Annotated in this window: 118 protein-coding genes (2 of these 118 only partly in view); 68 read left to right on the top strand and 50 right to left on the bottom strand. The window is 73.1% G+C overall.

Annotated features, from left to right (window positions below; all coding sequences use genetic code 11):
• On the top strand, positions 1–281 hold the 3' end of the coding sequence (locus tag ACQKQD_RS00825; RefSeq protein WP_056532261.1) for a hypothetical protein. Its footprint begins 292 nt before the window's first position; the window shows 281 of its 573 coding nt (coding positions 293–573); its start codon lies off the left edge, out of view; its stop codon occupies positions 279–281.
• Positions 282–296: 15 nt separating this feature from the next.
• Here ACQKQD_RS00825 and ACQKQD_RS00820 read toward each other — a convergent pair whose 3' ends face one another.
• From ACQKQD_RS00820 to ACQKQD_RS00810, 3 genes are read right to left on the bottom strand one after another with little or no spacing between them, the layout of a single operon-like run.
• Positions 297–1,583, bottom strand: a complete 1,287-nt coding sequence (locus ACQKQD_RS00820) for a phage major capsid protein (protein ID WP_020090925.1) — start codon at positions 1,581–1,583, stop codon at positions 297–299.
• A gap of 24 nt (positions 1,584–1,607) precedes the next feature.
• Complete coding sequence (locus ACQKQD_RS00815) at positions 1,608–2,138, bottom strand: HK97 family phage prohead protease (protein ID WP_100251613.1); 531 nt, start codon at positions 2,136–2,138, stop codon at positions 1,608–1,610.
• Positions 2,139–2,180: 42 nt separating this feature from the next.
• Positions 2,181–3,374, bottom strand: a complete 1,194-nt coding sequence (locus ACQKQD_RS00810) for a phage portal protein (RefSeq protein ID WP_100251612.1) — start codon at positions 3,372–3,374, stop codon at positions 2,181–2,183.
• Between the two features lie 30 nt (positions 3,375–3,404).
• Between ACQKQD_RS00810 and ACQKQD_RS00805 the strand changes: the two genes are divergently transcribed.
• Entirely contained in the window at positions 3,405–4,481 is a 1,077-nt protein-coding gene (locus tag ACQKQD_RS00805) for a hypothetical protein (RefSeq protein WP_100251611.1), read from the top strand.
• A 58-nt stretch (positions 4,482–4,539) separates the two neighbouring features.
• Positions 4,540–4,782 carry a hypothetical protein gene (locus tag ACQKQD_RS00800; RefSeq protein WP_234081909.1) on the top strand — a complete coding sequence of 81 codons (243 nt, stop codon included), beginning with the start codon at positions 4,540–4,542 and terminating at the stop codon, positions 4,780–4,782.
• Between the two features lie 412 nt (positions 4,783–5,194).
• Here ACQKQD_RS00800 and ACQKQD_RS00795 read toward each other — a convergent pair whose 3' ends face one another.
• From ACQKQD_RS00795 to ACQKQD_RS00785, 3 genes are all read right to left on the bottom strand, one after another.
• Positions 5,195–6,493 (bottom strand): DNA-packaging protein, encoded by a 1,299-nt coding sequence (locus tag ACQKQD_RS00795; protein WP_020090929.1) that lies wholly within the window; start codon positions 6,491–6,493, stop codon positions 5,195–5,197.
• Positions 6,468–7,142, bottom strand: a complete 675-nt coding sequence (locus ACQKQD_RS00790; protein ID WP_020090930.1) for a helix-turn-helix domain-containing protein — start codon at positions 7,140–7,142, stop codon at positions 6,468–6,470. Before ACQKQD_RS00790 ends, ACQKQD_RS00795 begins: the two co-directional genes overlap by 26 nt.
• Before the next feature lie 115 nt (positions 7,143–7,257).
• Positions 7,258–7,560 (bottom strand): DUF3761 domain-containing protein, encoded by a 303-nt coding sequence (locus tag ACQKQD_RS00785; RefSeq protein ID WP_100251610.1) that lies wholly within the window; start codon positions 7,558–7,560, stop codon positions 7,258–7,260.
• Between the two features lie 359 nt (positions 7,561–7,919).
• Between ACQKQD_RS00785 and ACQKQD_RS00780 the strand changes: the two genes are divergently transcribed.
• Entirely contained in the window at positions 7,920–9,011 is a 1,092-nt protein-coding gene (locus tag ACQKQD_RS00780) for a sensor histidine kinase (protein ID WP_427507235.1), read from the top strand.
• A gap of 80 nt (positions 9,012–9,091) precedes the next feature.
• On the top strand, positions 9,092–9,520 hold the full coding sequence (locus ACQKQD_RS00775) for a SufE family protein (RefSeq protein ID WP_020090933.1): 429 nt from the start codon (positions 9,092–9,094) through the stop codon (positions 9,518–9,520).
• Between the two features lie 6 nt (positions 9,521–9,526).
• Here the strand turns inward: ACQKQD_RS00775 and ACQKQD_RS00770 are convergent, their stop codons facing one another.
• The 3 genes from ACQKQD_RS00770 to ACQKQD_RS00760 all read right to left on the bottom strand — a co-directional run bounded on the left by ACQKQD_RS00770 (position 9,527) and on the right by ACQKQD_RS00760 (position 12,531).
• Entirely contained in the window at positions 9,527–10,369 is an 843-nt protein-coding gene (locus tag ACQKQD_RS00770; RefSeq protein WP_427507460.1) for a DUF6456 domain-containing protein, read from the bottom strand.
• Positions 10,370–10,468: 99 nt separating this feature from the next.
• Positions 10,469–10,696, bottom strand: a complete 228-nt coding sequence (locus tag ACQKQD_RS00765; RefSeq protein WP_103984631.1) for a hypothetical protein — start codon at positions 10,694–10,696, stop codon at positions 10,469–10,471.
• Between the two features lie 137 nt (positions 10,697–10,833).
• Entirely contained in the window at positions 10,834–12,531 is a 1,698-nt protein-coding gene (locus tag ACQKQD_RS00760) for a porin (protein WP_427507234.1), read from the bottom strand.
• 464 nt (positions 12,532–12,995) lie between these two features.
• On the opposite strand from ACQKQD_RS00760, the gene ACQKQD_RS00755 reads away from it, so the two are divergent.
• On the top strand, positions 12,996–15,131 hold the full coding sequence (locus tag ACQKQD_RS00755; protein WP_427507233.1) for a S9 family peptidase: 2,136 nt from the start codon (positions 12,996–12,998) through the stop codon (positions 15,129–15,131).
• 96 nt (positions 15,132–15,227) lie between these two features.
• Here ACQKQD_RS00755 and ACQKQD_RS00750 read toward each other — a convergent pair whose 3' ends face one another.
• Complete coding sequence (locus ACQKQD_RS00750) at positions 15,228–18,668, bottom strand: AsmA-like C-terminal region-containing protein (RefSeq protein ID WP_020090938.1); 3,441 nt, start codon at positions 18,666–18,668, stop codon at positions 15,228–15,230.
• Between the two features lie 335 nt (positions 18,669–19,003).
• On the opposite strand from ACQKQD_RS00750, the gene ACQKQD_RS00745 reads away from it, so the two are divergent.
• The 7 genes from ACQKQD_RS00745 (at position 19,004) to ACQKQD_RS00715 (ending at position 25,953) form a co-directional block, all read left to right on the top strand.
• Positions 19,004–21,403, top strand: a complete 2,400-nt coding sequence (locus ACQKQD_RS00745) for an ATP-dependent helicase (protein WP_427507232.1) — start codon at positions 19,004–19,006, stop codon at positions 21,401–21,403.
• A 413-nt stretch (positions 21,404–21,816) separates the two neighbouring features.
• Positions 21,817–22,533: a PhoH family protein gene (locus ACQKQD_RS00740; RefSeq protein ID WP_012321860.1), complete on the top strand. Its 717-nt coding sequence runs from the start codon at positions 21,817–21,819 to the stop codon at positions 22,531–22,533.
• Between the two features lie 133 nt (positions 22,534–22,666).
• A complete protein-coding gene (locus tag ACQKQD_RS00735) occupies positions 22,667–22,912 on the top strand; it encodes a hypothetical protein (protein WP_427507231.1) in 246 nt (81 codons plus the stop codon).
• 148 nt (positions 22,913–23,060) lie between these two features.
• Complete coding sequence (locus ACQKQD_RS00730) at positions 23,061–23,345, top strand: accessory factor UbiK family protein (protein ID WP_020090941.1); 285 nt, start codon at positions 23,061–23,063, stop codon at positions 23,343–23,345.
• A 290-nt stretch (positions 23,346–23,635) separates the two neighbouring features.
• On the top strand, positions 23,636–24,145 hold the full coding sequence (locus tag ACQKQD_RS00725) for a YbjN domain-containing protein (RefSeq protein WP_020090942.1): 510 nt from the start codon (positions 23,636–23,638) through the stop codon (positions 24,143–24,145).
• A gap of 26 nt (positions 24,146–24,171) precedes the next feature.
• Complete coding sequence (proC, locus tag ACQKQD_RS00720) at positions 24,172–24,975, top strand: pyrroline-5-carboxylate reductase (protein WP_091926573.1); 804 nt, start codon at positions 24,172–24,174, stop codon at positions 24,973–24,975.
• 129 nt (positions 24,976–25,104) lie between these two features.
• A complete protein-coding gene (locus ACQKQD_RS00715; protein WP_427507230.1) occupies positions 25,105–25,953 on the top strand; it encodes a TetR/AcrR family transcriptional regulator in 849 nt (282 codons plus the stop codon).
• A gap of 9 nt (positions 25,954–25,962) precedes the next feature.
• Here the strand turns inward: ACQKQD_RS00715 and ACQKQD_RS00710 are convergent, their stop codons facing one another.
• Together ACQKQD_RS00710 and ACQKQD_RS00705 are read right to left on the bottom strand one after the other, a co-directional pair.
• The gene (locus ACQKQD_RS00710) at positions 25,963–27,909 is read right to left on the bottom strand and encodes a methyl-accepting chemotaxis protein (RefSeq protein ID WP_205833884.1); all 1,947 of its coding nucleotides are present in this window, start codon (positions 27,907–27,909) and stop codon (positions 25,963–25,965) included.
• Between the two features lie 561 nt (positions 27,910–28,470).
• Positions 28,471–28,905: a histidine kinase gene (locus ACQKQD_RS00705; protein ID WP_020090945.1), complete on the bottom strand. Its 435-nt coding sequence runs from the start codon at positions 28,903–28,905 to the stop codon at positions 28,471–28,473.
• Between the two features lie 230 nt (positions 28,906–29,135).
• On the opposite strand from ACQKQD_RS00705, the gene argJ reads away from it, so the two are divergent.
• The 3 genes from argJ to ACQKQD_RS00690 are packed head-to-tail and all read left to right on the top strand — an operon-like array spanning position 29,136 to position 31,551.
• Positions 29,136–30,386, top strand: a complete 1,251-nt coding sequence (argJ, locus tag ACQKQD_RS00700; RefSeq protein WP_427507229.1) for a bifunctional glutamate N-acetyltransferase/amino-acid acetyltransferase ArgJ — start codon at positions 29,136–29,138, stop codon at positions 30,384–30,386.
• The gene (locus ACQKQD_RS00695) at positions 30,383–31,102 is read left to right on the top strand and encodes an SIMPL domain-containing protein (RefSeq protein ID WP_427507228.1); all 720 of its coding nucleotides are present in this window, start codon (positions 30,383–30,385) and stop codon (positions 31,100–31,102) included. Before argJ ends, ACQKQD_RS00695 begins: the two co-directional genes overlap by 4 nt.
• Positions 31,099–31,551, top strand: coding sequence for a (deoxy)nucleoside triphosphate pyrophosphohydrolase (locus tag ACQKQD_RS00690; RefSeq protein ID WP_427507227.1), 453 nt, complete (start codon positions 31,099–31,101; stop codon positions 31,549–31,551). The genes ACQKQD_RS00695 and ACQKQD_RS00690 overlap by 4 nt, the downstream gene beginning before the upstream one ends.
• Positions 31,552–31,569: 18 nt before the next feature.
• Here ACQKQD_RS00690 and ACQKQD_RS00685 read toward each other — a convergent pair whose 3' ends face one another.
• The 5 genes from ACQKQD_RS00685 to ACQKQD_RS00665 form a co-directional block, all read right to left on the bottom strand.
• On the bottom strand, positions 31,570–32,547 hold the full coding sequence (locus ACQKQD_RS00685; RefSeq protein WP_427507226.1) for a Gfo/Idh/MocA family protein: 978 nt from the start codon (positions 32,545–32,547) through the stop codon (positions 31,570–31,572).
• Between the two features lie 113 nt (positions 32,548–32,660).
• A complete protein-coding gene (locus ACQKQD_RS00680; RefSeq protein WP_427507225.1) occupies positions 32,661–33,482 on the bottom strand; it encodes an alpha/beta fold hydrolase in 822 nt (273 codons plus the stop codon).
• 66 nt (positions 33,483–33,548) lie between these two features.
• Positions 33,549–33,959 (bottom strand): DoxX family protein, encoded by a 411-nt coding sequence (locus ACQKQD_RS00675; RefSeq protein WP_427507224.1) that lies wholly within the window; start codon positions 33,957–33,959, stop codon positions 33,549–33,551.
• A gap of 34 nt (positions 33,960–33,993) precedes the next feature.
• Positions 33,994–34,626, bottom strand: coding sequence for an alpha/beta hydrolase (locus tag ACQKQD_RS00670; RefSeq protein WP_427507223.1), 633 nt, complete (start codon positions 34,624–34,626; stop codon positions 33,994–33,996).
• A 69-nt stretch (positions 34,627–34,695) separates the two neighbouring features.
• Positions 34,696–35,619, bottom strand: coding sequence for a ring-cleaving dioxygenase (locus ACQKQD_RS00665; protein WP_042670591.1), 924 nt, complete (start codon positions 35,617–35,619; stop codon positions 34,696–34,698).
• A gap of 119 nt (positions 35,620–35,738) precedes the next feature.
• On the opposite strand from ACQKQD_RS00665, the gene ACQKQD_RS00660 reads away from it, so the two are divergent.
• Both ACQKQD_RS00660 and ACQKQD_RS00655 read left to right on the top strand, forming a co-directional pair.
• Positions 35,739–36,677, top strand: coding sequence for a LysR family transcriptional regulator (locus ACQKQD_RS00660; protein WP_427507222.1), 939 nt, complete (start codon positions 35,739–35,741; stop codon positions 36,675–36,677).
• A gap of 272 nt (positions 36,678–36,949) precedes the next feature.
• A complete protein-coding gene (locus ACQKQD_RS00655; protein WP_331300211.1) occupies positions 36,950–37,645 on the top strand; it encodes a GntR family transcriptional regulator in 696 nt (231 codons plus the stop codon).
• A 16-nt stretch (positions 37,646–37,661) separates the two neighbouring features.
• On the opposite strand, the gene ACQKQD_RS00650 is transcribed toward ACQKQD_RS00655, so the two are convergent.
• Genes ACQKQD_RS00650 through ACQKQD_RS00635 form a run of 4 tightly spaced genes read right to left on the bottom strand, consistent with a single transcriptional unit; the run spans position 37,662 to position 40,845 of the window.
• Positions 37,662–38,240: a GbsR/MarR family transcriptional regulator gene (locus ACQKQD_RS00650; RefSeq protein WP_100251599.1), complete on the bottom strand. Its 579-nt coding sequence runs from the start codon at positions 38,238–38,240 to the stop codon at positions 37,662–37,664.
• A gap of 49 nt (positions 38,241–38,289) precedes the next feature.
• Positions 38,290–38,412 (bottom strand): DUF2474 family protein, encoded by a 123-nt coding sequence (locus ACQKQD_RS00645; protein WP_012321840.1) that lies wholly within the window; start codon positions 38,410–38,412, stop codon positions 38,290–38,292.
• A complete protein-coding gene (cydB, locus tag ACQKQD_RS00640; protein WP_427507221.1) occupies positions 38,412–39,419 on the bottom strand; it encodes a cytochrome d ubiquinol oxidase subunit II in 1,008 nt (335 codons plus the stop codon). Before cydB (ACQKQD_RS00640) ends, ACQKQD_RS00645 begins: the two co-directional genes overlap by 1 nt.
• Before the next feature lie 7 nt (positions 39,420–39,426).
• Positions 39,427–40,845, bottom strand: a complete 1,419-nt coding sequence (locus ACQKQD_RS00635) for a cytochrome ubiquinol oxidase subunit I (RefSeq protein ID WP_427507220.1) — start codon at positions 40,843–40,845, stop codon at positions 39,427–39,429.
• 258 nt (positions 40,846–41,103) lie between these two features.
• On the opposite strand from ACQKQD_RS00635, the gene ACQKQD_RS00630 reads away from it, so the two are divergent.
• A complete protein-coding gene (locus ACQKQD_RS00630) occupies positions 41,104–42,318 on the top strand; it encodes a pyridoxal phosphate-dependent aminotransferase (RefSeq protein ID WP_427507219.1) in 1,215 nt (404 codons plus the stop codon).
• A gap of 42 nt (positions 42,319–42,360) precedes the next feature.
• On the opposite strand, the gene ACQKQD_RS00625 is transcribed toward ACQKQD_RS00630, so the two are convergent.
• On the bottom strand, positions 42,361–43,287 hold the full coding sequence (locus ACQKQD_RS00625; protein WP_427507218.1) for a dihydrodipicolinate synthase family protein: 927 nt from the start codon (positions 43,285–43,287) through the stop codon (positions 42,361–42,363).
• 238 nt (positions 43,288–43,525) lie between these two features.
• Between ACQKQD_RS00625 and ACQKQD_RS00620 the strand changes: the two genes are divergently transcribed.
• The 3 genes from ACQKQD_RS00620 (at position 43,526) to ACQKQD_RS00610 (ending at position 45,855) form a co-directional block, all read left to right on the top strand.
• Positions 43,526–44,323 carry an amino acid ABC transporter substrate-binding protein gene (locus tag ACQKQD_RS00620; protein ID WP_427507217.1) on the top strand — a complete coding sequence of 266 codons (798 nt, stop codon included), beginning with the start codon at positions 43,526–43,528 and terminating at the stop codon, positions 44,321–44,323.
• A gap of 93 nt (positions 44,324–44,416) precedes the next feature.
• Complete coding sequence (locus ACQKQD_RS00615) at positions 44,417–45,097, top strand: amino acid ABC transporter permease (protein WP_091926432.1); 681 nt, start codon at positions 44,417–44,419, stop codon at positions 45,095–45,097.
• Positions 45,094–45,855 carry an amino acid ABC transporter ATP-binding protein gene (locus ACQKQD_RS00610; RefSeq protein WP_427507216.1) on the top strand — a complete coding sequence of 254 codons (762 nt, stop codon included), beginning with the start codon at positions 45,094–45,096 and terminating at the stop codon, positions 45,853–45,855. The genes ACQKQD_RS00615 and ACQKQD_RS00610 overlap by 4 nt, the downstream gene beginning before the upstream one ends.
• 36 nt (positions 45,856–45,891) lie before the next feature.
• Here ACQKQD_RS00610 and ACQKQD_RS00605 read toward each other — a convergent pair whose 3' ends face one another.
• From ACQKQD_RS00605 to ACQKQD_RS00595, 3 genes are all read right to left on the bottom strand, one after another.
• The gene (locus ACQKQD_RS00605; RefSeq protein ID WP_020090965.1) at positions 45,892–46,047 is read right to left on the bottom strand and encodes a hypothetical protein; all 156 of its coding nucleotides are present in this window, start codon (positions 46,045–46,047) and stop codon (positions 45,892–45,894) included.
• Positions 46,044–46,517: a DUF2243 domain-containing protein gene (locus ACQKQD_RS00600; protein ID WP_091676107.1), complete on the bottom strand. Its 474-nt coding sequence runs from the start codon at positions 46,515–46,517 to the stop codon at positions 46,044–46,046. The genes ACQKQD_RS00605 and ACQKQD_RS00600 overlap by 4 nt, the downstream gene beginning before the upstream one ends.
• 227 nt (positions 46,518–46,744) lie before the next feature.
• A complete protein-coding gene (locus tag ACQKQD_RS00595; RefSeq protein WP_427507215.1) occupies positions 46,745–48,754 on the bottom strand; it encodes an OPT family oligopeptide transporter in 2,010 nt (669 codons plus the stop codon).
• A 216-nt stretch (positions 48,755–48,970) separates the two neighbouring features.
• Here ACQKQD_RS00595 and ACQKQD_RS00590 point away from each other — a divergent pair, with 216 nt between their 5' ends.
• Positions 48,971–49,420 carry a DMT family transporter gene (locus ACQKQD_RS00590; protein ID WP_056522921.1) on the top strand — a complete coding sequence of 150 codons (450 nt, stop codon included), beginning with the start codon at positions 48,971–48,973 and terminating at the stop codon, positions 49,418–49,420.
• Positions 49,421–49,466: 46 nt separating this feature from the next.
• Positions 49,467–49,910 carry a DMT family transporter gene (locus ACQKQD_RS00585; RefSeq protein ID WP_020090969.1) on the top strand — a complete coding sequence of 148 codons (444 nt, stop codon included), beginning with the start codon at positions 49,467–49,469 and terminating at the stop codon, positions 49,908–49,910.
• 16 nt (positions 49,911–49,926) lie between these two features.
• Here ACQKQD_RS00585 and ACQKQD_RS00580 read toward each other — a convergent pair whose 3' ends face one another.
• A complete protein-coding gene (locus tag ACQKQD_RS00580; protein ID WP_427507214.1) occupies positions 49,927–50,655 on the bottom strand; it encodes an SDR family oxidoreductase in 729 nt (242 codons plus the stop codon).
• Positions 50,656–50,860: 205 nt separating this feature from the next.
• On the opposite strand from ACQKQD_RS00580, the gene ACQKQD_RS00575 reads away from it, so the two are divergent.
• Complete coding sequence (locus ACQKQD_RS00575; RefSeq protein WP_020090971.1) at positions 50,861–51,085, top strand: hypothetical protein; 225 nt, start codon at positions 50,861–50,863, stop codon at positions 51,083–51,085.
• Positions 51,086–51,155: 70 nt separating this feature from the next.
• On the opposite strand, the gene egtD is transcribed toward ACQKQD_RS00575, so the two are convergent.
• Both egtD and ACQKQD_RS00565 read right to left on the bottom strand, forming a co-directional pair.
• Complete coding sequence (gene egtD, locus ACQKQD_RS00570) at positions 51,156–52,103, bottom strand: L-histidine N(alpha)-methyltransferase (RefSeq protein ID WP_427507213.1); 948 nt, start codon at positions 52,101–52,103, stop codon at positions 51,156–51,158.
• Entirely contained in the window at positions 52,100–53,074 is a 975-nt protein-coding gene (locus ACQKQD_RS00565; RefSeq protein WP_427507212.1) for a methyltransferase, read from the bottom strand. Before ACQKQD_RS00565 ends, egtD begins: the two co-directional genes overlap by 4 nt.
• 646 nt (positions 53,075–53,720) lie before the next feature.
• Between ACQKQD_RS00565 and ACQKQD_RS00560 the strand changes: the two genes are divergently transcribed.
• Both ACQKQD_RS00560 and ACQKQD_RS00555 read left to right on the top strand, forming a co-directional pair.
• Positions 53,721–54,305, top strand: a complete 585-nt coding sequence (locus tag ACQKQD_RS00560; protein WP_020090974.1) for a YgjV family protein — start codon at positions 53,721–53,723, stop codon at positions 54,303–54,305.
• Between the two features lie 103 nt (positions 54,306–54,408).
• Positions 54,409–55,149: a DUF4336 domain-containing protein gene (locus tag ACQKQD_RS00555; protein ID WP_091676086.1), complete on the top strand. Its 741-nt coding sequence runs from the start codon at positions 54,409–54,411 to the stop codon at positions 55,147–55,149.
• A gap of 42 nt (positions 55,150–55,191) precedes the next feature.
• Here ACQKQD_RS00555 and ACQKQD_RS00550 read toward each other — a convergent pair whose 3' ends face one another.
• Entirely contained in the window at positions 55,192–55,437 is a 246-nt protein-coding gene (locus tag ACQKQD_RS00550; protein WP_091676084.1) for a hypothetical protein, read from the bottom strand.
• 208 nt (positions 55,438–55,645) lie between these two features.
• On the opposite strand from ACQKQD_RS00550, the gene ACQKQD_RS00545 reads away from it, so the two are divergent.
• Positions 55,646–56,050 carry a hypothetical protein gene (locus ACQKQD_RS00545; RefSeq protein ID WP_427507211.1) on the top strand — a complete coding sequence of 135 codons (405 nt, stop codon included), beginning with the start codon at positions 55,646–55,648 and terminating at the stop codon, positions 56,048–56,050.
• A gap of 58 nt (positions 56,051–56,108) precedes the next feature.
• Here the strand turns inward: ACQKQD_RS00545 and ACQKQD_RS00540 are convergent, their stop codons facing one another.
• The 3 genes from ACQKQD_RS00540 to ACQKQD_RS00530 form a co-directional block, all read right to left on the bottom strand.
• The gene (locus ACQKQD_RS00540; RefSeq protein WP_056522904.1) at positions 56,109–56,414 is read right to left on the bottom strand and encodes a hypothetical protein; all 306 of its coding nucleotides are present in this window, start codon (positions 56,412–56,414) and stop codon (positions 56,109–56,111) included.
• A gap of 65 nt (positions 56,415–56,479) precedes the next feature.
• Positions 56,480–56,680, bottom strand: coding sequence for a hypothetical protein (locus tag ACQKQD_RS00535; protein ID WP_020090979.1), 201 nt, complete (start codon positions 56,678–56,680; stop codon positions 56,480–56,482).
• 21 nt (positions 56,681–56,701) lie between these two features.
• Positions 56,702–57,091, bottom strand: a complete 390-nt coding sequence (locus ACQKQD_RS00530) for a hypothetical protein (protein WP_427507210.1) — start codon at positions 57,089–57,091, stop codon at positions 56,702–56,704.
• A 217-nt stretch (positions 57,092–57,308) separates the two neighbouring features.
• On the opposite strand from ACQKQD_RS00530, the gene ACQKQD_RS00525 reads away from it, so the two are divergent.
• Together ACQKQD_RS00525 and ACQKQD_RS00520 are read left to right on the top strand one after the other, a co-directional pair.
• On the top strand, positions 57,309–57,572 hold the full coding sequence (locus ACQKQD_RS00525; RefSeq protein WP_026604594.1) for a hypothetical protein: 264 nt from the start codon (positions 57,309–57,311) through the stop codon (positions 57,570–57,572).
• Between the two features lie 168 nt (positions 57,573–57,740).
• The gene (locus tag ACQKQD_RS00520) at positions 57,741–57,929 is read left to right on the top strand and encodes a hypothetical protein (protein ID WP_020090982.1); all 189 of its coding nucleotides are present in this window, start codon (positions 57,741–57,743) and stop codon (positions 57,927–57,929) included.
• Between the two features lie 15 nt (positions 57,930–57,944).
• Here ACQKQD_RS00520 and ACQKQD_RS00515 read toward each other — a convergent pair whose 3' ends face one another.
• Positions 57,945–58,190, bottom strand: a complete 246-nt coding sequence (locus tag ACQKQD_RS00515) for a hypothetical protein (protein WP_170868072.1) — start codon at positions 58,188–58,190, stop codon at positions 57,945–57,947.
• Between the two features lie 154 nt (positions 58,191–58,344).
• Here ACQKQD_RS00515 and ACQKQD_RS00510 point away from each other — a divergent pair, with 154 nt between their 5' ends.
• Positions 58,345–58,512 carry a hypothetical protein gene (locus tag ACQKQD_RS00510; protein WP_020090984.1) on the top strand — a complete coding sequence of 56 codons (168 nt, stop codon included), beginning with the start codon at positions 58,345–58,347 and terminating at the stop codon, positions 58,510–58,512.
• 43 nt (positions 58,513–58,555) lie between these two features.
• Here the strand turns inward: ACQKQD_RS00510 and ACQKQD_RS00505 are convergent, their stop codons facing one another.
• Positions 58,556–58,885, bottom strand: a complete 330-nt coding sequence (locus tag ACQKQD_RS00505; RefSeq protein WP_427507209.1) for a hypothetical protein — start codon at positions 58,883–58,885, stop codon at positions 58,556–58,558.
• 95 nt (positions 58,886–58,980) lie between these two features.
• Complete coding sequence (locus ACQKQD_RS00500) at positions 58,981–59,739, bottom strand: CDP-diacylglycerol diphosphatase (protein ID WP_427507208.1); 759 nt, start codon at positions 59,737–59,739, stop codon at positions 58,981–58,983.
• Between the two features lie 96 nt (positions 59,740–59,835).
• On the opposite strand from ACQKQD_RS00500, the gene ACQKQD_RS00495 reads away from it, so the two are divergent.
• The 6 genes from ACQKQD_RS00495 (at position 59,836) to ACQKQD_RS00470 (ending at position 64,924) form a co-directional block, all read left to right on the top strand.
• On the top strand, positions 59,836–60,261 hold the full coding sequence (locus ACQKQD_RS00495) for a hypothetical protein (protein WP_056522893.1): 426 nt from the start codon (positions 59,836–59,838) through the stop codon (positions 60,259–60,261).
• Between the two features lie 134 nt (positions 60,262–60,395).
• On the top strand, positions 60,396–60,698 hold the full coding sequence (locus ACQKQD_RS00490) for a hypothetical protein (protein WP_020090988.1): 303 nt from the start codon (positions 60,396–60,398) through the stop codon (positions 60,696–60,698).
• Positions 60,699–61,061: 363 nt separating this feature from the next.
• On the top strand, positions 61,062–61,592 hold the full coding sequence (locus tag ACQKQD_RS00485; RefSeq protein ID WP_427507207.1) for a MucR family transcriptional regulator: 531 nt from the start codon (positions 61,062–61,064) through the stop codon (positions 61,590–61,592).
• Positions 61,593–61,783: 191 nt separating this feature from the next.
• Positions 61,784–62,044, top strand: a complete 261-nt coding sequence (locus ACQKQD_RS00480) for a hypothetical protein (protein WP_020090990.1) — start codon at positions 61,784–61,786, stop codon at positions 62,042–62,044.
• Between the two features lie 124 nt (positions 62,045–62,168).
• Positions 62,169–63,227, top strand: a complete 1,059-nt coding sequence (locus ACQKQD_RS00475) for a phosphatase PAP2 family protein (RefSeq protein WP_427507206.1) — start codon at positions 62,169–62,171, stop codon at positions 63,225–63,227.
• Positions 63,228–63,448: 221 nt separating this feature from the next.
• A complete protein-coding gene (locus tag ACQKQD_RS00470) occupies positions 63,449–64,924 on the top strand; it encodes a protein adenylyltransferase SelO (protein WP_091977891.1) in 1,476 nt (491 codons plus the stop codon).
• A gap of 16 nt (positions 64,925–64,940) precedes the next feature.
• Here the strand turns inward: ACQKQD_RS00470 and ACQKQD_RS00465 are convergent, their stop codons facing one another.
• Positions 64,941–65,156 (bottom strand): hypothetical protein, encoded by a 216-nt coding sequence (locus ACQKQD_RS00465; RefSeq protein ID WP_056522883.1) that lies wholly within the window; start codon positions 65,154–65,156, stop codon positions 64,941–64,943.
• Between the two features lie 443 nt (positions 65,157–65,599).
• Here ACQKQD_RS00465 and osmF point away from each other — a divergent pair, with 443 nt between their 5' ends.
• The 6 genes from osmF to ACQKQD_RS00435 all read left to right on the top strand — a co-directional run bounded on the left by osmF (position 65,600) and on the right by ACQKQD_RS00435 (position 70,679).
• Entirely contained in the window at positions 65,600–66,532 is a 933-nt protein-coding gene (osmF, locus tag ACQKQD_RS00460; protein ID WP_427507205.1) for a glycine betaine ABC transporter substrate-binding protein OsmF, read from the top strand.
• Between the two features lie 207 nt (positions 66,533–66,739).
• Entirely contained in the window at positions 66,740–67,930 is a 1,191-nt protein-coding gene (locus tag ACQKQD_RS00455; RefSeq protein ID WP_427507204.1) for an ABC transporter permease, read from the top strand.
• Entirely contained in the window at positions 67,927–68,859 is a 933-nt protein-coding gene (locus ACQKQD_RS00450) for an ABC transporter ATP-binding protein (protein ID WP_427507203.1), read from the top strand. The genes ACQKQD_RS00455 and ACQKQD_RS00450 overlap by 4 nt, the downstream gene beginning before the upstream one ends.
• Entirely contained in the window at positions 68,856–69,599 is a 744-nt protein-coding gene (locus ACQKQD_RS00445; RefSeq protein WP_427507202.1) for an ABC transporter permease, read from the top strand. The genes ACQKQD_RS00450 and ACQKQD_RS00445 overlap by 4 nt, the downstream gene beginning before the upstream one ends.
• A gap of 257 nt (positions 69,600–69,856) precedes the next feature.
• A complete protein-coding gene (locus tag ACQKQD_RS00440; protein ID WP_020090998.1) occupies positions 69,857–70,075 on the top strand; it encodes a hypothetical protein in 219 nt (72 codons plus the stop codon).
• Positions 70,076–70,214: 139 nt separating this feature from the next.
• The gene (locus tag ACQKQD_RS00435) at positions 70,215–70,679 is read left to right on the top strand and encodes a hypothetical protein (protein ID WP_244534877.1); all 465 of its coding nucleotides are present in this window, start codon (positions 70,215–70,217) and stop codon (positions 70,677–70,679) included.
• A gap of 16 nt (positions 70,680–70,695) precedes the next feature.
• Here the strand turns inward: ACQKQD_RS00435 and ACQKQD_RS00430 are convergent, their stop codons facing one another.
• The 4 genes from ACQKQD_RS00430 to ACQKQD_RS00415 all read right to left on the bottom strand — a co-directional run bounded on the left by ACQKQD_RS00430 (position 70,696) and on the right by ACQKQD_RS00415 (position 72,239).
• Positions 70,696–71,007 carry a hypothetical protein gene (locus tag ACQKQD_RS00430; protein WP_427507201.1) on the bottom strand — a complete coding sequence of 104 codons (312 nt, stop codon included), beginning with the start codon at positions 71,005–71,007 and terminating at the stop codon, positions 70,696–70,698.
• A gap of 84 nt (positions 71,008–71,091) precedes the next feature.
• The gene (locus ACQKQD_RS00425) at positions 71,092–71,499 is read right to left on the bottom strand and encodes a hypothetical protein (RefSeq protein ID WP_427507200.1); all 408 of its coding nucleotides are present in this window, start codon (positions 71,497–71,499) and stop codon (positions 71,092–71,094) included.
• A complete protein-coding gene (locus tag ACQKQD_RS00420) occupies positions 71,499–71,759 on the bottom strand; it encodes a hypothetical protein (protein WP_056523187.1) in 261 nt (86 codons plus the stop codon). Before ACQKQD_RS00420 ends, ACQKQD_RS00425 begins: the two co-directional genes overlap by 1 nt.
• Positions 71,760–71,888: 129 nt before the next feature.
• Complete coding sequence (locus tag ACQKQD_RS00415; RefSeq protein ID WP_056522867.1) at positions 71,889–72,239, bottom strand: hypothetical protein; 351 nt, start codon at positions 72,237–72,239, stop codon at positions 71,889–71,891.
• 386 nt (positions 72,240–72,625) lie between these two features.
• On the opposite strand from ACQKQD_RS00415, the gene ACQKQD_RS00410 reads away from it, so the two are divergent.
• The 3 genes from ACQKQD_RS00410 to ACQKQD_RS00400 all read left to right on the top strand — a co-directional run bounded on the left by ACQKQD_RS00410 (position 72,626) and on the right by ACQKQD_RS00400 (position 74,490).
• Complete coding sequence (locus ACQKQD_RS00410) at positions 72,626–73,048, top strand: MucR family transcriptional regulator (RefSeq protein WP_427507199.1); 423 nt, start codon at positions 72,626–72,628, stop codon at positions 73,046–73,048.
• A 137-nt stretch (positions 73,049–73,185) separates the two neighbouring features.
• Entirely contained in the window at positions 73,186–73,428 is a 243-nt protein-coding gene (locus ACQKQD_RS00405) for a hypothetical protein (protein ID WP_091676038.1), read from the top strand.
• Positions 73,429–73,650: 222 nt separating this feature from the next.
• A complete protein-coding gene (locus ACQKQD_RS00400) occupies positions 73,651–74,490 on the top strand; it encodes an alpha/beta fold hydrolase (RefSeq protein ID WP_427507198.1) in 840 nt (279 codons plus the stop codon).
• A gap of 160 nt (positions 74,491–74,650) precedes the next feature.
• Here the strand turns inward: ACQKQD_RS00400 and ACQKQD_RS00395 are convergent, their stop codons facing one another.
• The gene (locus ACQKQD_RS00395) at positions 74,651–75,112 is read right to left on the bottom strand and encodes a GNAT family N-acetyltransferase (protein ID WP_091676032.1); all 462 of its coding nucleotides are present in this window, start codon (positions 75,110–75,112) and stop codon (positions 74,651–74,653) included.
• 380 nt (positions 75,113–75,492) lie between these two features.
• On the opposite strand from ACQKQD_RS00395, the gene ACQKQD_RS00390 reads away from it, so the two are divergent.
• Positions 75,493–76,791, top strand: coding sequence for an MFS transporter (locus tag ACQKQD_RS00390; RefSeq protein ID WP_427507197.1), 1,299 nt, complete (start codon positions 75,493–75,495; stop codon positions 76,789–76,791).
• 134 nt (positions 76,792–76,925) lie between these two features.
• The gene (locus ACQKQD_RS00385) at positions 76,926–77,882 is read left to right on the top strand and encodes a helix-turn-helix domain-containing protein (RefSeq protein ID WP_427507196.1); all 957 of its coding nucleotides are present in this window, start codon (positions 76,926–76,928) and stop codon (positions 77,880–77,882) included.
• 19 nt (positions 77,883–77,901) lie between these two features.
• Here the strand turns inward: ACQKQD_RS00385 and ACQKQD_RS00380 are convergent, their stop codons facing one another.
• Both ACQKQD_RS00380 and ACQKQD_RS00375 read right to left on the bottom strand, forming a co-directional pair.
• Positions 77,902–80,046 (bottom strand): peptidase domain-containing ABC transporter, encoded by a 2,145-nt coding sequence (locus ACQKQD_RS00380; RefSeq protein ID WP_427507195.1) that lies wholly within the window; start codon positions 80,044–80,046, stop codon positions 77,902–77,904.
• Positions 80,043–81,359: an HlyD family secretion protein gene (locus ACQKQD_RS00375; protein WP_427507194.1), complete on the bottom strand. Its 1,317-nt coding sequence runs from the start codon at positions 81,357–81,359 to the stop codon at positions 80,043–80,045. Before ACQKQD_RS00375 ends, ACQKQD_RS00380 begins: the two co-directional genes overlap by 4 nt.
• Positions 81,360–81,912: 553 nt before the next feature.
• On the opposite strand from ACQKQD_RS00375, the gene ACQKQD_RS00370 reads away from it, so the two are divergent.
• Complete coding sequence (locus tag ACQKQD_RS00370) at positions 81,913–82,143, top strand: hypothetical protein (protein ID WP_427507193.1); 231 nt, start codon at positions 81,913–81,915, stop codon at positions 82,141–82,143.
• An 86-nt stretch (positions 82,144–82,229) separates the two neighbouring features.
• On the top strand, positions 82,230–83,156 hold the full coding sequence (locus ACQKQD_RS00365) for a helix-turn-helix domain-containing protein (protein WP_427507192.1): 927 nt from the start codon (positions 82,230–82,232) through the stop codon (positions 83,154–83,156).
• A gap of 4 nt (positions 83,157–83,160) precedes the next feature.
• On the opposite strand, the gene ACQKQD_RS00360 is transcribed toward ACQKQD_RS00365, so the two are convergent.
• Together ACQKQD_RS00360 and ACQKQD_RS00355 are read right to left on the bottom strand one after the other, a co-directional pair.
• Positions 83,161–84,522, bottom strand: coding sequence for an NAD(P)H-dependent oxidoreductase (locus ACQKQD_RS00360; RefSeq protein ID WP_427507191.1), 1,362 nt, complete (start codon positions 84,520–84,522; stop codon positions 83,161–83,163).
• Between the two features lie 247 nt (positions 84,523–84,769).
• Positions 84,770–85,678, bottom strand: coding sequence for a LysR substrate-binding domain-containing protein (locus tag ACQKQD_RS00355; RefSeq protein ID WP_091926403.1), 909 nt, complete (start codon positions 85,676–85,678; stop codon positions 84,770–84,772).
• A gap of 129 nt (positions 85,679–85,807) precedes the next feature.
• Between ACQKQD_RS00355 and ACQKQD_RS00350 the strand changes: the two genes are divergently transcribed.
• Positions 85,808–86,671 carry a class II aldolase/adducin family protein gene (locus tag ACQKQD_RS00350; protein ID WP_132368014.1) on the top strand — a complete coding sequence of 288 codons (864 nt, stop codon included), beginning with the start codon at positions 85,808–85,810 and terminating at the stop codon, positions 86,669–86,671.
• A 67-nt stretch (positions 86,672–86,738) separates the two neighbouring features.
• Here ACQKQD_RS00350 and ACQKQD_RS00345 read toward each other — a convergent pair whose 3' ends face one another.
• Positions 86,739–87,872 carry a citrate/2-methylcitrate synthase gene (locus ACQKQD_RS00345; protein WP_427507459.1) on the bottom strand — a complete coding sequence of 378 codons (1,134 nt, stop codon included), beginning with the start codon at positions 87,870–87,872 and terminating at the stop codon, positions 86,739–86,741.
• Between the two features lie 75 nt (positions 87,873–87,947).
• Between ACQKQD_RS00345 and ACQKQD_RS00340 the strand changes: the two genes are divergently transcribed.
• The 14 genes from ACQKQD_RS00340 (at position 87,948) to ACQKQD_RS00275 (ending at position 103,943) form a co-directional block, all read left to right on the top strand.
• Positions 87,948–89,402 carry a CoA transferase gene (locus tag ACQKQD_RS00340; protein ID WP_427507190.1) on the top strand — a complete coding sequence of 485 codons (1,455 nt, stop codon included), beginning with the start codon at positions 87,948–87,950 and terminating at the stop codon, positions 89,400–89,402.
• A gap of 269 nt (positions 89,403–89,671) precedes the next feature.
• The gene (fumC, locus tag ACQKQD_RS00335; protein ID WP_427507189.1) at positions 89,672–91,129 is read left to right on the top strand and encodes a class II fumarate hydratase; all 1,458 of its coding nucleotides are present in this window, start codon (positions 89,672–89,674) and stop codon (positions 91,127–91,129) included.
• 47 nt (positions 91,130–91,176) lie between these two features.
• Positions 91,177–92,904 carry a ubiquinone-dependent pyruvate dehydrogenase gene (poxB, locus tag ACQKQD_RS00330; RefSeq protein ID WP_427507188.1) on the top strand — a complete coding sequence of 576 codons (1,728 nt, stop codon included), beginning with the start codon at positions 91,177–91,179 and terminating at the stop codon, positions 92,902–92,904.
• Positions 92,905–92,934: 30 nt separating this feature from the next.
• Entirely contained in the window at positions 92,935–93,333 is a 399-nt protein-coding gene (locus ACQKQD_RS00325) for a hypothetical protein (RefSeq protein WP_020091020.1), read from the top strand.
• An 11-nt stretch (positions 93,334–93,344) separates the two neighbouring features.
• Positions 93,345–94,856 carry a malate dehydrogenase (quinone) gene (mqo, locus tag ACQKQD_RS00320; protein WP_091676004.1) on the top strand — a complete coding sequence of 504 codons (1,512 nt, stop codon included), beginning with the start codon at positions 93,345–93,347 and terminating at the stop codon, positions 94,854–94,856.
• Between the two features lie 107 nt (positions 94,857–94,963).
• Positions 94,964–96,376, top strand: coding sequence for a cytochrome ubiquinol oxidase subunit I (locus tag ACQKQD_RS00315; protein ID WP_091676001.1), 1,413 nt, complete (start codon positions 94,964–94,966; stop codon positions 96,374–96,376).
• Between the two features lie 6 nt (positions 96,377–96,382).
• Positions 96,383–97,369, top strand: coding sequence for a cytochrome d ubiquinol oxidase subunit II (gene cydB / locus ACQKQD_RS00310; RefSeq protein WP_427507187.1), 987 nt, complete (start codon positions 96,383–96,385; stop codon positions 97,367–97,369).
• Positions 97,370–97,416: 47 nt separating this feature from the next.
• Positions 97,417–99,273, top strand: a complete 1,857-nt coding sequence (locus ACQKQD_RS00305) for an FUSC family protein (protein WP_427507186.1) — start codon at positions 97,417–97,419, stop codon at positions 99,271–99,273.
• On the top strand, positions 99,270–99,494 hold the full coding sequence (locus ACQKQD_RS00300; protein ID WP_132368008.1) for a DUF1656 domain-containing protein: 225 nt from the start codon (positions 99,270–99,272) through the stop codon (positions 99,492–99,494). The genes ACQKQD_RS00305 and ACQKQD_RS00300 overlap by 4 nt, the downstream gene beginning before the upstream one ends.
• A 1-nt stretch (position 99,495) precedes the next feature.
• Positions 99,496–100,491: an HlyD family secretion protein gene (locus tag ACQKQD_RS00295; protein ID WP_132368007.1), complete on the top strand. Its 996-nt coding sequence runs from the start codon at positions 99,496–99,498 to the stop codon at positions 100,489–100,491.
• A gap of 92 nt (positions 100,492–100,583) precedes the next feature.
• Positions 100,584–101,615, top strand: a complete 1,032-nt coding sequence (locus tag ACQKQD_RS00290; protein WP_427507185.1) for an aldo/keto reductase — start codon at positions 100,584–100,586, stop codon at positions 101,613–101,615.
• 135 nt (positions 101,616–101,750) lie between these two features.
• Positions 101,751–102,689 carry a pirin family protein gene (locus tag ACQKQD_RS00285; protein ID WP_427507184.1) on the top strand — a complete coding sequence of 313 codons (939 nt, stop codon included), beginning with the start codon at positions 101,751–101,753 and terminating at the stop codon, positions 102,687–102,689.
• Positions 102,690–102,856: 167 nt separating this feature from the next.
• Positions 102,857–103,393: a hypothetical protein gene (locus ACQKQD_RS00280; protein ID WP_427507183.1), complete on the top strand. Its 537-nt coding sequence runs from the start codon at positions 102,857–102,859 to the stop codon at positions 103,391–103,393.
• A gap of 31 nt (positions 103,394–103,424) precedes the next feature.
• On the top strand, positions 103,425–103,943 hold the full coding sequence (locus ACQKQD_RS00275; protein WP_091977912.1) for a hypothetical protein: 519 nt from the start codon (positions 103,425–103,427) through the stop codon (positions 103,941–103,943).
• 51 nt (positions 103,944–103,994) lie between these two features.
• Here the strand turns inward: ACQKQD_RS00275 and ACQKQD_RS00270 are convergent, their stop codons facing one another.
• Positions 103,995–104,438, bottom strand: coding sequence for a MucR family transcriptional regulator (locus ACQKQD_RS00270; protein ID WP_091977913.1), 444 nt, complete (start codon positions 104,436–104,438; stop codon positions 103,995–103,997).
• A 121-nt stretch (positions 104,439–104,559) separates the two neighbouring features.
• Between ACQKQD_RS00270 and ACQKQD_RS00265 the strand changes: the two genes are divergently transcribed.
• Positions 104,560–105,528: a helix-turn-helix domain-containing protein gene (locus tag ACQKQD_RS00265; protein ID WP_026604602.1), complete on the top strand. Its 969-nt coding sequence runs from the start codon at positions 104,560–104,562 to the stop codon at positions 105,526–105,528.
• Between the two features lie 7 nt (positions 105,529–105,535).
• On the opposite strand, the gene ACQKQD_RS00260 is transcribed toward ACQKQD_RS00265, so the two are convergent.
• From ACQKQD_RS00260 to ppk2, 3 genes are all read right to left on the bottom strand, one after another.
• Complete coding sequence (locus ACQKQD_RS00260; protein WP_020091033.1) at positions 105,536–105,763, bottom strand: hypothetical protein; 228 nt, start codon at positions 105,761–105,763, stop codon at positions 105,536–105,538.
• Between the two features lie 572 nt (positions 105,764–106,335).
• Positions 106,336–106,584, bottom strand: a complete 249-nt coding sequence (locus ACQKQD_RS00255; RefSeq protein ID WP_128083267.1) for a hypothetical protein — start codon at positions 106,582–106,584, stop codon at positions 106,336–106,338.
• A 78-nt stretch (positions 106,585–106,662) separates the two neighbouring features.
• Positions 106,663–107,610: a polyphosphate kinase 2 gene (ppk2, locus tag ACQKQD_RS00250; RefSeq protein WP_427507182.1), complete on the bottom strand. Its 948-nt coding sequence runs from the start codon at positions 107,608–107,610 to the stop codon at positions 106,663–106,665.
• 154 nt (positions 107,611–107,764) lie between these two features.
• Between ppk2 and ACQKQD_RS00245 the strand changes: the two genes are divergently transcribed.
• Both ACQKQD_RS00245 and ACQKQD_RS00240 read left to right on the top strand, forming a co-directional pair.
• A complete protein-coding gene (locus ACQKQD_RS00245) occupies positions 107,765–108,040 on the top strand; it encodes a hypothetical protein (RefSeq protein ID WP_427507181.1) in 276 nt (91 codons plus the stop codon).
• Between the two features lie 57 nt (positions 108,041–108,097).
• Positions 108,098–108,146: the 5' portion of a hypothetical protein gene (locus ACQKQD_RS00240; RefSeq protein ID WP_020091038.1), read on the top strand. Its footprint extends 812 nt past the window's final position; the window shows 49 of its 861 coding nt (coding positions 1–49); the start codon lies at positions 108,098–108,100; the stop codon falls past the right edge of the window.

Genomic DNA, 108,146 nt, shown 5'->3' with positions numbered 1-108,146 from the left:
AGATCGCCGTGGCGCGGGCCGTGCTGGAGGGCCGCCTCACCGAGATGCCGGAGATGCCGCAGCCGCCGGTTCCGACCCTCAAGGAGGCGCAGGCCGAGCTGCAGGCCGCGATGGCCTACTGGGAGGCCGTGGACGTCCGCGAGGCGAAGCCCGGCACCTCGGTGCGGATCCGCCGGGAGGCCAGCGAGCGGCTGGTCACCGCCCGCACCAATCTCGAGCGGGCCAAGCAGCAGGCCGGGCGGCTCGCGAGCTGCGGCGACCGCGCGGGCTGCCCCGGCTAGGGTCGCCGCCGCGCGTCAGGAGAACTTCAGGAGCTTGAGCGCGTCGAAATCCTGCACCCCGCCGCCGACGCGCTTGGTGGTGTAGAACAGCACGTAGGGCTTGGCCGAGTACGGGTCGCGCAGCACCCGCATCCCGGTCCGGTCGACCACGAGGTAGCCCCGGCGGAAGTCGCCGAAGGCCACCGACAGGCTGTCCTTGGCGAGGTCCGGCATCGCCTCGGCCTCGGTGACCGGGAAGCCGACCAGCGTCGCGGACCGGCCGGCGGCGAGGGGCGGCTGCCAGAGATAGTTGCCCTCCGAATCCTTGAACTTGCGGATCGTGCTCTGGGTGCGCCGGTTCATGACGAAGCCGGCATTCTGCCGGTAGGCCGCCCGCAGCCCGTAGATCAGGTCGAACAGCGCGTCCCCTGGGCTCGCCGACGGGAAGGCCCCGGCCGTCCCGGTGGCGACCGTGCCGATCTTGCCCGGCACCCAGGCGGCGTTGGCGACCGTGTCGTAGCTCAGGAAGCCCCGCGGGCGGCTCGCGCCGTTGCCGGACACGAAGGCGACGCCCTCCTGCTCGGCGAAGGCCGTCTCCACCTCGGCCGAGAGCCACGCGTCGAGATCGACCACGGAATCGTCGAGGAGCGTCTGGGTGGCGGCCGGCATCGCGTAGAGCTCCATCGCGGGGAACGCGATCTCCGACAGGGCCGGCGCGGCGGTCTCGGGGCGCGGCGCGGTCTCGGCGGCCCAGCCGGTGACCGGCGCGCCCACCGAGACGGCGCGCTTGTACTGGGCGCCCGAGATCGGCTGCACGCTGGCGATCGACCGGATCGGCGAGACCTGCCCGAGGCGCGCGAGCACGGTCCGCTCGATCGTGTCGGGGACGAGGTAGCCGCCGTCGGGCCCGGAGCCGGCCGAGAGCGCCTTGGCCTCCAGGCGCTTGAGCCCGGCGCTCTCGCCCGCCCGGACGTAGAGGTCGAAGGCGGCCTTGTGCTCGTGCGCGGCCCCCGTCTCCCGGACGTCCGGCTGCCCGAGGGGCGGCCGGGCCCGCTCCAGGGCGATGCGGTCGAGCCGGGTGCGGGCGGCGTCGAGGGCCGCGTCGATCCGGGCGAGCTTCTCCTCGGTGAGCACGTCGACGCCGAGGCGGCCCTCGATCCGGTCGATCCGCGCGTCGTTCGTCTCCTTGAAGGCCGCGAAGGCGGCGGCGAGCTCGTCCAGGGCGGAGCGGACCGGGCCGCCGTCGGAATGGGCGGCCTTGTTCTCCAGCGGCGGCAGGCCGCCCAGCGGGGCGGGATCGGCGATCGGGGTCTGGGCGTCCATGATGGGCCTCGTCGGGGGTGGAAGTCAGGACCGCGCGGCCGGCAGCGGCCGAGCGGCAGGTCTCGCGGCGGGTCCGAGGGCGCCCGGCGGCGCGATCAGGCCGGCGAGGCCGCGGATCGCGTCGGCCTCCGGGTCCGGAGCCGGGATCGACGCGGGGCTCGCCCTGGCCCCCGGCTGCAGCGGGAAGGTCACGAGCGAGATCTCCCAGAGATCGACCTGCTGGAGCCGGCGCTCGCCGCCGGCGCCCTTCCGGGCGCGCAGCGTGCGGAAGCCGATCGAGAGCCCGTCGAGGCCGCCGCCGCGCATCAGGGCGTCGACCTCGCGGGCGCGCTGCACCGCGAGGTTGAGCGCGCCCTCCGCGAACAGGCCGCGGCCATCCTCGCGCAGGGCGAGCCAGCGGCCGATCGGCTCGGCGGGGTCGTGCTGGAACAGGAGTCGCACGCCCGCGGCCCCGCGGCGGGCGAGGCTCGCCGCGAAGGCGCCCGGCACCACCACGTCGCGGCCGAGATCGGGCACGCCGAACAGGCTGGCATAGCCGGAGAAGTGGCCGTCCATGGGGGGATCCTCGGATGGGACAGTGAGGGCGCGCCCCGCGCCTCAGGGTGTGCCCGGCGCCCCCGGCATCGCGGGCGGGTAGCCCACGGCCTCCCGCTTCTCCGCCACCGACAGGAAGTCCGCGGCCTGGACCCGGCGCCACAGGGATTCCCGCTCGCCGGCCAGCGCCTCGATCCGGTCGAGGTCGGGCTCCAGGTCGATCGCCCCGAAGGCGGGTTCCAGCCAGCCGGCCAGCGCCCGGGCGGTGCGGGCCGCGAGGGGGATCAGGGTCTGGCGGTAGAGGGCGCGGTTGGCCTCGGCGTAGTTGGCGTGGGTGTTGTCGCCGGGGAGGCCGAGCAGCAGCGGCGGCACGCCGAAGGCCAGGGCGATCTCCCGGGCGGCCGCGTCCTTGGCCGCCACGAAGTCCATGTCGCGCGGCGAGAGCGCGAGCGGCTTCCAGTCGAGGCCGCCCTCCAGCAGCAGCGGCCGGCCGGCATTGGCGGCACCCTGGTAATTCGCCTCCAGCTCCGCCTTCAGCCGGTCGAATTGCGGCTCGGACAGCGTCGCCCCGGCGAAGACCAGGGCGCCGGACGGCCGGGCGGCGTTGTCGAGCAGCGCCTTGTTCCAGGCGCTGGCGGCGTTGTGGATGTCGAGGGCGGCGGCCGCCGCCGCGATCGGGGCGAGCCCGCCGGTCTCGTCCTCCGGGTGGAACAGCGTCAGCGCCAGGATCGGCGCCACGGCGATCCCCGGCTCGGGCAGGTCGAACCGGCGGCTGCGCCCGCCCGCCGTGTAGAGATAGGCCGCCGGCCAGCCGTCCGGGCCCGGCAGCACCCGCATCCGTCCGGGACGCAGGACCTGGAGCGCGGCGACCCGCCCGTCGAGGCACACCGCCTCCAGGTAGGCCGTGCCGGTGAGGAGGAGGTCGGCGTAGAGCGTCTCCAGGAGGTGCGGCCCGCTCTCCCGGGGGTTCGGCCGCGCCAGCAGGGCGAGCAGGTCGCCCGCGCGCTCGGCGCCGGGGCCGGTGGCGATCAGCGGCAGGCCGGCGGCGCTCTCGGCGACGAGCCGCACCGCCCGGTGGACGACCGGGTTGGCCTGGTAGCCGGCCCGGGCGAGCGCTGCCGGATCGCGGGGCGTCCAGCTGGCCCGTCCCTCGGCGTAGAGGGCGAAGGCCGGGGCCGCGGCGGCCTTGGTGGCGAGGGCCGGGCCGCCGGCGGCGCGGCGCGCGACCCGCGCCAGGCGTTCGAGGAGGGTCGACATGCCGGTCCGTTCCTGAGCTATGGTCACGCGATGCAGCCCCGGATCCCCACACGGCCCCAGGCGCGGCCCCAGGCGCGATTCCGGGGACGGGTCCGGGGACGGGTCCGGGCGGGGACCCGCGTCGCGGCGCGGGTCGCGGCTCTGGTCCCAGCGCTCGTCGTCGGGCCTCTGTCCGGGCCTCTGGCCGGGCCCCTGGCCGCGCCCCCGGCCGCGCCGGCCCGGGCCGCGGATGCGCCCGCACCCGCGCCCCTGTGGCCGGAGCCCGACGGGACCCTGATCCTGGCGCGCCCCTTCGGCCGGTCCGAGATCAGCCTGCGCCTGTCCCGGCGGGTCGCCGGGGCGGTGGACACGCTGACCTGGGACGGCGTCACCTTCCTCGCCGACACCGAGCCCGGCGACGCCCTGCAGGCGCGGGCGGAGATCGGCTCCGGCGCCGCCTGCCGCCGGGCGAGCGAGGCCGGCACCCCGCAGGACGGGTCCGGCGCGCCCGCGGCCCGCCGGCTCCGCGCCCTGCGCGCCGGCCGGAGCTGGGCCGAGACCGAGACCCGCATGGCCTGGGACGGCCCCGCCGACCCGGCCGACGAGCCGCCTGCGGACTGCCCGACCGCCTCCGCGAGCCCCGCGATCCCGGCCCCGCCCCCGGCCCCGCTCCTGCGCAAGCGGGTCGCCCTCGGCCTGCCGGGCCTCGGCAACGCCGTGGAGGTGCAGGCGAGCTTCGTCCTGACCGAGCCCGCGGCGGCGCTGCGTCTCGAACCCCTCGCCGCCGCGGTGCCGGCGGAGTTCTCCGCGGCCTGGCGCTTCGACCCGTCGACCGGCGGGCTCGCGCCCCTCGGCCCCGGAGCGGGGGAGCGGCCGGACCCGGTGATCCTGGCGACGCCGGAGGGCTCGCACGCCGTCGCGGTCTGGGCCCCGGGTCCGCCGGAGCAGGAGCCCGACGCGCCGCGGCCCGGCTTCGCGGTTGCGCCCGAGGCCGGGGCGAACCGCCTGAGCTGCCGCTTCCGGCTGGCGAACGCCGCCGCCGGCGCGCACGATTTCGCCTGCTACGCCCTGGTCGGCACCCTCGCCGACGTCCGGGCCGCCCTGCGGAGCCTGACCGCGCCGCCGTGACCGGCCCGGGGCCGACCTGTGCTAGACTGTCCGGACCGACGAACCGATGGAGGTTCCGATGGACAGGAAGCAGGCCCTCGAACTCGCGATCTTCGTCATCGCGCTCGTCCCCTTCCTCCGCTGCCTCATGCCCTCCGCGACGCGCTCCCGGGGGCCCCGCCGCTCCGGCTCCCTCAGCTACGATTCGGGCTCCGGCGGCGACGGCGGCGCGATCTTCGGCGATGGCGGCTGCCACGGCAGCGACGGCGGCAGCTGCGGCGACGGCGGCGGCGGCGGTGATGGCGGTGGCGGCGGCGATTGAGCGACCGCTCGGGCGTCCAGGAGCCCGGCACGCCCAGGAGCCCGGCACGCCCAGGAACCCGGCACGCCCAAGAACCCGGCACGCCCAGGAACCCGGCACGCCCAAGGACCCGGCATGCCGATGTGCCGGGGTCGGGCAGCGACGACGGTTCGGGTATCGGAGGCGGGCCGCGGCGCCCGGGAAGGACGGCGGGGATCAACCCGACAGATGCGCCGCTCAATCCGCCCGCCGTCGCCGCGCAATACGGAGAATTACGGTGGGGATTCCCAGCTCAGGACCGCGTGCCGTGGCCTGATCGCTACAGATTTGGCGCACGACATTGTGTATACAGCATGCAGTTCGTTCCAGAGACCACGAACCGACTCCGGCGCGCTTCACCCGAAGCGCGCCGAATTGTTTCCGGCGACCGCTGTCACAACCGCCGGATCCGGGGCTCGGCCCGGGGCTCCAGCATCAGGTGCGTGAGCGCCCAGACCAGGGCATCGAGCCGGTCGGGCGAGGTCCCGCCGGACAGGCCGTCCGGGCCGAAATCGCACAGCTCGTCCTCCAGCGCCGGGAAGGCGCCGACGTGGTGGACCAGCCCGCGGGCGTAGAGCAGCGAGACCGGCTCGGCGCGCAGGTACTTGCCCCGCGTGGCGTGGACCCGGGTCACCGGCACGGCGGGGTCGCACTGGCCCAGCACGGCGGCGGCCATCTCGCCGCCCTGGTTGACCTCGACCACGAGGGCGTCGGCCCGGAGCCGGTGGTAGAGCGCCAGCGCCGCGGCCGCCCAGGCCTGCGGGGTGGCGCGGGCGAGGCTCGCGTCGGCCAGCACGTAGGCGTGCCCGCCCGCGCGCCCGGCCGCCACGATCCCGCAGGCGTCCGAGCGCGCGCCCGAGGCGGCGGGGGGATCCACCGCCACGACGATCCGCCCGAGATCGGGCGCCGCGGCGAGGCGGCCGGCCTCCAGGGCCGCGCGCGTCCACAGGCCGTCGTCCCGGTCGGCGATGAGCTCGCCGTCGAGTTCCTGCCGGCCGAGCCGCGTGCCGGCGTAGCGCCCGACCACCTGCTGGAGGAAGTCGGGCGCGAGATGCGCGGCGTTGTCGTGGGTCCGGGCACGACTCACCACCGTGCGCGGGTCGGCGAGCAGGCGGCGGATCAGCGGCACCGGCCGGGGCGTCGTCGTCACGAGGTTGCGCGGCCGGGCGCCGAGGCGCAGGCCGAACTGCAGCATGTCGAAGGCCGCCTCGGGCCGGCGCCACTTGGCGGCCTCGTCGCACCACGCGGCGCCGAATTGCGGGCCGCGCAGCGCGTCGGGCTCCTCCGCCGAGAAGGCGAGCGCGACGGCGCCGTTGCTCCACTCCACCCGGCGGCGGCTCGGCGACCAGGCGGGCCGGGCCCGTCCCCGCGCCGGCAGGCCGAGGAGGCCGGAGGGCCCCTCGACCATCACGTCGCGCACGTCGAGATGGGTCTCGCCCACCAGGGCGATCCGCCCGACCGGCGCGCCCGCGAAGGCCGGGTCGCCGCGCGCGAGGGCGTCGACCCACTCGGCCCCGGTGCGGGTCTTGCCGCTGCCGCGGCCGCCGATCACCGCCCAGGTGGTCCAGGGCGCCGCGTCGGGCGGCGGCAGCTGGTCCGGCCGGGCCTGGTGCAGCCAGTCGCCCGCGAGCGCCCGGAGGAGGTCCGGCGGCAGCGTCTCGAGGAAGTCAGGCAGCCGCCCCGCCGCCGACAAAGCCAGCAACGCGTCGCGCGATCTCCGCGCGCAGGGCGGGCAGGTCGGGCTCGGTGTCGGGTTCGGTGTCGCGTCCAGTGTCGCGTCCGGTGCCATCGCCCCCCTCCCCCGCGGCGCCGCGCGCGCCCTCCGCATCCACCGTGTCGAGGAGCCGCTTGAGGCCGCCGAGGTCGCGCAGGATTCGGGCGGAGTCGCCCGCGCCCGCCCCCGCCCCGCTCAGAGCCGCGTCGAAGGCGGCGATCTGCCGGGCGATGTGGGCGCGCAGACGCGCCCGCAGGGTCGCCGGGTCGGCCGCGGGGTCGCCGCGACCGGTGACCGCCGGCGGCAGGTCAGCCCCGAAGGCCGTGGCCATCATCGCCGGGTCGAGCCGGCCGAGACCGAGGATCTCGGTGACGTCGCCGGGATCGGCGCCCGGCGTGCACAGCAGGCGGATCAGGGCGGCCCGGCGCGCCGCCGGCCAGCGCCCTGTCAGGAGCCGCGGCCGGTGCTGCCGCGGCCTCGGCCAGCCGGCCCGGGCGTTCCAGGTGTGCACGGTCTTCGGGTGGACGCCGAGACGGGCCGCGATCGCGTCGCACGTCAGGTCGGTCTCGCGCAGGAGCGTCAGGGCCTCGGCGCGGCTGTCCGCCCTGCTGGGAGGGGGTGGCCACATCGGGGTCTCTCCGCACACGTCTCGACCGTGCCTGGTTGATACCCCGGCAGCGCGCCGGTGTCAAGCGCAAATTCCTATTTCTCGGGCGATATAGGACTTAAGGCACAGTCCGGTCTCAGCCCTCCCAGTGCGCCACGCCGCCGTGACCCGAGCAGGTGCCTCGACGGGTGTGGCTGAAGCTCCACGTGCCGTCCCGGCACTTGGCCGTGGCGCCCGCGGGCTTCCTGCCGTCGAGGCTCTTGGCCGGCCGGTGGACGTCGGACCCGTCCCGGCTGCGGTAGTGGCCGTGGCGGTCGAGGTTCCGGTCGTCGGGCTCCGAGAACGGCCGGGCGACGGCGCCGCCCGACAGGCCGAGGAGGACGAGGCCGGCGAACACCGGCCAGCGGGCGGCGTTCGTCGCGGTCAGGACAGGCAGCACGGCACCCTCAAGGTTGTATCATCTGCCAAGAGACACAACCGGATCGGGGCGTCACGAACTATCTGTGGTTATCCAGAAGCCAGCTACAGGTTGTGCGCGCGGGTCACGGGCTGCGCGCGGGCCGGACCTCGGCCGGGGTCGCCCGACCGGCTCTCCGCCGCGTCCGCGCGCCCGGTGCGGCCCCGCACGTCGGCGGGATGCTGAACGGGCTCGAAAGGTATTGCCGCTAATGTCCCGGTGAATGGCAGATCTGAACGCGGTTCAGGACCGGAACGGCCGTCCGGTCGACACGTTGACCGGCGCCATCCGCACGCAGGCGTCGCCTTTCACGCAGTTCGTCAGAGTGAATCGGGTACAGAATGGTCGGTGAGCCACCAGGGTCCGGCGCGGAAGACCCGCTGGGCAACGGCCCCGCGGGGGATCCTGGTCGGGGCCCGGCGCAGGGCACCGCGGAAGCCGCCGCCCTCAGCGACAGCTTCAGGCGATTCGCCGACGTGGTGCCGCTGATGATGTGGCGCTCGGACGAGGCCGGTCAGGCGATCCACCACAACGAGTGCTGGCTGGAATTCACCGGGCGCCCCCTGGAGGCGGAGCTCGGCCTGGGCTGGCGCAGCGGGCTGCATCCCGAGGATTTCGAGCGGCACGCCCGGATCGTCGCCGAGGCGTTCGAGGCGCGGGCGCCCTTCACCGTCGAGTTCCGCCTCCGGCGGCACGACGGCGAGTACCGCTGGCTGCTCGACACCGCCCGCCCCCTCGTGGAGGACGGCCGGTTCCAGGGCTATCTCGGCTCCTGCTTCGACATCACCGACCGCAAGCACGCGGAGGAGCACATCGAGCACGCGCTGGCCGAGAAGGAGGCGCTGCTGGCCGAGGTCTACCACCGGGTCCGCAACAACCTCCAGGTGATGGTCAGCCTGATCGGCCTCTACGGGCGGGCGGCCCCCGACCCCTGCCGCGGCAGCTTCGAGGCGCTGGGCCAGCGGGTCCGGGCGATCGCGCTGGTGCAGCAGCACCTGCACGAGGCGCCGCACATCGCGTCGATCGACCTCAAGGACTACCTGCACCGCCTCGCCTCCGGGCTCGGGCAGCTCCGGCGGGCCGGGCGGATCGGCGTCCAGGTCGGCGGCTCGGGGAACGGTCTCGTGGAGCCGCGCACCGCCAACGCCCTGGGCATGATCGTCGCGGAGATCGTGGCCGAGTGCCTGGACGCCACCGCCGAGCACGTCGCCTGCGCCATCGCCATCGACATCGAGGCCGCCGCGCCGCTGCGCCTCTCGATCGTCTCGAAGGTGAGCGACACGGCCGAGTCGGGCCGACCGAACGTCCCGAAGCTCGGCCCCCGCCTCATCGCCGCCTACGCGGCCCAGGCGGAGATCAGCGTCGCGGGCGATGCCAGCCCGGGCGACCCCCTGTGGCTGACCCTGCCGCCGGCGCGCCCCGGCCCGCAATGAGGGCCCGCGGCGCCGGACCCCGTCGCCACAACGGCGCGGCCGGCCTATAGCGGCCCAGACCTTTCCGGACCCGGCCGAGCATGCTCCCTCCCATCGACACCATCATCGAGAATTTCGAGATCGTCGAAGACGACGACATGCGGCTCGAGTACCTGATCGAGCTCGGCCGCGCCCTGCCGCCGATGCCCGAGTCGGAGCGGACCGAGGCGAACCGCGTCCACGGCTGCGAGAGCCAGGTCTGGATCGACACGCGGGCGGAGCCGGCGGACGGCACGCCGCGCCTTGTCCTGCACGGCTTCAGCGACTCGTTCATCGTCCGCGGCTTCGTGGCGCTGATGATCGCGCTCTACACCGGCAAGACGCCCCAGGAGGCCGCCGAGACCGACGGCCTCGACCTGTTCCGGCAGCTCCGCTTCGGCGCCCACGTCACGTCGAAGCGCTCCAACGGCGTCCGGGCGATGGCGGAGCGCATCCACCGCGACGCGGTCCGGCTCGCCGCCGAGGCCTGAGCGGCCTCACCCGCGCCAGAGGCGCAGGCGGGCCCGGTCCGGACCGGTCGCCTCCCGTTCCAGCCCGTAATGCTCGGCGAGCCGCCCCAGGGCGATGCGGGCCACGACCTTGGCGGACCGGGCCGGCCAGCGGCGCTCGGCCTCGATCCGCTCCAGGCCCTTCAGGAATCCGCAGAGGTCGATCAGCAGGCCCGAGAGGTCGCTCCCGACCGCGTCGAGGGCGCCGCGCACCCGCTGCCGGGCCGCGATCACGTGGTCGGCCGCGGAGGCCGGGTCGCGCGGGCCGCCACCGTCGATCCGGGGCGCCCCGAGATCCGCGCCCATCCGCGGCAGCAGGGCGGCGGTGGTCATGTCCCGCCGCAGCCGCTCCCCGGCCTCGAAGGCGGCCGCGTCGATGAGCGGCGCGCCGTCCCGGTCGCGCCGGCGCACCATCCAGGCCAGGGGGTTCTCGGCGGCGTTGCGCAGGGTCGGCCCGGCGCCGCCCTCCACGACGGCGAGATCGCGGTGCTGGTTCGCGAAGGCGAGGTCGCCCGGCCGGGCCTCCCGGCGCAGGCGCGCCCGCCCGGCCTCGCTGATCGTCAGGCGTGTGCCGGCCGCGTTCCACGTCGCCAGATCGGCCGCCGCCAGGGCGCGCCCGGAGGTGGCCGCGAAGCGGCCGCTCCCCACCGAGATCCCGTCGCCGCCGCGCCGGGCGACCAGCGCGTCCTCGACCAGGGGGTCGGGCCGCGCGTAGGCGCCGGGCTCCCCGAGCCGCGCCAGCAGGCGCACCGCCTCCGCCGGGAGATCCCCCGGAGCGGCGCCGCGGTGACGCGTCCCCGCGGAGGCGGAACGGCCGCCCTTCACTCGCATGTTCATGTTTTGTTCCGTGTGTGCTACGACGGACGTGCGAAGCCTCCAGTCTCTCAGGAAAAATCAGAAGGTCAAGGCTTTTTTACCTACAACCCACAGCTATCTAGCGACGGCCGCGCGCGTCGGCGGCCGGTGCAGGATGTCGGCGATCTCGCCCTCCGACTTGCCGCGGACCTCGTAGCCCATCGCCTCGAACCGGTCGATCAGCGCGGCGCTCTCGGTGGCGGAGCGCGCCGCCCAGGCGGCGAGGATGTCGTTCACCCGCTCCAGGTCCGCGGCGGGGTGATCGTCCTGCGGATCCGGCTGCGGATCGGGGGTCGCGTCCATGTCGGCACCTCGGGATCGAACCGGTGACCGTGGTAGACGCCACGGCCCGCGGTTCAACGCCCCAGGCCGGAACCGGCTCCCGGCCGAGCCGGCATCGCCGCCAGCCCTCTTGGATCACCCCGGATCCGCAGCCGCCCTCAGAAGTCCCGCTGCACGCGCGCGCGAACCTGGATGACGTCGACGTGGCGGGCGGTCGAGACCGGGTTGGCGAGGTTGTTGACGTAGGCCGCGTTCTGGTTGGGATACCGGCCCAGGTCGAGGATGCGGCCGCTCTGCGGCCCGTAGCGCGTGTAGATCGCCTCGACGCCGATATCGAACTCCTTCACCGGCGACCAGATCAGGTTGCCGCCGACCACGAAGCGGTAGCTGTCCCGCAGGACCTGGCTCAGGTCGAAGAACCGCGTGCCGGGGGTGCCCGGCCCGGTCCCGGTCACGCCGAAATAGGCGCCCTGCGCCGCGCGGGCGCCGCGGGCGAAGCTCAGGGCGCCGTAGGAGCCGAAGAAGGCGGAGCGGACCGCGGGCGTCCAGTAGTGCAGCATCGCCGCCGTGAACGAGTAGCTCGTCGACAGCTCCAGGCGCTGGGTGAAGGGGTTGATCACGCCGTCGCTGAAGAACTGGGAGAAGGCCGCCCCCTGCACCGCGGTGGCCGATTGCGCCCAGGGGCCGTTATAGGCCGGCAGGCCGGTATACAGGGCGGTGCCCTCCCCGTAGGCGCCCTGCAGGTAGAGCGTGTCGCCGGTCGCTATCGCTGGCAGGTTGATCTTCACGCCCCCCTGAACGGCCCAGCCGAGGGCGGAGGCCGCGCCGCCCGGGGTGCGGTTGTTGCCCACCGAGACGGGCGCCCCCAGGTTGGTGCCGGCGAACGAGACGCTGCTGAGCAGGCCGTGGTTGACCTCGTGCACGGCCCCCGAGAGCTGCGCGGAGCCCCAGGACTGGTCGGAGCGCAGGACGCCGACGATGTCGGGCATGCGGCTGCGCTGGACCGTGTCCACGAAGCCCACCCCGGTCGGGCTGCCGGCGGCGTCGTAGCCGACGAAGACCGGGGCGACGGGGTTCCCGGGCGAGAGGATCGCGCCGGGATTCGGGAACGCCGAGGCCGCGGCGTTCTGGGACGCGTAGACCGGCGTGCGGCGGAATACCGGGTCCTCCATCGACAGCGATGCGGACAGGCCCTTGCCCAGCGTCGCCGTGTAGGCGGCGAGATTGGTCGAGGGATTGTCCGAGCCGATGGAGGCGACGATGAACTCGAAGTCGTGAGCGTAGAAATCGAAGAACGAGGAGGCGCGGCCGGCGGTGATGCCGGCGAACTGGATGAAAGCCTTGTCGACGTTGAACTGCTGCTGGGCCCGCCCGAACTGGTCGACGCCCAGGGCCGGGAAGGCGCCGCCGATCCGGTTCAGCGCGCCGGCATGCATGGTGGCGAAACCGGTCCGGCTCCCGGCGTCGAGGCGGAGGAAGGCGCGCAGGGTGCCGTAGGACGTCTGGGACCGGGCGTCGAGGTTGATCCGGAGGCGGCCCTGGTAGCCGCTGTAATCCCCCGGGGTGGCGGTCGCACTCCCCGAACGGCTGTAGGAAGGCTGGTAGGCGTACTCGTAGCGCGCGCGGCCGGAGAGGCGCAGGCAGGTATCGGTGCCGGGGATGAAGAAGAAGGCCTGGCCGTAGGCCGAGCAGATCCGCACGTGCTCGATGAGCTGCGATTTTCGCCGATCGGGAAGTTCCGCCGCCTCCGCCGGCAGACTCAGCAACCCCGCAACACCCGCCAGTACGCCCGTTGTCCCCCGCTTCGCACGATGTTTCCGGTACTCCGCACACAAAACATGCATCGAATCGGCCATTCCACCATCCGCAAGTCCCCCTTCATGTCGGACGGATCGCGGAGCCGGATAATCCCAGAGCGATTTTCTCGGGCCTGTGCTCGGCTCGACTTGTCAGGATCTGTGGCGCACCCGCGGCGTTCCGGTGCCGCGTTGAGGCCGAAATCGGCCGCTGCGCCAAGTCCCTGGCGGGTTCGGGGCCTTCGCCGAGACCGCACGATCGGGCCGCCCCGGCGCGGCTCCCGACGCCGCTCCGGCGCGGGACCGCGCCGGCGGATCGCGTCGTCGGCCGGACCGTTTCCCGCGCCACCGATGCCGGAAAGCAACGGATCGGCCCCGGTCCCGTGGCCGCGCCGTCCCGGCCGGCGATACGCGCCGCCCGCCCCGGCCGCGCCCCCGGACGCCTTGCATCCGCGCGCCCGGCGGGACACATCCCCTCACCCGGACGCGACACCCGCGCGCGACGGGACCCGACGGGAGAGACGATGACGGAGATCGGCCACGGCTTGCTCGCTCACAGGACCGGCGCGCCGGTGGCCGAGGCCCGGCCGCGACGCTTCAGCGTCCACGGGCAGGAGATCACCGACGACTACGCGTGGCTGAAGGCCGAGAACTGGCAGACGGTCCTGAAGGACCCGGCCGCGCTGCCGGAGGACATCGCCGCCTACCTGAACGCCGAGAACGCCTTCGCCGAGGCGGCGCTCGCCGGGAGCACGGAACTCCGGCGGCAGCTCGTCGCCGAGATGCGCGGGCGGATCCAGGAGGACGAGAGCGGCGTCCCCGAGCCGGACGGGCCCTTCGCCTACTACACCCGCCACCGCGAGGGCGGGCAGCACCCGCTGATCTGCCGGCGGCCGGCCACATCACCCGACGTACCCGAGTCGGGCATGGACCCGGATGAGACGATCCTCATCGACGGCGACCGCGAGGGTGAGGGCCTGCCGTTCTTCGAGATCGCCGCCGCGGTGCATTCCGACGACCACGCCCGGCTCGCCTGGAGCGCCGACACCAAGGGCTCGGAACTCTACACGATCCGGGTGCGCGACGTCGCCACCGGCCTCGATCTCGACGACCGGGTCGAGGCGACCTCCGGCGAGGCGGTCTGGGCCGCGGACGGCGCGAGCTTCTGGTACGTGGCGGTGGACGCCAACCACCGCCCCGCCAAGGTGATGCGCCACCGCGTCGGCACGGGGCAGAGCGAGGACGAGACCGTCTACACGGAGGCCGATGCCGGCTACTTCGTCCACATCGGCAAGACGCAGTCCGGCGCCTTCCTCGACGTGACGGTGAGCGACCACGAGACCTCCGAGGTCCGGCTGCTCGACCGGCACGCGGAAGACGCCCCCCTGCGCCTCGTCGAGCCGCGCACGCCGCTGCTGATCTACGGCGTCGAGCACCGCGGCGACCGCCTGTTCATCCGCACCAACGCGGACGGCGCCGAGGACTTCAAGATCGTCACCGCGCCGCTCGACGATCCGGGCCGCGCCAACTGGACCGACCTCGTGCCGCACCGGCCCGGGGTGATGATCCGCCACCTGCACCTGCTGGCCGGCCACCTGGTCCGGCTGGAGATCGAGAACGCCAAGCCGCGGATCGTCGTGAGAGACCTCGCTGACGGCACCGAGCACAGCGTCGCCTTCGCCGAGGAGGCCTACTCCCTCGGCCTGCGGGCCGGGCTCGCCTTCGACACGGCCACGATCCGCTTCGTCTACTCGTCGATGACGACCCCGTCGGAGACCTGGGACTACGACTGCGCGGCCCGCACCCGGCTCCTGCGCAAGCGGCAGGCGGTGCCGAGCGGGCACGACCCGGCCGCCTACGTGACCCGGCGGCTCTTCGCCACCGCGCCCGACGGCGAGCAGGTGCCGATCTCGCTGCTGCACCGGCGGGACCTCGCCCTCGACGGCAGCGCGCCGCTGCTGCTCTACGGCTACGGCTCCTACGGCACGCTGATGCCGGCGGCGTTCCGCACGAACCTGCTGAGCCTCGTCGACCGCGGCTTCGTCTACGCCATCGCGCATATCCGCGGCGGCACCGAGAAGGGCTGGCGCTGGTACCTCGACGGCAAGCGCGAGAAGAAGCCCAACACCTTCACGGACTTCATCGCCTGCGCCCGCGCCCTGATCGCGGCGCGCTACACCGCCGAGAAACGCATCGTCGCCCATGGCGGGTCGGCGGGCGGGATGCTGATGGGGGCTGTGGCCAACCTCGCGCCCGAGCTGTTCGCCGGCATCGTCGCCGACGTGCCCTTCGTCGACGTGCTCAACACCATGCTCGACGCGGAGCTGCCGCTGACGCCGCCGGAATGGCCCGAATGGGGCAACCCGGGCGAGAGCGAGGCCGCCTTCCGGACGATCCTGTCCTACTCGCCCTACGACAACGTCGCCGCCAAGGACTACCCGGCGATCCTGGCGCTCGGCGGGCTGACCGACCCGCGGGTGACCTACTGGGAGCCGGCCAAGTGGGTCGCGCGGCTGCGCGCCACCATGACGGGCGGCGGGCCGGTGCTCCTGCGGATCAACATGGAGGCCGGCCACGGCGGCGCCGCCGGCCGGTTCGACCGGCTGGAGGAGGTGGCGCTGATCTACGCCTTCGCGCTCATGGCGGTGGGGAAGGCGTAGAGCCGCCGCCCGTGCGGGCGCGGCGCTCCAAGGGGTGCTGCGCCTGAGGCCGTCACGCTGGCCAGCCCCACCCCCGCCCTCAGGACGCGGCCGGCCTCACGGCCGGGCCTCGGCCGGCGCCGGTGGCTGGGCAGCACCCTCCTCCGGGTTGCGCGGCCGCCTCGCCGCCTCCTCGGCGGCCTTGTCGGCGGCAGTCCTGTCCGCAGCGGCCTTCTCGGCCGCGGCCTTGAGGGCCGCCGCGCGGGCCCGATCCATCTCGATCCGGGCGCGGCGGCGCTGCCGCTCCACCTGGTCGGCCTCGGTCAGCTCGATCGTCTCCAGCTCGCGCTGCAGCACGAAGGCCGCGAGGCCGTTCGACAGGGTGCCGACGTCGAGCACCCGCTCGGGCGCGCCGAGCGGCCCGGTCAGGCCGAACTGGACCGCGGGCGGCCCGGCATTCCAGCCGCGGGGCACCGGGCCGCCCGCGAGCGTGCCGCGGGCGTCGAGGCGCCCGGCGCGCAGGTCGTAGCCGACGGTGCCGACCCAGCGGGCCGGCCCGAGATCGAGGTCGAACGGCCCGGCCCGCAGCACGCCCCCCACGATCGTGGCGGCGGCCCGGGCGGATCCGCGCGCCTGCGCGCCGCCCCGGGCGAGTTCCTCGGTGACGAGCGCCTGGAGCCGGCCCTCGCGGAGCGGGTCGTCCATCTCGGCCGCGCGGGCGAGAGCGCGGCCGAGCGCCGCGGGATCGGCCGCGGGCAGGCTCAGGTCCGTCAGGGTGAGCGCGCCGCTGCCCGAGAGGCTGTCGGCGAGGCCCGGCAGGGTCTCGGCCGTGGCGGCGAAGCGCAGGTCGGCACTCAGGCGGCCGCCGAACGGGCCGCCGGCCAGGGTGGGGAGCGCCGCGCCGTCGAGGCTGCCCGAGCCCGAGACCGAGGCGCCGGCCCCGAGCCGGGCGATCGTCACCGAGCCCGCGAGGCGGCCGCCGGCGAGCTTGCCGGTCAGGTCGCGCAGGGTCAGGCCCGCGTCGGCGAGGCCGAGGGCAGCGGTCGCGTCGGTGGCGACGAGGCCGCGGCCGAGATCCAGGCTGGCCACGCGGGCGTCGAGCGACAGGGCCGGGTGGGCGGTCGGCGGGCCGAACGCGCCGTTCGCCCCCGGCGGGATCACCAGGGCGGCCGCGAGCTGCGGGATCGACAGCCGGTCGAGGGCGAGGCGGCCGTGCAGGGCACCGCCTGCCGACCGCAGCAGCGTCCCGTTCACCCCCGCGCCCGCGACCGTGCCGGCGAGCGCGGCGGCGGCCTCGCCCTGCTGCCGCGACAGCGTGACGGTGAGGTCGGCCGGCCACGCGCCCGGTGCCAGGGTCGCGGCGCCGGCCAGCGTCAGGAACGGCGCCAGATCGGCCGTCTCGCCGCGGAGCGTGCCGCCGGTGGGGACGAAGTCGGGACCGACCAGGATCGGGCGGCCCGTGGCGAGGCGCAGGCCCGCGACCGTGCCGCTCGCCGTCAGGGCAAGGGACTGGCCGTCCGGCCGCTCGGCGGTCAGCCGAAGCTCGGCAGGTTGCTGCAGGCCGGCGAGGTCGGCGCGGCCGAACCACGGTCCGGCCCGCGGCGCCGTGAGGGTGGCGGTGCCGCCCTCGATCCGCGTGCCACGGCTCGCGAGCGTCAGGTCGAGGGTGCCGCCGCCGGCGCTGCCCCGGGCCTGGGTCCGCAGGGCCGCGGCCGCGCCGCCCTCCCGGTCGAGGGTGACGGCGAGGTCGAGGGGCGCGTCCCGCAGGAAGGCGGGCAGCAGGCGGATCTCGCCCACCCAGACCCGCTCGAGCAGGCCAAGCAGCGGCGCCGCCGCCGGCGCCTTGAGGCGCCCGGAGACGCGGCCGGTCCCGTCCGCGCCGATCTGCCCGGACAGCCGGGCGCTGGCGCCGGCGAGGTCGGTGACGTCGAGGCTGTCGACCGCCAGGCCGGCGCCGTCCGACTGGATCCGCGCCGCGATCGTGCCGGTACCGGAGCCCGCGGTGCCGAACCGGACGTCCTTCGCCTCGAGCGTCAGGGCGAGGTCGGTGTCGCGCAGGGTGCCGAGGGTCGTCCCGAGGGGCGGCAGGCCGGCGATGTCGAGGCCGGTGGCGCGGATCTGGGCCTCGAACCGCCCGCGCTCGGCGCCCTCGGCGGCGGTGTAGCGGGCGTTCCCGGTGATCCGCGCCGGCCCGAGGCCGAGGCGCATGTTGCGCAGGGATAGGCCGGTCCCGGCGGCCGACAGGTCGGCGGCGGCCTCGATCTTCCGCCCGTCGAGGAGCGCGACGAGCGGCCCCTCGGCGCCGAGGCGGCGCAGGTAGCGGCCGAGCGCCTCCGAGTCGGGGGCGGCGAGCGCCACCGGGCCGGAGAAGCGCAGCGGCGCCGTCTCGACCTGCCCGCTCGCCGTGACGGTGGACTCGGCCGGGCCGGTCACCGCGAAGCGGCGCAGCAGCAGGCCGCCGGCCCGCTCCAGGGTGCCGGTGAGGGCGAGGTTCGACCATTCCTCGCCGCCCAGCACGGCGCTGCCCACCGTGAGGTCGAGGTCGAGCATCGCCGGCAGGCTGCCCGTCGAGCGCGGCAGGCCGCGGGCGATCAGGTTCTGCCCCTCCGCCGAGGCCAGGAAGGCGTCGAGGTCGAGGCGGCGGGCGTCCAGGGTCAGGCCGGCGCGCCACTGGCGCAGGTCGAGCCGTCCGGTGCCGCCGAGCCGCAGGGCCCGGCCGCCGGGGTCGATGGCGAGGTCGACGGCCTCGAAGCGCACCTGCGTGCCCCGGGCCTTGAAGGTGCCGGCCAGCGAGAACGGCAGGTAGGCGCCGGCCGCCTGGGTCGGCGGCCCGACGACGAGGCGGGCGGAGCCCTCGGCCTCGACCTGGGCGCCGCCGGATTCGGCGGGGACGAGGCCGAACCGCGCGTCCGCCTCGAAGCGCGGCGTCGCGTCGCCGCCGCCGGAGATCTTGGCGGCGAGGCGCCCGTCCGGTCCCGGCGTGCCGCTGACCGCCCGGAACGGGACGCCGCCGCTCGTCCCCTCGATCCGCCAGGGCCCGACCAGGGCCGGCGCCTGCAGGCGCAGGTCCTGGACGTAGAGCTGGTCGGTCCGCCCGGTGGCGGGGACCTGCGTGGTGACGAGGAACTGCTGGATGTGCAGGTTCTCGATGGCGAGGTCGCGGTCGCGCAGGGCCCCGCCGAAATCGGGCGGCAGCTTCAGCGTGTCCGGGCCGGCGACCGGGAGCTTGATCTCGGCCCGGCCGATCCGGGTCTCGGTGAAGCGGAACTCGCCCTTGAGGAGCGGCGCCAGGGCGATCTCGGCCTTGACGAACCGGGCATCGAGGCTGGGGCGGTCCGGATCGGCGCCGAGGTGGAGGCGGTCGACGCGCAGCCGCGGCGACGGCAGCAGGCGGACCTCGATCCGGCCGTCGGTCCGGACCGGAACGCCCAGGGACCGGGCGAGCGCCCGCTCGACGAGCCCGCGATGGGCCTGCCAGTCGACGAAGGGCGGGACCGCGAGCGCCGCCACGAGAACCAGGATGACGGCGCACGCCAGCGCGGTCAGAAGATCACGCAATGGTCCCGTTCCGCACCATCTCTGCGCGAGGCCGCGACCTCACCGGGCCGCCGTGCCCCGCGTGCCCCCGCGAGTCAGTCGCCACGGCCATAGCACGATAAGCCGCCGGGGGCGCCAGCGGCGATGCCACGGTCCCGAGCGGCGGTCGGGGCACGCGCGAGGTTCCTCGGGCATCCCGGGCCCGCGGCCTATGGATCGCGCGATCGGCCGCGGAACGCGACCAGCCCGAAGGACGCGGATCACCCCGGCGCGGACAGCCGCGCTTCATGGCTCCGCGCCCCCGCCGCGGCGCGAACGGCCTCGACGCCGTTCGCGATTTGGTCCAGGGAAGCGGGATGCAGAACCGCCCGCATCCGCAACCCACCGGGGACGGCGCGCCCGCCACGTCCATCGCCGCCCGCGCCATGGGCGCCCTCCGGCGCGACGCGGCCGGCTACCTCGAGGGGCTCAACCCCGAGCAGCGCCGCGCCGTCGAGACCACGGAGGGCCCGGTCCTGGTGCTGGCCGGCGCCGGCACCGGCAAGACCCGGGTGCTGACCACCCGCATCGCCCACCTGATCGCCACCAACCGGGCGCGCCCCTTCGACATCCTGGCGGTGACCTTCACCAACAAGGCCGCCCGGGAGATGAAGCACCGGATCGGCGCGCTGATCGGGCCGGCCGGAGAGGGCATGCCGTGGCTCGGCACCTTCCACGCCATCGGCACCAAGATCCTGCGCCGCCACGCCGAGCTGGTCGGGCTGAAATCCGACTTCACCATCCTCGGCACCGACGACCAGCTCCGGCTGATGAAGCAGGTCATCGCCGACCAGAACGTCGACGAGAAGCGCTGGCCGGCCCGGGCCCTGTCCCACGCCATCGACGGCTGGAAGAACCGCGGCCTCGGCCCCGAGCAGGTGCCCCCGGGCGAGGCCTCGGCCTTCGCGTTCGGCAAGGGCGGCGCCCTCTACACCGCCTACCAGGCCCGGCTGGCGACGCTGAACGCCGTCGATTTCGGCGATCTCCTGCTGCTCTGCCTCAAGCTCTGGCGGGAGAACCCCGACGTCCTGGCCAATTACCAGGACCGGTTCCGCTACATCCTGGTCGACGAGTACCAGGACACCAACGTCGCCCAGTACCTGTGGCTGCGCCTCCTGGCGCAGTCCCGGAAGAACATCGCCTGCGTCGGCGACGACGACCAGTCGATCTACGGCTGGCGCGGGGCCGAGGTCGACAACATCCTGCGCTTCGAGCACGACTTCCCGGGCGCGGTGGTGGTGCGCCTGGAGCGCAACTACCGCTCCACGGGCCACATCCTGGCCGCCGCCTCCGGGCTGATCGCCAGGAACGAGAGCCGCCTCGGCAAGACTCTGCGCACCGACGACGAGCCGGGCGAGCGCGTCACCGTGACGGGCGCGTGGGATTCCGAGGAGGAGGCGCGGATGCTCGCCGAGTCGATCGAGTCCCTCCAGTCGAAGCAGCATCCCCTGTCGGAGATCGCCGTGCTGGTGCGGATCTCGGCGCAGATGCGCGAGATCGAGGACCGGTTCGTCCAGCTCGGGCTGCCCTACCGGGTCATCGGCGGCCCGCGTTTCTACGAGCGCGCCGAGATCCGCGACGCGCTGGCCTACCTGCGCGCCACCGTGAACGTCAGCGACGACCTCGCCTTCGAGCGGATCGTGAACACGCCCAAGCGCGGCCTGGGCGACGCCACCCTGCAGCAGCTCCACACCTACGGCCGCGCCAACCGGCTGCCTCTGCGCATCGCCGCCGCGCGCCTGTGCGAGACCGACGAGCTGAAGCCCCGGGTCCGCTCGACCCTGCGGGCGCTGACCGAGAGTTTCTCGCGATGGGCGCGGCTCGCGGAGACGCAGCCGCACAGCGAGGTCGCGCAGACCATCCTTGAGGAGTCCGGCTACACTGAGATGTGGCAGAAGGACCGCTCCGCCGACGCCGCCGGCCGGCTGGAGAACCTGAAGGAATTCGTCCGCTCCATGGAGGAGTTCCCCGACCTCGCGGCCTTCCTGGAGCACGTCTCCCTGGTGATGGAGGCCTCGGAGGCGGAGGGCGCCGAGCGGGTCTCGCTGATGACGCTCCACGCCGCCAAGGGGCTCGAGTTCGACACCGTGTTCCTCCCCGGCTGGGAGGACGGCCTGTTCCCGAACCAGCGCGCGCTCGACGAGAGCGGCCGGGCGGGCCTGGAGGAGGAGCGGCGCCTCGCCCATGTCGGGCTGACCCGGGCGCGCAAGCGCGCGAAGCTGTCCTTCGCGGTCAACCGGCGCATCCACGGCCTCTGGTCCTCGACCATCCCGTCCCGGTTCATCGACGAGTTGCCCGAGACGGCGGTCGACGTGGTCGAGGCCCCGGCGCACTTCTCCGCCGGCGCCTCGCGGTTCGACCGCAACCCGACGCCGTTCGGATCGAGCTACGGCACGCCGGGCTGGCAGCGCGCGCAGGCCAACACCGCGCCGGGCGGCCGGTCCGGGTTCGGATCGGGGTCCGGAGGCGGCTTCCGCTCGGCGGGCCCGGGCGGCCGGTCCGGCAGCCAGTCCGGCGGTCCCCGCCAGATCGAGGGCGAGCTGATCGCCAAGTCGACGGGCGCGCCCTCGGCCTTCCAGGGCGGCCAGCGGGTCTTCCACACCAAGTTCGGCCCCGGAACGGTCGCGGCGGTCGACGGCAACAAGCTGACCGTTGACTTCGACAAGGCCGGCCGGAAGATGGTCCTCGACAGCTTCGTCCAGGCCGGATCGAGCTAGTCCCGCCGACCAAGCCCGGACGTGTCAGGGCGGCAGGGTCGGCCGGCTTCGCCCGCGCGGGCGGGGAGGATCGCGACCGTGCCGGATGCCGCGTTACCGCGACACCACCGTCCCGAACCTGATGCATCCGCGCCAGCCGCTCGGCTTTTTCGAAGCCCCTTCACCGACCGTCACCCCTTAGTCACACCCGGCGCGCAATCGTCGGGCGCGAATCGCACTGGTGCGCCAGTTGCATCGCGTATTCGGCCGCGCACGGAACGTCGTGACGCTCTCCACAGGCGGACGAGCGCGGGGCGGAACCTTCGGCCTTGGGCCGGTATTAAGTTCCGCAAGCGAGTAGAACCGGGAGCAAGCAGGTAAACGGCAGTTCAGAAACAGATCCAGGTTGGCAAGTCCCGTTGGAGTGTACATCCATGAAGAGACGCCGCGCACGACTTGAACTGGTTGAAGACCGCACGTCCCGCATTCATCGCACACGCTTCGACGAAGAACGCAATCTCGCTCCCATCCAGCCGCTCACCGAACGCCAAGCCGAGTATCTCGACGCCCTCGCCCGCTCGCCGCAGGTCATCGTCCTGGGGCCCGCCGGCACCGGCAAGACCTTCATCGCCGGCACCCGCGCGGCGGACCAGCTCCGCCAGCGCCGCATCGCCAAGGTGGTCATCACCCGCCCGAACGTGCCCTCCGGCCGGTCGCTGGGCTACTTCCCCGGCACCCTGGAAGAGAAGATCGCCCCCTGGGTCGCCCCCCTCACCGAGGCCATGAAGGAGCGCATGGGCGCCGCCGCCTTCGAGATCGCCCTGAAGACCGGCGACATCGAGATCGTCCCCTTCGAGGTGATGCGCGGCCGAACCTTCAAGAACTGCCTCGTGATCCTCGACGAGGCGCAGAACACCACGATCAACGAGATCAAGATGTTCCTGACCCGGATCGGCGACGATTGCCAGGTCATCATCAACGGCGACGTCTCGCAGACGGACCTCCGCGAGACCTCGGGCCTGCGCACCGTCATGCACATGGTCAAGAGCCGGATGATGCCGATCCCCGTGGTGGAGTTCACCCGCAACGACATCGTCCGCTCCGGCATCTGCGCCGAGTGGGTGAAGGCGTTCGAGGAAACGAATCTCTAAATCGGAAGTTGATGGCGGCGGGTCCTCGCAGACCCGCCGTGCCGTCCCGCGGCACGAGACGACTCTCCGCACCTCCCATTCGGGAGGATGAACCGGGCGCCGAGCCCGGCCTTCAGAGAACTGGAGTCTCCTCGTGAGGAAACTGACCTTCGCCTTCGCCGTGCTGGCCTCGCTCGGCGGCGCCGCCCTCGTCCAGCCGGCCTCGGCCGCCCCCGCGATGCCCGGCGCCGTGTCGGCGCCCGACGCGGTGACGCATGTCCGGATGACTCCCATGGAGCGGCGCATGATGCATCGCCGCATGGAGCGGCGCATGATGCACCGCCGCATGGAGCGCCGGATGATGCATCACCGCGTGCACCGCCGCATGCACCGCATGTGATTGAACGGCGGAGTGGGGTCTTCCGGCCCCGCTCCGCTCGCCCGACCGGAACCGGGCGTTGCTCCCCGTTCCGAAGATTCCTATCTCGTCGTCTCGAATCGCGCCGTCAGGCGGCCGCCGCGGCAGCCGGCCGATCCGGGAGACCCCGATGCCCCCCTCCAATCGACTGTTCGACGACCTCGCCCGCCTCATGACGGACGCCGCCGGCGCCGCCCAGGGCGTCCGCCGCGAGGCCGAGACCGTGGTCCGGGCGCAGCTCGAGCGCGTCGTCCGCGACCTCGACATCGCCTCCCGCGAAGAGCTCGACGTGCTCCGCGACCTCGTGACCCAGCTCCAGGCGCAGAACGAGGCCCTGACGGCCCGCGTGGCGGCCCTGGAGGCGCGATCCGGGAGCGCCGGAGCGGGCGCCGCGGGCCTGAGCGAGGTGGTCTGAGTCTCCGCGGCAACGCCGCGGGCTTTTACACAGGAAGCGGCGTCGACGATCCGGTTTCCTGTTCACTGAATGTGACCTGCACTTTGTGTCGCGAGTCACGGCCGGTCTATAGTCGGGCATAGGGTGATTCGGGGGCTGCGGGGCGATGTCCGCAGAGCTTCGACAGTCGATCGCGTCACCGCCGGCCTAGATCTGCCGGTCGTTCCAGTTCTCGGAGTGTTCTCGCGCTCCGGTTTCGCGTCACCGCCACGTCGGGCCGGATCTCGTCCGGGTCGTCCTTTTGGATCGTCATGCCGCTTCTCAACGTCGACTTCCACGACCCGGACCGGAACGAGCATCCGCTCGACGTCGTCGAGCGGCTGGCCTCCCTGCGCGACTGGATCTTCGACCGGGCCGAGACCGACGAGATGTCGGTCACGAGCCCCGGTCGCTGGACCGACTACAACGTCGCCTTCACGTGGATCGAGGACGTCGAGGCGCTCCACGTCGCCTGCGCCTTCGACCTCAAGGTGCCGGAGCGGCAGCGCACCGAGGTGATGCGCCTGATCGCGCTGATCAACGAGCAGCTCTGGGTCGGCCATTTCGACCTCTGGACGACCGACAGCGTGGTGATGTTCCGGCACGCGCTCCTGCTGACCGGCGGCGCCGTCCCGACCCACCCGCAATGCGCCACGATGATGAAGACGGCGGTCGACGCCTGCGAGCGCTACTTCCAGGCGTTCCAGTTCGTCCTCTGGGCCGGCAAGAGCGCCCGCGAGGCCCTCGACGCCGTCCTGTTCGAGACCGAAGGCGAGGCGTGACCGCCCCCGGCGCCCCCACGGCGCGGATGCCCGCCTCCCTGGTCCTGGCCGGGGCCGGCAAGATGGGCGGCGCGATGCTGGCGGGCTGGCTGGAGGCGGGCCTCGATCCCCGCCGCACCACCATCATCGACCCGGTGCCCGTGCGCCCGATCGTGGATCTCTGCGCCGAGCGGGGCATCGCCCTGAACCCGTCCGATCCCGAGCCCGGCGACGTTCTGGTCCTCGGGATCAAGCCTCAGGGCCTGGACACGGCGGCCCCCGGGCTCGATCGGCTCATCGGCCGCGACACGCTCCTCGTCTCGATCCTGGCGGGCAAGACCGTCGCGGATCTCCGCGGCCGGCTGCCGCGGGCGCGGGCGATCGTCAGGGCGATGCCCAACCTGCCGGCGAGCATCGGCCGGGGCGCCACCGGTGCCTGTGCGAGTTCGGAGGTCACCCCCGCGCAGCGGGCGGCCGCCGAGGCCCTGTTCGCGGCCAACGGCGCCGTGGCGTGGCTCGCCGACGAGGCGCAGATCGACGCCGTGACGGCGGTCTCGGGCTCCGGACCGGCCTACGTCTTCCTCCTGGCCGAGACGCTGGCGGAGGCCGGCATCGCGGCCGGCCTGGAGCCCGACGTCGCCCGCCGCCTCGCCCGGGCGACCGTGGCGGGAGCCGGCGCGCTCCTCGATGCCAGCCCGGCCGAGGCGGCGGAGTTGCGCCGCAACGTCACGTCGCCCGGCGGCACCACCGCGGCGGCCCTCGACGTGCTGATGCGGGAGGACGGCCTCAGCGCGCTGATGCGCGAGGCCGTGGCCGCGGCCCGTCGGCGGGCGGGGGAACTGTCCGGCTGACATCGGGCGTTGGCATCAAGGGCTGACATCGGGCGGCGTCCGTGCGGCATGGCCGCGCGACGGACCTGCCCTTCGCGGCCCGCCCGCCTACATGAGGCGACACGACCGATCAGACCGGGCGACCGATCCATGACCGACAGCAAAGCCCCCTCGAAGCGGCCCCGCAAGGCCTCGAGCCCCGCCAAGGCGGGCGACGCGCAGGAAGGCGCTGCCCGAGAGAGTGCTGCCCACGCGAGCGTCGCGCAGGAGAGCGACAAGACCGGGGCCGACGCCTCGGGGACGCAGGCCGGGGCGCCGAAGCTGTCGCCCCGGGAGGCCGCCGTCGAGGCCCTGATGCGCCTCGCCGCCGAGCAGCCCTGGAACGACATCGAGGTCAGCGACATCGCCCGGGAGGCGGGCCTGACGCTCGCCGAGTTGCGCGACCTGTTCCCGTCGAAGGGGGCGGTTCTCGGCGGGCTGACCCGCATCATCGACCGCAAGGTTCTGGAGGGCGATCTCACGGGTCTCGAGGAGGAGCCGACCCGCGAGCGGCTGTTCGACGTGCTGATGCGCCGCCTCGACGCCATGGAGCCCTACAAGCCGGCGCTGCGCCGGATCGCCTACGCGCTCCGGGGCGAGCCGCTCTCGATGCTGGCGCTGAACGGCGTGATGCTGAACTCGCACCGCTACATGCTGGCGGCGGCCGGGATCGACACCGAGGGGTCGCTCGGGCAGCTCAAGCTGCAGGGCGTGGTCATCGCCTTCGCCCGCGTGACCCAGGTCTGGCTGGACGACGACGATCCGGCGCTCGCCCGGACGATGGCGCGGCTCGACAAGGAGATCCGCAACGGCGAGCGCATCATGGAGCGGGCCGAGGACGTTCGCCGCCTGACGGCGCCCCTGCGCGCCATCGGCCGCTCGTTCCTGGACTGGCGGCCGCGCGAGCGGCGGAGCCGCGACGGCGACGGTGACGAGAGCGACCCCGCTGCCGCCATCTAGACCGGTCGCTCACGCGGCCTGGATGTCGCTGAGGAAGCTGTCGACCTCGCGCTTGACCGTCAGGGACTGCGTCGCCAGTTCGGCCGCCGCGCTCTGAACCTGCGCGGCGGCGCTCCCGGCCTCCCGGGCAGCGGCCAGCACGCGCGCCACGTTGGCCGAGACGCCCTCCGTCCCCCGCGCCGCCTCGCCGGCATTGCGCGAGATCTCGCCGGTGGCCGCCGTCTGCTGCACCACCGTCGCCGCGATGGCGCCGCTGATCTCGTTCACGGAGGCGATCGTGCGGGCGATCTGCGCCATCGCCTCCGCGGCCTGCCCGGAGGCCGCCTGGATCGCGGCGATCTGGCCGCCGATCTCCTCGGTCGCCCGCGCCGTCTGGGCGGCGAGCTCCTTCACTTCGGAGGCCACGACGGCGAAGCCGCGTCCCGCCTCGCCGGCCCGCGCCGCCTCGATGGTGGCGTTGAGGGCGAGCAGGTTGGTCTGGTTCGCGATGCCGGAGATCATCATCACGGCGGCCCCGATCTGCTCGGCGGCGGCGTGCAGGCTCGCCATGGCGGCGTTGGTCGCCTCGGCCTCGTGGGCGGCGTGACCGGCCACCGCGTTCGAGCGCACGACCTGCCGCTCGATCTCCTGGAGCGAGGAGACCATCTCCTCGGCGGCGGCCGCGACGGTCTGGACGTTGGCCGAGGTCTGGGCAGCGGCCGAGCTCGACGTCACGGCCTGGCTGTTGGTGTTGTCGGCCACCCGGGTCATCGCCTGCGCGGTCGCGTCGAGTTCGCTGGTCGCCGCCGTGACGATGTCGAGCGAGGCGGCGATCTTCGCCTGGAAGGCGTGGACGCGCTGCTCGACCCGCTCGGCCCGGCGTAGGCGAGCCTCCCGCTCGGCGGCCTGCGCCGCCTCGAGCTCCGCCCGCGCGACCGCGTTCTGGCGGAAGACGTCGACGGCCTTGGCCATCGCGCCCATCTCGTCGGTCGCCGCGCGGTACGGCACCGCGACGTGAAGATCGCCCTCGGCCAGCCGCGTCATCGCCTCCGTCATGCCGGCGACCGGTCGGATGACGCTGCGGGCCAGCACGAAGGCCAGGATACCCCCGAGGAGCAGGGCCGCGGCGACCAGGCCGATCAGGATGTACCGGGCCCGCCTCGCCGCCAGGGCGGTCTCCCGGGAAATCGTCTCGCCGGCGGCCACGATCCGGTCGCGCAGCGCGATGCCGAGCCGGTCGATCGCGTCGGCGTGGGGCTTGATCCCGGTCTCGAACGTCGCCTTCGCCGACGCCACCGCCCGATCGTACGTGCGGAAGCCGGCCGCGGCGGCGATCAGCGCGTCGCGGACGGACCTGACCTGCTGCCCGAAGACCGCGCCGCCCTGCGCGTCCTTGAACGCATCCAGGGCCGCAAGAGCCTGCTCGACCCGCTGCTCGAAGGCGTCGCGGTCATGGGCGTCCAGGCCGATCACGAAGCGGGCCGACGCGATGCGGGACCGCAGGACGGCGTTCTCGACGTGCTCGACCCGCGCGAGCATCGCCTCGCCGGCCCGGGCGCGTACGTCCGCGAGCAGGCTCGCGAGAAGGGTGGTGAGCGCGTTGCCGGTCTCGTAGAGCTTCGTCCTGGCCTCGCGCAGGCTCGCCCCCGACGCCGCGAGGCGTTCCAGTTCCGGCTTCATGGCGCGGGCAGCCTCCCGCACGTCGTCGTAGAGCTTCCGCCCCCCGTCCGTCATGGCCAGCGAGAAGTACCGGTCGCAGGTCTGCTCGATCGCCTGCCGGGCCTGCTCCATCGCGGCGATCAGGTCGGGATCCGGCTGGAGCCGGTACCGTTCGGCCGTCCCGACGAGGCGTGCGGCGTGACCGTCGATCATCAGGACCGATTGCGCCCCCCGCTCCACGCGCTCCTGAAGCGCGTGGTCCGCGCCGATGACAGCCTGCTGGTAGATCGCGAATGCGCCGATGATGCCCGTGATCATGACGAGCATCGCAAATCCCGCGTAGAGACGAGCGCGTATCCCAGTTCTCACAGACGTATCTTCCACAGAAGAGGCCAGACTTTCGGCCTTACGATAGACGATACGATCATGACAACATCGTGTCGCGCGATCAAGTTCAACTTGTATTATAGATGATAGACGACAATACTTAGAGACAGACCCGATATCTCGGGCGCTCGAGGTGACCAAACCTGCCGGGCTGCGCGCGCAAACGGCAATCGGTGCGTTCTCGTCGCGATGGATCAGTTCTGACGGCGCCTCCCGGTCCGCCCGGAAGCTTCGCCCTGCGCGTGTCCGCTGCCGAGCGGCGTCGAGACTTCGCGCGGTACACGCTCGCGCTGGATCACGCGGGCGATGCACTTGCATTGCGGCACGGTCCGGCCCGCGTTGCTGACATCGGGCAGGAAGACCCGCGCTACAGTCCCGACCTTCGGGGAGACATGGCGACGGCCTGAAGCGCGTCGGCCGCGATTCGATCGACGGGTCGCGCAGACCCTCGGCTCGCGGGCCGTCCGGGTCGATCAGGCCTCGCGCCGGAGTTCAGGCGGCGCGGCTCGCCAGCGCCTCGCGCATGGTCGTGGCGATCATCCCGTTCTGGAACTGGTCGCGCGGGACCAGCAGCGCGTCGGGCACGCGGACCGACGCCTCCGGCCCCATGGCGTCGACCGGGTCGCTGGCGAGGATGATGCGCAGGGCCGGGCGCAGGGCCCGGGCCTCGACGGCCAGCTGCGCGCAGCACAGGCCGCCCTGGAGCGCGGTATCGACCACCAGCACGTCCACCGGCAGGCCCAGGGCCAGCACCGTCATGGCGTCGACGCCGCGGTCGCAGGCGGTGACTTGGTAGCCCAGCATCCGGACCTGGGCCGAGACCTCGTCGCGCCAGCGCTTGTGACGGCCGACGACCAGAACCTGGATCCGGTAGCAGCTGCCCTGGGGAAGGCTGCTCGAGGCAGTCTCGTCGTCGGCTGGGGGCATTCCGCACTCGACTTCGCGCTGGCTTTGCGATGCAGCATGCTAAGCTGGGATGCAATCCACACGCAAGCCCGGCGCCGTCATCGCGCCGCATTCGGCGCCGCCGTTGCACAATGGCGAAGCACTCCGGCGGCCTGATCATAGGCTGGGCACGGAGTTGACGCCGGCGGGGTCGCGCGGGCAACACCGGGCCGCCGCGGGACCTGAGCCGCGCGCTGCCGGAGCCAGAGCCGATGTCGTCCGCGAAAGCCCCTCCCGTCTCCCCGCTGGCGCCCACCGCGATGCCCGATCTGCCGCCCCTGCCGGGCGTGCGAATCGCGACCGCCCAGGCGGGGATCCGCTACAGCGGCCGCACCGACGTGCTCTACGTGGCGCTGGAGGCCGGGACCCGGGCAGCGGGGGTGTTCACCCGGTCGAAGTGTCCCTCGGCGCCGGTGGATTGGTGCCGCGACGCCCTGGCCGACGGGTCGGCGCGGGCGCTCGTGGTCAATTCCGGCAACGCCAACGCCTTCACGGGCCGGGTCGGGCGCGACGCGGTGGCGCGCACCGTCGAGATCGCCGCGGAGGCGGCGGGCTGCGGCGCGCGCGAGGTCTACGTCGCCTCGACCGGCGTGATCGGCGAGCCGCTCCCGGCGGAGCGGTTCGCGGGCGTGCTGGCGGACTGCGCGGCCCGCGCCGAGGACGGGCCGGCCGCCTGGACCGAGGCGGCCCGGGCGATCATGACCACCGACACCTTCCCGAAGCTCGCGACGCGCACGGCCGAGATCGACGGCGTGCGCGTGACGATCAACGGCATCGCCAAGGGCGCCGGCATGATCGCGCCCGACATGGCGACGATGCTGTCCTTCGTCTTCACCGACGCGGCCCTGCCGCAGGAGGTGCTGCAGGCGCTCCTCTCGGCCGGGACGAAGACGAGCTTCAACTGCGTGACCGTGGACGGAGACACCTCCACCTCCGACACCCTGATGCTGTTCGCCACCGCCAGGGCCGGCAACCCGGCGGTCACCGATCCCGCCGACCCGCGGCTCGCCGGCTTCCGGGAGGCGCTCGACGGCCTGCTGGTGGAGCTGGCCCAGCTCGTCGCCAAGGACGGTGAGGGCGCGCGCAAGTTCGTCACCGTGCGGGTCACCGGCGCCGAGAGCGACGCCTCCGCGCACCGCATCGCGATGTCGATCGCCAACTCGCCGCTGGTGAAGACCGCGGTGGCCGGCGAGGACGCCAACTGGGGCCGCGTGGTGATGGCCGTGGGCAAGGCCGGCGAGCCCGCCGACCGCGACCGGCTCGCGATCTGGTTCGGCGACGTGCGGGTGGCGGTCCAGGGCGCCCGCGACCCCGATTACAGCGAGGCGGCGGCGAGCGCCGTGATGCGCGCGCCGGAGATCACGGTCCGGGTCGATCTCGGCCTGGGCGACGGCACGGCCCGCGTCTGGACCTGCGACCTGACCAAGGCCTACGTCGAGATCAACGGGGATTACCGCTCGTGAGGGCGGTCCTGTCCGGCGCCCTCCTCGTCCTGAGCCTGGCGACCGCGGCGCGGGCCGACGACGCGGCGTGCAAGCGCCACATCAGCGTCGTCGGGCGCGCGTCGGAGACGCGGGCGCCGGACTTCGCCGAGGTGACGATCGGCATCGAGGCGCGCGGCGCGAGTGCGGCGGCCGCCCTCGACGCGGCCTCGAAGGCGGTGGCCGGGGTCTCGGCGCAGGCCCGCGCCCTCGGGGTCCCGCCCGCCGACCTCGGCACGGCCGCCGTCACCCTGCAGACCGCGACCCGCACCGTCGCCCGGCCGGGGGGCGCCGTCACCGAGGAGCCCGACGGCTACCGCGCCAGCAACCTCGTCACCGTCCGGCTCGCCGACATGGACCGCCTCGGCGACCTGCTCCGGCAGGCCCTCGACTCCGGCGCCAACCGCATCGACGGCGTGAGCTTCGGGCTGCGCGACCCGGACAAGAGCGAGGCGGCCCTCCAGGTGGCGGCGACACGGGACGCGCGGAGCCGCGCCGAGGCCCTCGCCGAGGCGGTCGGCGCCAAGCTCGGCCCGCTCTGCACGCTGAGCACAGCCGCGGCCGGCACGCCGTACCGCCCGGCGCTGGAGATGGCCCGCGCGGCGCCGATGGCCGCCAAGGGGCGGCGGGTGCCGCTGGAGGCGGGCACGATCCCGATGTCCTCCGAGGTCTCGGCCACCTTCGCGGTGGCGCAGTGAGCGCGCCCGAGAACGCCCCCGACGGCGCCCCCGCTGCCGCGCCCCTGCGCCTGCTCCTCGTGGTCGCCGTCGCCCTCGTCGACGTCGACGGCCGCGTCCTCGTGAGCGAGCGCCCGGCGGGCAAGCAGCTCGCCGGCCTGTGGGAGTTCCCCGGCGGCAAGGTCGAGCCCGGCGAGCGCCCCGAGCAGACGCTGATCCGCGAGCTGGCGGAGGAGCTCGGCATCCAGGTCGAGGAGCCGTGTCTCGCGCCGCTGACCTTCGCGAGCCACGCCTACCCGGACTTCCACCTGCTGATGCCGCTCTACATCTGCCGGCGCTGGACGGGGACGCCGCGCCCGATGGAGGGGCAGGCGCTCAAGTGGGTGCGCCCCAAGGCCCTGCGCGACCTCGCGATGCCGCCCGCCGACGCGCCGCTGATCCCGTTCCTGGTCGACCTGCTGGATTCCTGACGCCGTCGCGGGCCGCCCTCACAGGGTGAGGATCGCCTCGACGACTTCCTGCACGTCGAGCGCCTCCGCGAAGGTGGCGAGGTGGTGAGGCTCGCCGCGCGCCATGCGGACGACGCCCTCGAGCTGGCGCCGGAGCGTGATCGGCCGCAGCTTCTCGTTCGGGATCGCGTCGGGCTCCGGCTCGAAGCGCCCGTCGGCGCCCCGTCGCTCGGCGATGGCCCAGTCGCGCAGCCGGACGGCGCCCGCGTCGCCCTCCAGCGTCCACGTGTTGTGGTCGTCGGCCGCGACGCCCCCGACCCGGCCTGTCAGGGTGACGGGGATCCCGCCCGCCGTGAGCGTCACGTCGATCGCGCGCTCGGACCGGCCCGGTTCCGGGAAGTCGATCCGTCCGGCGAGCCCGGCGAGCGGGCCGAGCTGGCGGCGGGCCAGGAACAGGAAGTGCGAGACCACCTCGCGGGTGAAGCCGCCCTCGCCCCGCGCGTCGAGCCAGCGGGCGGCGTCGGCCTGCCAGGGCCGGGGCCAGCGGGCGAACGCCACCGCGACGGTGAGCGCCCGGGGCGTGCCGACCGCGCCGGCCGCGATCCAGCGCTCGATCGTCGCCACGCCCGGCGACGAGGCGAACGGGAAATTGACCGCGCCCGCGCCCCTCGCCTCCGCCACGAAGGCGCGGGCATCGGCGCGATCGATGGCCAGCGGCTTCTCGCAGAAGACGCTCCGGCCGGCCGCCAGGGCGGCGCGGGCGTAGCCGAGATGCGAGGCGGGCGGCGAGGCGACGTAGACGCAGTCGCTCGCCGCCACGACGGCGGCGGAATCGGCCACCCGCGGCACCGCCGGGAAGGCCGCGCCGATGCGGTCCAGGGCCGTCGGGGCCGGATCCCAGATCGCCGCGACCCGCACGGGCGAGTCCGTCGCCCCGTGGATCGCGCCGAGCAGGCGCTCGGCCATGATTCCCGCGCCGATGATCCCGATGGTGAGCGGTGCGTCGGAGGTCGGCATGCGGGAATCCGTGCGGCTTCTGGCGTCTGACGGGCCGCGGGGCGCGGCCCGTCGCAGGCTTTAGGAGCCCGAACCGGCGTGGGGAAGGCCGCCGGTCAACGCGACCCGGGATCTCAGCCCTGGATGAAGGCGAGCAGGTCGGCGTTGAGCCGGTCCTTGTGGGTGGCGGCCAGCCCGTGCGGGGCGCCCGGATACTCCTTCAGCACGGCGCCCGGCACGAGCTTGACGGCGGCGCGCGCGGCGGCGTCGATCGGCACGATCTGGTCGTCGTCGCCGTGCACGAGCAGGGTCGGCACGTCGATGCGCTTCAGGTCCTCGGTGAAGTCGGTCTCCGAGAAGGCCGCCACGCAGGCGTGCACGTTCCGCAGGCCCGCCATCATGCCCTGCATCCAGAACGTGTCCCGCAGGCCTTCGCTGACCGCGGCGCCGGCGCGGTTCGCGCCGTAGAACGGGCCGCTCAGGTCCTTGAAGAACTGGGACCGGTCGCGCAGGACCGAGTCCCGGATGCCGTCGAACACGTCCCGGGGCAGGCCGCCCGGATTCGCGTCGGTCCGGACCATCTGGGGCGTCACGGCCCCGACTAGGACCGCCTTGGCGATGCGCGCCGTCCCGTGCCGCCCGATGGTGCGGGCGACCTCGCCGCCGCCGGTGGAGTGGCCGACCAGCACCGCGTCGCGCAGGTCGAGATGGGCGATCAGCCCGGCGAGGTCGTCCGCGAAGGTGTCCATGTCGTTGCCCGACCAGGACTGCCCGGAGCGACCGTGACCGCGCCGGTCATGGGCGATGACCCGGAACCCGCGCTCCGCGAGGAACAGCATCTGGTCCTCCCAGGCGTCGCCGTTGAGCGGCCAGCCGTGGCTGAAGACCACCGGCTGCCCGGCGCCCCAGTCCTTGTAGTAGATCTGGGTGCCGTCCTGCGCGGTGAAGTAGGGCATCGTGGTCTCCCGAGGGTCGAGAAGGCAGAGGGCGAGAAGGAGGGGTCGCGCGGACCGACGGACCGGTCAGGCTCGGCCCTGCCGCGCGTCGAGGCTGAGCGGGCCGGCCCCGAAGGCCGCGACCTGAAGCAAGCCGCCGGCCATGGCGAGGTTCTTCAGGAAGTGGAACATCTGGTTCTGGTCGCCGAGGGCCGCGTGGAAGGTCACCGCGGTGGCCACCGCGAAGAGCGCGAGGGCCAGGGCGACCAGCCGCGTGCGGTAGCCGGCGACGAGCAGCAGACCGCCGACGATCTCCGTGCCGGTCGCCGCCGCGTAGGCGAGCGGCGGCAGCGGGAGGTGGGCGGCCTCGATGGTGGCGAGCGTCGCTGCCGGGGCCGCGAGCTTGCCGGCGCCGCTCACGAGGAAGATCGCGCTCATCAGGACCCGGCCGGTCACCGGCAGCAGGGCGGTCGCGCTGGAAGAATAGATCGGGGGCATCGTCGAACGCTCCGTCCTGTCGTGCGCGGCCGGCTCAGGCCGCTTCGGGAAGTGTGAGGCCGCGAAGCCAGTTCAGCGCCAAGCCGATATCGGCCTGCGACAGGCCGTGGCCCGTCGGCAGGATCCGGTGCTCGACGCGGGCTCCGGCCGCGGTGAGCTGCTGCGCGAGGCGCCGCGCGTTCTCGGCGGGCACGATCGGGTCCATCGCCCCGGAGAGGATCAGGACCGGCCGGCCGGCGAGATCCGCGGCCGGGGGCTCGGCGAACGGCACCATCGGGCGGATCAGGACCGCGCCCGCCAGGGTCTCCGGCCGCAGCAGCAGCAGCGACGCGGCGATGTTGGCGCCGTTCGAGAAGCCCAGCGCCACCGGCGCCCCGAGCCCGTACCGCGTCCGGGACGCCGCCACGAAGGCCGCGAGGTCGCCGGTGCGGCGGCGCAGGTCCGCCTCGTCGAAGACGCCCTCCGCCAGGCGCCGGAAGAATCGCGGCATGCCGTTCTCGCTGACGGCGCCGCGGGGCGCCAGCAGGGCGGCCTCCGGCGCGACCGTGCGGCCGAGGGGCAGGAGGTCGGTCTCGTCGCCGCCGGTCCCGTGCAGGAGCAGCAGCGGGCGCGCGGTGTCGGGACCGGGCTCGAAGCGGTGGATGAAGCCGGCGGTGTCCTGGGTCATGATGGCCTCACGGGTGACGGGGAGAGGTCCCGCCCCGCGCGGGCGCGGGGCGGGCGTGGAGGTCGCGGATCAGGCGACCTTGGGCAGCACGGCCTCGATCTCGGCCCGGTGCGGCTCCAGGCCGGCGGGGAGCTTGAGGGCCTGGCCGAGGGCCTCGATCGGCTCGTCCACCGCGAAGCCGGGCGCGTCGGTGGCGATCTCGAACAGCACGCCGCCGGGCTCGCGGAAGTAGATCGAGCGGAAGTACTGGCGGTCGCGCTGCTCGGTGACGTGGAGCCCCCGCGCCGCGAGCGCCCGGCCCATCGCGGCCTGCGCGGCGTCGTCCGCCGCCCGGAACGCGATGTGGTGGACCGAGCCCGCCCCCGGGCGGCCGGGCAGGAACCCGCCGACGGCCCGCAGGGTGACGAGACCGCCGAGCTCGGCGCTGCCCGCGAAGCGGATCAGGTTGCCCTCGCGGCCGACCTCCTCCAGCCCGAGCACCTCCGTGAGGATCGCGGCGGTCGCCTCGGCCCTGTCGAGGAGGAGCGTGACGCCGTGCAGGCCGCGGATCGCGTGCTCGGCCGGCACCTCGCTCGACGCCCAGCCCTCCGCGTCGCCGACATCGACGCCCACCAGCGCGAGCATCATGCCGTCCGGGTCGCGGAAGCGCAGCGTCGGCGCGCCGAAGACCTGGACCAGCGGCTCGTGGGCCACGCCCTTCTCGATGAGCCGGTGGGTCCACCAGCCGATGGAGGCGCGGGGAACCCGGAAGGCCGTCTCCTGGGTCTCGCCGATCCCGACCCGGCCCGGCGCGGCGTGCTCGACGGGGAAGAAGGTCAGGATCGTGCCGGGCCGCCCGGCCGCGTCGCCGTAGTACAGGTGGTAGGTGCCCGGATCGTCGAAATTGACGGTCTTCTTCACCAGACGCAGCCCGAGGATTCGGGTGTGGAAGTCGAGGTTGCGCAGGGCCGGCCCGGAGAAGGCCGTGACGTGGTGGAGGCCGGTCTGAACCATGGCGATGTCTCCCGACGGAAGGCCGCGGCGGGCGGCCTGTTGCGATGACGGGAATGTGCCCCTTGCCATGGGCGGCGAAAATAGAAACGGTGGAAACCTATCGTTTCTGGATCTGATCGATGAGACTGCCCGATTTCGAGGCCTGGGCCGTGTTCGCCAAGGTGGTGGAGACCGGCTCCTTCGGCCGCGCCGCCGCGGAACTGGGCCTGTCGAAGGCCACGGTCTCGAAGGCGGTGAGCCGGCTCGAACTGCGGATCGGCGCCCGCCTGTTCAACCGCACGTCGCGGAAGCTCGCCCTCACCGAGGCCGGGCAGGCCGCCAAGGACGGTGCTGCGCGCATCCTCGCCGAGGGCGAGGTCGCGGAGGCGCTGGCGACGGCGGGCGCCGCGGAGCCGCGCGGGCTGGTGCGGCTCGCGGCGCCGATGACCTTCGGGGTGATGCACGTGGCCCCGATCCTGCCGGCCTTCCTCCGGGAGTACCCGGCCGTCTCGGTGGATCTCCACCTGTCGGACGCGGTCGTCGACCTCGTCGGCGGCGGGTTCGACATCGGGCTGCGCATCGCGGCCCTGCCGGATTCCTCCCTGCGCGCGCGCCGGCTCTGCGAGATTTGCCGCTCGCTGGTCGCCACGCCCGCCTATCTCGACCGGCACGGCCGGCCCGAGCACCCGGACGACCTCGTCCGCCACACCTGCCTCGGCTACGCCTACCTGCCGACGCCGGACCGCTGGCGCTTCGTGGACGGGAGCGGCGCGGAGGCCGTCGTGGTGCCGGCGGGCCAGCTCCGGGCGAACAACGCCGAGGCGCTGGCGCCGGCGCTGCGGGCCGGCCTCGGACTCGCCCTGCAGCCCGACTTCATGATCTGGGACGACCTCGAAGCCGGGCGCCTCGAGCGGGTGCTGCCGGCCTGGTCGCCGCCGCCGATCGCCCTGCACCTCGTCACGCCGCCGGGCGATCCGCGGCCGGCGCGGGTGACGGCGCTGATCGCCCATCTCGCCCAGACCCTCGGCCAGGCGCCCTGGGCCGCGCCGCCGCCGCGAGGCCACGCGGCGGACCGGTGAGTCCCGCGCCGGCGCGCGCGATCCAGGCACGTCATTCACCTGGATCAATGCCGTCTACGCGAACGTGCGTTACCGGCGAGCACCGTGCCTCCGAAGACGGCCTGCTCCTTGCGGGTGCATCTGTCGGAGAACGGCCGAGACTTGCCGCTCGGCCGGGAATCTCGGCCAAGCAAACTTCAGGTTTATCCAGGACAATCTGGCATTGGACAGCGGCGCATTTTCCGGTCAGTAAGGCGCCTTGTATACATGTATACGATTCTGTTGAGGCGTCGATGTCCCCTTTGATTCCCGGACGCCCCGCACCCGACCGGTTGCGGCACAAGACCGTGGCGGCGGCTGTCGCGGACTCGCTCCGCGAGCAGATCCTGAACGGTGAACTGCCGCCGGGGGTGCAGCTGCGCCAGGACGCCCTGGCGGAGGAGTTCGGGATCAGCCGGATCCCGGTGCGCGAGGCCCTGCTCCAGCTGGAAGCCAGCAAGCTCGTGCGGATCGTGCCGCATCGCGGGGCGGTCGTGACAGGCCTCTCGCTGCAGGAGGTCGAGGACATCTTCCAGCTGCGCGTCCAGCTCGAGCCGGAACTGCTCCTGCTCTCGGCCCCGCACCTGACCCGCGACGACATCCGCGATCTCGACGCGCTCTCGAAGGAGTACGGCGCGGCGCTGGAGACCGGTCAGGTCCTCCGGTGGGGCGACCTGAACAGCCGCTTCCACCTCGACCTGATCCGGCACGCCGGCCGGCCGCGGTCGCTGGCGATCGTCTCCGCGCTGCTGCAGGATTGCGAGCGGCCGACGCGGCTGCAGATCGCGACCTCCGAGGACGCGACCCGCGCGGTCAGCGAGCACGCGCAGATCCTGGCCCTGTGCGAGGACCGCGCGTTCGAGGCGGCGGCCGCGTGCCTGCGGCGCCACATCGAGCATGTCGGCGCCTCGCTCATCGCCCTCTACCGGGGGGCGCTCGCCGAGGCCTGATCGTCCGCGAGGCGGCTCAGTCCGGCTTGGCCGACCGGCCGCCGATCCGGCCCGGCAGGCGGGTCAGGCGATCCTTCATCTCCAGGACCTTCTGGACCTTCGAGCCGAGGGTCAGGAGCTGGACGAGGCGCTCGGTGTCGAGGCGGCGCACGTCCGCGTACCAGCCGGCGAACAGCTCGAAGAGGTCGTGCATCTCCCGCAGGCGCGCCTGGGCGTGCCGCTCCTCCTCGGTCGCCGGCTCCTGCATCAGGAGCTCGCGCAGGAGGGTCAAGGTCGGATCGACCTCGCGCTTCTTGCGCTCCTCGACCAGCGTGCGGACGATCTGCCAGATGTCCTCGGGCGTCGTGAAGTAGTCGCGCCGGTCGCCGGGCCGGTGCTGGAGCCGGACGAGGTTCCAGGCCTGGAGCTCCTTCAGGCCCATGCTGACGTTGGAGCGCGACACGCCGAGCCGCTCGACGATCTCGTCGGCGTTGAGCGGCCGCTCGGCGACGAACAGCAGGGCGTAGATCTGCCCCACGGTCCGGTTGATGCCCCAGCGCGAGCCCATCTCGCCGAAATGCAGCACGAAGGTCTGGACGAGCGGGGGCAGTTGCACGGCAGGGATCCGACGCGGGCGATAATCGGGCGGGCGCCGCCCCGGTCTATCAGCTCTTGAGCCAATACCGCAGGACCGTCGCGACGAAGCCGAGGCCGACGATGCTGGAGGCCCAGAGCCCCGCGAACCACGCGAGGCGCTTCCAGAGGGGCTGTGCTGCTGCGGGTGCCATCAATGATATCCGTGCGCGTCGACCTTGCCGCGGAAGACCCAGTACGCGTACGCGGTGTAGGCCAGTATGATCGGGATCAAAACCGACGCGCCGGCCAGCAGGAAGATCTGGCTCGCCTCGGGCGCGGCCGCCTGCCAGATCGTGATCCGGCCCGGCACGATGTCGGGGAAGATGCTGATGCCGAGCCCCAGGAAGGTCAGGGCGAACAGCCCCAGCGCGATCAGGAAGGGCGCCCGCTCGGCGCCGCCCCGCAGGGTGCGCCACAGGGCGTAGGCCGCGAGCGCCACGAGCAGCGGCACCTGCGCGGTGACGAGCACGTTCGGCATCGCCAGCCAGCGCTCGTAGTAGCGGCCCTGGAGGAACGGCGTCACCGCGCTGACGAGGGCGATGGCCGCCACCGTCGCCGCGGTGAGGCGCAGGGCCAGGCGCCGGGCCCGCAGCTGGAGCAGGCCCTCGGTGCGCATCACCAGCCACGTCGCCCCGAGCAGCGCGTAGGCGATGACCAGGCTCGCGCCGACGAGGAGGCTGAAGGGCGTGAGCCAGTCCCACCAGCCGCCGGCATAGGCCCGCCCCTCGACCGCGATGCCTTGCAGGAGCGCGCCCAGCGTGATGCCCTGGGCGAGGGCCGCCACCAGCGAGCCGCCCGCGAAGGCCACGTCCCAGGCGGCGCGGTGGCGGGGGTCGCGCCAGCGGAACTCGAAGGCGACGCCGCGGAAGATCAGCCCGAGCAGCATCGCGATGATCGGCGCGTAGAGCGCCGGCAGGATCACCGCGTAGGCCAGCGGGAAGACGGCGAACAGGCCGCCGCCGCCCAGCACCAGCCAGGTCTCGTTGCCGTCCCAGACCGGCGCGACCGAGTTCATGGCGGTGTCGCGCTCCGCGCCCGGCGGCAGGACCGGGAACAGGAGGCCGATGCCGAGGTCGAAGCCGTCCATGACGATGTAGGCGAAGACCGCGAAGGCGATCACGAGCGCCCAGACCACCGTGAGATCGACGCTGTAGGCCATGGGTCCCTCACTCGGCCGGCTGGAGGTGGCGGTCGGGGTCGATCGCCGGGGCGGGCGTGATGCCCGCCGTCCGGATCGGCGCGCCGGGCTCGATCCCGCTCTCGCCGGCATGCGGGGGCTGGCCCATCAGGCGCAGCATGTAGCCGGTGCCCATGGCGAAGACCGCGAAGTAGATGACCACGAAGGCGGTGAGCGAGGCCGCCACCGCCGGCGCGTGCAGCGGCGAGGCCGACTGCGCCGTGCGCAGCAGGCCGTAGACTGTGTAGGGCTGGCGCCCGACCTCGGTGGTGATCCAGCCGGCCAGCACCGCCACGAAGCCCGCCGGGCCCATGGCCACCGCGAAGCGGTGCAGCGGGCGCCACGCGTAGAGGGTGCCGCGCCAGCGGGCGAGAAGGCTGAGGGCGCCCAGGAGCAGCATCAGCATCCCGAGGCCGACCATGATGCGGAACGACCAGAACACGATCGGCACCGGCGGCCACTCCGCCCGCGGCAGGCTGTCGAGCCCCTTCAGGGGCGCGTCGAGGGCGTGCTTCAGCACCAGCGAGGACAGTTTCGGGATCTCGACCGCGTAGCGCACGGTGCCGGCCTCCTGGTCGGGCAGGCCGAACAGCACCAGCGGCGCGCCGTCCGGGTGGCTCCGGAAGTGGCCCTCCATGGCCATGACCTTGGCGGGCTGGTGCTCCAGGGTGTTGAGGCCGTGCGCGTCGCCCGCGAGGATCTGGATCGGTGCGACCAGGGCGGCCATCCACATCGCCATCGAGAACATCGTCCGGGCCGCCGGGTTGGCCCGGTCGCGCAGCAGGTGCCACGCGCCGACCGCGCCCACGACCAGCGCGGTGGTGAGGTAGGCGGCCAGCACCATGTGCACGAGGCGGTACGGGAAGGACGGGTTGAACACGATCGCCCACCAGTCCAGCGGCACGAACTGGCCCTCGGCGTTCGTGCCGTAGCCCGCCGGCGTCTGCATCCACGAGTTCACCGCCAGGATCCAGAACGCCGAGAAGAAGGTCCCGACCGCCACCATCAGCGTCGCCGCGAAGTGCAGCCGCGGCCCGACCTTGCGCATCCCGAACAGCATCACGCCGAGGAAGCCCGCCTCCAGGAAGAAGGCCGAGAGCACCTCGTAGGCCATCATCGGCCCCAGCACCGGGCCGGTCTTGTCGGAGAAGACCGACCAGTTCGTGCCGAACTGGTATGACATCACCAGGCCGGACACGACGCCCATCGCGAAGGCGATGGCGAAGATTTTGAGCCAGTACTTGAACAGATCCATGAAGACCTGGCGCCCGGTGGCGAGCCAGAGCCCTTCCAGAACGGCGAGGAAGCTCGCGAGGCCGATCGAGAAGGCCGGGAACACGATGTGGAAGGCGACCGTGAACCCGAACTGGATGCGGGCGAGGATCAAGGGATCGAGGTTGGCGAGCACGTCGTGCCTCCGGCTCTGTGCGCGACTCGGCGTATAGCAATTTCAGAAATTTCTGAAAAGTAAAAACATCCTGTGTCGCCGGTGCGGCGCCCTGGTCATGCGCCGGCGTCCGGGGTCGATCCGGCCTCGGGGTCTGGACGTCCGCGCCCGAACGCGTCAGGGTCTCGGCATTCCCTACAGGTCGGGACCACGCGAGCCCCTGGACGCGCGCCGCGCGACGGGACGCCGCGTCCCGACGCACGGAGAGCACGCGCCGCCATGGCCGACACCCTCGTCTCCGCCGCGCCCGTCGATCTCGCCGCCGCGCTGTCGGCGCGCATCCGCGGCATCGGCACGAGCCAGATCGGCCTCGTGGCAGATCGCGGGCGGGACGACCCGGAGGTGGTGAAGCTGTGGATCGGCGAGGGCGACCTGCCGACGCCGCCCTTCATCGTCGAGGCGGCGCACCGGGCGATGCTGGCCGGGCACACCCGCTACACCACGTCGCTGGGCCTGCCGGCGCTGCGCGCGGCGCTCGGCGCCTACCACGCCCGCCACTGGGGCGTGGAGATCCCGCCGGACCGGTTCGGCGTCACGGCGGGCGGCATGAACGCGATCATGCAGGCGGCCCAGGTGCTGCTGGAGCCGGGCGACGAGATGATCATCCCCTCCCCGGCCTGGCCCAATCTCGGCGAGGCGGTCCGCATCGCCGGCGGCGTGCCCGTGACGGTGCCGTACCGCCGCCTGCCGGACGGGCGCTTCGCGCTGCCGCTCGCCGACATCGCGGCGGCGATCACGCCGCGCACCCGGGTGATCATGGTGAACTCGCCCTCGAACCCGACGGGCTGGACCATGCCGCTGGCCGAGATGACGGCCCTGCGCGACCTCGCCCGGGAGCGCGGGCTCTGGATCCTCTCGGACGAGGTCTACGCGCACTTCACCTACGGCAACCGGATCGCGCCGTCCTTCCTGCAGATCTGCGCGGAGGACGACCGGCTGATCGTGACCAACACCTTCTCGAAGAACTGGGCGATGACCGGCTGGCGGGCCGGCTGGGTGATCTACCCCCGCGGCCTCGCGCCGACCTTCGCGAAGCTCGGGCAGTACAGCACCACCTCGATCCCGACCTTCGTCCAGCACGCCTGCATCGCGGCCCTCGAGGAGGGCGACGGCTTCATCCGCACGATGGTGGAGCGCTGCGCCGAGGCCCGCGCGATCCTGGTGGAGGGGCTGTCGGGCCTGCCGGGCGTCACGGTCGCGCCGCCGGACGGGGCCTTCTACCTCATGGCCCGGATGGGCGGCGACGAGCCGAGCCTCGACCTGGCGCTGCGCCTCCTGCGGGAGGCCAAGGTCGGCGTGGCGCCCGGCACCGCCTTCGGCCCGGAGGGCGAGGGTCTCGTGCGGATGTGCTTCGCCATCAGCCCGGAGCTGGCCCGGGAGGCGGTGCGCCGGCTCGCGGGCGCGCTCGGGACGCGGGCGCCGGCCGCGCACTGAGTCGGGCGCGGGCCTCGCGACCGGGACCCCTGGGCCCCCGCCTCAGCGCCCCCAGCGCAGGACCAGCGCGTCGTTCCGGCGGGCGAGCTCGATCAGGCCGGCCCGCGTCGCCGGGTGCAGGGGCTGGATCGGCAGCCGCGCGGTCTCGTGGGCGATCACCCCGCCCTCGGCCATGAGCGCCTTGCAGGCGAGCAGGCCGCACTGCCGGTTCTCGTAGTTGATCAGCGGCAGCCAGCGCGCGTAGGCGTCCATCGCCTCCTCCCGGCGGCCCGCCGCGTAGGCGTCGGTGATCTGCCGGATGCCGTCCGGGTAGCCGCCGCCGGTCATCGCCCCGGTGGCGCCGGCGTCGAGGTCGGCCATCAGGGTGATCGCCTCCTCGCCGTCCCAGGGGCCCGCGACCGCGTCGCCGCCCAGCGCGATCAGCTCGCGGAGCTTGGACGCGGCGCCCGCGGTCTCGATCTTGAAGTAGGCGACGTTCGCGATCTCCCGGGCCATGCGCGCCAGGAACGGTGCCCCGAGCGGCGTGCCCGCCACCGGCGCGTCCTGGATCATGATCGGGATGGAGATCGCGTCCGAGACCGCGCGGAAGAAGTCGAAGATGCCGAGTTCCGGCACGCGGATCGTGGCGCCGTGATAGGGCGGCATGACCATCACCATCGCGGCGCCGGCCTCCTGGGCGCGGCGCGAGCGCTCGGCGCAGACCTGCGTGGCGAAGTGCGTCGTCGTCACGATCACCGGCACGCGGCCGGCCACGTGGTCCAGCACGGCGTCCATCACCCGCTCGCGCTCGTCGTCGGTGAGGACGAACTGCTCGGAGAAGTTCGCCAGGATGCACAGCCCCTGGCTGCCGGCGTCGATCATGAAGTCGACGGCCCGGCGCTGCCCGTCGAGGTCGAGGGCGCCCGCGGCGTCGAAGACCGTGGGGGCGACCGGGAAGACGCCGCGATAGGCGTGGGCGGGCGAAGTCATGCGCGGTCCTCCTGCCGGGATCGCGCGTCCCGGCGGACGGCCGTGTCCGCGGGCGGGATCCGGGCGCCTCTTAGCACGCGGCCTCTATCCTGGCGCGGGCCGGATCGAACCAACCAAGCTGTCGACAAGCGCACCGACTTTCCTGTACGGCCGAGCTCTTCTTTGCTTTGTCCATCGACAGCCGAGATCGCGCGCGGCGGCCGCACGAGAACAGCGTTTTCTTTTCGGAGCTACTGTAATGCGATTCTTCTCTGCCGGCCGCGTCGCGGCGCTCGTCGTCGCGGCGCTCCTCGGCGCGGCCCCCGCCTCGCCCTTCGCCGCGCCCGCGAAGGCCGACGATCTCGACGCGATTCGCGCCGCCAAGACCCTGCGCATCGGCACCGAGGGCACCTACGCGCCCTTCACGTTCCACGACGCGTCCGGGCAGCTCGTCGGCTTCGACGTCGAGATCGGCCGCAAGGTCGCCGAGCAGCTGGGCGTCGCGCCGCAATTCCTCGAGGGCAAGTGGGACGGGCTGATCGCCGGCCTCGACGGCAAGCGCTACGACGTGGTGATCAACCAGGTCGGCATCACCAAGGAGCGGCAGACGAAGTTCGACTTCTCCGAGCCCTACATCCGCGCGCGGGCCGTGCTGATCACCCGGGCGGACCGGTCCGACATCAAGTCCTTCGCGGATCTCAAGGGCAAGAAGTCCGCCCAGAGCCTCTCCAGCAACTTCGCGCGCCTCGCCGAGCAGTCCGGCGCCGAGCTCGTCGGGACGGACGGCTTCGACCAGTCGATCCAGCTCGTCCTCACCGGCCGCGCCGACGCCACCGTCAACGACAGCCTGTCGTTCCTGGACTTCCACAAGCAGAAGCCGAACGCCCCCGTGAAGATCGCCGCCGAGCAGGCCGACGCGGACGCCTCCGGTATCATCATGCGCAAGAACAACCCGGCGCTGAAGGCCGCGATCGACAAGGCGCTGGAGGCGATCAAGGCCGACGGCAGCTACGCGGCGATCGCCCAGAAGTACTTCGGGGCCGACGTCTCCAAGTAGACCGTCCGCAGAGGGCCCGCCCGGACGAGTCCCGCCCGGGGCGCCGCCTCGTACAGCCCCACGCTTCGATCGCCCGGTAGGAGACGCCGCCCCGTGCCGCACTGGCTCGACCTCATGCTCCAGTCGCTGGGGCCGCTGCTCGCGGCCGGCCTGCGCTTCACCGTGCCGCTGACGCTCATCACCTTCGTGCTGGGCCTCGCGCTGGGGCTCGGGACCGCCCTCGTGCGCCTGTTCGCGCCCCGGCCCCTGGCGGCCCTGGCGTGGTTCTACGTGTGGATCTTCCGGGGCACGCCGCTCCTCGTGCAGCTGTTCGTGATCTTCTACGGCCTGCCGAGCGCCGGCATCCTGATCGACGCCTTCCCGGCCGCCGTGATCGGGTTCACCCTCAACGTCGGCGCCTACACGTCGGAGATCGTCCGCGCCGCCATCGCCTCCATCCCGAAGGGCCAGTGGGAGGCGGCCTACGCCACCGGCATGACACCGGTCCAGGCCCTGCGCCGCACGATCCTGCCCCAGGCGGCGCGGGTGGCGGTGCCGTCGCTCGCCAACTCCTTCATCGCCCTGGTGAAGGACACGTCGCTCGCGGCCGCCATCACGGTGCCGGAGCTGTTCCAGGCGGCCCAGCGCATCGTCGCCGTCACCTACGAGCCGCTGATCCTCTACATCGAGGTGGCGCTGATCTACCTCGTCCTGTCGACGCTCCTGTCCTGGCTTCAGACGCTGCTGGAGCGGCGCCTCGGGCGCTACGGCGGCTACCTGGAGGCCCGCGCGTGATCGCCCTGTCGGCCATCGAGAAGCGCTTCGGCGACAACCCGGTCCTGCGGGGCGTCGACCTCGCGGTGCCGGAGGGGCGGGTCACGGCGCTGATCGGCCCCTCGGGCTCGGGCAAGTCGACGCTCCTGCGCTGTGCGAACCTGCTGGAGGTCCCGCAGGCCGGGACGCTGACCCTCGGCGACATACGCCTCACCTTCCGGCCCGGCAGCCCGCCGGCGCGGCGGGACGTGCTCGCCGTGCGCCGGCAGACCGGCATGGTGTTCCAGAATTTCCAGCTCTTCCCCCATCGGACCGTGATGGAGAACGTCACCGAGGGGCTCGTCACCGTCGGCAAGTGGCCGCAGGACCGGGCGCGGGCGCGCGCCCTGGAATTGCTGGAGCGCGTCGGCCTCGCCCACAAGGCCGCGGACTGGCCCGCCAGCCTGTCGGGCGGCCAGCAGCAGCGGGTGGCGATCGCCCGGGCGCTGGCCCCCTCCCCGCGCCTGCTGCTCTGCGACGAGCCGACCTCGGCCCTCGACCCGGAACTCGCCGCCGAGGTGGTGGACGTGCTCGCCGGCCTCGCGAACGCGGGCACGACCATGCTGATGGCGACCCACGACCTGCGCCTCGCGCGGCGCGTCGCCGACACGGTGGTGTTCCTGGAAGGGGGGCATATCGTCGAGCAGGGCGCGGCCGCCGACGTCTTCGCCCGGCCGGCCGACCCGCGCACCCGCCGGTTCGTCCGGACGCTGCTCGGCGAGGCGGCCGAGGGGGGCTGAGCAGGGGCCTGACCGGCCCGGGCCGGGGCGCGCCGATCAGCGCGTCAGGCAGCGCAGGGTGAGCAGATCCTCGACGGTGAGCGCGGTCCCGAAGACCAGGGGCCGCCAGGCCGGCAGGGTGGCGAGGATCAGGCCGGCCGCCAGGGCGAGCCAGGGCAGGACCGGGCGCAGGCCGGGACCGGCGGCCCTCACGCGGGATTCCGCGCCAGCGACGCCTCCTCGCCCTTGCCGACCACCACGAGGCCCAGACCCGCGGCCAGCATGGCGCCGCCCCAGAGCAGGAAGCCGATGTCCCAGTAGAGCCACTGCTCCGGCGGTGCCCGCTCGTTGACGTGGTGCACGCCGAGGATCTCGTGGTCGATCAGGCCCTCGACGAGGTTGAACAGGCCCCAGCCGATCAGGAGCGACCCGGCGAGCAGCTTGCTGGACCAGTAAAGGTGCGTGCGATGCGCGGCGCGCCAGAGGAGGAACAGCCCGAGGACCACGAAGACGTAGGTCGCGCTGTGGAAGAGGCCGTCCCAGCGGGTGTTCAGCTCGAGGTTCGGGATCGTGTCGATCGGGTACCAGCTGCTCAGCATGTGGTGCCATTGCAGGATCTGGTGCAGCACGATCCCGTCGAAGAAGCCGCCGAGGCCGAGCCCGAACAGGATGCCGGCGCTCACGGGGAAGACGCGCTCCCGGGTGTCGGCCGCTCTCTCAACCGCCCTGTCAGCCGCTCTGTCAGCCGCTCTGTCAGCCGCTCTGTCAGCCGCTCTGTCAGCCGCTCTGTCAGCCGCTCTGTCAGCCGCTCTGTCAGCCGCTCTCATGCGCAACTCCGGCGTGGCGGAGGCCGCGGCCGCGCGGGCGACGGCGTCCTGCGGGGAACCCGCCCGGGGCGCCGGCGGATCCGTCACGCCTCCCGCGGGACCGCTTCCGGTCGCGAGACCATCCGCAGGTAGACGGCGAGCCCCGCCAGGAAGACCGCGAGGCCGAGCCCGGTGGCGTAGGGCGCGAAATCCTTGCCGACCACGGCGATCGCCGCGCTGTGGCCCGCCAGGAGGTCGGTGCCGGCGAGCAGCACGCCCACGAAGCTCTCGCCGACGAGGAACCCGGACGCGAGGAGGACACCCCGGCGGCGGGCAGTGCCGACCGCCTTGTCGGCCTTCGCGTCGCCCTTCGCGCCGACCCGGGCGCGCAGCCGGCGCTCGGCGACCCAGCCGAGGATGCCGCCGATGGCGATCGTCATCTCCACCGAGAGCGGCAGGTACATGCCGATGCCGACCGTCAGGGCCGGGAAGGTGAGGTCGCGCCGCTTCAGCCACGTCTCGGCCGCCACCAGGACCACCCCGAGCCCGGCGCCGATCAGCACCATGGTCCAGGGCAACTCGCCGTGCGTGATGCCGTTGGCGATCTGGGTCATCAGGGCCGCCTGGGGCGCCGGCATGGCGCTCCCCGCGTCCTGCCCGTCCCGCGCGGGGGCACCGACGAAGCCGTAGGCCTCGTAGAGCAGCGACAGGAGCGGGGCGATCACCACGGCGCCGACCCCGACGCCGAGGATGAGCGCGACCTGCTGGTGCCAGGGCGTGGCGCCCAGCACCTGCCCGGTCTTCAGGTCCTGCAGGTTGTCGTTGGCGATCGACGAGGTGGTGATGATGACCGACGTCAGCAGCAGCGCCATGCCGGTGACGAACCGGTCTCCCTCCGGCCCGGCGGAATGCCCGAGGATGAAGGGCAGGAGCAGCGCGGTGGCCATCGTGGTCAGGATGCCGATCCCCGAGATCGGGCTCGACGAGGAGCCCAGCAGGCCCGCGAGGTAGCCGCAGGCCGCCGCCATCAGGAAGCCGAACAGGACGGTGAACAGGGTGGCGGCCACCGCCAGCACGATCGTCAGGCCGCCGAGGTCGGCGGCCCCGGCGAAGGCCCAGAACAGTAGCGCGAGCGGGACGCACAGGCCCAGGGTCGCGGCGGCCACCCAGGTGATCGGCAGGTCGCGGTCCTCGCGCGGGTGATCCTTGCCGAGACCGCCGCTGCCCGACAGGGCGGCGCGGATGCTCCCGAGGATCGGGCGCGCCAGCGAGCCCACGGTCCAGAGACCGCCCACCGCGATGATGCCGGCGCCCATGAGGCGCACCTGACCGGACCAGACCGCCTCGGCGGCCGCGCCCGCCGAATTGGCGGGATCGGGCGACAGGGCGGTGAGGATCGGGACCGCGATCCCCCAGGCGATCAGGACGCCGGTCAGCAGCGCGAGGCAGGCACCGATGCCCACGAGGTAGCCGACGCCGACCAGCGCCAGCGAGAAGCCGGTCCCGGTGCGGAACACCGCGCCGCCGAGGCTGACCGCGCCGTTGAGCCCCTCGCCCAGGACCTTCAGCCCCGTGGTGGCGAGCCCGATCGTCCCGGCGGCCGCGGCGGCCCCGAGCAGGTCCCGCAGGCCGTGGCCGCCCTGCTCCTCGTGGCCGGTCCTGAGCACCTCCGCGGCGGCGATGCCCTCGGGATAGGGGAGATCGCTGCCCGACACGAGCGCGCGGCGGAGCGGGATCGAGAAGGCGACGCCGAGCAGGCCGCCCAGCAGGCAGACCGCCGTAGTCTGCCAGAACGGGAAGCCGTGCCAGTGGCCGACGAGGACGAGCCCGGGAAGCGCCAGGATGACGTTGCACAGGGTGCCGGCCGCCGAGGCCTGCGTCTGCACGATGTTGTTCTCGAGGATGCCGGCGCCGCCCATCAGCCGGAACGCGCCCATCGAGATCATCGCGGCCGGGATCGAGGACGAGAACGTCATCCCGGTCTTCAGGCCCATGTAGAGGTTGGCGGCCATGAACACGACCGTGATGGCCGCGCCGAGCGCGATCCCCCGCAGGGTCAGCTCGGCCTGACGGTCCTGCGTCGTCGGCGTGATCGTCGGGCTGCGGGCGTCCATCGTCCACTCGGGCTGCCACAGGCACAGCACGCGAGGGGCCGGAAACGTTCCCGCGCCGCGCCCGGCCCGCCCGGCCTCACCCTGCCCCGCCCCGCCCTGGGGCGATGTGTCCCGGCGCCGACCGGGCCTGTGATGCAGTCACCCGGCGCGGCGGCGGGTTTGGCAGCAGACCGCCCCGTCCGGGTGCGATCCGCTCCTCGTCGGGAAGGCGCCGCCTTGTCCAAGTGGTATCTCTACGGCATCGCCCTCGTGGCCGGCGTCGCGAACGCCATCGAGCCGGGCCAGAACGCCACGCTGGCGAAGGTCACAGGGCAGCCGATGCTGGCCGGCCTGTTCTGCTTCGGCCTCGCGATCGCCTGCTTCCTCGCCGCGATGGCCGTCGCCCGGCTGCGCGGCCGCTCCCAGGCCGAAGCGGCCACGCCCGTGCCCTGGTGGGCTTGGCCGGGCGGCGTGCTCGGGGCGGCGGTCGTCCTGGCGCAGCTCTACATCTCCGAGAAAGTCGGCGCGGCGCCGTTCCTGGGCTGCGTGATCACCGCGGGCGTGGTCGGCTCGATCCTCCTCGACCATCACGGCCTCGTGGGCTTCGCGCGCCACCGCGCCGGGCGCTGGCGCATCCTCGGCGGCGCGCTGATGGTCGCGGGCGTCGCCCTCGTGGCGGCGTTCTGACGGGACCGTCGATCCGCCGACCGCCTCCCATCCTCAGGATCCCAGCATGCTCTTCCTGTACGGCTTCGCGCTGCTCGCGGGCATCGCCACCGCGATCGAACCGGGCCAGAACGCGGGCCTCGCCAAGTCCCTCGCGCGGCCGCTGCTCGCCGGCGTGGTGAGCCTCGTCGTCAGCGTCGCGGCGATCTGCGTCGCCATGCTGGTGACGGGGCAGTACGGGTGGCCGACGCTGGACCGCCTCGCGCAGGTGCCCTGGTGGGCATGGCTCGGCGGCGTGATGAGCGCGGGCCTGACGATGGCGCAGCTCTCCGTCTCCGCGCGGATCGGGGCGGCCACCTTTCTCGGACTGATCGTGACGGCGGGCGTCGTCACGTCGATCCTGCTCGACCATTTCGGCCTCGTGGGCTTCAAGGTCCACGAGGCCGGCCTGTGGCGCATCCTCGGCGGCGCCCTGATGATCGGCGGCGTGGCGCTGGTCGCCCGGTTCTGAGGCCCGCCCCGGCGGATCAGATCGTCCAGCCGCCGTCGATCACGACGGCCTGGCCGGTCGTGTAGGTCGCGCCCGCGAGGTAGACGGCGAGGTCGGCGATCTCCTCGGGCGTGCCGAGCCGGCCGATCGGCTGGCGCGCGATGAAGGCCGCGCGGGTCTGCTCGTAGTCGCCCTGCTGGCGGATGCGCTCCTGCAGCGACGGGCTCTCCACCGTGCCGGGGCAGATGGCGTTGCAGCGGATGTTGTGGCCGACATAGTCGGCGGCCACCGCCTTGGTCAGGCCGATCACCGCCGCCTTCGTCACCCCGTAGGCGAAGCGGTTGGGCACGCCCTTCACCGAGGAGGCCACCGAGGCCATGTTGACGATGGCGCCGTCGCGGCGCTCCAGCATGCCGGGCAGGACCGCCCGGATCGTGCGGATCATCGCCTTGACGTTGAGGTCGAGGGCGAAGTCGAGCTCGTCGTCGCGCATCTCCAGGATGGTGCCGGCGTGGACGGTGCCGGCGCAGTTGAACAGGATGTCGACCGCGCCGATGCGCGCGACCAGGGCCCCGACCGCGTCCGCGTCCAGCACGTCGAGGGTCGCGGTGCTCAGGCTGTCGGCGCGCAGGTCGGCGAGGGCGTCCGCGTTGATGTCGGTGGCGTGGACCCGCGCCCCGGCGCGGGCGAAGGCGAGCGCGCTGGCGCGCCCGATCCCCTGACCCGCCGCCGTGACCAGGACCGTCTTTCCGGAAAGATCTGCCATTGCTCGCTCCAGCAGGCTGCGCGGCGCCGCGCGGGCGTCCGGACCGGGCCGCGCCCGGCGGGGCCGCCGATCAGGTCCGGTGGGCCCGGCCGAGCGGCCCATCCTTGTAGGTTCTGACCGCGCCGGGCTCCAGGCCCAATCGCGTCGGATCCGGGGCCGCCATTCGGGCGTTCTCCCGGCGTCACCGTACCTAAGGAGGATCGCCGTGGGGCTCGCCGCCTTCGTCTTCTTCGTCGTCCCGTGGATGGCCGTCGCGATCTGGATGTCGATGCGGCCGTCCGGCGCGCGCCTCGGCACTCCGTCCGCCCCCTGGCGCCCGCTGACGGATTACCCGCCGCCGGCCCGGGACCAGCGGCAGGCCGGCGAGACGCGGAGCATGGAGTCGGGCTCCGCCCACGACGGCAAGCACGCGCCGATCGAGGCCGTCTAGAGCGCCCGCCGCCGGATTAACTACTGGCCCGGCGCGCGCGAGCGTGTCGGGAGAAGAGTTCCGCGCCGGGTCAGGCCTCCGCCTGCAGCAGGTGGAGGTTGAAATCTCCGCCCTCCCCCGTCCACAGGGCGCGGGGCTGCCAGCCGCTCTCGGCCGCGAGCGCCCGGAAGGCGTCCGCCGGGTACTTGTGCGACGTATCGGTCCGGACGCTCTCCCCCGCCGCGAACGCGATGGTCCGGTCGCCCAGCCGGTAGCTCGCCGGCCGGGTCGCGACGAGGTGGGCCTCGACCCGCAGCGGGTCCGGGCAGATCCGCACGGCGTGCCGAAAATTGTCGCTGTCGAAATCGGCGCCGAGTTCCCGGTTCAGCCGCGTCAGGATGTTGCGGTGGAACGCGGCCATGAGGCCGTCGGCGCGCCCGTAGGCGCGCTGCAGGCGGTCCGGGTCGGCGGTGCCGTCCGCGCCGACGAGGAAGAGGCTCGGCCCGAGCGTGGCGCGCGCGCGCTCGAGGAACTGCCGGGCCCCGCGCGGGTCGAAGTTGCCGATGCTCGTTCCCGGATAGAAGCCCAGGATGCCCCCCGGCCCGGCACCTCGCGGCAGCTGGACCGGCTGCGAGTAGTCGGCACAGACCGGGATCATCGGGATGCCGGGGTAATCGGCGGCCAGCCGCCGGATCGCGGCCTCCAGGTACGCCCCGGAGATGTCGATCGCCACGTAGGCCGCCGGTTCGGGCAGCGCGTCGAGGAGCGTGCGGATCTTGCGGCTCGCGCCGCTGCCGAACTCGACGACGGTCACCCCCGGCGTCAGCCGGCGCGCCACGTCGGCGGCGACCTGCGGCAGGACGGTCATCTCCTGCGCAGTCGGGTAGTAGTCGGCGCTGTGGCAGATCCTGTCGAACAGGTCCGAGCCGGTCTCGTCCCAGAGATACTTTCCCGGCAGCGTCTTCGGCTCGGCGGAGAGGCCCGCGAGGGCGTCCCGGAGGAAGGTGTCGGTCGAGCTGTCGGTCATGCTGTCGGTCATGGCCGGGTCACCGGGCGCGTGGCGGTCAGGACGACGAGGGCGAGCCGCTCGACCGCGTCGTAGGCGGGCGTCGCGAGTTCCTCGCCGTACGCGTCCGGGTCGAACTCGCGGTAGGTCCAGTCCAGCCCGGCCCGGTCGCAGAGGTCGGCCACGGCGTCGCGGAACGGGTCCTCGCCGTCGACGATCGCCGCGCCGGTGAACAGGACGAGGCTGCCGCCGGGCGCGAGCCGCTCGGCCGCCTGCTCGGCCACCGCGAGCGGCAGCCCGGCCCCGAGGGGGCCGCCGCCGTGCCGGTAGGCCCGTTCCGCCGTGTCGATCATGAAGGGCGGGTTCGACACGATGAGGTCGAACGGGCCCTCGACGTCGCGCAGCAGGTCGCTGCGGCGGACATCGACCCCGTCGGTCCCGGCGAGCCGGGCGTTGACGCGCGCCGCCCGCATGGCCGCCGGGTTGATGTCCACGAGCACCACCTCGGCGCCCGGCGCCCTCTTGGCGACGCAGATCCCGGCCGCGCCCGAGCCGCAGCCGATATCGACCGCGCGCCGCACCGGCCGCGACCGCGCCTCGAGATGCGCGATCACCGCCGCGGCGAAGCGCGCCGTGTCAGGCCCGAAGAACACCGCGTCGGCCGCGCTCGGGGGATACGCGGAATGGGCGAACAGCTCGCCGTCGAGGCTGGAGACGCGCAGCGTCGGCCGCAGCAGCGGGCCGTCCTCGAGCACGGCGCCGGCCGCCCGCATCAGGCGCAGGATCGGCTCCGGGACCAGGTCGGCGCGGAACGGCCGGCTCCAACCGAACACGTCGCGCAGGCTGCGCGCCTCGGCGTGCCGCGGCCGGGCGTTGACGTGGGCGTGGGTGGCCGGGGTCACGGTGGTGAAGGTGTAGCCGGTCTCGCGCAGGGCGCGCGCCAGCGCCAGCACCGCCTCCTCGTCCTCGGGAAACGGAGCGGCAATCGGAACGGAACGCGTCATCGGTCGGCCCTCAGCTGTCCATCCGGCGCATCACGAAGGCGCACGACGCGCGACCGGCGGCGACCTGCCGGACGTCCCCGGTCGAACAGCACCGCGAAGCTCCGGAACAGGCCCGGCTGCGCGCGGTACCGCGCGGTACCGACAGAGGAAGGCGAGCAGGGCCAGGTAGATGCGGGCGTCGTCCAGGCCCGATGAAGTCCCAAAACGGCGCGGCGACGGGATGGTGATCGTCATACGTGGGAAGCTGCATCGGAGCGTCGGTTCACACCACCGGTAGCCGGCGCGCGCACCCCCGCCCGACCGGCCGCGGTGTCGTCCCGACTCGAATGCCCGGAGAACCGGAAGCCGCAGGCATTGTTCCCTGCGCAATACGCGCAGATCGGCCCCTGATCTATGTTAATCCCGGAGTTCAAATATCTTGTTTTGGTTTAATACTCACATGATGTAGATCGACACACGGAATGACCGATGATCGGGCCCACCGACAGGTGGGCACGGCTGGTCGCCGCGCGGGACCGCGGTGCGGCGGCGCGGACACGCTCGCCGGGTCGCGATCGTCGCCGGAGGCGGCGTTAACCATCCGATTACCGGGCGATCCTAGCGCGATCGACTGAAACGGCGCCCCCGCGCCGGCCGGTCGCGCACGATGAACGCCGCATCATTCCTGTATTCCTGGTCCGCCGCCGCCGCGACGCACCTCGATCTGTTCGGGTCGCTGGGCCTGATCCTGGGCTTTACTGCGGGGGTGATGCCGCGGCGCGCCTGGATCCTCGCGGCCTCGGCGGCCTGTGCCGCCTGTTTCGGCGCGCATTACCTGACGCTCGGGGCGCTCACCGGGACGGCGATGTGCGCCATCTCGGTGCTGCAGAGTCTCGTCTCCCTCCGCTGCGTCGGCGCGCCCGGCCGGGGCGGCTGGGTGCCGCCGGTCTTCGCCGCGAGCACCCTCGCGGCGGCGTGCCTGACGGCGGCCACGTGGAACGGCTGGCCGTCGGCCTGCGCGGCCGCGGGCTCGCTGCTCGCCACCGGCGCGCGGCTCCAGGCGGCGCCGCAGGCGATGCGGCAGCTCTTCCTCGGCGCCTCCCTGTGCTGGGCCGGGCACAATCTCCTGGTCGGCTCGGTCTTCGGACTGACCTGCGACGTGCTGACGATCCTCGGTCTCGCGATCGCGCTGCTGCGCGCCGCCCCGGTCCCGCCGATGGAGCCGGTCGCGCCCGACTGCGCGCGGGCGTGAGACGCCCCGGGCCTGCGGCGATGGATCCGGGAAACCCGCCGCGGCCCCGCCGTTGCACGGGAGCGGGCGCGTGACGCCCCGCGGCCGAGGAAGAGAGCGGGATTTGCCGGACGCGACCTATCCACCCCTCGACGTGCTCAAGCCAGTGGCCGAGGGCGTCTGGATCGTCGACAGCGGGCCGCTCCGCGCCCTCGGCATCCCCCTGCCCGTCCGGATGACCGTCGTCCGTCTCGGGGACGGATCGGTCTGGCTGCACTCCCCCACGCGCTACGACGCGGGCCTGCACCGCGCGATCGCCGCGCTCGGACCGATCCGCCACCTGGTCGCGCCCAACATCGCCCACTGGACCTTCCTGAAGGACTGGCAGGCGCAGTGTCCGGAAGCCCTGACCTGGGCAGCCCCGAACCTGCGCGAGCGTCGCCAGGTCCGCCGCGCCGGCCTGCGCGTCGACCGGGTCCTGGAGGATGCGGCGCCGCCCGACTGGGCGGCGGACCTGCGCCAGGTCGTCGTGCCGGGCGGGTTCGGCTTCCGGGAAGTCGCGTTCTTCCACGGCGCGAGCCGCACGCTGATCCTCACCGACCTCGTCCTCAACCTCGAGCCCGCGAAGATGCCGGCGCTGCTGCGTCCGCTCCTGCGCCTCGCCCGCATGACGCCGCCGCACGGCGAGCCGCCGCCCTACCTGCGCCTCGTGATCAGGCTCCGGCGGCGCGACGCCGCGCGGGCGGCCGCGGATCTCGTCGGCCTGGCGCCGGAACGGGTCGTGTTCGCGCACGGACTCTGGTTCGCCGCGGACGGTGCGGCCCGGCTGCGACGCTCGCTCCGCTGGCTCGGGACGCCGTCCTGAGGATCACCCCGAGGATCACCCCGAGTTTCGCCGTCGCCGCCGTCAGGCCGCGGCGATCAGCTGCCGCATGATCCAGGCCCGGGCCGCCGGAAGGTCCGCGAACAGCGGCGGCCCGAGGGGATCGATCGGGCCGAACCCGGCTTCGAGGAACCACTTCCCGGCATCGGCCCCGTGCTGCGCCGAGAGACGGACCAGGATCGCGACCAGGAACCCGTCGGCGAAGACGAGCTGACTCTCGGCATCGTCGCTGCCGGTCGCGACCTGCACGGCCTGCAGGCTCAGGATCATGCGGCCATCGCCTTCACGACGCGAGCGGGTTGGGGGCGTGCGACCGGAGGCGATCGTCGCACCGCGGCGGCGGCGCGGATCTCCGTGCCGGCACACTGATCAATCAGCCCTTCGCCCCGAAGTTCCGGCCTCGCGGCGGTCCGGAACACGGCCGGAACCGCCCGGTTGGCCAACCATGGACCGGTGGCCGCGCGGAGCAGGATCGCAGATGGATGACAGGCAGATGGCCCGCGGGCTGGCTTGGTTCGGGATCGGGCTCGGCCTCGCCGAGACCTTCGCGCCCCGGCGCGTCGCCGCCGCGACCGGCCTCGACGGCCACGAGGCCCTGATCCAGCTCTACGGCCTGCGCGAGATCGCCTCGGGCGCGGCGATCCTGGCTGCCGCCGAGCCGGAGCGGCATCTCGGCCTGCGGGTGGGCGGGGATCTCCTCGATGCCGGCCTGCTGGCGGCCCGCGCCACGCCCTCGAACCCGCGGCGCAACCGCACCCTGGCCGCGGCCCTGGCGGTGGCGCCCGTCGTCATGCTGGATGCCGCCATCTGGCTGAGAGCGCGCGAGAGGCGCGGCCCATCTCCGGGCGATCCCGGCCGGAGGTCCGGCGCGATCGCGCGATGACCGTTACAAGGGTGGCGACGGGGGTGGCGACGGGGATGTGGCGACGGGAGCGGTGCGCTCAGGGCTGTCCGGGCGCGTCCTTCGCCGGGTCTCGCCCAGAATCGTCCGCCTCGCCTTCCGCGGCGGGTTCGGTCCCCTCGATCGCGCGGGCGAGCTCGGTCAGCACCTCCTCCACCATCGGCGGCCAGGGGGCCCTCTCCTCATCCATCAGGCGGGCCGCGCCGACCAGCGCGGAGATCTGCGCCTCGTAGACCGGGCGGCCTACCAGCTGCGCGTAGCGCACGCGCGCCGCGAGCGCCGTGGCCAGGCGCTGAACCTCCGCGATCTTCGCGCTCGGCGCGCCGCTGCCGTCGCCGTTGCCCATCCGTCCACCCCCTCGGGATCCTCACCGATCCTCATAGGCCATGGCCGGGACACAGTCAGGACCGGCTACCAGGCTTCGAGAATCCGGCCGCCGACGAGCGCGACCACGACACCGACGAGCAGCGCCATGCCGATGTCCCGGAGCGGCGCGGTGATCAAGCCGGCCTCGGGAGCCGGCGGCGACACGTAGCGGGTCAGGCTCTCGGGCAGCGCCGGCGCCGGCGGCACGGGGGCCCTCCGCCGAAGGGCCAGGCGGATGCGGTGCATGGGCGTGATCCCCGGACGACCTCAGGCGGTCTCGACCTGGCGGGGCCCGGCGGCCGCCTGGGCCTTCCGCGCGGACGTCTTCGGCCGGACGAAATCGCCGAGGGGCTTGCAGGTCGGCAGGCCGATCACCTCGACCGACCGGGTCGCGGCCTGGGGCGCCGCATTGCGCGGAACGAGAACCTCCGTCCCGTCCGCACTCTCCGTCTGCCCTTCGCCGAGATCCGGCAGCTCGACGCGATGCCCGACCAGGTACGCCTCGATATCGATGAGGCGGTGGCGCAGCCGCCAGATATCGTTCTCGACGCCGTTGATCTGCACGAGGAGGTCGGAGACGGTGCCCTGACGCGCCGCGATCGCCGAGAGCACAGAGGCCCGCTCGTTCAGCAGCACGGCCTTGACGGTCGGGTTCATGACGTACGCCTCCGAATGTTACAGCACCACGATTCCCGAATTCGGAAGCGAAGACAGTTCTCAAAATGGCTTAGCCGTTACGCCCGAAGGTGAACGGCCGCATTCAGCCGCCGAACGACTCGCGCCGGGGTGCCGATCGCGCGCGGAGGCGGGAACTTCTCGCGCGCGCGTGCGTCAGTTTCGCACAGACCGACGCACGCAGTGCTGGGAGCTTCACATGCGCAGATCCGCGACTCTCGCCATGGCCGCCGCCCTGACCCTGGCCTCCGTCACCGCCTGGGCCGACCCGGTGAGCCAGACGGGCACCGGCGGCGGGCCCGCCACCACCGCCAAGGCGCCCCATACCGCCGCGACCGGCCAGACGGTGCCCAATCCCGGCGCCCTCGGCCCGAACGAGACCGGCAGCATCGAGCGCCGCGACGCCGTCGAGGAGCGCAACGACGCGATCACCCGCGGCATCTGCATTGGCTGCAACCGCTGATAGCCGCGGACCGACGGCTGCAGGGCGTCGGCAAGACCGCGCGCCTACGGCGTCCCGGGCATGACCGCGATTCATGGCCGGGGTGCGGTGGCCGCGGCCGGGGGTTGAAGCCCCGGCCGCCCTGGCCCAAATCAGCGCGCCTCACCGACCATGAACAGGAGTGAACACGTGGCAAACGAGTCTGTCGAACAGGCGGCAGAGAAGACCTATTTCGGCCTGACCCTCTCGCAGCACGCGGACCGGATCCGGAAGCTCGCGACGGAGCGGGGCCTGACCGGGGAGACGTTCGACCGCGTGACCGCGCAGGCCGTGGCGATGATCCCGACCATCAAGGTGACCGACGCCGCCCAGCGGTGAGCCGGGCCGGGCCGATCATCGCTCGGCCCGCAGCCCCTTGAGCATGCGCCGGGCGATGGTCCGCACGGCCTCATCGTCCCGCGCCTCGCCCTCGACCGTATCCCACAGGTGGACGAGGCTGCCCTCGAGTTCGTCCAGCAGCTCCGGGTTCTGCCGCGCCAGGAACCGCATCGTCCCGAACAGGAGATGCTCGGTCGCCATCTCGCGCCGGCGCGCCTCGGTGACGGGATCCGGGTGCGGCTTGGATGTCTGATCGCTCATGGCCGGCCAACGGCCCGCGCGGGCCGCGGTTCGCCGGGCCGCGCGCGGTGCGACGCCGCGGACGGCCCCGAGCCTCGACGACGCACGCGACCGGGAACAGCGCCGGACCGACACGGTTTTCCGGTCAGGAACGGGCGTCCGGAGAGGGCTGACGATGGCCGAGGCGGATCCGCGCAAACCCGGGGACGAGGCCCCGCCCGGCACGCCGGGCACCGGCGAGAACCTGTGCCGGACCTGCGGCGGCACCGGCAAGGTCGCCGACGCGCAGTGCTCCGATTGCCGGGGCAGCGGCACGGTGACGACCGGCATCGGCGGCGCCTGACGCCGTATTCCCCGGCACGATCGGCGCGGAGACCGCGACGCGCTCAGCGCCGCAGCGCGCCGAGCCATGCGGTGAGCGGCTCCACGAACGCCGCCCAGGTCCGTGACCACACCGTGCCGGTGCGGGCGTCCGCCGGGCGCGCGCCGGACATCAGGGCCGCCACCAGGGCATCCTCGCGGGCCTTGCACTCGTCGAGGGCGTTGCGCTCGTCGCCGGCGCGGCTCTGCCCCGTCGGCTGATGCCCCGTGGCGTCCCGCAGGCAGCGGTGCCACGCGCGCTCCAGCTCGGCCGGATCGGTGGCTCCGGCGGCCGGCCCCGCAACCGCAGGTCCGGCGGTCAGGAGGAGCATCGCGGACAAGCTGAGCACCGGCATGCGCATGCTCGCTCTATGCCCGATTCGTGCCCCCGAGGGATAGAACGTAGCAGCAACAGTGGCCGCGGCTCGGCACGGCTGGGCTCGGCCGCCGGTCAGCCGGCCCGGCCGTGCTTCGCCACCCGGCAGCCGTGATCCATCAGGTATTCGGCACTGGCCTCAGGCTCCCGATAGGCGAGCAGGATCATCCCGCCCCGCGGATCCCCGGGATCGGCCTCCACCGCCGCGAAGCTCGCGTCGTGCAGGTGGCCCTGCCAGCCCGGCACGCGGGCCAGTGCGGCGAACGGGTTGAACGCCGCGACCGCGTCCGCCGGGACCCGCATGGCGAGGTAGGACACCTCCGCCAGCGGCACCGGGAACGGGGCCCAGCTGTCGCCGACGGCGTCGCCGTGGGCCTTCAGGGCCGCCGTGACGCTCCGGCGCATGCAGTCGAGGTGGATGTGCAGCTGATCCTGGCTGCGGCCGCCCACGGAATTCACCTCCAGGCCCACCGCGGAGGGGGGCAGGCGACCCTGCAGCGCGTCCGACACGTAGTGCCGGGCCGCGAGCGCCGCCCGCCAGTAGGCCGCTCCCCGCGGTCCCTGGAGCACGGGGGCCTCGATGCCCGAGACGCTGTCGGTGGGCATCACCACCGTGTGGGTGGGCTGGCCCGGCGCCCGCAGCACCGCCGTTCCCGGGCGCGCCGCGTCGCCGAGATCGACCGCGAGGCAGGGAAAGCTCCGGCCCGCGGCCTTCTTGGCGAGCACGCAGCCCTGCAGCGCCACCCAGAGCACGTCCCGCACCGGATTGGCCGCGATGGCGGCCGGCATCACCGAGAAGGCGAGAAGGGTCGCGACGACCAGAGTACCACGCATGATCAGATGTTCCGGTCCCCGGCCGTCGTTATGATACGTCGGGCGGCGCGCCATCGTTGTACGCGGCCGCCGTCGCCGCGAGGTTACGTTTCCGCGATGCTGAGATCGAATGCGCAGTGGCACGGCCTGATACGGGTCGCGGCCTGGATCCTGGTGGCGCTGATCGCCGCGATCACGCTGGTGCCGATCGGCCTCCGCCCGGTGGTCACGGCCAATCCCAGCTACGAGCGCGTCGCGGCCTATGCTCTGGCCGGGCTGCTCATGACGGTGGCCTACCCGCGGCACTGGCTCTGGATCCTGGCGGGCAGCGTCGTCCTGGCCGGCGGCCTGGAAGCCGGCCAGACCCTCACCGGGACCCGCCACGGCCGGTTCGACGACTTCCTGATCAAGGCCGCCGCCGGGCTCGTCGGCGCCCTGGCGGGCCGCCCGCTCGCGATCCTGGCCGACCGCGCCCTCGCCGGCGGCACCGCGGCCGGCACCACCCTGGCCGGCCGCGATCTGGGCGACCGCACCTGCGGCTGAGCCGTGTCCGCCGTCGCGCCCATGCCGCCGGCGCATGGGCGCGGCTCCGGTCCGGTGCCGGACGACGGGCCGCGGGCGGAAACCGCCGAGCTTGACCCGCGTTGCTTTGAAGGGGCTCTCACGCGAGGTGCTGCATGTTCGGCGCGGCCAAGCTCACGGGACGGTTCTGGTTCCGCAAGACGTGGACGGGCAAGCTGGTCCTGCTCGTCGAGGAAGAGAGGCCGCGGTGGTTCAGCCGCACCGGCCTCACCAAGCTCCGCTGGCGCGACGCCCGCCTGCTCGATCTGGCCGAGGCGCCGATGCGCACCCTGATGACCCTCGAGCGCAGCTACCGCGCCGACTACGCGGCCGGGCCCGCGCGGGTCCTGCAGGCCGTCATCCCGCCCGGGACGCGGGGCGCGATCGCCACGCCGATCGGGACCGCGGCCAACGCCTGAGCGTCGCCGCGGCGCGAGGGCGCGGGCCGAGCATGGAGGGGCAGGGCTCGGCCCGCCTGTCGTTCGGCTTCTTACCCCCAAAGCCGGAGCGACCCTGTCAGTGACCACGGTCAGGGTTAACGCTTTGTGAAAAGGCCCCGGCCGGTCGGTGGCGGCCGGAGGCGCCCAGAGGCGCCCGAGGATCCGGCAATCGGGGTGCCGGCGGGCGAAAGATCCGGCGCGAAATGCGCCACTGATCTATGTTGGTATTCGCCACTCCATTCGGTAGATAACAGGCATAATGGGTTATCTTCGTGCAGATAAGGACTTGACTGTCGAGAAGCGAATGCACGTTCATGGATCACTCACACGTGAGAGGCGCCCATGGAAGATAGCAATCCTGCACCGCATCAGGACCCGATCGATTTCGTCGAGCTGACCGCCGATATTGTTTCGGCTTATGTCGCCAACAACTCCGTTCCGGTTCCCGACCTCCCGTCGCTGCTGTCCGGCGTCCACGCCGCGCTGGCCGGTCTCGGGCACACGACGGTCACGTCGGAGCCCGAATTCAAGAAGGCGACGCCCGCGCAGATCAAGAAGTCGATCACGCCCGACGCCCTGATCAGCTTCATCGACGGCAAGCCGTACAAGACGCTCAAGCGGCATCTCACCGGCAACGGCATGACGATCGAGCAGTACCGGCAGCGCTACGGACTGCCGCCGGACTACCCGACAACCGCGTCCAACTACTCGGCGATGCGCGCCGAGTTCGCCCGCAACGCCGGCCTCGGCCACAAGCGCCGCGGCCCGGCCGCCAAGCGGAGCGAGCCCGCGGAGACCGTCGCGGCGGAGGCCGGCGCCGGCACGAAGGCTTCCAAGGGCCGCAAGACCCGGAAGGCCGCCGCGGAGGCGTGAGGCCCCGGCCGCGCGCTCCGGCGCGCACTGCCGGCGCCCCGCGCGCCAGGACCTGAGATGACGGGACCGGGTACGGCCTCGCCGGACCCACCCGTCACCTCCCGGCCGGTCCCGGACCGGCGCGCGTCGGAACGACCCCTGCGGCCAGCCGTTGGGCCGGTTGAACGCCCGACCGCGCGACGGAGCCACGCTTGACCCGATCGATCCCCGCCCTCGTCCTCGCCGCCGCCACGCTGGCCGCCCTTCCGGCCGCGGCCCGGGCGCAGGATCGGCCCGGCCCCGGGGCGGCGCCACCGGCCGAGACCGCGCCGAAGCCGGCGGCCGACACGAAGGATCCGGGCAAGACCGCGACGGAGGCCGTCACGCATCCCTCCGCCGTGCCGCCGACCGAGGGCGCGGTCGGCACCGGCAAGCCCCCGGCCACGGGCGACGCCCCGACGACCGGCCGGTAGAGTCCGCCCCCGCACCCCCAACCCTGTCCGCCCGCCGCCACCCCCGGCCGGCGGCCACATCCCCGTCGCGGCCGAGCCTCGTCCCGGCCGCGCATCGGCCCTGTCGGGCGAGGTGAGCCGGATCATGCGTCCAGACCGGGCCGTTCACGCCGGCCGCGCGCCCATCGTCCGCGCTCGAAACCCGGCACGTCCCTGGTGGCGCCTGCTGCGCCGGCACAGCACCGGCATCGCCGCGCCGGACCCGCGTCTCTGGGCCCTGACCCTGGCGATCGTCGCGGTCGACGCCGTCTGGATGGCCGCGTCCGGCATCGCTGCCGCGCCCCTGGGCTTCGCGCTCGCGGGCCTCGCCGTCCTCGTCCTGCTGAGCGCCGCCGCCTGCCTGAGCACGGTGAAGTCCGACCCGCCCCTGCGCGGCATGGCCCTGGCGAGCGCGTTCCTCATCGCCTTCACGGTGCCGGTGGCGGTCCTGCACTTCCTCGCCGCCGGGATCGGGCTGCCCTTCGTCGATCCCGCGCTGGCCCGCATCGAGGCCGCCCTCGGCTTCGACTGGACCGGTCACGTGGCGTTCCTGGCGCGGCACCCGACGCTGTCGTGGTGGCTGGCGCTCGCCTACCATTCCAGCGGCCCGCAGGTCGGGCTCGTGGTGATCGCGCTGAGCGCGACCCGCCGCCTCGGCCGGCTCTGGACCTACATCCGGCTGTTTTCCGCGACGCTGCTGTGCGTGATCGTCCTCGCCGCCCTGCTGCCGGCCCTCGGCCCCTACGCCCACTACGCCCCGCGGGTCGTCCCGTCCGAGCCCCTGGAGACGGTCGGCGCGCTCTGGCACCTGGAGCCGGTGGCGCGGCTGCGGGCCGGCACCCTGCACACGCTGGCGCTCGGTGACCTGCGCGGCCTCGCGACCTTCCCGTCCTTCCACGTGTGCCTCGCGGTCCTCACGGCCTGGGCGCTGGCGCCGGTGCCGCTCCTCGGCCCCCTGGCCGCCCTGCTGAACGCCGCCGTGATCGTCGCGACCGTCGGGTCGGGCGGTCACTACCTGCCGGACGTGCTGGCGGGCGGTGTCCTGGCCCTCGCGGCCCTGGCCTGCCGCGCCCGGCGGCGCGGGTCGACGGCCGATCCCGCCGCGCGCGATCCCGCCACCCGGAGGATCGACGCGCTCGAGGCGATCCGGCCCGCCGACGCCTGAGAACGGGTCGGGCCGCGAACATCCCCCAGCCCGGCGGATGGGCCAGGGAGCGGGGAAGGCGCGACGATGACCCGGGCCCGGTGGACGATCCGCGGTTCCGTCGCCGCCGCGCGGCTCCGGTCGATGTCCGAGACGCCCACGGGCGCCGACGGCACCGCCCGGATCCCGCGGCCCCGACGGCCCCGCTTGCCCCCCGACCCCGCGCTCCATAGATCCCGACGATGACGGCACTCCCCTTCGACAACAGCTACGCCCGCCTGCCGGAGCGCTTCTACGCCCGCCGGCCGCCGACGCCCGTGGCGGCGCCGCGCCTCGTCCGGCTGAACCGCGCGCTCGCCGAGGAGCTCGGCCTCGATCCGGACTGGCTCGCCGGGCCGGACGGCGTCGCGGCGCTCGCGGGGAACGCGGTCCCGGACGGCGCCGACCCGATCGCCGCGGCCTATGCCGGGCACCAGTTCGGCCAGTTCGTGCCCCAGCTCGGCGACGGCCGCGCGGTCCTGCTCGGCGAGGTCGTCGACCGGAACGGGCGCCGCCGCGACATCCAGCTGAAGGGCGCGGGCCCGACGCCGTTCTCCCGGCGGGGCGACGGGCGGGCAGCGCTCGGCCCGGTCCTGCGCGAGTACCTCGTCAGCGAGGCCATGGCGGCGCTCGGCATCCCGACCACCCGGGCCCTCGCCGCCGTGACGACCGGCGAGCCGGTGGTGCGCGAGACGCTCCTGCCGGGCGCGGTCCTCACGCGGGTGGCGGCGAGCCACATCCGGGTCGGCACCTTCCAGTTCTTCGCGGCGCGGGGCGACGTCGAGGGGCTGCGGGCGCTCGCCGACCACGTCGTCGCCCGGCACCATCCGGACGCGGCCGGGGCCGGCAATCCCTACCGGGCGCTGCTGGAGGGCGTCGTCGCGGCCCAGGCGGCCCTCGTCGCCCGCTGGTTGCACGTCGGCTTCGTCCACGGCGTGATGAACACCGACAACATGTCGGTCGCGGGCGAGACGATCGATTACGGGCCCTGCGCGTTCCTCGACGCCTACGATCCCCGGACGGTCTACAGCTCCATCGACCGCAACGGCCGCTACGCCTACGGCCAGCAGCCGCGGATCGCGCTCTGGAACCTGACCCGGCTCGCCGAGACGCTGCTGCCGCTCCTCGCCGAGGGCGAGGACGCCGCGGTCGCCGAGGCCGAGGCGGCGCTGGCCACCTTCGCGCCGCGCTTCGAGGCGGCCTATCACGGCGGCCTCGCCCGCAAGCTCGGCCTCGCCGAGACTCGCGACGGCGACGCCGAGCTGGCGGGCGACCTCCTCAAGGGCATGGCCGAGAACCAGGCCGACTTCACCCTGACGTTCCGCCGGCTCTGCGACGCGGCGGCGCGGCCTGAGGCCGACGCGGCCGTGCGCGACCTGTTCGTCGACCCGACGCGCTACGATGCCTGGGCGGCCGCGTGGCGCGCGCGGCTGGCGCAGGAGGCGCGCGACCCGGTCGAGACCGCCGCCGCGATGCGCCGGGAGAACCCGGCCTTCATCCCGCGCAACCACCGGGTCGAGGCGATGATCGAGGCCGCCGTGGAGCGGGACGACTTCGCGCCGTTCGCGACGCTCCTCGCCGTCCTGGCCCGCCCCTACGACGACCAGCCGGACCACGCCGCCTTCGCGGAGGCGCCCGCGGGCGGCGGCGTCGGCTACCGGACCTTCTGCGGCACCTGAGCCCGCGCGCCGCCGGTCAGGACCGCGGCCACGTGAAGATCTCGCGCAGCCCGCCCGCGTGGCGAAACCAGTGGACGCGGGTCGCTGGATTGAAACCGTGATCCTGGTACGAAGTGGCGATCACCGACACGAGAGTCTCGGCCGCCGAGCGGTCGTGAATGTCGTAGGCCAGAAGTTTGGGAGTACCGTCGGTCTCGCGGGTGAGATCGCGAACCAGAATCGAATACGACATACCCCCCCCTCCTTTCGACACAAAGCATGTACTCAAGATTATATCGCCAAAGCCAGGATCGTTCGCGGAAGGATCGTGTAAAGGTTAAACAACGTTAACGGGAATGTGTTGATTTGATACGGCCCCGATTGGACTCGCCGGGCGCGCAGGTCTTCGCGGGGGTCGCGCGGCCCGCGACGCCGGAGCGGTCCGGTGCGGGAGACGCGGCTGTCGACCGGGTTCGGGCACCGAATCACGCCGCGGCGCCGGCCCGAGAGCTGCTCCCGATCGTGTCGCAGCGGTCTGGACGGACGACGATTCGGGCGGAGTCAGTCGCGCCATGCCCCTCTCCCGTGCGGCACAGGCTCGGCGCGCCTCCGCCTCAACTTGACCGGGACCGGCCCTAGATGTCGGAAGGCGGGCGCCCGACCGGACCGACGGGGCGCAGGGCAGAGCCGGAGGCCATGGTGAAGCGGATCCGGGCGGGGCTCGTCGCGGCGGGGCTCGCGCTGCTGACCGCCCAGTGCGCGCCCGCGCCCGGCGCGCCGTCGGCCGGGATCGTCGTCGCCTCCAAGCTCGACACGGAGGGCGGGGTGCTCGGGAACATCATCCTGCAGGCGCTCCAGGCCCGGGGCCTGCCGACCGTCGACAAGATCCAGCTCGGCGCGACCGCGATCGTCCGCCAGGCCCTGATCGAGGGGCAGATCGACATCTATCCCGAATACACCGGCAACGCGGCGTTCTTCTTCGGGAAGGCCGATCTCCCGGTCTGGAAGGACCCGGAGGCGGCCTACCGCACGGCCCGGGACCTGGATCGCGCGGCCAACGACCTCGTCTGGCTGACGCCCGCCTCGGCCAACAACACCTGGGCGATCGCGGTGCGCGAGGAGATCGCGCGGGCCGCGGGCCTGAGGACCATGAGCGACTTCGGCCGCTACGTGGCGGGCGGCGGCGCGATCAAGCTCGCCGCCTCGTCGGAATTCGTGACCAGCCCGGGGGCGCTGCCGGCCTTCGGCCGGGCCTACGGCTTCACCCTCCGGCCGGACCAGCTCGTCATCCTGGTTGGCGGCGACACGGCCGCGACGATCGCGGCGGCGGCGCGGGGCACCTCCGGCACGAACGCCGCCATGGTGTTCGGCACCGACGGCAGCATGGCGGTCGCGCGCCTCGTCATGCTGGACGACGACAAGGGCGTCCAGCCGGTCTACCAGCCGGCGCCGGTGGTCCGCGGCGCGGTCCTCAAGGCCCATCCGGAGATCGCCGCGGTGCTGGACCCGATCTTCCGCAAGCTCGATCTGGCCACGCTCCGGGATCTCAACGGCCGGGTCCAGATCGGCGGCGAGCCGGCCTCCGCGGTCGCGGCGGACTTCCTCCGGCGGAACGGGTTCGTGCGGTGAGCCGGCCGCGCGGACAGCGCGGCGCGACGCGCCCTCACCGGCGGAGCCGTCCGCGGCCCGCGGGATCCCGCGTCGACAAGCCGGGGCTCCGCCGGCAAGGATGCGCGGCGGGGCGCCCGAGAGCGTCGCGACGCCGGTGACCCGCCTCATGAGACCCGCCGCATTTCCGTCCATCGTCGCGCCCCCGGGCGCCGCCGCAGCGTGAGGATGGGAGAATCCCTCGCGACCGGGCGGTTTCGCCCGGGCGTCGATCCGCTGGGCGCGGCCTTCGCGGCCGTCCTGGCACTGAGCCTGCTCGCCCTGCCGCTGATGACGACCCGGCCGAACCGGATCGCGGCCGGCACCGCGCTGACGGCGTGGTCGGCGCTCCCCCCCGGCGCGGCGCTCCTCCTCGGGGGCGTCGTCGCCCTCGCGCTGCCGCCGCTGGTCCTGCGGTCGGCGCCGATCCTGCGGCTGGCCGCCGCCGCCGCGATCCTGCTGCTGCTCGGTCTCGCGGCCGGCTGGGCGGCCGAGCACCTGACCGCGCCGGGCGACCGGTACGGCCGGGTCTCGCCGGACGCGGGCTGGTGGCTCGCCTTCGTCACGGCGGCCCTCGCGGCCGGCGACGGGCTGGCGCGGCTGCGGCCGGGACCGGTCCTGCGGATCGCCGCGCTCGCCCTGCTGGTCGCCGCGACGGGGCTCGCCCTGCGCACCGGCTTCTGGGACAACCTCTCGGTCCTGCGGGAATATGCCAGTCGCTCCGACACGTTCGGCCGGGAGCTGCGGACCCACGCCGCCCTCGCCCTCGCCTCGGTGGCGGCCGCCGCCCTGATCGGGATCCCGGCGGCCGTGCTGGCGCGCCCGGTCGCGCCCGCGCGGACGGGCCTGCTCACGGGCCTCAACGTCGTGCAGACCGTCCCGTCCATGGCGCTGTTCGGCATGCTGATCGCGCCCCTGGCCTGGATCGGCCGGGAGGTGCCGGGCGCGGCCGCCCTCGGCATCGCGGGGATCGGCGCCGCGCCGGCCTTCGTGGCGCTGTTCGCCTACGCGCTCCTGCCCGTGGCCGCCGCGACCGTCGCGGGCCTCGACGCGGTGCCCTGGCCGGTGCGCGACGCCGCCCGGGGCGTCGGCATGACCGCGCGCCAGCGGCTGGTCCAGGTCGACCTGCCCCTCGCCCTGCCGGCGATCCTGACCGGGATCCGGATCGTCCTCGTCCAGAATATCGGCCTCGCGGTGATCGCGGGTCTCGTGGGCGGCGGCGGCCTCGGCGTGTTCGTCTTCCAGGGCATCAGCCAGAACGCGGGCGACCTCGTCCTGCTCGGCGCGCTGCCGACCGTCGCCATGGCGACCGGCGCCGCGGTGCTGCTCGACGCCGTCATCGACCTGAGCCGCGGCCGCGCGGCGGAGCGGATCCCATGATCGACCTCGCCGGGGTGAGCCGCGTCTTCGAGGGGCGCACGGTGGTGGCGAACGTCACCCTGCGGGTCGAGACCGGGGCGATCCTGACGGTGGTCGGCACCTCGGGATCGGGCAAGACCACCCTGCTGCGGATGATCAACCGCCTGATCGAGCCGAGCGCCGGGACGATCCGGATCGCGGGCCGGGACGTCCGGGAGGTGCCGCCGCACCTGCTGCGGCGCGGGATCGGCTACGCCATCCAGGGCCACGGGCTGTTCCCCCACCGCACGGTCGCGGAGAACATCGCGGTGGTGCCGAGGCTCGTCGGCTGGGACCGCCGGCGGATCGCCGCGCGGGTCGACGAGCTCCTCGGCCTGTTCAACCTCGATCCGGCGATCTACCGGGACCGCCTGCCGGCGGCGCTCTCCGGCGGCGAGCAGCAGCGGATCGGCGTCGCCCGCGCGCTCGCGGCCGAGCCGCCGATCCTGCTCATGGACGAGCCCTTCGGCGCCCTCGATCCGATCATCCGCGGGCGGGCGCAGGCGGATCTGCTGGCGATCCAGGCGCGCTACGGCACCACGATCGTGCTGGTGACCCACGACATGACCGAGGCCCTGCATCTCGGCGACCGGGTCGCCGTGATGGATGGCGGGCGCCTCGTGCAGGAGGCCGCGCCGGCGGACCTCGTCGGCGCGCCCGCCACCGCCTTCGTCGGCGCCCTCCTCGGCAGCGGCGACCGGGCCTTCCAGCTCATGGCCCTGCGCGCCGTGGACGATCTGATCGAGCCCGGCCCGGCGCCGGGCCCGCCCATCCCGGCCGGGACCACGGTGCGGGCCGCCCTCGCCGAGAGCCTGTGGTCCCGGCGCCCGGCCCTGCCGGTCAGCCGCGACGGCGTCGTCCTGGGCCGGGTGACGCGGGAGGCCCTCGAGGCGCGGGGCGCCCGGCCGTGATCCGCGCCCCGCAGATCGCCCGGGCCGCGCTCCTCGCCCTGCTCGGGGCGTTCCTGGTCGCCCCGGGGTGGTTCGCGCCCCTGTTCCGGCCCTTCGCCCCCGGCGACACGCCGCCGATCTACGCCCAGACGCCGCTGCTGACGCTCGCCGTCAACCACCTCCTGCTCGTCGCCGCCGCGACCGTGACCGCGGCCGCGATCGCCCTCGGCCTCGCGGTCGCGGCCACGCGGCCGGCCGGCCGCGACGTGCTGCCCTTCGCCCGGTCGGTGGCCCGAATCGGGCAGACCTTCCCGCCCGTCGCGGTCCTGGCAATGGCCGTGCCGATCCTCGGGTTCGGCGCGGTCCCGACCCTGATCGCCCTCGTCCTCTACGGGCTGCTGCCGATCTTCGAGACCGCGCTCACCGGGCTCGAGGATCTCGACCCGGCGCTGATGGAGGCCGCCCGCGGCATGGGTCTGACCGACAGACAGCGACTCGTCCGCGTCGAGCTGCCCCTGGCGCTGCCCATGATCCTGTCGGGGATCCGCCTCGCCGCGATCATCGGGCTGGCGACGGCGACCATCGGCTCCACGGTCGCCGCCAGCACCCTCGGCGAGGTGATCATCTCCGGCCTGCTGACCGGCAACACCGCCTACGTCCTGCAGGGCGGCCTCGTCGTGTCCGCGCTGGCGCTCCTGATCGACGGCGGTTTCCGCCGACTCGAGCGCGGCGCGGCACGCCGGGCTGGATTTCCTTCCTAGAGGCGACTAGAAGGCCAGCGGGGCCGTACGCGCGGCCCTGGGGCGTGGAACCCCCTGTCTGATGGTCGGTGCCGACCACAACGGCACCCGTATCCTTGGCCACACGGTCGGGGAGCCTGCGGCGTATGTCCAGGCGTTCCGGCGCTAAAGGTCGTAGGGACCGTTCAGACACGGTTTTCCAACTCCCCGACTCGGGATGGTCGAAGGCTCGCTCGCGGGGGCGCACCGCGAGCCAGGGCCCGCCGGGAGGATGGGCCATGGGTTCCAGCGATCCCGAGACGCGCAGGCGGCAGCTCGACCGGCTGCGCGCGGCCTACGAGGCCCGCGCGGGCCGGCCGGACCTCACGGCCATCGGCAGCGGTGCGCGGCACTCGCGGGTGCTCCTGGGACGGATCCTCGTGGTGCTCGGCGGCCTGCCGGACGGGGCCGGGCTGCCGGCGATCGGTCCGGGCGGCAACGGACGCGCCCAGACGTAGCCGCGCGGGTCGCGGCGCCGGACGGCCGGCGAGACGCGCGGCCGCGGCGGCCTGACCGGCACGGAGGCTGGCGCGAAACCGGATCGACGGATCCGGTGCGACGGGACAGGCGGGTCGACTCGGCGATAAGACGCTGCCCATGACGTCGCCCATGACGCCCGCCGACCGGGACCGGTTCGAGAAGTGCCTCGCGCTCGCCGATCAGGGAGCCACGGCGGGCGAGCGCGCGGCCGCCCGGGCGGCCGCCGAGCGCATCGCCCGGGGTGCCGGGCTGACCCTCGCGGCGGCGGCCGAGGCGCTCCGGCGGAGCGGGCAGGCCTCCGCCGATCGGGCGACCCGCCCGCCCCCGCCCCGGCGGTCCTATCCCTGGGCGCAACCCAAGGAACCGGTGACACCCGTCACGGTCGAGGAATTGCTGCGCCAGAAGGCCGAGACGGAGGCGTGGCGCAAGCGCAGCGCGGCCGCCGCCGACCGCCGCCGGAAGCGGGAGCGCGCCGACCAGGAGGCCTACGTGGCGGAGCAGCGCGCCCGGCAGGCGGAGCGCGACCGGGACTGGGCGCGCACCCGCGCGGATCCCCCGGGGGCGCCGGAGGACGGGACCTGAGCGCCGGTCGGCCGGCTCAGCGGTGATGCCGCGGCCGCGCGTTCCGGTGCGCCCGCGCCCTGCGGTGCCGCGGCGCGACCCGCGGCGGCGCCGGCGGCTCCGCGGCGGCGACCGGGGGCCCGGGCGCGACGCCGTCACGGGTGGCGACGATCCGGCGGGCTTCCTCGACGCTCATGTCGCAGGCGCTCGTCATGCCCTGCAGGGCGCCCAGGGCGCGGTTGTACTCGGGAAGGTTGATGCATCCGGGGACGCCCCACGCCCAGGCGGGGACCGGCGCGGAGCCCGCCACCGCCAGTGCGAGGGCGGCAAGAGCGTTCCTGAGCGACACGGATCCCTCTCCTCTTCACCGAGGCCCGGATCCCGTCCCCTGAGGCAGCACGCCCCTCCGGGTGGCGGGTTCACGGACGCCCGATCAGGCCCCGCCGCACATGTGCTGGGAGTCGGGCAAAGTCCAGGAATCCAGCGTGCGCAGGTTGGTCGTCGTGTACATCTTGCCGCGATCGTCGCCCTTGGGGCAGCCCGTCGGCACGAGTACGAGGCAGGTCATGACCCGGTCGCCGACCCGCGACCGCGCGACCGCTTCGACATACGCGTAGGAGACGCCGTAGACGCCGTTCTTGAGATCGACGCTCGTCCCGTCGCCGATCCCGTCGCCCTTCGGCTTCACGAGCGTGTCGCTGAACCGGGTCCCGATCCGCGCGATGGTGGTCGCCGCGCAGGTGCCGACCCGCGTCGGCACCTGCGCCTCGGCGGCGGACGCGAACCCGAGACCGGAGACCACGAGGGCGCCGGCCAGGATCGGTCCGGGGGCAGCCACCATCAGGCGGCTTCGAGGAGGAAGTTGGCCCGGCGGAACATCAATTCGCGCCGGTAGAAGTAGACGCCGCGGTGCCGCATCGCCGCGTGCGCCGCGTCCACGTCGAATCCGTACGGCCTGTCCCGGGTCGTATCGATGCAGCCGACATACATCCATCGGACACCGTCGATGAGCGACGGGATGGGCTGGTCCTGTCGGACGGCGCAGAACTGCTCCCCGTCCGAGGCCGAGATGAAAATGTAGAAGGTCTTCCGCGCGCACATCCGAACCTCCATGGGACTCGGGGGTGTAACCGCAACGCCACGGTCAAGCTATAAACCGACCTTAGGGCAATAGTCAAGCTTCTGCCACATTTCCGTCACGTGTGGGACAGACCGCCCCGGCCGCACGCCTCACAGGCAGCCGACCCGCCGCAGGGCGCCGATCAGCTTCCGGCCGACGCGGTAGCCGTTGAGGGATTCCGATCCGAGGATGCGGACGGTCTCGGCCGACGCGGTGCGGTCGTACAGGAACACCTGGAAATCCGACCGCCCCTGCCCGACGGGGCCGCTGCTGACCTGGCCGCAGAACGCCACGGCGGACTCCGCCTCGGCGGGGATAGGTCGGATCTTGCGGAATCTCACGAGGCCCGCATCCGGGAAGGCCGCGGCGACCCGCGCCCGCATCTCGGCCTCCAGATCGTCGGCGCCCTGTCCGTGGGCGAACGGCGCCGCGAGCAGGCCTCCGAGGAGCGCTGCCAGCATCGCGCGTCCCCATCCCGTCCCAGGCACGGTGCGGGACTTCCGGACCCTCGACCTCGGAACGGACGGGCGGCGTGTGGCGGCCATGAAGGGACTTCGCGATGCGCTCGAAGCGTATTGGATCACGAAGATCTGCGAAGTGGAAGCGTCGGAACCGCGCCGGCGAATTGTCCGGCAGGCGCGACCCGAAAAATCCGACGGCGCTCTCCCAATCTCGGACAGGACCATGACCATATCATTGACCAACCGGACGGCGCGCGTCGCATCGAAATTCTGCATTCAAAATTCGTTACTTGCCAAGCATGTTATTCTGCATTGACAGACGATAATGTCCGAGTATTCCTGGTCTATAATAGGTGTCGGCAGGGTCGAAGAAGGGGTCGATCGCTTTGCGCAAGAACCAGGACCAGCTCGAGCCGACCATCAGCGACGTGGCCCTGCGCGTCGTGACCGCCTATCTGTCGAACAACGCGCTGCCGCACACCAGCATACCGCCACTCCTGATCACCGTGCACGGCGCGCTCTCCGCGCTCTCCGCGCTCACCGACCGGCCGGCGGTCGTCGAGGCGCCGCCCGAGCAGCCCGACGCCGCTCAGATCCGCGGCTCGGTCCGCCAGGACGGCATCGTCAGCTTCATCGACGGCCGGTCGTACAAGACCATGAAGCGGCATCTCACGGCGCACGGGCTGACGCCGGAACTCTACCGCGCGCGCTACGGGCTGCCGGACGATTACCCGATGACCGCGCCGGGCTACGCCGAGCGCCGGTCAGAGATCGCCAAGGCGATCCGGCTCGGCAGCAAGGCCGCCTGATCGACGCAGCCCGTCCGCCGAGCCCCCGTGAACCGATGGCCCGCACGGACGTAGATGCGTGGGGCGGGGCGGCGCGCGCGTGCCGGCACTGCGGGTTGGCCCGTCCGGCAACGCGATCGGGTGAGAGGGATCTGGCCATGAAGGGTCTGTCTGGCTGCGTCGCCCTCCTTCTCCTCGGCATCGGACCGGCCTCGGCGCAGACCGTCCTGGCCCCGTCCGGAGACTCGGCCGTGACGCAGCCCGGTGGGACGGCGGGGCGGGCCGCGCGACGCAACATCCAGGAGGCCTACCGCAACGGCGACGTGGTCGGCCATCGACATGCGCCAGCCGCCCCCGCGCCCCGGCCGGACCGGCCCCGCCGCACGAGCCCGCGCTTCTAGAGGCCCCGCTCCTCGCGCGAGCGCCGTGCTGCGCGCCGGCCTTCGGCGCCCGGGCGCCGGCAGAGACGGCGCTCGCCGCCCGCGGGCCACGGCCTGAAATCGTTCTGTAATCCGAGCCGGTCACGGTCCGCGCGCAGGTCGACCGCAGATCGCGGTCGCGGCGGGTCGCGCTGGACCGGATCGCCCCGGCAGCCCGGCCCCGGCAACGACGACAGGTGCTCGATGCTTCGGACTGCGATCGCCCTGACGCTTCTGCTGGCCGGAGCCCCGGCCTGGGCCGGACCGCGCTGGCAGGACCTGCCGCCGACCCCCGCGCCGGTCGCCGGCACGGTTTCCGGGCGCGCCGCTGTCAACGGCATTCGGCTGTATTACGCCACGATCGGCAACGGTCCGCCGGTCGTCCTGCTGCACGGCGGCCTGTCGAACTCCGATTACTGGGGCCACCAGGTCGCGGCGCTCGCCGCCCGCCGCACGGTCATCCTCGTGGACAGCCGCGGGCACGGCCGCAGCACCCGGGACGATCGGCCATTCGGCTACGACCTGATGACCGACGACGTGGTCGGGCTGCTCGACGCGCTGAAGATCCCGCGCGCCGACATCGTCGGGTGGAGCGACGGCGCGATCCTCGGTCTCGACATGGCGATGCGCCATCCCGACCGCGTCGGCAAGGTGTTCGCGTTCGGCGCCAACGCCGACCCGTCGGGCCTGATCGAGGGTGTGGAGACGAACCCGACCTTCGCCGCCTTCATCGACCGGGCCGGCAAGGAGTACGAGGCCCTCTCGCCGACCCCGAAGGACTACGCCGCCTTCGTCGACGCGGTCGGCCGGATGTGGGGCGGGCAGCCGCGCTGGACCGAAGCCGATCTGAAGCGGATCCGCGCGCCGGTCCTCATCGCGGACGGCGACCACGACGAGGGTATCAAGCGCGCGCACACCGAGTACCTCGCTGCCACGATTCCCGGGGCTGGGCTGCTGATCCTGCCCAATGCCAGCCACTTCGCGTTCCTCCAGGATCCGGCGCTCTTCAACGCGGCGCTCCTCGGCTTCCTGGACGGGCCTTGAGGGTCCTGGGCGGCCCCCTGACGCGCGCGACTCACCGGGCCGACAGCCAGCCTTGCTGACCCTAACCCAGTCGGCCTCTGCGCCTGGACGTACGGATCGCGGACGCGCGGCGCGGGCCGCTTCGGGAACGGCGGCGCGACGAGGACGCCGACCCGACCCGTCAGGCGATCGCGAGATGGAGGAACTGGTTGAAGTCGCTCGGCACGTAGGTCCCGAACGCGGGGCCGTTCACGAAGCCCCGACGCCGATAGAGTTCGAGCGCGGGCGCGAATGCGGGTCCGCATCCGGTCTCGAGGCTGAGGCGTCGCGCGCCGCGGGCGGCGGCGGCCGCGATAATGGTGTCGAGGATCGCCGCGCCGGCTCCCAGGCGGAGGAAATCCGGATGCGTCCGCATGGACTTCACCTCCGCGGTGCCGTCCGTCGCCATCCTGAGCGCCCCGACGCTCGCCACCCGCCCGCCGCGGCGCGCCGTCCAGACGGTCACGTCCGGTGCTTGCAGGCCTGACAGGTCGAGAGCGAACACGCTGCCCGGCGGCGAGGATGCGTGCATGCCGGCGAGATGGAGCGCCAGCAGCGCTCGTGTCTGCGTATCGGACAGATCGTCCCGCGCGATCTCGAACATCGTGCCCCGGCCATCCGCCCCGACATCCCCCGCGCAGGATGTCCTCCCGATCAACGATCAGCAAGGCGCGGAACGGCGGTGCGGCCCCCGCGCCGAGGCTCTCAGCGGAGGGCGGATCGACAGCTCCGCAAGACCCGCGGACCGCCGACCTCCCTGCGACCCGCAACCATGGCGCGCATGGTGCATTTGTGAACGCCGTCACGTTCCCCGGTGGGGAACACGCTGCCGTGGCGGTGCGTCACCGGTTGCGGGCACGCTCCGGCCGGAGAGGATTCACACTCTTGATCGACGCCGGAAGCCAGACCGCGAGTGCCTCCGATGCCGCCGCATCGGTCGCCGGGTCGATCGCGGCCGTCACGCGGCGGCTCGATTCCCTTCCGATGACGCGGCTTCACGCGGCGGCGCTCGCCGTCTGCACGCTGGGCCTGTTCACCGACATCGCCGAGGTCGCCCTGAGCAACGCCCTGGCGGCCATCTTCCTCGCGCCGCCCCACAACCTGCCGCGGGGCAGCCTCTCGCTGCTCCTCGCCTCCGTGTTCGCCGGCGGGGCGGTGGGCGCACCCGTCTTCGGGATGCTGGGGGATCGCCTCGGCCGCAGGCGCGCGCTCCAGGCCTCCCTCGCGCTGATGGCCGCCGGATCGCTGGCGGCCGCCGCGAGCCAGGGGCTCACGGCGCTGACGATCGCCCGGACGGTCTCGGGGTTCGCGATCGGCGGGTTCCCGCCCCTGGTCGCCACCTACCTCGCCGAGGTGACGCCCGCGCGCCGACGCGGCGCGACGCTGCTGGTCTGCGCCGGACTCGGGCTCCTCGGCGGCCTGGCCGCCATCGGCCTGGTCCAGATGATGGCACCGGCCGCGCCGCTCGGGATCGAGCCGTGGCGCTGGGCGCTGATCCTCGGGGGCGCCCTGGCGGCGCTCGGCGGCGTCCTGTTCGCGCGGCTGCCGGAATCGCCGCGGTGGCTCGCCTCGGTCGGGCGCTCCGCCGAGGCCGACGCCGCCTGCCGCCGGTTCGAGCGCGCGGCCGGCCGGGTCCGGGTCGCCGCCCCCACCGACCCGGACCCGGACCCGCCCGCGACCGGGCCCGCGGGGTTCCGGGGCCTGTTCGCCGAGACGCGCCAGATGCGCCGGACGGCCCTGTTCGTCGGCCTCTACACCCTCGCCCCCCTGGCGACGATCGCCTTCCCGCTGCTCAGCGCCGTCGTGATGGTGGAGAAGGGCTTCAAGGTCGATCAATCCCTCGTCTTCGCCGCGCTGTCGATGCTCGGCCCGCCCCTGGGTACCCTGCTGACCGCGCTGGCGATCGACCGGCTCGAGCGGCGCGCCGTCCTGACGGCCCTGGCGGCGGCGATGGCGGCCCTCGGCACGGCCTTCGCCGCGAGCGGCACGTTCCTGACCCTGGTCCTGGTCGGCATCGCCTTCAACACCGCGGCGGCGACCTACGGCAGCATCCTCGCCGTCTACGCGACGGAGCTGCTCCCGACGCCGCTGCGGGCCTCGGCCATGACCTGCGCCTGGGCCGGCGGCCGGGTCGCGGCCGCGCTGGCGCCGATCATCCTCCTGCCGATCCTCTCGGCCTACGGGCCGCACGCGATGTTCGCGGTGATCACGCTCGTCCTCGCGGCGAGCGCGGCCCTGCTCCTCGCCGGACCGCGCGGCCTGTCCGGGCAGGCCCTTGCTTAGGGAAACCCGGAGACGCGGGTCTCCGACCCGCGGCGCCGCGCCGGATGGCGTCGGTTGCCAATCCGGCAAGATTCACACGATAAAGTTGCGCAGGCAGCCGGACGGAACCGCCGGGCACGCCGGGGGTGTCACACGTGTCTAGCCCGGTGCTCGTCCCGAGCCTCGTCGAGACGACCAGCCACGTCGACCCCAAGCAGGCCTTCGAGTTCTGGCGCTGCACGGCCCTGGCCGGATTCGGCGACATCGGCCGGCGGCACCCCCGGGAGCGGTTCGCGGCCAAGCGCCTGAGCGTGGCCTCGGCCGGCTGGTCGCTGACCCACACGGTGAGCAGCCCGGTCGCGGTGGAGTTCCGCTCCCGCCACGTCGACCGGAACGCCCGCGGGATGGTGGTGATCGGCCTCGCGCTCGACGGCGTCGGCTACCAGGAACAGAACGGCCGCGGGGCCCAGCTGACCCCCGGCGACATCAGCTTCCTGACGCGGAACCGGCCCTTCGTGGCCGGCACCCAGAGCGCCTACGGCGAGATCCGCCTCGCCGTCCCGCGCAAGATGTTCGAGGCTTTCGTCGGCGACGCCGACGCCTTCGCGGGCCGCAGCCTCGGCCCGCTCCCGGCCGGGGCGGAGGTCCGGGCGCGGCTGCGCGGGGTGGCCGGCTCGGTCGCCTGGATGTCCGCCGACGAGGCGCAGGCGGCCGTCGAGGGCGTGCTCCACCTCCTCGGCCACCTCGTCGACGGCGCGGCCCGGCGCGGCGATCCGGAGGCGGTCTCGCAGGCGGCCGTCGTCTCGCTCGCCCGCGCCCACATCGCGCGGCGGATGCACGATCCCGACCTGAACCCGCAGGACATCCAGCGCGCGCTCGGTCTCTCCCGGACCAGCCTGTACCGCGCCTTCGCGGAGACCGGCGGCATCGCGGCGGCGATCCGCGACGCGCGCCTCGACCTCGCGCGCCGGCGCCTCGAGGCCCGCCGCGACAAGGTGCGGATCGCCTCGATCGCCTACGCGTGCGGCTTCACCGACGTGCCGACCTTCAACCGCGGCTTCCGCAAGCGCTTCGGCCTGGCCCCGGGCGACCTCCGGCCCGCGCTCCCCTAGGCGAAGCGCGTCGGGCGCGTCAGCCCGCGGCGGCGAGATCCGCCCGGTCGCGGACCTGGGCGGGGAAATCGAACACCGCGTCCGCGTGGGCGATCGTGGCCGGGCGATGGGCGACGATGACCCGCGTCATCCGCAGGTCGCGCAGGGCCTGGGCGATCACCGCCTCGGTGGCCTCGTCGAGGTGGCTCGTGGCCTCGTCGAGGAACAGGATCTCGGGCCGCCGGTAGAGGGCGCGCGCCAGCACGATGCGCTGCTTCTGGCCGCCCGACAGGGTCGAGCCCATGTCGCCGACGAGGCTCTCGAAGCCCATGGGCATGCGGCGGATGTCGTCCAGGATCGCCGCCCGGGCGGCGCACTCGGCGATCCAGCCCGCGTCCGGATGCTCGTCGAAGGCCGCGATGTTCTCGGCGATCGAGCCGGCGAACAGGCCGTCGCTCTGCATCACGCCGGCGATCCGGCGCCGGTAGGACCCGGCGGAGGTGCGGATGTCCTGGCCGTCGGCGGTGACGATCCCCTCGCTGGGCGGCGTCAGCCCCATCATCACCTTCATGAGCGAGGTCTTGCCGCATCCCGAGGGACCGGTGATCGCGAAGCACGCGCCGGCCCGGACGGACAGCGAGACGCCGCGGAAGATCCAGGGCTCGTCGGCCCCGTAGCGCAGCGCCAGGCCCGCGCCGGCGAGCGCTCCGGCCTTCAGGGCGACGACCGGGGGCGCCCCCGGCTGCGCCCCGGCGGCGAGATCCTGCTCCTCCGGCTCGCACAGCACGATGTCGGCGAGCCGGTCGGTCTGCACGTCGAGCATGCGCAGCTTGAACCACGCGTCGATCAGGCTGCCGATCCGGGTGGCGAACTGGTCGCGATAGGCCAGGAACGCCACCAGCATGCCGAGCGACAGGGACCCGCCGATGACCGCGCGGGCGCCGAGCACCAGCAGGATCAGCCGGTCGAGGCCGAACAGGAACTCGTTCGCGCGGCCGAACACGAGGTCGAGGCGCTGCAGCCGCAGCCGGGCGTTCAGGGCCGTGACGAAGTGGTTCATCCAGGCGCCGCCGCGCCGCTCGCGCAGGTCGAGGAGCTTGACGCTCGCCATGCCGCGGACCGTCTCGATGAAGTGCGTCTGCTGGCGGGCCTCGGCCACGAGGGCCTCCTCGCTCCCCTCCCGGTACGCGCCGTAGGCGAAGACCCGCAGGACCGCGTTGAGCGCCGTCGAGGCCAGGACCACGGCGACCAGCCAGCCGCCGTAGACCGTCAGCATCACCAGCATGCCGACCGCCATGAGCCCGTCGAGCATGGCCTGGACGAGATCGGTCGTCAGGCCCTTCTGGATGGTGGCGAGGGAGCCGAACCGCGAGATCACGTCGCCGACATGGCGCTTCTCGAAGTAGTCGAGGGGCAGCCGCGACAGGTGGTCGAACAGGCCGGCCGACCACTGGTAGTTCAGCCGGGTTCCGGCCAGCATGATCGCCCAGGTGCGGGCGATGCTGAGGCCGAGCTGGAGCAGCAGCAGCAGCGCGAGGCCGATCGCCACCACGAGGAGCAGATCGTGGTCGGCGTTCACGATCACCTCGTCGATGACGACCTGCGAGGCGATGGGCATCAGGAGGGCGACGAGCTCGATCCCGAGGGAGAGGGCCAGGACCTGGGCCAGGGCGGCGCGGATGCCGGCCATGTTGCGGAACAAGTCGCGCAGCCGCAGGCCCGGGGCGGCCCGCTCGCGCCGGAAGCCCGGATTGGGCACCGCCTCCAGGGCGACGCCGGTGAATTCCCGCGAGGCCTCCGCGAGGCTGACCCGCCGCCGGCCGCGGCCCGGATCGTTGATGACGAGGCCGCCGCGCTCGACCCGGGTCAGCACCACGAAGTGGTTGAGGCCCCAGTGCAGGATGCAGGGCAACCGGAGGCGGGGCAGGTCCGTGAGCTCGACCCGGAGCGCGCGGGCGGTCAGGCCCTGGGCGCCGCAGAGGTCGATCAGGTTGCGCAGGGTCATGCCCTTGAGGGACAGGGGATGGCGCCGCCGCAGCGTCGCGAGGTCGATCTGGCGCCCGTGATAGGCCAGGACCATGGCGAGGCAGGCCATGCCGCACTCGGCGGCCTCGGCCTGGAGGACGACCGGCACCCGGCGGCGGAGCCCGAAATCCAGCCGGGCGGCGAGGGACGGCGCCGTCACGGGGCGGCCTTCCGGACCGGCAGGGCGTCGAGGCCGCCGCGCGTGACGAGGGCGAGGCTCTCCCGGACATGCGTCACGGGATCGAGCAGCCAGCGGTAGAGCGACCGCTTCTCCAGGGCGATGTCGGCCTCGACGCGCATGCCCGCCTCGAGGCTGCGCCGCTCGCCGTAGGCCAGCACGGTGTCGGAATCGGGCCGGACCACGATGCGGTAGAGGTCGGTCCCCTCCCCCCGGGCGGCGGCGCGCCGCGCGAAGTCGGGCGCGTCGTCGCTGCCCAGCGGCGCCCGCGTGACCTCGGTGACGACGCCGCGGTGCAGGCCGAAGCGCTGGAACGGGAAGGCGGCGTAGCGCAGCATCACGGGCGCGCCGGCCTCGGCGAAGCCGATGGCCGACGAATCGACGAACAGGTTGGCCTGGAGGCGCCCGGCGCTCGGCAGCAGGGTCAGGAGCGTCGCCCCGGCCGCCACGGTCTGGCCGACCTGCGCGCGGATCGACGTCAGGGTCCCGGCCTCGGGCGCCCGGACCTCGATGGCGCGGCGCGCCTCGCTCTCGGCCTTCTGCTGCGCCAGCTGGGCGGCGGTCCGGTCGAGGTCGGCGAGGTCGCGGGCCAACCGGTCGTCGTAGGCGGCGAGCTGGGACTTCGTCTCGGCGAGCTTGCCGTCGATCTGGAGGCGGCTCTGCTGGAACTGGGCGAGCTGCGCGCTCGCCTGCATGTAGAGGTAGTTCTGGCTCTGGAAGTCGGCGGCGCGGGCGTAGCCGCGCGCCACGGCGTCGGCGAGTTCCTCGACCCGCGCCCGGAGCGGCGGAACCAGCTTGTCCTGCAGGTCGATCTGCTTGGCGAGCTGGGCCGACTGCTCGCTCAGATTCGCCACCTGCTCGCGCAGCGCCTGCCGCTCCGTGCCGGCCAGATCGGCCCGGGCGGTCCGCTGCCGCTCGACGCTCTGGCGCTGGCGCTCCAGCTCGGCGATCACGCGCTCCTGCGTGGGGCCGCTCGCCGACACGGCGTCGAGGTCGATCGTGTACAGGAGCTGCCCGCGCGCGACCTTGTCGCCCTCGCGGACGCCGGTCGAGCCGACGCGCCCCGCCACCGGGCTGGCGAGGCTGATCAGCCCGATATCGGGCGCGAGAAGGCCGACGGCGTGGATGCGGCGCGTGTAGGTGCCCTGCCAGGCATACAGGCCGACCGCCGCCACCATGATCACGCAGGCCACGGCCACGATGCGGACCGGCAGAGGCTGGATGATCTGCGCCTCGCCCAGCCACGCGTTGCGTCGCGCCTCTATAACCTCAAGTCGAAAGAGCGGACTTGGCACCCGGAGAAAGCAACCTTCCTGAAGGAGACAGCCGTATTCGAGGACAATACGTTGGGCATGTACCGCCTTACTCGGTCGCATCGCGGGAGTTGCGTGTCAACACTTGCCGACGCGACGAATTTTGAATACTTTTTTTCTGCGTCAGAACGTCGCAGAGTCGCAGAAATAATCATGTTCTTCAGAGGCTTAGCGCGATACTCCGCATCACTTGTTTTGCGATGCAAAAACAGGTCAGTTTTTGCGATATCTCATGCTGCGCCGCGAAAATCTTGACGAGAAGGCCGCGCCCGGACCCGGGGTTTCGCAGCGCGTACGTCGGTGAGCGTCGCAGCGCCTGGGGCACTGTCGACGAACGGCAAGCCCTGTCAGTTTTTGCGCAGTCGCCGATGTCGATCGCCCGCAAACGGTATCGGCCGCCCCGGACCGATTGACACGAAGCACATCTCTGTAATCCTAAGGGCAGGCGCCGACGTCCAAGGCGCCTCGACGCTACGATCAGACAATAGATCGAAGCAAATAACCTTCTTCCTGAATTCCAATCTGGAGAACGATCATGCAGGACAGCATCGATACCGTCCGCGAGCTGAGCGCTGCCGAGCTGGACCAGGTCGGCGGCGGCCTCGGGGTCGGCCTCACCGTCGGCCTCGGGGTCGACGCGAGCCAGGAGCTCGGTGCGGTCTCGGGGGTCGTGGGCCAGGTCGGCGGTCTGGTGAGCGGCCTGCTGGGCAGCGTGCTCGGCGCGGTCGGCGGTGTCGTCGGCGGCGTGACCGGCTCACTGCGCTGACGGTCTGACACCGGGAGGGCGGCCGCGGGGCCGCCCTCCTCCGTCGCGGGACCAGACCGCGACGACACCGGGATCGACGGGCCCGCATGGACAGCACAGCCGAGAATTCAGCCGAGAGTTCAGCCGCGGCCACAGCCGAGACGATCGCGTACGCCACGAGCGGCAGCACCGGGCATCTCTCCGGCCGTCCCGAGCTGACCTGCTACGCGCCGAGCGACCGCGGCCTCCCGGAGATCACCTTCATCGATTTCCGCTTCCCCGTCGGCGGGTGGAGCACGCACGCGGTCACCGGACTCGAGGTCGCCGCCAGCACGCAGCCCGCCGGGGCGCACCACGCGGTCGATTACGAGATCGCGGCGCGGCTGAGCGAGCGCGAGGGCCTGCTGGTCCGGCGCCCGGGCCTGAACGGCACGACCCGGTGGGCGGGTCCGTATGCCGGCCGCGTCCTCTCCTTCTCGGCCGCGGCCGTCGAGCGGCTCGCCGAGGCGCCGATCGGCAAGATCGCCTTCGCGGCGGACGGGCGCGATCTCCGCGCCTGCCGCAGCACCTGTCACATCCTCGACGCGCTGGCTTGCGCGCACCGGGACGATCCCTCGCCCGATCCGCTGCTGATCGAGAGCCTCCACCTGGCCGTCCTGCGCTCGGTCGTCGCCGCGCGCGCGCCGGGCCGGTCGGCGGCGCCCGACCTCTCGGCGTCGCAGGCCGGACGGGCCTGCGCGTATATCCGGGAGCACCTCGACCGGGAGATCACCGTCTCCGCCCTGGCCGCCATCGTCGGGCTCAGCGAGGGCTACTTCATCCGGGCCTTCCGCCAGACCACCGGGGTCACGCCCTACCAGTACATCATGCGCGAGCGCGTCGGCCGGGCCGAGGCCCTGATCCGCTCCGGCGCGGGATCGATGGCGGAGGTCGCCGCGCGATCGGGCTTCACGAGCGCCAGCGCCATGAGCCGCACGTTCCGGAAGCTCGTCGGGCGCTCGCCGACCGGGCGCACGGCCGGCCGGCGCGCCTGAGACGCTACCCGGCGACCCGCCCCGCCGCCCCGCGGAACAGGTCCTCCATCTCGCGCCGGACGCGGATCGCCTCCTGATCTGCGTCGAAGGCGACGTCGCTCCAGCGCACGGCCCGGCCCGCGGGCACGTCGTTCTTCAGGACCATGTTGTGGGCGAGCCCGATCGGCAGGGCGTCCTGCGCCAGGGAGTCCGCCGCCGGCATCAGCTTGCCGTAGACGGTGAACCCGCCCTCGCCGTCGAGCCGCTCGCCGGCCCGCAGCGCGCGCTTGGCCGTGGCGGCGACGTCGCCGCGCCAGTCGCCCGTCGCCCCCGTCGCCTCGCCGCGGACCGCGATGGAGGCGACCGAGATGCCGAGCTCGAGGCCGATCAGGTGATAGGGCTTGTAGGTCGCGGCGAACCGGCCGCTCGAATCGGTCTTGAGGCCGTACTGGGCGAAGCAGTCGCGCACGTAGGCGCTGGGCGCCTCGAACACCGCGTAGACGCCCCAGCGCAGATCCCGGAAGACCGGCCGCCCGTCCCGCTCCACCGACGAGACCACCTCGACGGTGCCGCGTCCGCTGAGGAGGCCGCCATCCGCCACCGGCTTCAGGATGTCCGGCAGGTCGTCGACGCCGCAGGGCGGGAAGGCGAGGCCGTCGCGCGGCGGGGTCAGCCCGCAGGCATTGGCCACGGCGGCCATCTCCAGCGCCGACTTGGTGCCGTCGAGGAAGGAGTTGAACATCTGCGGGTTGAAGTCGCCGCCCGCGACCTGGCTCTCGCTGAAGCCGTAATGGCCCCAGACCGTGTCGGGCGTCGAGGCGTGGTAGGCCGGGAGGTACTTGGTGCCCTTGCCGGCGCAGATCACCTCCAGCCCGATGGTGCGGGCCCAGTCGACCAGCTCGGCGATGAGCGCCGGCTGGTCGCCCGAGGCCATGGAGTAGATCACCCCGGCCTCGGCCGCCCGGCGCGCCAGCAGTGGCCCGGCCAGCACGTCGGCCTCGACGTTGACCATCACGATGTGCTTGCCGTGCGCGAAGGCCTTGAGCGCGTGGCGGATGCCGGCGGACGGGCTGCCGGTGGCGTCGATGACGATGTCCACGAACGGGCTCGCGATCATCGCGTCGGCATCCTCGGTCACGAGGGTCGTGCCGCCGCGCGTGGCCTCCTCCAGCCCCCGCGCGGCGAACCGCGAATCGTCCCAGCCGACCCGGCGCAGCGATTCGCGCGCCCGGTCGGGCGACAGGTCGGCCACCGCGACGAGGTGGATGCCGGGCGTGCGCGGCGCCTGCGACAGGTACATCGAGCCGAACTTGCCGGCCCCGATCAGCCCGACCCGGACGGGCCGGCCCTCGTCGGCGCGCCGCTGCAGCTTGGCGGAAAGGGACATGGGGCGTTCTCTCCCTGGGTGGCGCGCGGTCGGGACCGGGCCCCGCCGCGCTCGCCGCGTCGTTGGACGGGGACCTAGCGCGGTTCCCGATGCCGTTGAGGCCCACCGAATAAAAAGACGGGGGTCTGTTCGGGCGACGCGCCGCCCCCTTCTCCCGTGCGGGAGCGGGGCGGGGTGAGGGATCGGGTCTCTCCGCCTCGGGCCGCCTCGGGCCGCCTCAGGCCGCCTCAGGCCGCCTCAGGCCGCCTCAGGCCGCCTCGGCCCGGCTCTGCGCCTCCACGTCGAGGAGCCAGTGCCGGAAGGCCCGGATCTTCTCCAGGGCCCCGTCGCGCTCGCGGTAGCAGATGAAGTGGAGGTCGCGGGTCAGGCTCGCGACCCGATCGCCGCCGAGGCGCACCAGCTGCCCGGCGGCGAGCTCGTCCCGGGCGAACCGGAGGGTCTCCAGCGCCACGCCGAGCCCCTGAACGGCCGCCGAGATCACCAGCGAGCCCCGGTCGAAAGCCGCTCCGGCTGCCCCGGTCGGCAAGGGTAGGCCGTTATGGGCGAACCAGTCCGGCCAGCGGACGGGGCTGAAGGACGAGTCGAGCCGGGTGAAGGGCCCGATCGATCCGGCCGCGTCCGGCTGCGCGGCCCGGGCGACCTCCGGCGCGCAGAGGGCGGCGATCTCCTCCGGGCCGAGGGATTCGACGGTCAGGCCGGGCCCGTGCGGCGGCCGGCCGTAGGCGATCAGGATGTCGATCTCCTCGTGCCGCCCGAGATCCACCGGGTCGGCGCTGGTGGAGAGGCGGATGGCGATGCCGGGATGCGCCTCCACGAAGGCGGGGAGCCGCGGCCCGAGCCACTTCGCCGCGAAGCTCGGCGTGCAGTGCACGGCCAGCGACGCGGGCGACGGCGGGCTGAGGTCGGCGCAGACCGCCTCGATCGCGTCGAAGGCGCTCGAGAGCCCGGCCAGCAGGCGCTGGCCGTCGGCGGTGAGGAGCGCCTGGCGGTTCGCCCTCCGGAACAGGGCGCGCCCGAACCAGCGCTCCAGCGCCCGGATCTGGTGACTCACCGCCGAGGGCGTGAGGTGCAGCTCCGCGCTGGCGCGGGCGAAGCTGCCGAGGCGCGCGGCCGCCTCGAAGGCCCGCAGGGCGGAGAAGCTCGGGATCCGGCGCATGCGCAATCCGTGAATTGAATTCATGGAAAGCGTGAAAAATCGTCGTTTGTCAACGCGCGGATCCGGCAGGATAGTGCCGGCCACGACGCGATCGGCGGGCCGGTCCGTACCCCGACGAAAGGAGACGCCATGCTCGACGATCACGCCCACGAGGCGGCCGTCGCCCTCGACCTGCCGAACGACGATGCCGGCCGCAGGCGGACCTCGATCTACCAGCCCGAGCAGGCCGGCCTGATCTTCCCGGAGATCCCGGACTTCGCCAACCACGCCGAGGAGCGGGACTACCGCAAGAAGCACCTCGTGGCCGCCTGCCGCGCCTTCGCGATGCACGGCTTCGACTACGGCTTCGCCGGCCACCTGACGATCCGCGACCCGGAGCGTCCGGAGCTGTACTGGACCAACCCGATGTGCGTGCACTTCTCGCAGGTGCGGATGTCGAACCTGATCCTGGCCGACCACAAGGGCCGGGTGGTCGAGGGGCGCCACGCCATCAACCGCGCGGGCTTCGTCCTCCACGCCGCCGTGCACGAGGAGTACCCGGAGGTCATGGCGATGTGCCACGCGCACACCACCTACGGCACCGCGTGGTGCGCCACCGGCCGACCGCTGGAGATGATCAGCCAGGACGCGGCGGCCTTCTACAACAGCCACGCCGTGATCGGCGCCTCGGCGGGCGCCGTGGCGGTGGAGAAGGAGAGCGGCCTGTCGGTCGCCCAGCAGATCGGCCGCAACCGCGGCGTGCTGCACCAGAACCACGGCCTGCTGACCTGCTCGCAGCACAGCATCGACGACGCGGCCTTCTGGTTCATCGCCCTGGAGCGGGCCTGCCAGCAGCAGCTCCTGGTCGAGGCCTCCGGCATCAAGCCGCAGCTCCTCTCGGAGAAGACCGCCCGCTACAGCCGCGAGCACGTCGGCAGCGACTACATCGGCTGGCTGCACTTCCAGACGCTGTACAACCACATCGCCGAGACCCAGCCCGACATGTTCGCCTGAGGCCGGCGCCCGCCCCGCGCGGGGGGCCGCGACAGATCGAGGGCCGGCCGCGAGGCCGGCCCTCCCGCTATGGGCGGTCCGCCGGGCGCCGCTGCCCCTCGTACCGGGCCCGCGGCCGGATCAGCGTCCCCTGGCGGCCCTGCTCCATGGCGTGCGCCGCCCAGCCCAGGCTCCGGCCGAGCAGGAAGATCGTGAACGGCGCGCTCCGCGGCAGGCCCGCCGTCCGGACGAGCGCCGTCAGCGCGAAGTCGATGTTCGGCCGCGCGCCCGTGGCCTCCGCGGCGCAGTCCCGGACGGCGTCCAGCAGGGGGTCGGCGGGCAGGACCGCGCCCAGGGCCGCGGCGCGGACGTCGCCGTCCGGGTAGAGCGGGTGGCCGAAGCCCGGCAGCGCGCCGCTCCGATCCAGGCAGGCGCGCACGGCCGCCCTCGGGCCCGTCGCGGCGGCCTCGTCGACGAACCGCAGCACCGCCGCCGCGGCGCCGCCGTGGCGCGGTCCCGACAGGGCGCTCAACCCGGCCATGAGGCAGGCCGCGATCGGCGCGCCGGTGGAGGCGGCGACCCGGGTCGCGAAGGTCGAGGCGTTCAGTTCGTGGTCGGCCAGCAGCACCAGCGCTTGGCGGACCCGGTCGGCGGTCGCGGCGTCGAGGGACCAGAGCCGCGCGAGGCCCTGATGCAGGGGCGCCCGGCCTTCGGGGATGCCGCAGGACGCGGCGAGATGCGCGACGGCGCGGCGCGCGTCGCGGCACAGGCGGTGGTGGCCGCGGCCCAGCGCGGCTTCGGCCTCCTGCAGAAGCCCGGCCAGCGCCAGGAACGGCGTCGCGGCCGCGTCGGCCGGAACGTCGAACAGCGTCGCCTCCGGGCTGTCCCACAGGAGGTCGGCGGTCGCCTCCAGGCTCGCGTCGCGGGCGAACGCCACGGCGTCGCGGCCGCGGTAGATCAGGCTGCCCCGGTGGACGGTGCTGATCGCGGTGACGACCGACGGCTCGCCCCAGGCCATGGCCCCCGCGGCGATCGCCGCGCTGGCGCGGCTCCGGCCGCGCCGGTCGGCGAGCGTCGCGACGTCGGCGGCCCGGTACTGGCTGTGGCGCCGCCCCGGCGCCCGCCGCGCCTCGATCAGCCCGCGGCTGACGTAGGCGTAGAGCGTCTGGGCCCGGATCCCGAGGGCGTCGAGGGCTTCGGCGCGGTCCAGCCATTCCGTCATGTTGATCAGATGTATCAAGATTGATCGATCCGTCGATGGCCGGCAGCCTGCGCGAACCGATCGAGGGCCGGGACCATGCGCGAACGACACGCCGACCACGACGCCCTGGCGCCGATCCTCGCGGAGGCGCTGGCCGCCCTGGCGCTGCCGCCCGAGGCCGGGGACCGGCTGGCGGTGACCGGCACCGGGAGCCTGCCCTCCTGCTTCCCGGTCACCGCGCTGGCGACGGCGTCGATCGGCGCCGCCGGCCTCGCCGTCTCCGAACTCCTCGGCCTGTCCGGCCCCGCGCCCGCCGTCACGGTCGACCGGCACCTGGCCTCAGCGTGGTTCGGCACCTCGGTGCGGCCGCAGGGCTGGACGCTGCCGGCCGCCTGGGACCCGATCGCCGGGGACTACCGGGCGGCGGATGGCTGGATCCGGCTGCACACCAACGCGCCCCGTCACCGCGCCGCCGCCCTGGCGGTTCTCGACTGTCCGGGCGAGCGGGAGGCGGTGGCGGCCGCCGTGGCCCGCACGGCGGCCGAGGACCTGGAAGGGGCGATCCTGCGCGCCGGCGGCTGCGCGGCGGCGATGCGCGGTCCGGACGATTGGGAAGGCCTGGACCAGGGCCGGGCGGTCCGGGCCGAGCCCCTCGTGGCGCTCGCGGAACGTCCCGTCCAGCACCGGGTGCCGTGGCGCCCGGACCCGACCCGTCCCCTCGCGGAGATCCGGGTCCTCGACCTGACCCGCATCCTGGCCGGGCCGGTGGCCACGCGCGTCCTGGCCGGCCTCGGGGCCGACGTCCTGCGGATCGACCCGCCCGGCTGGGACGAACCGTCCCTGGCGCCCGACGTCACCCTGGGCAAGGTCTGCACGCGCCTCGACCTCCGGCAGGTCGACGACCGCCGGCACTTCGAGACCCTGCTCGCCGAGGCCGACATTCTCGTGCACGGGTACCGCCCGGACGCCCTGGAGCGGCTCGGCTACGGCGCGGCGCGACGCCGGGCACTCAACCCGGACCTGATCGACGTCGCGCTCTGCGCCTACGGCTGGACCGGACCCTGGGCCGGACGGCGCGGCTTCGACAGCCTCGTCCAGATGGCGACGGGCATCGCGGCGGCCGGGCAGCGGTGGAAACAGGCCGACCGGCCGGTGCCGCTGCCCGTCCAGGCGCTCGACCACGCCACCGGCTACCTGATGGCGGCGGCGGCCGTGCGAGGCCTGATCGCCCGGCAGCGCGACGGGCACGCCGTCACCGCGCGGCTCTCTCTGGCCCGGACCGCGCGCCTGCTCACGGACCATCCCGGCAGCGCGCCGGGGCCCGCCTTCGGCGGATATCGGGACGCGGATTACGCCCCGGAGATCGAGGACACGGCGTGGGGACCTGCCCTCCGGCTGCACGCGCCCGTGCGGATCGAGGGCGCGCCGCTGCGGTGGGATCGCCCGGCCTGCGATCTCGGCACGACGGAGGCCGCACAAGTCAGACATTTCGGCAGCGCGCGCTTGTCCGGCTCGAAAGACGCTCCGGGGAGCAGAAGCGCTATAAATTGACCAATCGCGGGAATGTTTTTGCAGCCTCCGCGCGGCGGAACGCTTGACACCGATCTATGTTATCTGGCAATTCGCATTCATGATCTGTAATGCGTTTTGTCGGCGTTTTTAATACTAGGTTTAAGTGAAGATTTAATAGTCAGCTTTCTTAAAATCTGCACATATCGACCGAAGACCGAAAATAATACCACCGTTTACGTCAAAGCGCACCCGGTTCGCCGAACCCGTCTCGCACTGTGCCAGACGGTCCGACACCGAGAAGGATGACGATGAACGAGTCTGCCCCGGGCCACCCCATCCTGCGCGACGTTCCGATCGGCATCGCCGCCACCGGGATGCGGCACGAGACGGACTCGATGGGCGGGATCGACGTGCCGGCGGACCGCTACTGGGGCGCGCAGACGCAGCGCTCGCTCCAGCACTTCTCGATCGGCGACGATCGCATGCCCAAGCGGGTCTACCACGCCTACGGTTACGTCAAGAAGGCCGCCGCCCTGGTCAACGCCGCCGCCGGCCGCCTGGAGGACTGGCGCGCGCAGGCCATCGTCCAGGCCGCCGACGAGACGATCGCGGGCAAGCTCGACGCGCACTATCCGCTCTACGTCTGGCAGACCGGCTCCGGCACCCAGTCCAACATGAACGTCAACGAGGTGCTGTCGAACCGCGCGATCCAGCTCCTCGGCGGTGTGCTCGGCTCCAAGAGCCCGGTCCACCCGAACGACCACGTCAACATGGGCCAGTCGTCGAACGACACCTTCCCGACCGCGATGCACGTCGCCACGGTGCTCGAACTCGACGAGGTCCTGCTCCCCAAGGCGCGGGCGCTGGCCGACGCGATCGACGCCAAGGCGCGGGCCTGGATGGACGTGGTCAAGACCGGCCGGACCCACCTGCAGGACGCGACGCCTCTCACCGTCGGCCAGGAATGGTCGGGCTACGTGGCGCAGATGCGCGACGCGCTGGCCCTCGTCGAGGCGTCGCGCGCCGGGCTGTACAAGCTGGCGGCCGGCGGCACCGCGGTCGGCACCGGCCTCAACGCCCCGGAAGGGTTCAGCGCGGAGATCGCCGCCAAGATCGCCGATCTCACCGGCAAGCCGTTCGTCACGGCGCCCAACAAGTTCGCCGCGCAGGGGTCGCTGGACGCCACGGTCGCCGCTATGGCGGCGGTGCGCGGGCTCGCAGTCGCACTGATGAAAATCGCCAACGACATGCGCTGGCTCGCCTCGGGGCCCCGCTGCGGCCTCGGCGAACTGCTGCTGCCCGCCAACGAGCCGGGCTCCTCGATCATGCCCGGCAAGGTCAACCCGACCCAGTGCGAGGCCCTGGTGATGGTCTGCATCCAGGTGATCGGCGAGGACAACGCGGTCGCCTTCGCGGGCTCGCAGGGCAACTTCGAGCTCAACGCGATGCGCCCGATCATCATCAACAACACGCTGCATTCGATCCGCGTGCTGGGCGACGCCTGCGAGAAGTTCCGGACCTACTCGGTCGCGGGCACCGAACTCAACCGGAGGCGGATCGACGAGACCGTGAACCAGTCGCTGATGCTGGTCACGGCCCTGTCGCCGGTGATCGGCTACGACCTCGCCTCGAAGATCGCCCACCGCGCCAACGACGAGGGCACGACCCTGCGCGCGGCCGCCCTGGCCGAGGGCGTCCCGGCCGAGCGCTTCGACGCGGTGTGCGATCCCAGGACGATGATCGGCCACGGGCTGGCCGGCGCCTGAAGCGCGCCGGGACCGTCCGTCCGCCCCCCTCAGCTGAGCGAGATACCATGAGCACGAAGGTCGCCGATCTGTTCGTCCGGGCGCTGGCGCAGGCCGGCGTGAAGCGCATCTACGGCGTGGTCGGTGACAGCCTCAACGGCCTGACCGAGGCCCTGCGCCAGGACGGCTCGATCGCCTGGATCCACACGCGCCACGAGGAGAGCGCCGCCTTCGCGGCCGGCGCCGAGGCGCACCTGACCGGCGAACTCGCGGTCTGCGCCGGCTCCTGCGGGCCGGGCAACCTGCACCTGATCAACGGCCTGTTCGACGCGCACCGCTCCCGCGTGCCCGTGCTGGCCATCGCGGCCCAGATCCCCTCGGCGGAGATCGGCCGGGGCTACTTCCAGGAGACGCACCCGCAGAACCTGTTCCAGGAATGCAGCCACTACTGCGAGCTGGTCTCCTCGCCGGCCCAGCTGCCCGGCGTGATCGAGACCGCGATGCGCGTCGCCATCGCCGAGCGCGGGGTCGCCGTCGTGGTGATCCCCGGCGATGTCGGCCTCATGGCCATGCCGGGGAACGCGCCCGAACTCTCCGCCGCCCTGGTGCCGCCCCCGCCCGTGGTGCGCCCGCGCGAGGCCGACCTCGACGCGCTCGCCGGGATGCTCAACGCGGCCGGGCGCGTGACCCTGTTCTGCGGCCGCGGCTGCGCCGGCGCCCACGCGGAGCTGCTGCAGCTCGCCGAGGCGCTGAAGGCGCCTGTCGTCCACGCGCTCGGCGGCAAGGAGCACGTCGAGTGGGACAATCCCTACGACGTCGGCATGACCGGCCTGATCGGTTTCTCGTCGGGCTACCGGGCGATGCTCGACTGCGACACCCTGCTGCTGCTCGGCACCGGCTTCCCCTACCGCCAGTTCTACCCGGACGACGCCAAGGTCGCGCAAGTCGACCTGCGGGCCGGGAGCCTCGGGCGCCACTGCCGGATCGATCTCGGCCTGATCGGCGACGTCGGGGAGACGATCGCGGCGCTGCTCCCGAAGCTGCAGGCCAAGACCGACCGGGCACATCTCGACGACAGCCTCGCCCATTACCGCAAGGCCCGCGCCGGGCTCGACGCGCTGGCGGTGGGCAAGCCCGGCGGCAAGATCCACCCGCAATACGTCGCCCGGACGCTCAGCGAGGCGGCCTCCGAGGACGCGGTCTTCACCTTCGACGTCGGCACGCCGACGATCTGGGCGGCGCGCTACCTCGCCATGAACGGCAAGCGCCGGCTGATCGGCTCGCTGAACCACGGCTCGATGGCCAACGCCCTGCCGCAGGCGATCGGCGCGCAGGCGGCCTATCCCGGGCGGCAGATCATCTCGTTCTCCGGCGACGGCGGCTTCGCCATGCTGATGGGCGACCTGCTGACCCTCAACCAGCACAAGCTGCCGGTGAAGGTCGTGGTGCTGAACAACGGCACCCTGGGCTTCGTCGAGATGGAGATGAAGGCGGCGGGCTTCCTCGAGACCGGCGTCGAGCTGGTGAACCCGGACTTCGCCGCCATGGCGAGCGGGGCCGGCATCTTCGCCCGGCGCGTGGAGGACCCGGCCGCGCTGCCGGACGCGATGGCCGCGATGCTCGCCCATGACGGCCCGGCGCTGCTCGACGTCGTCTCGGCCCGCCAGGAGCTGTCGATGCCGCCGAAGGTCGGCCTCGAGCAGGTGACGGGCTTCGGGATGTGGCTCGCCCGGGCGGTCATCGACGGGCGCGGCACCGAGATCATCGACCTCGCCAAGACCAACCTCTGGCGCTGAGGCGCCCTTCCGAAGCCGGAGCTCTGCCCGATGATCCGCTGCGTACGCATCTGGACCGGTGACGACGACAATTCCTACTTCGAGGAAGGCGTCATCGACCTGCCCCACGGCGAGCGCGGCGACATCCTCAGCGGCACGACCGACGTGGTCTCGATCTCCTTCCGCGAGACCCAGGCCGGCGGGACCTACGCGTGGCACGCGGCGCCGACCCGGCAGTTCGTCATCACCCTGCGCGGCACCCTCGACTTCCAGACGAGGGCCGGCGCGCACTTCACGATCCGCCCCGGTGACATCCTCATCGCCGAGGACACGGCCGGCTCCGGCCATTCCTGGCGCCTCGTCGACGACGAGCCCTGGTGCCGGGCCTACGTGATCCTCGCCCCCGGCGCCGAGGCCCGGCTCCCCTTCGTCCCGAACAAGACCGCCTGAGGAGGGGCCCGATGGCCGCCATGAGCTTCGACGACGCTCCCGACGTGGTGCTGATCGGCGCCGGGATCATGAGCGCGACCTTCGGCACGATGCTGAAGGAGCTGGAGCCGTCGCTCAGGATCGCGATGTTCGAGACGCTGCACGACTGCGCGCAGGAGAGCTCGGAGGGCTGGAACAACGCCGGCACCGGCCACGCGGCCAATTGCGAGCTGAACTACACGCCCCAGCGCCCCGACGGCAGCGTCGACATCGCCAAGGCCCTGGAGGTGAACACCGAGTTCGACATCTCGCGCCAGCTCTGGGCGCATCTGGTGAGGAAGGGCGCGATCCCGGACCCCCGCGCCTTCATCCATCCCTGCCCGCACATGAGCTTCGTCTGGGGGGCCGAGAACGTCGCCTTCCTCAAGGCGCGCTACGCCGCGATGTCGGCGCACCACTGCTATCATGGCATGGAGTACAGCGAGGACCCGCAGGTCATCGCCGGCTGGGCGCCGCTGATCATCGAGGGCCGCGATCCCGGCGAGCCGATCGCCGCCACCCGGATCGTCACCGGGACGGACGTCGATTACGGCGCCCTGACGCACCTGCTGGTCAAGCAACTCGCGGCGCAGCCCGGCTTCGCCGTCCACTACAACCGCAAGGTCGTCGCCCTGGACCGGGTCGACGACGGCCGCTGGGCCGTGACCGTCGAGGACACCTACGACGGCACGCGCCAGACCGTGACGGCCAAGTTCGTGTTCATCGGCGCGGGCGGCGGCTCGCTGCCGCTGCTGCAGGCCTCGAAGATCCCGGAGGGGCGCGGCTACGGCGGCTTCCCGGTCTCGGGGATCTGGCTGCGCTGCGACGTCGACGCGGTCAGCGCGCGCCACCACGCCAAGGTCTACGGCAAGGCCGCCTCCGGCTCGCCGCCGATGTCGGTGCCCCACCTCGACACCCGCATCATCGGCGGCAAGCGCTCGCTGCTGTTCGGGCCCTACGCGGGCTTCTCGTCGCGCTTCCTGAAGCACGGGTCGCTCACCGACCTGTTCACCGCGCTGACACCGCACAACATCGTGCCGCTGCTGGACGTCGCCAAGGACAACGTCGCGCTCACCGAGTACCTCGTGGGCCAGGTGCTCCAGAGCTCCGACCACCAGTTCGCGACCCTCAAGGACTTCTTCCCCAAGGCGCTGAAGCAGGACTGGACCTCGGCGGTGGCCGGCCAGCGGGTGCAGACGATCAAGCCGACCGGCAAGGCGAACCCGCTGGAGGAAGGCTACCTCGAATTCGGCACGGAGCTGGTGGCCGCGGCCGACAACTCGATCTGCGCGCTGCTCGGCGCCTCGCCCGGCGCCTCGACGGCGGCCTTCATCGCGGTCGAGGTCCTGGAGAAGTGCTTCGCCGACCGGCTCACGCCGGATGCCTGGCTGCCCCGCCTCAAGGCGGTGATCCCGACCTACGGCATCGACCTCAAGCGGGACGCCGAGGCCTGCCGCCGCACCCGGGCCGAGACGGCGCCGGTCCTGAGGATCGACAACGTCTGACAGGTTCGCGAGGCGCGGTTCCCCGCGCCCCGCCGGCGGACATCTGAGGGTGCGACGCGCCCGGCCCGCGGCGGCGGACCGGCGAGCTTCGGCCGGAGAGAGGAACGATGGACATCTCCGCCCTGATGCTCTCGCGCATCCAGTTCGCCTTCACGGTGTCGTTCCACATCATCTTCCCGGCCTTCACGGTCGGGCTGGCGGCCTGGCTCGCCTTCCTGCAGGCGCGGGCGATGATCGCGCGCGAGCCGGTCTACGACCGCCTGTTCGACTTCTGGCTCAAGATCTTCGCCGTCGCCTTCGGGCTCGGCGTGGTCTCCGGCATCGTCATGGCGTTCCAGTTCGGCACCAACTGGAGCGAGCTCGCCCGCCGCACCGGCCCGATCCAGGGGCCGCTCCTCGGCTACGAGAGCTTCACGGCCTTCGCGCTCGAGGCCTCGTTCTTCGGGGTGCTGATGTTCGGCCGCAGGCGGGTGCCGCGCTGGTTCTACCTGTTCGCCTGCCTGATGGTCTGCCTCGGCACCAGCCTGTCGTCCTTCTGGATCCTCGTGAACAATTCGTGGATGCAGTACCCGACCGGCTTCGCCCAGCGCCCGGACGGCGTGTTCGTGCCGACGGACTGGTGGGCGATCATCTTCAACGGGGTCGTCTGGGTCCGCTTCCCCCACATGGTCCTGGCCGCCTACGTCACCACCAGCTTCTGCGTGGCCGCGACGGGGGCGTGGTACATGCTGCGCGGCAGCGACCGGATCGAGGCCCGCGCCATGATCCGGATGGGGCTCGGCCTCGCCGCGATCCTGGTGCCGCTGCAGCTGTTCTTCGGCCACCTCACCGGCGACTACGTCGTCAAGCACCAGCCCTCGAAGATCGCCGCGATCGAGGGCCACTGGGAGAGCCAAGCACCGGCCGGCGAGATCCTGTTCGCGTGGCCCGACGAGGCGCAGGAGAAGAACCACTTCGTCATCGCGCTGCCCGCCCCGATCGGCAGCCTGATCGACGACGGCACCCTCACCGGCAAGGTGATCGGCATCAAGGACATTCCCAAGGCCGACCGGCCGCCGGTGCTGATCCCTTTCTTCGCCTTCCGCATCATGGTCGGCTGCGGGCTGCTGATGCTGGCGCTGGCCTGGGGCGGGATGGCCTTCTACGCCACCGGGCGGCTGGAGCGGGCGCGCTGGCTGCAATGGGCGATCTTCCTGTCGTTCCCGCTCGGCTTCGTGGCGACGCTGACCGGATGGTTCACCGCCGAGGTCGGGCGCCAGCCCTGGACGGTCTACGGCCAGCTGCGCACCGCCGACGCGGCGACGCCGTTCCTGGCCGCGCCGCAGGTTGCGACCTCCCTCGCCGTGTTCGGCGCGGTCTACGCGCTGATCTTCGCGGCCGGCACCGTCTACATCTACCGCATGCTCAAGGCCGGCATCCTGCCGACCCCGGCCCGTGCGGGGAGCGCCGCCAACCCCAAGCGGCCGCTCGCCGTGCCGGGCGACAGTCCCGGCACCCCCAGCAGCAATCCGGCGGAGTGAGCGGCCGTGATCGAATTCTGGGCCGCCGCCCTCGCCCTCACCCTGATGCTCTACGTGCTGCTCGACGGGTTCGACCTCGGCGTCGGCATGCTGTTCGGGATCGCCCCGGACGAGACGGCGCGCCGGCACATGATGCAGGCGATCGCCCCGGTCTGGGACGGCAACGAGACCTGGCTGGTGCTCGCCGCCACGATCCTGTTCGGCGCCTTCCCGACGGTCTACGCGCTGCTGCTCTCGGCCTTCTACCTGCCGCTCCTCCTGATGCTCGCGGCCCTGATCCTGCGCGGCGTCGCCTTCGAGTTCCGCTACAAGTCCCGGCGGCTGCGGCGGGTCTGGGACGCGGGCTTCGTCGGCGGTTCCTACTGCGCGGCCTTCGTGCAGGGCGTGACGGTCGGGGCGCTCGTTCAGGAGCTGCCGGTGCGCGACGGGCTCTACGCCGGCGGGGCGTTCACGTGGCTCACGCCGTTCTCGCTGCTCTGCGGGCTCGGCCTGTGCCTCGGCTACGCGCTGCTCGGCGCCGCGTGGCTGTGCGGCAAGACCGAGTCCGACGTGCGCGACCTCGGCTTCCGGCTGCTGCCGCGGCTCCTGCTGGGCGTCCTGGTCTTCCTCGGCGCGGCCTTCGCGTACGCGCTGGCGATGAACCTGCGGGTGCTGCACCGCTGGGTCGAGCGGCCCGAGATGCTGGTCCTGCCGCTCGTGGGGGCCGCGGCCTGCGCCGGGCTCCTCTACGCGGCGCGGCGCCGGATCGATGCCCTGCCCTTCCCGCTGGTGGCGCTGATCTTCGCCGCCGCCTTCGCGACGCTCGCCGCCTCGTTCCTGCCCTACATGGTGCCGTTCAGCGTGACGGTGACCGAGGCGGCGGCGCCGGAGGCGAGCCTGTCCTTCATGTTCTGGGGCGCGGGGATCGTGGTCCTGCCGATCACCCTGATCTACACCCTGGTGGTCTACCGGGTGTTCAAGGGGAAGGTCGACATCGCCGAGCACTATGACTGAGCCTGCAGCCGGGTTCCCGGACCCGCCCCGGCCGGCGAGGCCGCGCGATGGCCGGTGAGGTCGCTCTCTCCGAGGACGCGCCGGGCCTCCTGCAGCGCCTCGCGGCGTGGTGGCCGCGCGAGGCGGCCGAGGCCGTGCGCATCGCGCTCACCGCCATCGCGGCGGTCTGGCTCGCCATGTGGCTCGAGCTGGCGCTGCCGCACTGGGCCGGCTGGACGGTCATCTCGGTGACGCTCGCCACCCGCGCGGCCTCCCTGCGCAAGAGCCTGTGGCGCGCCGGCAGCACGCTGGTGGGCGTCACCGTCGCGATGGTGCTGGTGGCCAATTTCGCCCAGGCGACCCTGGCCTTCGACCTCGCGCTGGCCCTGTGGATGGGCCTGCTCACCGCGGCCTCCAGCGTCGAGAGCGGCCAGCGCGCCTACGGCTTCGCCTCGATGGGCTTCACCGTGCCGATCATCGCGCTGGCCGACGTGCAGAACCCGGAGGCGGTGTTCCAGATCGGCGTCGATCGATGCTCGACGATCCTGCTCGGGATCGGCTGCGCCTACGCGTCGAACGTGTTCGTGGCGCCGGGCGTCCCCGCCGTCAGCCGCGCCCTGGCGGGGCGGCTCGAGGCGGCCGCTGAGGCCTGCGACGCCTGGATGGCCGCCCTGCGGCGGGGCGAGCAGCCCGGCCCGATGCCGATCGCCGCGGTCATGACCCTGGGCGAGGAGGTCACCGACACGTTCACCGAGCAGCCCTCCCTGCGCTCCGGCGGCCGCGGCATCCGCAACGCCGCCCCCCGGCTGCGGCGGGTGCTCGCCGCGGGCCTGCTGCGGGCGCTGCTGCCGGACCGGCCGGGATCGCGCTCGACCGACCTGATCGGGGCCGGCGGGGCGATCGCCGTCCGGCAGGTCGGGCGCGTCCGGGTCTCGGCGCGGCTCCTGCGGGCCGGCGGGCGCGTGGGCCGGCGGCGCGTCCCGTTCCGCCCGCACCTGCTCCTGTGGAACGACCTGGACTGGGACGGCTGGCACGCCTTCGACAACGCCCTGCGCACTGCCGCCGCCGTCCTGCTCGTCAACGGCTTCTGGTACGTCACCGGCTGGTCGCACGGGGCCGGCGCCGCGACCTGGGCGAGCCTCGTCTGCGTCCTTCTCGCCGCCCATGCCGACCCGCGGGCGGAATCCCGCGCCTTCCTGGTCGGCGCGCTGCTCGCCGGCGTGGTCGGGCTCACCGTCCGCTACACCCTGCTGACGACCACCGGGAGCTTCGCGCTGCTGGCCGCGGTGCTGCTGCCGGTGGCGATGCTGGCTGTGGTCGGCCGCGCCGACAAGCGCGCGATCTACGGGATCGGCTTCGGGTTCTTCGTCTTCGGCGTGCTCGATCCCAAGAACCCGATGACCTACGACCTCGCCGACTCGCTCAACACCGTGCTGGCCGAGCTGCTCGGCATGGCGGTGGCGGCGATCGCGTTCGCCGCCCTGCCGCCGCCGGTGAGCGCCGCGACCCTGCGCCTGCGGGCCCGACGCCGGCTGGTCCGGTCGGTGCGCGGCGCGGCCCTCGACCCGGCGCTCCTGCTGCCGCCGCTCGACCGCTACCTCGCCCGGGGCTTCGGCCGACTCGCCCTCATCGGCGCGGACGACGCGGCGGCCCGGAGCGGCGAACGCCTGCTCGTCATCGGGCTCCTGCTGCTCGCCCTGCGGGAGACGGACGATCGGGAGGGCCGCCGCGTCGGCGGGGCGGTCTGGGCGCGGCTCGCCGCGTCCCGTCCGGCGGGGCCGGAGACGGCGCCGGATCCCTTGCGCGCGCTCGCCGACCGGGCGACCCTGCCCCTCCAGGCGGAGCGCATCGGGGCGCTGGCCGCCCTCGTGTCGGATCTCGACCGCGCGGGCTGGCCGAACCTCGATCCGGGAGGGCGGGCGTGATCGGCGTGGTCGGATTGCGGGCGGTCGACGTGCTGGGGCTCTTCGTCGAGCCCGCTGTGATCTGCCTGCTCGCCGCCCTGGCGATCACCTGGGCCCTGCGCTGGATCCTGGACTGGATCGGCATCAACCACCTTGTCTGGAACCGCGCCCTGTTCGACTTCAGCCTCCTGACCGCCGTGACGGCGCTGCTGATCCTGTCCCTGCGCGTCCAGGGCCCGTGAGATGGCCCTGAAACCGCGACCGTCGCTGCGCGACTGGCAGCCGCCGCCCGCCTACAACGTCGCCGCCACCCTGCTGGCGCTGGCGGCGGCCGTGGGCCTCGCCTACCTCGCCTTCCTCTACTACGCCTACACGCCCTGGACCCGGGACGGGCGCGTGCGCGTCTACACCGTGCAGGTGGCGCCCGAGGTCTCCGGCACGGTGGTGGCGGTCCGGGTCCGCGACAACCAGTTCGTCCGCAAGGGCGACGTGCTGTTCACGATCGATCCCGGCACGTTCAGGAACGCCGTGACCCAGGCCGAGGGCGCCCTCGCCAGTGCCCGGGCGCGGGCCGGGTACCTCGCGGGGATCGCGCAGCGCACCGCCGACCTCGACGACCTCGCCACCACGCCGCAGCAGAAGCAGACGACCAGCGGCCAGGCGCAGGCCGCCCAGGCCGACGTGGTCCAGGCGGAGGGCGCGCTGGCGCAGGCGCGGCTCAACCTGGAGCGCACAACCCTGCGGGCGACCGTGAACGGCTGGGTCACCAACCTGCTGCTGCAGGAGGGCGGGTTCGCCGCCACGGGACAGCCGGCGCTGACGCTGGTCAACGGCGACAGCTTCTGGATCGAGGGCTATTTCGAGGAGACGCAGCTCCCGCGCATCGGCGCGGGCGACGCCGCGCGCGTGTCGCTGATGGCGTGGCCGGACCGTCCGATCCGGGGGCGCGTCACCGGCCTCGGCCGCGGGATCAGCGTCGCCGACGCCGCCCCGGGCGTCCAGGGGCTGCCGACGGTCAACCCGATCTTCACCTGGGTCCGGCTGGCGCAGCGGGTGCCGATCCGGATCGACCTCGACGACGTGCCCTGCCCGATCGTGCTGGCGGCCGGGATGACGGCGAACGTCGCGATCCTGGCGGAGACAGCCGGGTCGCCGGACGCCCTGCCGCCCGACCGGCGCACGGGCGCGGCCGCCGGCCAGCGCTGCGACGGGGCGCCGGTCGTCGAGTCGCGGCGCTGACGGCCCGCGCCGGCCGGGAAAACCGGGCGGCGCGGCGCGTTGATCCGGCAGGCGCGCCGCCGCGCGGCGGCCGCGATCGCGACGAGGACCCGATGGACTACAGGCAGTTCGGACGCTCCGGCCTCACCGTGCCGGTGCTCAGCTTCGGCACCGGCACCTTCGGCGGCACGAACGAATTCTTCCAGCGCTGGGGGCAGACGGACGTCGCCGAGGCGACCCGCATGGTCGATCTCTGCCTCGACTCCGGCGTCAACTTCTTCGACACAGCCGACATCTACTCGGGCGGCGCCTCGGAGGAGATCCTGGGCCAGGCCCTGAAGGGCAAGCGCGACCGGGCGCTGATCTCCACCAAGGCGACCTTCCGGTTCAACGACGAGCTGAACCAGGTCGGCTCCTCGCGCTACCACCTGATCCGCGCCTGCGAGGCCAGCCTGAAGCGGCTCCGCACCGACCATATCGACGTCTACTTCATGCACGGCTTCGACGCCCTCACCCCCGTGGACGAGACGCTGCGGGCGCTCGACGACCTCACCCGCGCGGGCAAGATCGGCTATATCGGCGCCTCCAACTTCTCGGGCTGGCAGCTGATGAAGGCGCTCGCGACCTCCGAGCGCCACGGGCTCGCCCGCTACGTCGCCTACCAGGGCTACTACGCGCTGATCGGCCGCCACTACGAGTGGGAGCTGATGCCGCTCGGCCTCGACCAGGGCGTCGGCCTGATGGTCTGGAGCCCGCTGGGCTGGGGCCGCCTCACCGGCAAGATCCGCCGCGGACAGGCCAACCAGAGCGGCCGCATCGCCGCCGGCGGCGCCGAGGGCGGGCCGCCGGTCTCCGACGACTACCTGTTCGGCGTGGTCGACGCCCTCGACGCCGTGGCGGCCGAGACCGGCAGGACGGTGGCGCAGGTGGCGCTCAACTGGCTGCTGACCCGGCCGACCGTCTGCAACATCGTGGTCGGCGCCCGCAACGAGGAGCAGTTGAAGCAGAACCTCGGCGCCCTCGGCTGGACCCTGACGGCCGAGCAGGTCGCCCGGCTCGACGCGGCGAGCCAGGAGACCCCGATCTACCCGTACTGGCACCAGCGCGGCTTCGACGAGCGCAACCCCAAGCCGACACCCTGGTAGGCCGTCGCCCCGGCCGGGACGATCGGGCGATTTTTCGGAAACGATGCGTTTCGATCGTTTCTGTTCCAACCCGGCCGCTCCCGGTCCAGGATGCCTGCGGATGGGGGGCCGATCCCCGCGCGGAGGAGCAAGGCGATGAGCTGGCACAGTGCCGATGACCCGATCCCGGGCGACCATTTCAGCTGCGACGCGATCCAGACCCTGATCGTGCCCCGCTCGCGCGATCTCGGCTCCTTCGCGGTGCGCCGGGCGCTGCCCTCCACCGAGTGCCGGATGGTCGGCCCCTTCATCTTCTTCGACCAGATGGGCCCCTCGGAATTCCTCCTCGGGCAGGGCATGGACGTGCGGCCGCACCCGCATATCGGCCTCTCCACCGTCACCTACCTGTTCGACGGCGAGATCATGCACCGCGACAGCCTCGGCACGGAGCTGCCGATCCGGCCGGGCGAGCTGAACTGGATGACCGCCGGCCGCGGCATCACGCACTCGGAACGCACCGCCCCGACGCTGCGTCAGACCGGCTCCCGGCTGTTCGGCATCCAGAGCTGGGTCGCGCTGACGGACCGGGACGAGGAGAACGCCCCCGCCTTCGAGCACTACGACGCCGCCGCGCTGCCGGTCCTCACCGGCGAGGGCAAGACCGTCCGGCTGATCGCCGGCGAGGCCTTCGGCGCGCGCTCGCCGGTCCGGACCTCGAGCCCGATGGTCTACGCCGACGTGGCCCTCGAGGCCGGCGCCGTCCTGCCCTTCGATCCGACCTACGACGAGCGGGCGATCTACACGGTCGCGGGCGCCATCGAGATCGCCGGCGACGGCTTCGGCCCCGGCCAGCTGCTGGTGTTCCGCCCCGGCGACCGCATCAGCGTGCGCGCCACGGAATCGGCCCGGTTCATGGTGCTGGGCGGCGAGCCAATGGACGGCCCGCGCCACCTGTGGTGGAACTTCGTCTCGTCCCGGCCCGAGCGGATCGCGCAGGCCAAGGAGGATTGGCGCCAGGGCCGGTTCGACACCGTGCCGAACGACGCCGAGTTCATCCCGCTGCCGGAGGACCCGCAGCCCGTCCGCTACCCGTGAGACGGCCCGCGATCCGGCGGTCCCGCGCGCGACGTCGCGCGGGTATCGCCGCGGCAGCGCAACCCTAGCGCGAACATTAAGGAGTTGTTAACCATTTTCCGTCGGTGTGAGGCGGACGCCGATGCCTCACCGAAGGCTTGCGCTGCACCCTGTCGGCAGGACGCGTGATGGAACAGACGAAGCACCCCAAGGCCGAGGCGCTGGACCAGATCGATTCCGTCGCGCGCGACGCCCGCGAGCCGACGACCCGGATCCGCACCGGCAACCTCGTCCTGCTCGCCGCGGACGAGCGCGTCTCGGCGCAGGGGCGCAACCAGAACCCGTCGCCGGTCGAGCGGTGGCCCGACCTGCTGGAGCGGGTGCAGGGCGCGGCGCGCTACATCCGGGACGTCGAGGACCGGGCGCAGGAGCAGGAGACACACGTTCAGGACCTGCTGCGGCAGGTGCGCGCCGACATGGACGCGGCCCGCGCCCAGGTGCTGGCGGCCGAGCGGGAGACCCACGAGGTCCACGCGCAGGCGATCAAGCTGATCCAGGCCGCCGAGGACCGGGCCGCGGCCGCCGAGGAGCGGGCCGCGGCGGCGGAGCAGATGCTCCAGCGCATCGCCGAGACGATCGACGCGGAATTCGTGATGCAGCCGGGCGGACAGGTGACCGGCCAGGCGGGCAGCGCTCGGGCTTCCGCGACGCGGGCGGCTTCGTGACCGGCGCGGGCCCGGCGGAATCGCCCCGGCGATGAACGCGACGTTCTGGGCCCAGCTCGACGCCCGCATCGCGCGCGAGCGCGGAGAACCGACGGAGCCGGCTCCGGGGATCGCCGACGGCCCGCGCACAGCCGACGCGCCGAGCCCGGCGGCGCGTTCCGAAGCGTCCCCCGAACCCGATCCGGAGACGCCGTCGCGGCCGGTGGCGGACTGGAGCCAGATCCTCGACACCCTGTCGGCCGCGACCGTCGCGAAGCAGGCGCAGGATCAGCGCCTGCACCAGCAATCGACCGCCTGCGAGACGCTGGCCGCGGATCTGGAGGCCGCCCAACAGGAGATCCGGACCCTGCGGGCGCTCCTGGAGGAAGCGCGGGCGCAGGCGGCGCGGCAGGTCCTCGAACGCGAGGCGGAAGCCGACCGGCGCGTCCGGGAGGCCCAGGCGCGGGCCGAGGCCGCGACCCTGCGGGCGGCGGCGGCCGAGGACTGGCTCAAACGGATCGAGCAGGCGAGCCGGGATCTGCTGCCCGACGGACGGCACGCGGCCGCCTGAGGCCGGGAGCGCCAGCCACGAATCAGCCGCGGCCTGCCGAGGCGGGTCGGCTCAGGCGGCGCGCTCGCCCGGCACGCCGAGGCCGATGGAGCGCGCCAGCGCGGACCGGCGCTCGGCATATTCCTGCGCGACCATCGGATAATCGGCCGGCAGACCGTAGCGCTCGCGGTAGCTCTGCGGGTGCAGGCCGTGGGCCGTGAGATGGCGCTTGAGCGTCTTGTAGCGGCGCCCGTCGATGAAGCTCACGATGCCGTCGGGCCGGATCGAGCTGCGGATCTGCGCGGCGGTAGGCCGGTCGCGCAGCGCGTCCGTGTCCCCCGCCGCCTCGATCGACGCCGCCCCGTTGGTGGCCAGCGCGGTGATGGCGTCGTGACACTGCGCGATCAGGGTCGGGAGGTCGGCAGTCGGAACGCGATTGTTCGATACGTAGGCAGCGACGAGCCCTGCCGTCAGCACGATATTGGATTGGGGGCTGACGAGGGTCGAATCGGACACGTTATGGGCTCCTGACAAGGTCGAGAACCCTCATAAGTTGGTCCGCGCCGTTGCGCTTGCCTGAAAGCGTGCTACCGTTTTCCCGAGCGCGCGCGGCGAAGCATGAATACAAGAATTTACGATGAGGACTTTGTTCTCGACGGCGGATTTCAAGCCGAAAGACAGTTTCCGCCTCTGGCGTGAGACGATCTTCGAGCGGATCGTGCCGGTCGAACTTACGCCTGCCGTGGCGCACGCTTTCACCGGCACGCTGGAGGCCGCGGAGGTCGGGCCGCTGCTGATCACGCGCGTGACGCAGAGCGCCGTCACCACCGTCGCGACCCCGGACACGATCCGCCGGCACGGCAAGTACGAGACCCTGAACGTCGCCATCACGCTCAAGGGCCGCGTGTTCAGCGCGCAGGACGACCGCACCGCGATCCAGAATCCCGGCGACATCGTCGTGATGGACCGTCGGCCGGCGACGATGGCCTCCGACGTCGACACGCAGACGCTGTTCGTCGAGCTGCCGCGCGCGGCCCTGGAGCGCGCCCTCGGCTCGACGCGCCGGTTCACGTGCCTCACGATCGGCGCGGATCAAGTCGGCACGTCGATGGTCACGACCTTTTTCCAGGAACTGGTCCGCAACGCGGAGCGCCTGACGCCGGACATGTCGAACCGCATGGCGTCGGTCGGCGTCGATCTCATCGTCGCGAGCATCGCGGAACGCCTCGCGCACGAGACCCCCAAGAACATCCAGGGCGTCCTGATCTTCCAGCGCGCGCTGGCCCACATCGAGGCCCATCTCGGCGACCTGAACCTCGACCCCGCCCGGCTCGCGGCGGCCGTCGGCGTGTCGCTGCGCCACCTCCAGGCCCTGTTCCGTGAGCAGGACCGCAACATCGCCGACTGGATCTGGCGGCGGCGGCTGGAGACCGCCGCGCAGCGTCTCGCCGATCCCGGCTTCGCCCATCTGGCCGTCGGAGAGCTGGCCTACAGCTGCGGCTTCTGCACCCAGAGCCATTTCAGCCGCCGCTTCAAGGACAGCTACGGGATCTCGCCGAGCGAGTACCGGTGGCGCAACCGCGGCGCGGACCAGCTCGCCGGCTGACGTCCGGCTACTGCAGGACGGCGCCCGCGGTGTTCGCGCGGATCCATCCCGGAGCGAGGATGTCGCCGCCCTCGGTGATGATCCAGGGATTGGCATCCTCAGCGTCGATCGCCGCGACCGCGGCGGCGAGGGCGGCCCGCAGCGTCGGGAAACTGTGCGACACGGCCACCCGGGCCGGCGCGTAGCCCGGCCAGAGGGTCAGTTCGGCGGGTCGGTCGAGATCGGTCGGCAGCATGGGTCGTGCGGGGCTGGAGGGGCACGCCGCCTGGGCCGCGGGCGTGCGGGGAAGCGGACGGAGAGCAGGCGCGCTCAGGCGGCCTTCGGCTTCGGCCGGGGCACGCGCACTTCGACCATCTGGCCGGTCGTCGGGTTGAGGATCAGCATGTCAGCACGTCTCCGGTGGACCTGCCCGTAGAACGCCCGCCGATCGCGCCCGGATCGGGGCGGTCGGCGCAATTGTGCGGTTTGGGTAAACCGATCGTTCACCGTGAAGGCGCGCCGTTCATCCGCGCCGTCTCCGCCCCAGATTACAACCGGGCGTCGTGTGGTCGGAGGTCGGCACACCTACCGTTTTAGGCGTAGGATCCGACGCGCGTCGTCGCGATGGCCGAGCCGCGGGCATACAAAAGCCCGCCACGGCAGGACCGGGCGGGCGGAGTGGCGGCATAGGGTCGGGAGGTTCGCCGTGGCGGCGACCTGCCATCCCGCCCATGACGGCCGCATGACAGCGGTATGCCAGCGCGATGACAGCCGCATGCCAGCCCCACGAATATCGCGCGACCGTCGCGCGACAGGCGGCCGATCCGGTCAGACCCGCTCCGGCTCCGCCAGCAGGATGGCGGCGCGGATGGCGGCCCGGCGCAGCCCGGCATCGGCCCAGGGCTGATCGATCAGCGTCCGGGCGAAGGGATGCGAGGCCACCGCGGCCGCGGGATCGATGCGGAAGCCGTCCCCGAACGCCACCGAACCGGGCGTGGGATCGGCCAGATAGGCGTCGACGACAGCCGAGACGTCGTCATCGACGATATCCAGGGTCGTGAACAGGTCGAGAGTCATGGGGCGCTTCGCCATGGCGGCGCTATAGCCGCGCCACCGCGACAGGATCACGACTCCCGCGCCGTCTCCGCGCCGCGATCAGAACGCGGCCGGAACGATCATCGCGGCGGGGACCGGGCCGCGCACGTAGTCCGCGTGCCGCAAGCGCTCGGGCAAGTGGACCGCCGGGTGCTCCACGCTGCCATAGGGGATCTGGTCGAGCAGGTGGCTGATACAGTTCAGGCGGGCCCGTCGCTTGTCGACCGCCTCGACCACCCACCAGGGCGCCTCGGGGATATGGGTCCGCGCCAGCATGTCCTCCTTGGCCCGGGTGTAGTCCTCCCAGCGGCGCCGCGACTCGACGTCCATGGGCGACAGCTTCCACTGCTTGAGCGGATCGTGGATCCGCATCCGGAAGCGGAATTCCTGCTCGGCATCGGTGATCGAGAACCAGTACTTCACCAGGACGATGCCGGAGCGCACCAGCATGCGCTCGAATAAGGGGACCGACCGGAAGAACTCCTCGACCTCCGCCTCGGTGCAGAAGCCCATGACCCGCTCGACGCCGGCGCGGTTGTACCAGGAGCGGTCGAACAGCACGATCTCGCCGCCGGCGGGCAGATGGGAGACGTAGCGCTGGAAATACCATTGCGTCCGCTCGCGCTCGCTCGGGGCGGGCAAGGCGGCGACGCGGCAGACACGGGGATTGAGGCGCTGGGTGATCCGCTTGATCACGCCGCCCTTGCCGGCCGAGTCGCGGCCCTCGAACAGCACGACCACGCGCAGTTTCCGATCCTGCACCCAGTCCTGGAGCCGGACCAGCTCGTGCTGCAGCCGGAGCAGCGCGCGGAAATAGACCTTGCGGTCGAGATGATCGGGCGGCGCGCCGCCGAGCTCGGCCGCGAGCCGGTCGAGGCGATCCTCCTCGAGCCCGAGTTCCAGCTCCTCGTCGTAGCTGTCGGCGAGGTCACGCCGGATCGCCTCCAGGGTGGCATCCGAATTGGCATTCAAGGTGGCATCCGGGGCAGAGCTGTCGTCGGGCCGCATCGCCGGTTCTCCTGCGCGTCGCGGGGCCGACCTAGAGCAGCGTTCCGTGACACGCCTGAGAAAGCGCCGCGCCCGCGGCGGCCGATCCCATGTCGCGCCCGTGATCGTTCCGTCATACGGTTCCGCCACCGATCGGGGCGACCGGAGATGCGTCATGGCTGGAGAAGCGAAGAGGGCCGGGCCGAAGCGCCGGCAGGTCGACCCCGATCCGGCGCGCGCCGAGGGCGAGAAGGTCGGCGCGCGCATCGATGCCGCCTTCGAGAAGCTCGCCGGGAAGCTGCGCGCCCGCGCCGACAGGGCCCGCGCCAAGCTCGACGCGGCGACCAAGGCCGAGAAGCGGGCAGTGCTGCTGCGCCGCTACGAACTCTACGCGGACGCGGCGGCCTATCTCGAGGAGCGGCTCGTCGATCGCGGGGGGCGATCCGCGTGATCTCCATCGACCCGGCCGGGCGCGGCGCCGCCCGACGCAGCTGACGGCGAGGATCCCATGTTCGACGCGACCAAGATGCTCGCCGACGCCCTCGGCGAGCACCTGG

The sequence above is a fragment of the Methylobacterium sp. NPDC080182 genome (genome assembly GCF_050281105.1).
Taxonomy (GTDB): domain Bacteria; phylum Pseudomonadota; class Alphaproteobacteria; order Rhizobiales; family Beijerinckiaceae; genus Methylobacterium.
The sequence above is the reverse complement of the archived record's forward strand: the minus strand, read 5'-3'. Positions and strand labels throughout refer to the sequence as shown.

Coding starts and splice junctions, on each gene's coding strand:
- ACQKQD_RS00630 (WP_427507219.1), top strand. CDS start 41,104: ATGGCCGACACCCTCGTCTCCGCCGCGCCCGTCGATCTCGCCGCCGCG.
- ACQKQD_RS00725 (WP_020090942.1), top strand. CDS start 23,636: ATGCCGCTTCTCAACGTCGACTTCCACGACCCGGACCGGAACGAGCAT.
- ACQKQD_RS00450 (WP_427507203.1), top strand. CDS start 67,927: ATGATCGACCTCGCCGGGGTGAGCCGCGTCTTCGAGGGGCGCACGGTG.
- ACQKQD_RS00245 (WP_427507181.1), top strand. CDS start 107,765: ATGGCTGGAGAAGCGAAGAGGGCCGGGCCGAAGCGCCGGCAGGTCGAC.
- ACQKQD_RS00780 (WP_427507235.1), top strand. CDS start 7,920: ATGGTCGGTGAGCCACCAGGGTCCGGCGCGGAAGACCCGCTGGGCAAC.
- ACQKQD_RS00365 (WP_427507192.1), top strand. CDS start 82,230: ATGGACAGCACAGCCGAGAATTCAGCCGAGAGTTCAGCCGCGGCCACA.
- ACQKQD_RS00540 (WP_056522904.1), bottom strand. CDS start 56,414: ATGGGCAACGGCGACGGCAGCGGCGCGCCGAGCGCGAAGATCGCGGAG.
- ACQKQD_RS00455 (WP_427507204.1), top strand. CDS start 66,740: ATGGGAGAATCCCTCGCGACCGGGCGGTTTCGCCCGGGCGTCGATCCG.
- proC (WP_091926573.1), top strand. CDS start 24,172: ATGCCCGCCTCCCTGGTCCTGGCCGGGGCCGGCAAGATGGGCGGCGCG.
- ACQKQD_RS00475 (WP_427507206.1), top strand. CDS start 62,169: ATGCGTCCAGACCGGGCCGTTCACGCCGGCCGCGCGCCCATCGTCCGC.
- egtD (WP_427507213.1), bottom strand. CDS start 52,103: ATGACCGACAGCATGACCGACAGCTCGACCGACACCTTCCTCCGGGAC.
- ACQKQD_RS00395 (WP_091676032.1), bottom strand. CDS start 75,112: ATGTTCGAGATCGCGCGGGACGATCTGTCCGATACGCAGACACGAGCG.
- ACQKQD_RS00585 (WP_020090969.1), top strand. CDS start 49,467: ATGCTCTTCCTGTACGGCTTCGCGCTGCTCGCGGGCATCGCCACCGCG.
- ACQKQD_RS00815 (WP_100251613.1), bottom strand. CDS start 2,138: ATGGACGGCCACTTCTCCGGCTATGCCAGCCTGTTCGGCGTGCCCGAT.
- ACQKQD_RS00490 (WP_020090988.1), top strand. CDS start 60,396: ATGTTCGGCGCGGCCAAGCTCACGGGACGGTTCTGGTTCCGCAAGACG.
- ACQKQD_RS00710 (WP_205833884.1), bottom strand. CDS start 27,909: ATGATCACGGGCATCATCGGCGCATTCGCGATCTACCAGCAGGCTGTC.
- ACQKQD_RS00645 (WP_012321840.1), bottom strand. CDS start 38,412: ATGGCACCCGCAGCAGCACAGCCCCTCTGGAAGCGCCTCGCGTGGTTC.
- osmF (WP_427507205.1), top strand. CDS start 65,600: ATGGTGAAGCGGATCCGGGCGGGGCTCGTCGCGGCGGGGCTCGCGCTG.
- ACQKQD_RS00685 (WP_427507226.1), bottom strand. CDS start 32,547: ATGCCGACCTCCGACGCACCGCTCACCATCGGGATCATCGGCGCGGGA.
- ACQKQD_RS00790 (WP_020090930.1), bottom strand. CDS start 7,142: ATGTGGCCACCCCCTCCCAGCAGGGCGGACAGCCGCGCCGAGGCCCTG.
- ppk2 (WP_427507182.1), bottom strand. CDS start 107,610: ATGCGGCCCGACGACAGCTCTGCCCCGGATGCCACCTTGAATGCCAAT.
- ACQKQD_RS00440 (WP_020090998.1), top strand. CDS start 69,857: ATGGGTTCCAGCGATCCCGAGACGCGCAGGCGGCAGCTCGACCGGCTG.
- ACQKQD_RS00665 (WP_042670591.1), bottom strand. CDS start 35,619: ATGGTTCAGACCGGCCTCCACCACGTCACGGCCTTCTCCGGGCCGGCC.
- ACQKQD_RS00760 (WP_427507234.1), bottom strand. CDS start 12,531: ATGGCCGATTCGATGCATGTTTTGTGTGCGGAGTACCGGAAACATCGT.
- ACQKQD_RS00670 (WP_427507223.1), bottom strand. CDS start 34,626: ATGACCCAGGACACCGCCGGCTTCATCCACCGCTTCGAGCCCGGTCCC.
- ACQKQD_RS00730 (WP_020090941.1), top strand. CDS start 23,061: ATGCCCCCCTCCAATCGACTGTTCGACGACCTCGCCCGCCTCATGACG.
- argJ (WP_427507229.1), top strand. CDS start 29,136: ATGTCGTCCGCGAAAGCCCCTCCCGTCTCCCCGCTGGCGCCCACCGCG.
- ACQKQD_RS00340 (WP_427507190.1), top strand. CDS start 87,948: ATGCGCGAACGACACGCCGACCACGACGCCCTGGCGCCGATCCTCGCG.
- ACQKQD_RS00740 (WP_012321860.1), top strand. CDS start 21,817: ATGAAGAGACGCCGCGCACGACTTGAACTGGTTGAAGACCGCACGTCC.
- ACQKQD_RS00345 (WP_427507459.1), bottom strand. CDS start 87,872: ATGACGGAATGGCTGGACCGCGCCGAAGCCCTCGACGCCCTCGGGATC.
- ACQKQD_RS00660 (WP_427507222.1), top strand. CDS start 35,739: ATGAGACTGCCCGATTTCGAGGCCTGGGCCGTGTTCGCCAAGGTGGTG.
- ACQKQD_RS00755 (WP_427507233.1), top strand. CDS start 12,996: ATGACGGAGATCGGCCACGGCTTGCTCGCTCACAGGACCGGCGCGCCG.
- ACQKQD_RS00265 (WP_026604602.1), top strand. CDS start 104,560: ATGAGGACTTTGTTCTCGACGGCGGATTTCAAGCCGAAAGACAGTTTC.
- ACQKQD_RS00415 (WP_056522867.1), bottom strand. CDS start 72,239: ATGCTGGCAGCGCTCCTCGGAGGCCTGCTCGCGGCGCCGTTCGCCCAC.
- ACQKQD_RS00580 (WP_427507214.1), bottom strand. CDS start 50,655: ATGGCAGATCTTTCCGGAAAGACGGTCCTGGTCACGGCGGCGGGTCAG.
- ACQKQD_RS00675 (WP_427507224.1), bottom strand. CDS start 33,959: ATGCCCCCGATCTATTCTTCCAGCGCGACCGCCCTGCTGCCGGTGACC.
- ACQKQD_RS00595 (WP_427507215.1), bottom strand. CDS start 48,754: ATGGACGCCCGCAGCCCGACGATCACGCCGACGACGCAGGACCGTCAG.
- fumC (WP_427507189.1), top strand. CDS start 89,672: ATGAACGAGTCTGCCCCGGGCCACCCCATCCTGCGCGACGTTCCGATC.
- ACQKQD_RS00425 (WP_427507200.1), bottom strand. CDS start 71,499: ATGGTGGCTGCCCCCGGACCGATCCTGGCCGGCGCCCTCGTGGTCTCC.
- ACQKQD_RS00260 (WP_020091033.1), bottom strand. CDS start 105,763: ATGCTGCCGACCGATCTCGACCGACCCGCCGAACTGACCCTCTGGCCG.
- ACQKQD_RS00470 (WP_091977891.1), top strand. CDS start 63,449: ATGACGGCACTCCCCTTCGACAACAGCTACGCCCGCCTGCCGGAGCGC.
- ACQKQD_RS00315 (WP_091676001.1), top strand. CDS start 94,964: ATGGACATCTCCGCCCTGATGCTCTCGCGCATCCAGTTCGCCTTCACG.
- cydB (WP_427507221.1), bottom strand. CDS start 39,419: ATGGCCTACAGCGTCGATCTCACGGTGGTCTGGGCGCTCGTGATCGCC.
- ACQKQD_RS00305 (WP_427507186.1), top strand. CDS start 97,417: ATGGCCGGTGAGGTCGCTCTCTCCGAGGACGCGCCGGGCCTCCTGCAG.
- ACQKQD_RS00535 (WP_020090979.1), bottom strand. CDS start 56,680: ATGCACCGCATCCGCCTGGCCCTTCGGCGGAGGGCCCCCGTGCCGCCG.
- poxB (WP_427507188.1), top strand. CDS start 91,177: ATGAGCACGAAGGTCGCCGATCTGTTCGTCCGGGCGCTGGCGCAGGCC.
- ACQKQD_RS00680 (WP_427507225.1), bottom strand. CDS start 33,482: ATGCCCTACTTCACCGCGCAGGACGGCACCCAGATCTACTACAAGGAC.
- ACQKQD_RS00295 (WP_132368007.1), top strand. CDS start 99,496: ATGGCCCTGAAACCGCGACCGTCGCTGCGCGACTGGCAGCCGCCGCCC.
- ACQKQD_RS00370 (WP_427507193.1), top strand. CDS start 81,913: ATGCAGGACAGCATCGATACCGTCCGCGAGCTGAGCGCTGCCGAGCTG.
- ACQKQD_RS00745 (WP_427507232.1), top strand. CDS start 19,004: ATGCAGAACCGCCCGCATCCGCAACCCACCGGGGACGGCGCGCCCGCC.
- ACQKQD_RS00775 (WP_020090933.1), top strand. CDS start 9,092: ATGCTCCCTCCCATCGACACCATCATCGAGAATTTCGAGATCGTCGAA.
- ACQKQD_RS00505 (WP_427507209.1), bottom strand. CDS start 58,885: ATGCCGGTGCTCAGCTTGTCCGCGATGCTCCTCCTGACCGCCGGACCT.
- ACQKQD_RS00435 (WP_244534877.1), top strand. CDS start 70,215: ATGACGTCGCCCATGACGCCCGCCGACCGGGACCGGTTCGAGAAGTGC.
- ACQKQD_RS00400 (WP_427507198.1), top strand. CDS start 73,651: ATGCTTCGGACTGCGATCGCCCTGACGCTTCTGCTGGCCGGAGCCCCG.
- ACQKQD_RS00715 (WP_427507230.1), top strand. CDS start 25,105: ATGACCGACAGCAAAGCCCCCTCGAAGCGGCCCCGCAAGGCCTCGAGC.
- ACQKQD_RS00810 (WP_100251612.1), bottom strand. CDS start 3,374: ATGTCGACCCTCCTCGAACGCCTGGCGCGGGTCGCGCGCCGCGCCGCC.
- ACQKQD_RS00655 (WP_331300211.1), top strand. CDS start 36,950: ATGTCCCCTTTGATTCCCGGACGCCCCGCACCCGACCGGTTGCGGCAC.
- ACQKQD_RS00625 (WP_427507218.1), bottom strand. CDS start 43,287: ATGACTTCGCCCGCCCACGCCTATCGCGGCGTCTTCCCGGTCGCCCCC.
- ACQKQD_RS00495 (WP_056522893.1), top strand. CDS start 59,836: ATGCTGAGATCGAATGCGCAGTGGCACGGCCTGATACGGGTCGCGGCC.
- ACQKQD_RS00560 (WP_020090974.1), top strand. CDS start 53,721: ATGAACGCCGCATCATTCCTGTATTCCTGGTCCGCCGCCGCCGCGACG.
- ACQKQD_RS00515 (WP_170868072.1), bottom strand. CDS start 58,190: ATGAGCGATCAGACATCCAAGCCGCACCCGGATCCCGTCACCGAGGCG.
- ACQKQD_RS00545 (WP_427507211.1), top strand. CDS start 55,646: ATGGATGACAGGCAGATGGCCCGCGGGCTGGCTTGGTTCGGGATCGGG.
- ACQKQD_RS00530 (WP_427507210.1), bottom strand. CDS start 57,091: ATGAACCCGACCGTCAAGGCCGTGCTGCTGAACGAGCGGGCCTCTGTG.
- ACQKQD_RS00405 (WP_091676038.1), top strand. CDS start 73,186: ATGAAGGGTCTGTCTGGCTGCGTCGCCCTCCTTCTCCTCGGCATCGGA.
- ACQKQD_RS00280 (WP_427507183.1), top strand. CDS start 102,857: ATGGAACAGACGAAGCACCCCAAGGCCGAGGCGCTGGACCAGATCGAT.
- ACQKQD_RS00350 (WP_132368014.1), top strand. CDS start 85,808: ATGCTCGACGATCACGCCCACGAGGCGGCCGTCGCCCTCGACCTGCCG.
- ACQKQD_RS00275 (WP_091977912.1), top strand. CDS start 103,425: ATGAACGCGACGTTCTGGGCCCAGCTCGACGCCCGCATCGCGCGCGAG.
- ACQKQD_RS00770 (WP_427507460.1), bottom strand. CDS start 10,369: ATGCGAGTGAAGGGCGGCCGTTCCGCCTCCGCGGGGACGCGTCACCGC.
- ACQKQD_RS00525 (WP_026604594.1), top strand. CDS start 57,309: ATGCGCAGATCCGCGACTCTCGCCATGGCCGCCGCCCTGACCCTGGCC.
- ACQKQD_RS00355 (WP_091926403.1), bottom strand. CDS start 85,678: ATGCGCCGGATCCCGAGCTTCTCCGCCCTGCGGGCCTTCGAGGCGGCC.
- ACQKQD_RS00360 (WP_427507191.1), bottom strand. CDS start 84,522: ATGTCCCTTTCCGCCAAGCTGCAGCGGCGCGCCGACGAGGGCCGGCCC.
- ACQKQD_RS00800 (WP_234081909.1), top strand. CDS start 4,540: ATGGACAGGAAGCAGGCCCTCGAACTCGCGATCTTCGTCATCGCGCTC.
- ACQKQD_RS00500 (WP_427507208.1), bottom strand. CDS start 59,739: ATGCGTGGTACTCTGGTCGTCGCGACCCTTCTCGCCTTCTCGGTGATG.
- ACQKQD_RS00285 (WP_427507184.1), top strand. CDS start 101,751: ATGAGCTGGCACAGTGCCGATGACCCGATCCCGGGCGACCATTTCAGC.
- ACQKQD_RS00550 (WP_091676084.1), bottom strand. CDS start 55,437: ATGATCCTGAGCCTGCAGGCCGTGCAGGTCGCGACCGGCAGCGACGAT.
- ACQKQD_RS00510 (WP_020090984.1), top strand. CDS start 58,345: ATGGCCGAGGCGGATCCGCGCAAACCCGGGGACGAGGCCCCGCCCGGC.
- ACQKQD_RS00820 (WP_020090925.1), bottom strand. CDS start 1,583: ATGGACGCCCAGACCCCGATCGCCGATCCCGCCCCGCTGGGCGGCCTG.
- ACQKQD_RS00420 (WP_056523187.1), bottom strand. CDS start 71,759: ATGTGCGCGCGGAAGACCTTCTACATTTTCATCTCGGCCTCGGACGGG.
- ACQKQD_RS00705 (WP_020090945.1), bottom strand. CDS start 28,905: ATGCCCCCAGCCGACGACGAGACTGCCTCGAGCAGCCTTCCCCAGGGC.
- ACQKQD_RS00485 (WP_427507207.1), top strand. CDS start 61,062: ATGGAAGATAGCAATCCTGCACCGCATCAGGACCCGATCGATTTCGTC.
- ACQKQD_RS00255 (WP_128083267.1), bottom strand. CDS start 106,584: ATGACTCTCGACCTGTTCACGACCCTGGATATCGTCGATGACGACGTC.
- ACQKQD_RS00325 (WP_020091020.1), top strand. CDS start 92,935: ATGATCCGCTGCGTACGCATCTGGACCGGTGACGACGACAATTCCTAC.
- ACQKQD_RS00290 (WP_427507185.1), top strand. CDS start 100,584: ATGGACTACAGGCAGTTCGGACGCTCCGGCCTCACCGTGCCGGTGCTC.
- ACQKQD_RS00565 (WP_427507212.1), bottom strand. CDS start 53,074: ATGACGCGTTCCGTTCCGATTGCCGCTCCGTTTCCCGAGGACGAGGAG.
- ACQKQD_RS00805 (WP_100251611.1), top strand. CDS start 3,405: ATGCAGCCCCGGATCCCCACACGGCCCCAGGCGCGGCCCCAGGCGCGA.
- ACQKQD_RS00620 (WP_427507217.1), top strand. CDS start 43,526: ATGCGATTCTTCTCTGCCGGCCGCGTCGCGGCGCTCGTCGTCGCGGCG.
- ACQKQD_RS00765 (WP_103984631.1), bottom strand. CDS start 10,696: ATGGACGCGACCCCCGATCCGCAGCCGGATCCGCAGGACGATCACCCC.
- ACQKQD_RS00465 (WP_056522883.1), bottom strand. CDS start 65,156: ATGTCGTATTCGATTCTGGTTCGCGATCTCACCCGCGAGACCGACGGT.
- mqo (WP_091676004.1), top strand. CDS start 93,345: ATGGCCGCCATGAGCTTCGACGACGCTCCCGACGTGGTGCTGATCGGC.
- ACQKQD_RS00390 (WP_427507197.1), top strand. CDS start 75,493: ATGACGCGGCTTCACGCGGCGGCGCTCGCCGTCTGCACGCTGGGCCTG.